This window comes from Clostridium sp. YIM B02551, from assembly GCF_022324735.1.
GTDB classification, from domain to species: Bacteria; Bacillota; Clostridia; order Clostridiales; family Clostridiaceae; genus Clostridium_T; species Clostridium_T paridis.
In genome coordinates, this window is sequence record NZ_JAKGTF010000011.1 from 1 (window position 1) to 115,343 (window position 115,343).

The window sequence follows — 115,343 nt, forward strand, 5'->3', positions numbered from 1 at the left end:
TACAGAAATCATCTTCTTAAGTCTGCTATATAGTCTTTTTTTAAACTGTCCTTTACAACGGGTACATTTTATTCATTTTTTGAAAGTGTGTGGCTTTATATATTTGTGTATTAAAAAAATCTAGCACCAGCAAATTCAGCACTGTTGATTATTGTAAATTTATCTTTTGATATGTTCATTTCTTCACTAATTATTTCTTCAAATTTATCCTTAGGAAGCTTGCAGCTTATACGAAACCCATGTTCTCCGTAAGAATCCCAATTTCCTAATTGTTGGAGAGCAGGGAAGTCCGTTATATTAGGTCTATCCATGTCTTTAAACGTAATAATATAATCTAATTGTAGATTAGTTTCAGTAGAAAAAAATTTAAGGTAGTCCTTTATTGCCATAATAGAAACCTCCTATTTTAAGTTCTTAATATGATTATATTATGAAAATTATGGATAAAGCAAGAGAGTACATTAATAGCTTGAATAAGAAAAAGAATGAGAATGGGTTTTAAAAAGAAGCCCATTTTCATTCTTTTTATTTATTTCATAGTTGATAGATTAAATTAAATACTGATTATTTTGTTCCATAATACTGGCTTAAGGATATTCCATTTGAGCCAAGAGGTACTTGGTGATCAAGACCGATGAACTTCCCATTTGATTGCCATAGGGCAGGTTTTAATAAACCATATTTTGCTTCATCCCAATTTGTCCAATCATAGCTTAATAATCCACCTGTATCACCTGAGTTTGGATTAATGCACCAGAATGTATGATTAATATGATTCTTAATCATATAATCTCTAAGTAGTGTCATCCATTTTTGATTCTTTCCTCCATCCATATATCCACCCCATTCTCCAATAAGAAGAGGTGCAATACCTTTATCATTAATATATGCCCAGGAGTCATACCAATAATCATCTAATAAAGTTTGAGTTGTAAAGTCCTTATCAAACCATGTTTGATTATACACTGATGGGCCATAGTCATGAGGAGAGTATACTACTTGACTGTTAAGTGTGCCTAGATTAATTGGATAGTCTTTTACCCCTCTTAAATTTCCACCCCACCAAGCACCATACCATGGAGAGGCATCGCCGGTAGCACCCCAGATATCTGGTGTAGCATAGGTATAGCCTTTTTCAGTTTTAGGGTATTGCTCAACGCCCTCAATCATAACTAGTAATTTAGGGTTTGATGCAAGTACAGCTTTAGAGCATCTTTCAGCTGCATATTTCCAGTTATTTTCGTCTGTAGAGTTGTCCCATTTTGCCATATCTGTAGGTGTAGTTGCAGTATATCCCCTTTTACCATGTGGTTCATTTTTTAGGTCAAAGGCCAAGATAGTATCGTCATTTTTGTACTTATTTGCTAGCCATGCTAAAGTATCTATCCATTTTTGAGTAGTTATTTCTCCAGCTGTAGAAGTGGTTACACCATACCACAATGGATAATTGTGCCCTGAGTTATTAGCATCTGGACTATGAACATCAACCATAACCTTTATACCAAATTGTTTACAGTACCCCATGATGATATCAAAAATCTCCATGCTATTTTTAGGACCATTTGTAGTTGGATCATAAAAATCAGGATTACAAACATAATATGGTGGATTATTAGCAGCAGTTACGCTTGAAACCTTATTGGGTTTTCCTATCATCCAGCTGTACAAAAGTTCAGAAGAAATAGGGATTCTTAAAAAACCTATTCCTCTATCAGCTACACCTTTTAATATTCCTTTAATGTCATACCATGCGCCGTGGAATACGTTTTCACTACAGTTAAAGCCAAACCAGTTTGCACCTGTTAGCCAAACCTCTTTACCATTCATATCGTAGATTTTATTTCCTACACAATGTAGCCAGTCATCATTATTAGTGTCTACAGCAGCAGTTACCTTTTGAACGTTACTAAAAGCAGCAGTTGTAAAAATAGTAGTTACAATAATAAGCAATGAAATTATCTTTTTGAATCTTTTCATTATACTTGTTCCCCCTTATACAAATATTTAATGTAACATCCTATGTTTATAAACTTTGTTAATTTTCACCTCCTCTTGAATTAATAAAAAATCCCATCAATAGATAGTCTTTTGTATTTAAGAATTATCTTCAGTTATGTATTTGTGTAAGAAAATAGTAGGGGAGTTTCTAATTAGGTAGATTAAGTTATCATCTTTAAGTGAATTATAGAATTTAGTAAGATAAGTAGAAAAAGTTATGAATAGTGATTTGGACATTTAGTTAACCATGGCTAGTAATTTTAATAAGTTGATGCGTATATATTAACATAAATGTATATATTTTACAATGAATTATTTAATTTATATCGTCTATAGAAAAGCATTAATAGAAATAGTAATCTATTAATGCATTTGATTTTAATAAACTATATTTATCTAATCAATCCCGACGATTCTAACTTCATCTTTAAATTCACTTCATAGTCTATACTTGGATACAATTTATTCCAATCTTCAAATTTCGTAGAATTATTCCAATTTCTTGAGCGATATCTTAGTCCAAATCCTATAGGATCAAGATTATCAGCTTGAAGTTTTTTTAAGAGCTTTAGTATTTGACTACTAATTACTTCAGAGGATAAATCTTCGCATTTATTTAAGTTTATTTGATTTTGAGTAGATGTTGATTCGGAAATAATTCCAGATATTTTTATATTATACTGCAATTTAGGGAGTACTTTGGTAGTAGAATCAATTGAATAGCTATGCTTTACATACTGAACTCTTACTACGAAACTTTTTTCTTGTGAATCTATATTAAGTCTTAAGTTAGATTTGTTAGCATACAGCATATTGAAAATCTGAGTTTCACTTGGAGATAATACTGTTTTTGTTTTTAAATGAACACCCTTATCCAGTAAAGCTAATTCATCTATTTCAAAATTATCTTCTTGAATTTTGATAATAGGAAGAAATGGAGTAACCCCAAGTTCAGTGATATTACGATAAAAATCAAATAGATAAACTTGAGTGATATAATTCGTCTCCACACCTGTACCGTCAAATGCAAGTATTAATGAATTCATAGATAATAAGTTTTTGGAGGCTTTTTTCTGCAACTCAACCCGCTTATCTAAGATGCATTTGGCATTAGGTTCACCTATTGTAACAAAAGAGATAGTTTGAATTTCTCTCATACGTATAAGTGAGTCTATGGCTATGGATAAATCTTCGGAAGCCAAGGACTTTCCAAATAAAATTACCTTTGCATAACTGAAATCAATGTCTTTACTAATTTTAGTTCTAATTAGTTCAATTGCTTCATTTACTGTATTTGCTTCAGCTGTTAGATTAAAGTAATTTATCATTTGCTTTTCTGGAAGTGCAAAAGTTAATGTTACTTTGAATCGATGCATATCAAACTGACCTGTATCTATTCCAATACAAGCTACAAAGGCTCTTTTATCAATTTCTTTTGTACTACTACAGCCATAACATGATAAAAGAAATGAAGTAATAAATATTGAAACAAAAGTATACTTAATAATGCGCATTAAATAGCCCCTTTCTTTTTTGCACTATAAGCTGTTAGAATTACTAGACCAACAACAATGGGTTCAACAAAAAGCCTAAGTATGAGCCATATTGTTCCAGAGGAAAATATTATTTCTTCGCTTGAGAACAGGTTTATGAGTAAAAAAGGAATGACACCAAAGAGCCCTAATATGTACCAAGGAATCCTTTGAGCTTTATTAAGGGTAAATTGAAATTTGAACATATCATTAATTAATTCAAAAGAGACATACCAATGTACAATAATATTTGCTATGGCAGTAAGAAAAAAAAGCAAAATATAAATGAACATAGTACGTTCAACTACTCCAACTTTAATGCTAATACAGTCAGTTGCAGCAATCCATGGATAATTATAGGAAATAGGACTAGTGCCTAGAAAGCCAATTGGTATGAAAAAAGCAAATATTAATAAAAATAATTCCACTAAAGGAATTATCCATAAATATTTTAATTGGAAGTTTTCTTTATTAAAGAATTTATTAAAAATAAGCATATCAGTATATCCAGAAAACATATAAGTTGTTACGGCATAGGATGGCAAGGTTGGAAAAGTAAAAGTATGGGTTACAACTTCAATACACGCATACCAAGAGAAGCAGGGATTAAATACAGCTTTAGTAAAAATGAATAAAATCATTGGAATTATAATAACTAAAAAAATTTCAAGAGAATGAAGGATGGTTAAGCCTTCTGTTCTTATGGCTAACAATAATACAAGTACAAGAATGGATAATAGCATATAGTGAGACATCTTAAGAAATATAAAACGTTGAACCATCTCTAGCAAAGCTAGTAACATCATAAAACCTGATATGTACCATAATGAGCAGATAAATAGCATAATACTAATTTGAGCCCATTTAGGTAGGGTTAGTGTTAATATTTGAGGGAAAGCCATATTGGGAAACTTAACAATTGATTTCATAAATAGATAGAGCAAAATAGTTCCAAAAGGAATTGAGAAAATGATAGCCATAATTGCGCCTTGATATTTATCATGAAGAATTACGCTTGGTAAAAAAATTATTATATTATTTATTGAGTTAATCAAGACAATATAAAAAAAATAGCGTTTCATTAATGCACCTCATTTATGATTAAATACTACAATTGATTTTTTGGAGTGAATAATTGCAAATATGGTTTTCCAAAGCTTCTGATATTAGCTAAATATAAAATTATTACTATGAACCCAATAACGACACCTATTAATCCGAAAAATATAGATAAAACTAGTACAATATATTTACTTAGGCTTAATGACCGATTAATTAAATTAGCTGGTAATATGTAGTATGAAATAATTATAGTAGATATAATAATAACCATAATATTTGTAGCCAAGCCGGCTGCTACAGCTGATTGACCAAGAATTAATCCGCCTACAGTAGTTGCTACTGAACCTGTGCCTTTAGGAAGATTTATAGAAGAATTTAATAATAGCTCCATAATAACAAGCATAAAAAGCACTTCTAAAAATGATTGGTATGGCAAATCTACACGGCTGCTGGCTATTGACATTGCAAATTCATAGCGAAAGATTTCTGGATTGTATGAGACAGATCCAACATATAATCCAGGTAAGAATATTACTAAAAAGGCACTTATATACCTAAGTATAAGGAGAAATATACTAACAACTGGGAGTTGATAGTAGTCATCCATTAAGGACATAAAATCAAAGAATACTGAAGGTAAAATTAAGGCATAAGGATTGCCTTGCACTAACATAATTATCTTACCTTCTTGAATATTCTTAATAATGCGATCAGTTCTATCTACAACCATAATTGTAGGAAAAAGTATTGAATTTTCTTTCATGAAATTTTTATGTATTTTTTGAGCTGAATTAATGGACTTAACATAAAATTCTTCTATCTTTTTATTAAGCTCATCTAATATTTTATAGTCAACTAATTGATTGTTATATAAAATTACTGCAGGTATATTTTCTACGCCAAGAATATGCTGTTCTACAGTTAAATTTTTTTGGTTATAACGATTGCGAATTAAGTTGAGATTTGTTTCTATGTTTTCTTGTAGGTTGTCTTTAGGACCTTGAGTTACAGTTTCACTAAAGGAATCAGATATACTACTTTCCATAAACTTCTTTGCATCAAATGTATAAATATCATTCTCGAGTATTATAACAACTGAACCATGCAAGATTTCATTTAATATAAAATTTTTATCAGTTGATGTAGTACATTTAGGCAATGAAATAAGATAGTTTTGAAAGTTTTGGTAGCTTGCCATATTAAAAAAAGGAGTAATAAGTGTTTGCTTAATATTTTCTAAGTCACAAATACTTGAAATAAAACAAATATAAGCTTTCTTTTTATTGTAATTCAATGTTCTAAATTCAGCGTCGGCTGAATTGCATAATTGAGCATTTAACCAATCCTTTATGTCATTAATCTTATTCATATAGCTACCTCGATGTTTAAATTACAGTTTTATTTTTTTATATTTTCCTACTTAAAAATATTTATACTAACTTAATAGCTATATGAAAAAAAGATAATGGTCAAGCCATTATCTACAATATAAAAAACTAAAAAGATGAAGGTCAATTATACATATTAAGAGTTTGTCCAGACATATAACTGGAGTCATCAGAAGCTAAAAATACAAATGCTTGAGCTATTTCAAAAGGTTGACCAGCTCTTCCAATTGGGGAAGATTGTCCCCAAGTAGCTACTGCATAAGGATCAAAAGCAGAGGGAATTAAAGGAGACCATACTTCCCCGGGTGCAACGCTATTAACACGAATGCCTCTAGGCATTAATATTAATGCCATTGACTTAGTGAAAGCTGTGATTGCAGCCTTTGAAGCTTGATAATCAGGGGCTATGGGATAAGGTTTGAAAGCAGCTATTGAAGAAGTATTGATTATTGAACTTCCAGCATTTAAATAAGGCAAAGCTTCTTTAGTTAAATAAAAGTAAGAAAACACATTAACCCTAAAAGTATATTCTAGTTGAGCAGCAGATACGTCCTCTAAGTTATTTGTAGGATATATTACACCAGCATTATTTACAAGAATATCTAGTTTACCAAAGTGTTTAATTACTTCATTAATTATTAATTTGGAGTTTTCTTCTATTGAAATATCAATTGGCATTATAATACATTTCCTGCCTATTAGTTCAATTTTGTTTTTTGTTTCTTGAGCATCCATATGTTCATTTAAATATATAATTGCAATGTCAGCACCTTCTTTTGCGAAGGCATAAGCAGCAGCTCTTCCAATACCACTGTCACCACCTGTAATTAAGGCTACTTTATTTAATAATTTTTTATTATTCATAGGATTTTTTAAAGGAGTTTCAGATATTGGTTTGGGAGACATAATTGCCTCGACTCCTGGCTGGAAAGCTTGATGCTGTGGTGGAAAAGAGTTAGGTAAATTAAATGGATTATAGGGTGAAGGCATTCATTTTTTCTCCTAAGATAGTAGTATATTAATAAAGTATTCATTTGATATTGATGAGTGCACTATACTGCAGATAATAAAGCGTTGAAATTTTATATAATAGGAAAAATCATGATAATTCATAATTTTGTTATGTAACAATTTTAAAGTTGATTAAATATAATATGTTAAGGTGAATTTTATAAAGGAAGTGAGTGTTTATGGCTGATACAGCCAGACCTTGTTCATTAATACCATATACTGTAGGATGTTGTTGTGGGCCACAAAATGGTATTTCAGCTTTACAACCAGATTGCCAAGAACTCCCTAATGGAGAGGTAGTAAATAACCCTGCTTATGTGGAAGAATTAAATAGTTCATTTTGGAGCTATAAGTTTATTACAGATTGTGCAGGGACTACACGAGCTATAAGCAATTTTGTAATTCCTATTTGCAAGAGTATCCATTCATCAAATATTATAGTTGAAGAGAAGCTTGATGGAACAGGCAAATTTACACCTGTACCATTTACTTTAAGTACTACTGATCCCAATTTTGGTGCAGCACCTTCAGGTTTTCAGTGGTTAAAGGTATAAGTTTCAGGTAGATATGATAAAGGTATTTCTGTAGAATATAGACTTTCTTTAGTTGGAAATTATCCTGAGGCTATTCAGCCTATTAAAGTAAAAGCAGCCACAAGTATAATAACCTTTAATTGTGATTGCTTCTTAGTTCCGGAGTGTAATCCAGAAGGTAAACTTGCTGTAAATAAAGAAAGTAACGTAACTATAGTTAATAATAAGGCTACCTTAAATTATAGTGTAAGAGTTAGTAATATAGGAAATGCAGCTCTTAATAATGTTCAATTCTTGGATACAATTTTTATTCCTTCTCAGATTACAATTGGGACAATAATTGTTAACCCTAATACTCTAGTAGTAGATAGAAGCACTGTTGGACAAGTTAAGATAAGTGGAAATTTAGGAACTATAAACCCTGGTGCATTTGTAGATGTAGTCTATACTATTTCGATAAATAATTTCAGTCAACCAGGAATATACACCATAAATAATACTGCAGTAGCTACAGCTCTAAACACATCAAGTAGTGATAGCACAGAGATTACAATAAATGTTGCTGAAGTTTCTACAATTAAGTGTTGTATAGTTTCAGAGAGAAATCATGTTGATTTTAGAATTTTATTAGTAGCTGTACCGCCTTCACCAAGTGTTTTAGTGGATTTTAAAGATGAGCTTTTCATCCCAACAGGAGTAACAGTACAATTCACTGATTTTTCAGGGTGTAATGCTAGCTTTGTACCAAGTGGAAATCCAGTACCACTAGATACTAATATTACTGGTCCAGCTAATATATTGATAACTTGTACAGAACTCAATGTACCTTCAGATGGTGCAGTGGCTAGACATGTAAGAATGAGAATTATATCTGATAGTGTAGTTGGGACATCAACCATAAGCAATTCTATAACTGATGTAACACCTACAAATCCAGCAGCACAAATATTCTTAGGTGCAGGAACACTTCCAGCTTCAGCTGAAGTTCAAGTTAATTTGAGTTTAGATTGTTTAAATCCTTGTCCTTTTTAATAATTTAAAAAAGGAAATATAGGTCAAGTATAAAGATCATGAGAGGTATTAAGAGGAATCTTATGCTTTTCATGATTTTTTATTATATAGTAGAATGAAACAAATATATAATAAGGAATATGGTAGAATTTAGTGTTGAAGAAATCTATGAATAATGAAGATATTTTAAAAATTAAGCATATTTTTTTATTGATATAGAATTTATTAAACCAACAATAATTACAATAAAACTTACACCAATACAAAAGATGGTATTATCAATAATTTTTAATAATGAAAGTATAGAAATAACACTACACATTATTCCAAAGCACCAATACATCTTTTGATTATATTTTATAAATCCCTGTTTATCTTTTATGATATAATTTTTACTGTTTAGTTTAACTCTATCTAAATTAATTAATAACATAGGTTTGATGGTCGCTATAACTATAGTTACGATACCTATTATCAATATAGATGAAACTATAATATTAAATATAACACTTTTATTCATATACTAAAAACTCCTTCCTGGTTACAATTATATACCATACATTACGTTTATTACATACCTCGAAAAATATATAAAATTTCAACATTAAATTAAAACATAGCCTTTTATTTAAGAATTATCAATAAATCCTAAGCTATAGTGAAATAATAAATTATACAAAATAAAAATATTAGGAGAATAAAAGTCTATGAAAAGTAAGTCTAAAATTTATCTATCTTTTAGTATGATTATAATCTTTGTATGCCTTTTATGTATTAGTAATAAGGTAATGGCTAAAGAGAATACTAAGTATTATGAGAATAAAAAATTTAATATATCCTTACGCTATAATAAGGAGTGGATTAAAAGTCCAGGTTATAGTGACAAATTTGAAGGAAAGGATGGTTTCTTTCAGATTTCTGCATCTACAGGAAAAGATTTAAGTATAGATTACGTAGCTAAAAATGAAGCTACTCATATTTTAGTGCCTTTTGGAAGTAATCCTAAAATAACAAAGCTGACTATTGATGGAGAAGAAGCAAGGTTAATAATGCCCTCAAGTGATCAGATTAAGGACTTCAATAATCAAGCAGAATTAATAGTTAAATATCCTAAAGCTATTACTATAGATAGTGAAGCATATTACTATTTCATTTTATGGGCAGATAAAAATCATATTGAAAGTATTTCTAAAACATTAAAGTTTATATCATAAAAAAGGATGACTAGAATTATTTGTAATTCATAGTCATCCTTTTATCTTAAAGTAAAAATTTTACACAAAAATTGACAGATAGTTGCAGATTCATACGAATAATAAATATAAAGGGGGTAGATGAATATATGAACGATAGAGAATTACTAAAAATTTTGAATTCCATCAGCTACTCTGAAGAAGAGATAAAAGATTTAGAAAATAGAGCTATTAAGGCTAAAAATAGCATAGGTGAGGACTTGTACTATGTAAAAAATGATAAGGTATTAAGAAAAATAGCAGTTATAGAATTAGAGGAAAAAGTTAAATCACTATTAAAAGATAATGAAGAAATTAAATATAAGATGATAGCACTTCAAAGCTATAGGCAAAAAGAAATATTTAGAACAGATATTGGAACTATGGGAGGAAGGCCTACTGTATATTTAGGACTATTTGTAACGGATACAAGAATATTTGTGTTTAAAATGGATAGTACTTATAACTTATTAGAAGAGGTATATGTTAATGAAATAAGTAATATCAAATGCTTTTTTGATTTATGGGAGAAATGCGCAAGTATTGGCTTTAGTTTTAATGTAGGTATGGATATTCTAGCAAGGCCATATGGAGAAGAAAATGAAAAGATATTTATTGAGATGATAAAATATCTAAAGGAAAAAACTAATGCAGAATTTAAGCCATATAAGAGTGAAAAACCGGGAATATTTTTAATGATAGTATTTATCTTAAGTATTACTGGTATGATTATGGGTTTCATTGGCTCAATAGTTTACACTATTAAAGCTGCCTTGGATATTTTAAAATGAAAAGTCTATTTAAGCAAGAATTCATGTGGAGGGTAATATGGATAATGTAAATGAAGAAAAGCTTATAAAGGGTATTTTAAGAAAAGATAAAGAATGCTTAAATAAGCTAATGAATATATATGGTAATTTGGTTTATTATATCGCTAGGAATATTTTGAAAGAAGCTCATGAGAAAGAGTGCATAGAAGAGTGTTATAATGATGTATTTACAGCAATTTGGTTTAATATAGATTGTTTTAATGAGGAAAAGGGAAGTTTTAAATCATGGCTGATATCTATAACAAAATATAAGGCATTAGATATTAAAAGAAAAAATTTAAGACATTCTAGTAATACTGAATATATGGATGAAGTGATTAGTGAAGAAAACAATGAATTAGAAAGAATTGAGAATATTGAGCTTATAAAAGAATTACTAAATAATTTAGAAGAAAAGGACAAGCTTATAATTATTAAGAGATATCTTGATGGAGTACCAATAAAAGAAATAGGAGAGTCCTTAGGATATTCGGAAGAATATATTTACACTAGGATATCTAGGGCGAAAAAGAAGATTCAGAAGATAGTAGGTGAGATAAATGAATGATAGAAACCTACTTGAATTATTAAACATTAACTACTATTCAGAGGAAGAGATAAAAGATTTAGAGTATAAAGCTATTGAAGCTAAAGAAACAATAGGTGAAAGTTTATACAAGATTAAGAATGACAGGGTGCTAAGAAAAATAGCCTATATTGAATTAGAGCAAATAGTAAAATCTAAATTACGAAACACTGAAATAATAAAATATAAGATGATAGCACTTCAGAGCTATATGCAGGATAGGCAATATGATAGAGCTGGAGGGCCAATGGCAGCTCAGATAAAGTATTTAGGATTACTTATAACTGATGTGAGAATATTCATATTTAAGTTAGATCTCTATTATAACATTTTAGAAGAGTGTATTTATGAAATAAATGATTTAGTAGGTTTAGTGGATGCATGGGAAAAATATAAGACCATAGGATTAAAATTTGATGAAATAAATATAGTAAAGCCAAGCCCTTATGGAGAGGAAAGTGAAAAGATATTTTTAGAAATAATAAGGTACTTAAGAGATGAAAAGGGGATTACTATTGAAGAATATAATAAACCTAGAATGAGTAAATCAGGAAGGATTGCATTTATAATTTTCATGATAATTTTTCTGGCTTGTTTTATATATGGCATTTTCTTATATTGGAGAGATACCTTAAATATGTTTAGGTAAAAATCTAAATTTTAAAAAATAGTGACAGATAATTATAGTTCCAGGAGAATAATAGGTATATAGTATTTAATAATTATTTATGAGAGAAGGAATAAAATGAAAAGAGTAATTCGTTTAATATCTGTTTTTACTTGTGTAGTATTATTTGCTAGCATTGCCTTTGGATGTGGTAAACAATCTGATCAGCTGAAAGAAGCGAAAGGAATATTCTACAAGGTAGAAAAGGATGGTAAATACCTATATCTTGGCGGTTCAATACATCTTGGGGATGATAAAATTAAATTTTCAGATAAAGTAGAAAATGCATATAAAGAATCAAATAAATTAGGAGTAGAACTTGATGTAACAGACTCAGAAATAGCTGATAAGTTTTCGAAAGAAATGAGCTATACTGATGGAGATAATCTAGACAAGCATATAAAACCAGAAACTAAGGAATATGTAACTAAACTCCTAGGTGAGGTCGGTGAAAAATATAATGGAGAAATATCTAAACTTAAACCATGGGCACTTCAAATGACAATATCAGTATTGCAATACTCAGCTTCTGGATTTAAATCTAGTAATGGGCTCGATATGATATTTATATCAAGAGCGAAAAGTGATAATAAGGCAATTGTTGCACTAGAAGAGCTTGATACACAATATAAAGCACTTAGTTTTGGAGACGATGAATTTCAAAATGCGAACCTAATGAAACTTACAAAGGTAACAGAAACTAAAAAACAGCTTCAAGAAATGTATGATGCTATAGTAAATGGGGATACAGAATATGTTGAAAAGATGAATGATGAAGTGAAATCAGGGGATAAAATGTTTAGAGATTATTACGATGCTATGGTTACTAAAAGAAATCTAAATATGGAGGCTAAGATAGAAGAGTACTTAAAATCTAATGATAAATACTTTATAGTAGTAGGAGCAGGACATGTAGTTGGAGAAGATGGACTTGTAACTTTATTAAAAGACAAAGGGTATACTATTACAAGATTAGAATAAAAAGAAGGGATTTTTATATCCCTTCTTTTTTATTTAGCAATGGCTCTTTTAATTACCACTTTTTCTTTCCACTTACCTTTTTTGAATCTGATTAAGTATAAGCATCCTCTAATAGACCAATCAATAAACATTCCCATCCATACACCAATCAGACCAAAGTGAAGAATGTTTCCTAGTATATAGCCAAGAGTTATTCTAAAAACCCACATACCTATCATAGAGGTCATCATTGTATATTTTGCATCGCCAGCCCCTTTTAAACCTGAAGGAAGTACAAAGGAAATCGACCAAACTGGTATAAATATTACATATAAAATACATGCATGAGCTGTTAGTTTAATTATATCAGCATTACTTGTATAGAGTCTTGGGAACACCCCTGAGAAAGGTAAAAATGCTAAGGATAATATAATTAAAGAAACAGTTGATAGCTTAGTAATGTAATTTAGTGTATTTTGAGCTTCTTTGGTTTCGCCTCTTCCCATATGTTGACCAACAAGAGCTGTAGCAGCTGTGCAAAAAGCATTTCCTGGGATATTAAGCATTCCACCTATGGAACTCGTTATAGCATTAGAGGCAATAGCAACTGTACCCATATCGACTATAAAGATTTGGGTAATTAATTTACCACCATTAAATAGTAGAGATTCAACACTAGCAGGTAGTCCAACTGAGAAGATTGGCCTTAAAAGTTCTTTATCAAATTTGAATTTCTTAATCTCAGTTAATTTTAGAATGCTTGATCCTCTAAGGAGTACGCCTAGGATTATAAGTGCACCAATAGTCCTAGCTAAAGCTATTCCGAGTGCAGCTCCAACAATACCTAGCTTAATTATATTAATAAATGTAAAAGTGAAAACTACATTTAAAATATTCATAAATATGGTGATTTTCATAGGTGTTTTTGTGTCACCTGCACCTCTAAGTATTCCATTTGCAATAAGATCAGTAGTGATTAGCGGGTAAGTTAATAGAGTAATAGATAGATATATATCTGCAGAGTTAATAACTTCTTGCTCGGCAGCACCAAAGAGTAATTTAACCAATAAGCCTTTAAATATAAACATAGTTAAAGTTATTAGAAAGGAGATTAGTAGACCAGAATATAGGGCTTGTTTCATAGATGCGTTTGCTTTCTTTATATTACCTTGTCCAACAAATTGTGCAACTACAACCATTCCACCAACTGCTAAAGCCGAAAAAAAAGCAATGAAAATATTGTTGATAGAATCAACCATACCAATTGCTGAAACTGCCTCTTTGCCTATATGACCTGCCATCATTGTGTTTATCATTCCCATGGACATAACAAATAATTGTTCCATAAGTATGGGAATAGTTAAGTTAATAACGTCTTTTCGTATCCATTTCATTTTATCACCTGTTAATGGGTTCCTTTATTGTTTATTCTTAAGCATAAGTTAATTATATAATATAGCGAAATATAATCAACCTTAACTACAAGTAAATTATTACGTAGAAATATCACGTAATTAAGTTAAAAGACTGAATATATTGATAAATCATATATATTAAAATTTTATTTTCTTTGTGCTATAATTTAAATTATGTTTAGGTGAATAAAAATTCATTAAAAGTAAATTACAAAAGTAGAAGAGGTATTAGATTATGAAAGCAAAAACAAATCAAATGGCATCAATATCGTTAATAATTATGTTAATAGGTTTTATAGCTACAATGATTTCAGGAAATAGTACAGCCATTGTACTTCTTCAAAGTGGTTTTGAAGCTGGTCTTGTAGGGGGACTTGCAGACTGGTTTGCAGTAACAGCCTTATTTAGATATCCTCTAGGAATTCATATTCCACATACAGCGATATTACCTCAAAACCGTGATAGAATAACTAATTCATTAGTTTCGATAGTAGAGAATGATCTTTTAAATAAATCAAGCATAATTGATAAGGTAAGCAGGCTAGAAATTGTTTCAAAGACTTTGAATTTATTAAGAAATAATTTGTATTCTGATAATGTAAAATCAGGAGTAATAAATATAACTAAAAATATAGCGGATTCAATTCCAAGTGATAAAGTAGCAACATATCTAAATAGAATGATTAGTGAAAAGATAAATGAAGTGGATACTAAAAACCTAATAGAACTTCTTACTAATGCATGCCTAGAAAACAATTATGAACAAAAGGCTTTAGATATATTAGTCGAAAGAATAAAAATTGAAGTTAAGAAAGAGAGCATAAAGAATGAAATTGGAAGTTCTGCTATTGAAGCCATTGGTAAAATAGAAATCAATCCTTTAATGAAATATACAATTAGTGCAGCGATTGGAGCACTTGGGGAAGAAAAGGTAGGAAAGATAATACAAGATTGTATTGTATTTATATTAAATGACTTAGAAGATACAGATAATAGAAGTAGACATATGATTCTTGAATCTGTAAGAAAAAGTATTGTAAATGGAAAAGATAATGAAGAACTTATTAAAGTAGTAGATAATATAAAGGCAAATATAACAGATAGCACTAAATTTAATGAATTTATGCAAGAACAAATAGAAACTACAATAAATTCAGTTTTAAATTATATTAGTGATGAGGAGTATATTGAAGAAGAGTTATTACCGCTAATAGATAATATGTTAGTTAATCTTTTAGAGAATAAAGAATTGATAAATAAGATAGAAACATATATTCAAGAGCAAATTGTAAATTTTGCAGATAAAAACCATAGTAAGATAGGTAAGTTAGTTAAAGAGAACATAGAAAAATTAGAGACAGAAACCTTAATTGAACTTATAGAAGATAAGGTTGGAAATGACCTGCAATGGATTAGGGTTAATGGAGCTATATGTGGATTTATTATAGGTATAGCATTGGGTTTAATAAAGTTAGTAGTTTAAGAAACATAAATAGAATATAGTAAATATAGAACCTTCTACTTATTTTGGGTAGAAGGTTTTTTTGTAGTACAAATTAACAAAGAGAAAAACCATGTAATCATTTGACAAAAAATGTAGGTAATTATATAATTTTAGCATAGGAGTGAACACTCACTCCGTATGGAGGTAAATATGAAAACATCTTTATTAAATACTAAGGAAGGAATAATTATATCAACCATAGACGCTATAAATGAATTAGGATTGCAGAATGTATCAACAAAAGAAATAGCTAAAAGACAAGGTGTATCAGAAGGAACACTTTTTAGACATTTTAAAAATAAAACAGATATATTACTTGCAGTATTAAATCATTTTAGCCAATTTGATGAAGATATTATTCAAGTAAGCGTAAACAGAAAATTAAATCCAATAGATACAATAAAATATTATATTGAGACTTACTATCAATATTATGAGAGTTATCCAGCGATTACTGCAATTTTGCATGTATATGATAACTTGATGTATGAGGAGGTATTGTCAGATAAAATAAAAAATATTATTGAAATTAGGACAACCTTTTTAAAAGATACAATTGAAAAAGCTCAAGAAGAAGAATTGATAAAAGCAGAAGTTAGTGCTCAGATTTTAACAGATTTAATCTTAGGAGGAAGCAGGGAAACTTGTTTAAAGTGGAGAATTGAAGGTTTTGACTTTTCACTTAAGGAAAGAACTGTAACTATGGTAAATACTCTAATAAATGCTTTTATTATAGACAAATAATTTAGGAGGAAAAACAGATGTCCTTTAATTCAAATGATCAAATGCTTGAATTATTTATACATGAGACTTCAGAACAGCTAGAGAAGCTTGAACAATCTATTATAGATGTTGAAGCTACTGGAGGCTATTCTTCAGAAATTATAAATGAGATATTTAGAATAATGCATACAATAAAGGGCTCATCTGCAATGATGCTATTTAATAATATTTCAGCGATAGCTCATTCAATAGAAGATTTATTCTATTTTATAAGAGAAAAAAATCCTAAAAATATTGATGATTCATCCTTATGCGATGTTGTTTTAGAAGGGTTAGATTTTATAAAAATAGAAATAGAAAAAATCAAAAATGGAGATGCTCCAAACGGAGATGAAAAGGTTTTAAAGGAAAAGATTAAAAAATATTTAGAAAAATTAAAAATTAAAAATAACGTAATTGAAACAGTGGGAAAAAAGAAGGAAGAAGTAAAGCAGTATTATGTAGGTCCTAGTAAATCCATCAAGGCAACTAAAAATAATGCATTTCAAGTAATTGTATATTTTCAAGAAGGTTGTGAGATGGAGAATATTAGGGCTTTTGCTATTGTCCATAATCTTAAGGAGATTACTGAAGACTTAAAACATATTCCAGAAGATATTACAGATAATGATGATAGTGTCGAGATAATTAGAGAGAATGGTTTTAGAATTGAGTTTAAAACTGATAAGAGTTATAAAGATATCGAACATCTATTTATGGAAGTTGCGTTTATAGACAAGCTTGATATTAAACAGTTAGAAGTAAAAGAAGAATCAAAAGATAGTGATGATAATAAGGAGCAAAAAGAAACAAAAGGAAATGAGGCGCCACAAGATAAGTTAGCCAATGCCAATAAAGGTAGCCAAGGGAAAAGCTTAATAAGTGTTAATGTTGAAAAATTAGACAATTTAATGGATCTAGTAGGAGAAATAGTAATAGCGGAGGCAATGGTTACAGAAAATCCGGATTTGAAAGGATTGACTTTAGATAATTTCAATAAAGCAGCTAGACAGCTTAAGAAAATCACTTCAGAGTTACAGGATATAGTGATGTCTATAAGAATGGTACCTATAGCTCCAACATTCTTTAAGATGAACAGAATAGTTCGAGATATGAGTAAGAAGTTAAAGAAAGAAGTAACACTAAAGTTAATTGGTGAAGATACAGAGGTGGATAAGAATATTATAGAACACATAGGAGATCCACTTATGCATATTATAAGAAATTCCATAGATCATGGTATTGAGGCTACTGAGGAAAGAGCAAGCAATGGTAAAAGTCTAATAGGTACAGTAACCTTAGAAGCTAAAAATGCTGGAAGTGAAGTATTAATTATTATAAAAGACGATGGCAAAGGTTTAAATAAGGAGAAAATATTAAAGAAAGCATCAGAGAATGGAATTTTAAATAAGGCCCCAGAAGAAATGACTGATAAAGAGATATATAACTTGATCTTCCTACCAGGTTTTTCTACAAAGGAAGCTGTAACTGAATTCTCAGGCAGGGGAGTAGGTATGGATGTAGTTATAAAAAGTATTGAAAAAATAGGTGGATCTATACAGGTAGACAGTAAGCCCGGAATAGGAACTACTATGGTACTAAAAATACCTCTAACACTAGCAATTATCGATGGGATAAATATTAGAGTTGGAAAGTCAATATATACAGTTCCAACAACATCAATTCAAGAATCTTTTAGACCTAAGGAAGATGAGATTTTTAGGGATACTGAAGGAAATGAAATGATAATGATTAGAGGGAAATGTTATTCAATCCTGAGACTTCATGAAATATATAATGTTAAATCAGCAACAAAATTAATTCATGAAGGAATATTAGTTATGATAGAAGATGAAATCCATCCAGTGTGTTTGCTTGCGGATGAATTAATAGGGGAACAACAAGTAGTTGTAAAAGCATTGCCAAGTTACATAACTAAAATCAAAAATATAAAAGGTATATCAGGATGTACATTGTTAGGGGATGGAAGTATTAGCTTAATATTAGATATACCAGGAATAATAGATTGATAAATGATGGGAGGCAAAACTGATGACAGAGAATGAAAAAGAAACATTAGTCGAAGAAGAGGATACACAAAAAGGAAAGTTTTTGACTTTTAGATTAGAAAAAGAAACTTATGGAATAGAAATAAAATATGTAATTGAAATTATAGGAATTCAAGAGATAACAGAGGTACCTCAATTACCAGAATTTATAAAAGGAATAATAAATCTTAGAGGAAGGATAATTCCAGTAATGGATGTAAGACTAAGATTTAAAAAGAATTTCGTAGAATATAACGATAGAACTTGTGTGATTGTAGTAGATATAAATGATTTATCCTTGGGACTTATTGTAGATGGAGTTTCAGAAGTAGTCTCAATAAAAGAAGAAGACATAGTACCACCACCGGATATTAGGAATAATAACGAAAGCAGATACATATGTGGAATCGGAAAAGTAGAAGATGATGTAAAGTTATTATTGGATATTGAAAAACTATTAAATGTTGATGAATTAAATGAATTAACAAATGTATAGGGGGAGAATTATATGAAATTTTTAGGGAATTTAAAAATTAAAGTTAAACTTATTATTTGCTTTGTTTTAGTGGCTATTCTTACCGGGGTAGTTGGTACAATAGGAATTATAAATATGAAAAATCAAAATAAGGCTGCAAAGAATATATTTGAAAGTAATTTCCTACCATCTCAGGATATATCAGAAATTCAAAAAAATCTGTTGATAGTAAGGTCAACTTATCTATTAATGCTATATGAGAAGAGTGAAAGTAAGCTTCAACAGAGAATTGATGATATAAATAATGCAACAACTTCAACAAATAGTTTATTAAGCGAGTATGAAAAAACTCTATCAAATGACGAAGATAGAGCATTATTTAAAACATTAAAGGAGGATCTACAAGTTTATAGATCACTTCGTTCTCAAGGTATAAGCCAAGTACAAAATAATAAAATTGATGAAGCAATAGCAGGATTACCAGAAGCAACTAAGGCAAGAGAAAAGGTAGATAAAGATATACAAGATATGATAGATTTAAATAAAAATCTTGCAAAGAATACTAATGATACCAATACTAAAAGCTATGGGACTCAGTCAATTCTTATGCTTGCTATTATTGTAGTGGCTATAGTACTTGCTATAGGATTAGGACTTCTAATTGCAAATATAATAGGAAAACCAATCTATAAATTAGTTGAAGCTGCTAATAAAATGGCGAATGGAGATATGGACGTAGATATAGAAGGTACAACTAAAGATGAAGTAGGGATTCTGGGACAAGCATTTAAAAAAATGGCGTTTAACATGAATGATGTACTAATAAATATTAATGCATCAGCAGATCAAGTAGCTGGAGGATCTAAGCAAATAGCTGATTCAAGCATGGAACTATCAGAAGGTGCAACAGAACAAGCTAGCTCAATAGAAGAACTTACTGCATCAATTGAGGAAATATCTTCTCAAACAAGAAATAATGCTGATAATGCAGCAAAAGCAAATGAGTTAGCGGAAAAGGCTAAAGATAACGCATTAAAAGGCAATAGCCAAATGAATGAAATGCTAAATTCTATGAATGAGATTAATGATGCATCATCAAATATCTCTAAGATAATAAAAGTTATAGAAGAGATAGCTTTCCAAACCAATATACTTGCACTTAATGCTGCAGTAGAAGCAGCAAGAGCTGGACAACATGGAAAAGGTTTTGCAGTTGTTGCGGAAGAAGTGAGAAATCTTGCAGCAAGATCAGCTAATGCAGCAAAAGAAACTACTATGATGATAGAAGGTTCTATTAAAAAAGTAGAAGATGGAACTAAAATAGCAAATGAAACTGCAAAGGCACTTAATGAGATGGTTATAAATATTGAAGAGGTTGCTGAATTAGTAGGTGATATTTCAGTATCATCAAATGAACAAGCATTAGGAATTGAGCAGATTACAGAGGGAATAACACAAGTATCACAAGTGGTTCAAAGCAACTCTGCAACTTCAGAAGAAAGTGCAGCAGCAAGTGAAGAATTATCAAGTCAAGCTGAAATGCTAAAAGAAATGGTAGGAAGGTTTAACTTAAAACATAATTATGGTGGATATAACAATAATGAAACTTTAAGCCCAGAAATTATAAAGATGCTAGAAAATATGAAAAATAACAGAGACCACAATAATTCTAATACAAAAATATCATTAAGTGATGATGAGTATGGGAGATACTAATATAATTAATACCAGTCATCTATAGGAAGGGGCATATGATATGGGGATTAACAGAAAAATTAGAGTATTAATAGTAGATGATAGTATGGTGTTTAGAGAAGTAATTTCAAGAGGTCTAACTACTGATAAATTTATTGAAGTAGTTGCTACGGCCAAAGATCCTTTTGAAGCTCGAGACAAAATAATAAAATATAAACCTGATGTTATGACCTGTGATATAGAGATGCCAAAGATGAATGGAATAGAATTTATTAAGAGACTGCTTCCACAATATAAAATACCAGTTGTAGTGGTGAGTTCCATAAGTGAAGCCGTATTAGATGCTATGAAGGCAGGAGCTGTGGATTTTGTGACTAAACCAGATATTCAAAGTGTAGGTAGTGTTGAGGAATTTATAAATGAACTAGTTTATAAGGTTAAGGCTGCATCTGAATCTAAGATTATGGATGTTAAAGAAAATCATAGTGAAGCAATTACATCAAGTGATGGAAACTCTAAATATAAAATTATAGCAATAGGAGCATCAACAGGAGGAATAGAAGCAATATATAGTGTGTTAAAGAAATTCCCTAAAAATATGCCAGGTATAGTTATAGTGCAACATATTCCTCCTGTATTTTCAAAAATGTTTGCAGAGAGACTTAATAGTCAAATAGCTCTCGAAGTAAAGGAAGCAAAGACTGGAGATTATGTCGAGAAGGGTAAGGTTCTTATTGCACCAGGAAACAAGCATATGAAAATAAAACATGTCGGTGATAGATTTCAAGTAAAGTGTTTTGATGATGAAAAAGTTAATGGAGTACGCCCAGCAGTTGATATACTCTTTGAATCAGTTGCAAAAGAGGCTGGGGATACTGCCATAGGAATAATATTAACTGGTATGGGATATGATGGAGCTAAGGGATTGCTTAGTATGAAACGTAAAGGTGCAAGGACAATAGGACAAGATGATAAAACTTCCGTGGTATATGGTATGCCAAAGGCAGCTTTTAATGTAGGAGCTGTAGAAAAACAGGCTAAGCTAGAAAATATCCCTGAAATTGTATACAGTTTACTTTGTAGATAGTATTATTTTGCTGATAAGAACTATAAGCTGGGTGGTGATAAGGTGAATGAGAATAAAGTGAGGAACTTTGAAAAGTCATTTCTATTAAATACTTTAAAGTCAATTGGTGATGGAATTATTGCAACTGATAATTGTGGCAAGATTTCATTTATGAATAAGTCAGCTGAAGACATACTTGAATTGAAGTTTCAAGAATTAGGAGAGGAAAAAATTCAGAATATATTTACAAGTATTGGATTGCGCAATAATGGACATATTGAAGATATTTTTGCAAATGTAATCTCTGATAATAAACCCTCAGGACTCAGAGACAATACATTTATTATAACTAGAAGCAATAAGAAAAAATATATTTCTGCTAATATTTCACCGCTAAAAAATGAACGAGATGAAGCTATAGGAATTATAACTGTTTTTAGAGATATTACTAGAATAAAAAGCTTGGAGTTAGAGGTGAAAAAGCAGTGGAGTAATTTGAAAAATATTTTTGATAAAGCTCCTTTTGGAGTAGTTATTTTTAATGAAGACATTAGTGTGAAGAATATTAATGATGAAGCAATGGATTTATTAGGATTAAATAATATTGAATGTATAGGAAAAAGCTTTAGGGATATTTTTTCATGTGGATTAAAAAGAAATGGAGGCTTTTGTAGTTGTATAGGGAAATGTGAAAATTGTAATATAAGAAAAGCTTTTTATTTGGCTATGAATGAAGGAGTGTCTACTAAAAATATTGAGGTTAAGAAGACTTCCCAAGTAAATAATAAGGAAGTTGATTTGTGGATAAAATTCACCATAACTCCAATGACAGAAGATGATAAAAAGCATGTAGTTATATTTTTAATGGATATTACAAGAATAAAAAATAATGAAATTGAAATTACGAAATCTAGAGACTTCTATGTAAATCTATTTGAAAATTTCCCAACTACAATTTGGAAAACTGATACTAATGAAGAAATGATATATATGGCAAAAAGATGGGAAGAGTTTACTGGGATAAGTGCAACAGAAGCCCTTGGGAAGAATTGGATTAACATTATGCATCCAGAGGATAGAGATTTCTATTATAAAATTAATAAGAGAGCTGTTAAAAACAGAGAGTTTTATGAATTTGAATTCAGAGCCTTAAATAAAGATGGTGAATATCGGTGGATAAAATCTCTTAATAAACCTTTTTATGATATAAATGATAAGTTTGATGGATATTTAGGAATAGCCTTTGATATAACTAACAATAAAATAGCAGAAGACGGTTATGTAAGATATAAGATGCTATCAGAAAAGGCAAGAGATATTATATTATTTATTGAAAAAGGTGGTAGGATAGTAGATGCTAATGAGGCTGCAGTACAAACTTATGGATATACAAAAGAAGAATTAGTATCTATGACTATATTTGATATTAGCGAGAAACAAAATACCAGTGGAATAGCTATAAATCAAAGTAAGAAAATTGGTAAATATTTTGACGGTGTTCACATAAGAAAGGATGGAAGTAAGTTTCCAGTTGAAATAAGCTCAAAGGGTGCAGTTATAGATGGAAAACGCATTATATTAAGCGTAATAAGAGATGTTTCTGAACGAAAGAAATCTGAAGATTTAATTAGAGAGAGTCAAGCTAAATATAAAGCACTATTTATGAATATGAAGGATGCCTTCTCATTTCAAAAAATTATTTATAATGATGATAAAGAGCCTATTGACCTTGAATATATTGAAGTTAATACAGCCTTTGAAAAAAATTTCTCTATTAGATATGAAGAGGTTATAGGAAAAAAGATAACTGAAGTTTTCCCGGCACTATCTAAGGTTGTTATTAAGCACATAGAACATTGTTTCAAAGAAAATAAGAGATCAAGTAGTAGTATTATTAAGGAGTTTTATTCAGAGAAATATAAAAAATGGTTTTCCATTTCACTTCACTCGCCTGAGGAAGGATACTTTGCTTCGATTATTGAAGATATTACTGAAAGAAAGATATCACTAGGAGCATTGAAAAAAGCAAAGGATGAAGCTGAAACTGCAAACAAGTATAAAAGTGAGTTTCTTGCAAATATGAGTCATGAAATAAGAACACCTATAAATGGAATCGTAGGAATGATAGATTTAACATTGCAAACTGAGCTTGATTATGAGCAGGTAGATAACTTAGTTACTGCAAAATCTTGTGCTAACTCACTATTAAACATAATAAATGATGTGTTAGATTTTTCTAAGATGGAAGCAGGAAAGTTATCAATTTATGAGATGGATTTTAATGTTAAAAAATTACTAGAGGAGATAATAAAATCACATTCTCCTTATGCAGATAATAAGCAAATTGAATTGAGTTATGGATTTTCGTCAGATATTCCAAACTACTTAAAAGGTGATCCGAATAGATTAAAGCAAGTTCTGAATAATTTAATAAGTAATGCTATAAAGTTCACTAGTAAGGGTGAAGTTTGGGTTAAGGTATCAAATATGAAAACATCAGGAAAGCATATAGATCTTAAGTTTTCGGTACAAGATACAGGAATAGGAATAAGTAAGGAAGAACAAAGATATATATTTGATAGTTTCAGGCAAGTTGATAACTCATTTACTAAAAGGTATAGTGGAGCAGGACTGGGACTTGCTATATCTAAAAGACTTGTTGAAATAATGGGTGGAGAAATTAGTGTTAAGAGTGTTAAAGAACAGGGAAGTATATTTAGTTTTATATTAAGATTTTCACTAGGAAATAGAGATAATATAAGCAAACGAGAGATAACAAAGATAGTTAGAACAATTGATCCCAAAAAAATTCTCTTGGTTGAAGATGATAAGGTTAATCAGATGGTTATATCAAGAATTCTCAAGAAGAAAGGACATGATGTTGAGATAGCCCAAAATGGTATCGAAGCTATTAATAAAGTTGAAGCACATTCATACGATGTAATCTTAATGGATATTCATATGCCAGAGATGGATGGTATAGAAGCTACAAAGAGAATTAGAATGAAACATGGAAAGGATAAGCATGTTCCAATAATTGCAATAACTGCTTATGCTCTTCAAGGAGATAGGGAAAAGTTCTTAGCAAATGGAATGGATGATTATGTTCCAAAGCCTATAATAATTGATGAATTATTTTCTGCTATAGACAGAGTTACAGCCCCATATAAGAACCTTGAAAATTACTCAAATTTAACTCTCAAATTAAATGAAAATGGAGAGGTTGAGTTCTTAAATTATGAAAATAAGGAAGAGAACGTATTAACCTCAAAGGAAGTAGAAATCTTAGAAGATAGAATAGGAGAATTAGTGAATTCATTAGATTTAGAAAATATATCTCAGGTAGAGTGTTTAGCTAATGAAATTAAAAGACTATCAAATACTATGGGACTTGACATAATAAAAAGTGTAGCATTTAGAATTGAACTTTGCGCAAGGAGAGGAGACCTAAATGAAGTTGTAAAGAATGCTAAAAAACTACTTGATGAATTTGATACATTTAAAAAATCAATTTTATAAGGAGGGGAAACTATGAAAATATTAATAGCTGAAGATGATTTGGTAAGTAGAAAATTTATATTAAAATTACTTTCAGCTTATGGTGAATGTGACTTAGTGGTTGATGGATTAGAGGCACTTGATGCATATCTTATAGCTGTTAAGGATAATGCTCCATATGATTTAATTTGCCTTGATATAATGATGCCCAAGGTTGACGGTGTTAAAGTATTAAATGCTATTAGAGATTTTGAAAAACAAAGAGGATTATTACCAGAGGAAAAGGCTAAAATAATTATGATTACTGCACTAGCGGATACAAATTATGTACATAAATCGTTTGATTTAGGTTGTGAAGCATACGTAGCAAAACCAATAGATACAGAGAAATTACATGAGGTAGTTGAAAAATTAGGAATCAAAAAAATAAAATAGAGACATTATTTTAAAGGGGGAGAATATATGAAAAAAGTACTTATAGTAGATGATGCAGCATTTATGAGATTATCACTAAAAACAATATTGGAGAGAAATGGTTATGAGGTTGTAGGAGAAGCCGTTACAGGTGTTGAAGCTATAGAGAAGTATAAAATATTTAGCCCAGACATCGTGACTATGGACATAACTATGCCCGATATGGATGGAGTTAAAGCTCTTGAGGAAATTAGAAAAATAAATCCTAGTGCCACAGTTATAATGATATCAGCACTTGGACAAGAAACATGGATTAAGAAGGCTATAATAGCAGGTGCAAAAGGATTTATTGTAAAACCATATACGGAAGAGTTTGTTCTAGAAACAATTAAAAAGTTCTAGGAACTTTAAAAATGGGCAGGTAGTAGAAAACTACATGCCCATTTAATTATAGCTTTGAAAAATCTGTTTTATGATATTTATGATCTATTGAAGTAGTTATACCTTTATTGTATACGGAAATAAAGGTGCCTTCATAGTTCATTTTCTTATTTTCTTTTAAATCTAATAGAGCATTACTATCACTATAATTAATTAATATTTTTCCAGAACTTGTTATAAAAATATCTTTTTCATCTGCAGCTGTAGTTAATTCTTTAGATTCCCACTGAGAAGTATTTTTACTATTTAATGATCCGTAGAGGACTTTAACAATTTTTCCATTACTTACTTCTCCTAAATACACAGTACTTTCATTATCGATACCTAGAACTTTGGCTTTTATTCCGTGTGAAATAGTTAAATTCCCTTTTGGTTGAGTAAGATATACCTTACCGCTACGATCTTGATAAATAAGTCTTTCTTCTCTTGGTACAACAAATATACCAGTTAAAGAAGAGTTTTGAAGATCTATTTTCTTTGAAGAAGTCTGATTTATATCCATTCTGTAAACAGAAGATTTATCAGGACTACTTTTAATTTCAATATATGTAACACCAGTAATTGTAGATGCTTTAATAGAATTAATTTTACTACCAGTTTGAGCAGCGGCTATATCAGAAATTTTTTGTGCATCATTCTTTTCAGCGTCATAATTATATAGGGTAAACATTTTACCTTTGTTAGTATGTTCTTTTGTAGATACTAACATAATATTTCTATCTGGAAGCCAAGTGAAATAGGATATTTCATCTTGATTTTTATTGGTAAAACTTTTTTCTTCCCCAGTAGCAGAATTAATGATTACAAGTTCTGAATCTTTTATATATGCTAAATATTTACCATTATAGGATACTTGCAGAGTACTCATATCATTAGGCAAATCAACATTTTTTTCAGGCTGCTCTTGTGGTTTATTTACACTAACTTCCTTTACATTAACATTAGCATTTTCCTTAAGATAGAATTTATCAAGCCAAATAAGTACTATAAATTGAAGAATTAGTGATAACACTGCACATGCCAATAAAGCTTTAATATTTCTTTTCATAGCTTCTTCCCCTTTACTTTACAATAATTGAAGAAACTATTGATCTTTCACCTAAACCATTTGATAAGGTATTGATAATTTCTCCGTTTAAATACATAGTAGCAGATTTACCACCATCTAGATTTATAGCAGTAACACATTTGCCTTCATTAAGCATAATTTTCTGAAGTTCATTCATAGTAGCTCCCATTCCATCTAATATACTTCTTCCGTCTGTTACTACCATTACAATAGAACCATCTGTTCTTTGTCCAATTGCTGTTCTTGGAGCCATACCTTGAGAAGCATTTTTACCAGAAAGGGGGATAGCTTTTCCTCCAGAAACTAAAACGGGACCAAAAGATAGAGCTTCCATTGTATGTTTATTTTTTAAATCATTAATGGAATATTCTCCAGCAAGTAGTGTGCCGTCTTCAGTTATTGCCATACATACTGATTTAGTAGAATTAGATTTTAAGTCTGAAAAGATGATTTTCCCGTCAGACATTATTAATCCAGTTGGGGTACCTCCATTTCCTGAACTTGATACTGTACTGGATTGATCAATAAAAGCACCACCATTAATTGCAGCAACAGCATCATTTTTCTCAGCCATTTGAGAAGTAGTTTCTCCTTGCTTATTTAGACTACTTGTGTAAGCAACCTTAACTCTATGTGGATCATTAATTACAAGCATATATCCTTTAAACCTCTTACCTTCAAAATCATATCTTTCGATAGAATCATCAGCTTTTTTATTTACATTTACAACTGATGCATTTGTAGGCATGGTATCAGTTGAGTCGTCATTTGAAGAAAGTATTTCATTTATTTTATCTTGAGATAAAAAGGCTGTAGCTAAGTATTGATGACTTAAGGTATTCATAGCAGAGCCAACATATATTTTTTTTGCGTTGTTAAAAGGACCATAAAGCAAAATAAAAGGTCCTGTAACAATTGTGAATAATAAAGTAAATGCTATAAGAAAAAAGAGTCTTTTCCATGGAGATTTTTTCTTTTTTTTCCTACGTTTCTTTTTCATTTTTAGATTCGTATTAGTTGCCATTAGTCACTCTCCTGTTTATTTCTAGAAATATTACATCATATAAACCATATAAATACAATTCTAACTTATTTTCGTATAAAAAGTTTTAAAAATTGATTACTATTTTATTATTTCTTTATTACATATAGGGTTTTAAGTTCAACTAATAACTTATTCAAGCCTGAAAATGTCCAGAAACCGACATTTTCAAACAAGAATAAGTTAAGTTTCCTATAAAAAACCCTATATAATGCAAAAATCATATTACATGTGGAAAAAAATTCTTTGGACACATCCCTAAATATTATACCTTTTATTTATCATTATGTAATTAGATAAAGACAGGTAAATGAATTTAACTAATTTTAAAAATAATAAATAGATAATTTTATATGTGTTAAATAATTAAATCGTAAATTTCAATATTTGTATATTTTTCAATAGAGATACTGGAATTAAAGGGATGTGCTTAATAATTGGTCGAAGGGTATAAATGACAAATTGTTATATTTATAGATGATATAGTGACAAAGTGGTATTTTAGATATATAATTCATAGTATTCCAATAGGTAAAATATAAATAGGGGGTTCGTGATGAATATTAAGGTAAATGGGGCACTGAAAATATTCAATGAAGAAAAGATTAAATCATCAAATGTAGTTTGGCATAGCATGAATGTTACAAGAAAGGATAGAGAAGAATTGCTTAATCAGCAAGGGAAGCTTATCTGGTTTACAGGACTATCCGGTTCGGGAAAATCTACTGTTGCTTCTGCTTTAGAAAAGAAACTACATGATTTGGGAAAGCTTACTTATACTCTGGATGGAGATAATGTAAGACATGGACTAAATAAAGATTTAGGATTTTCTAATGAAGACAGGATAGAAAATATAAGAAGAATTGGTGAAATATCAAAGCTTTTTGTTGATGCAGGAATAATAACTCTTGCAACCTTTGTTTCACCATTTAATGAGGATAGAGAAAGAGTTAGAGAACTTATAGGTAAAGATTTTATAGAAGTATACATTGAATGTCCTTTAGATATTTGTGAAAAAAGAGACCCTAAAGGATTATATAAGAAAGCAAGAGCAGGAGAAATAAAAGATTTTACAGGAATTGATTCTGTGTATGAGATTCCTGTAAAACCAGAAATAACTGTATCCACCCATCTGAAGTCTATAGAAGAATGTGTTGGTAAGATAATAAATTATCTAGGTGGAGGAAAAAATGAAGCTCAATAATAAGTTTATTAGAACAGATATCTTAGTAATAGGTGGCGGAGCAGCTGGCGCATTTGCAGGGATAAAAGCAAGTGAAGATATAAATGTAAACATAGTTATTGCTGAAAAAGCAAATATAAAAAGAAGTGGTTGTTTAGCAGCAGGCGTAAATGCATTAAATGCTTATATCACAGAAGGGGAAACTCCTGAGTCTTTTTTAGAATATGTTAAAGATGAATTCAGCGGAGTAATAAGAGAGGATTTAGTATATACAATTGCTGAAAGGCTCAATAGTGTAACCAAAGATATAGAGAATGCTGGACTTACTATTTTAAAAGATGAAGAAGGGAAATATCAGTCCAGGGGAAAAAGAAGTATAAAAATAAATGGAGAAAATATTAAACCTCTATTAGCAGATGCAGTTGCTAAAAGGGAAAATATAAAAGTAATAAATGGACTAAATATTATAGATTATATAGTTAAAGATAATAGGGTAATAGGTGCATATGGATTTTCTATTAAAGAGGAAGTATTCTATACCATATATTCAAAAGCAGTTATATGTGCAACTGGCGGTGCAGCAGGTATATACAAGCCTAATAACTCAGGTTTTTCAAGACATAAAATGTGGTATAGCCCATTCAATACTGGAGCTGGCTATGCTATGGGAATAAGAGCAGGAGCAGAAATGACAACTTTTGAAATGAGATTTATAGCTCTTAGATGCAAAGATACGATAGCTCCTACTGGAACAATTGCTCAAGGAATAAGAACCCCACAGATAAATAAAGCTGGAGAACAATATGTAAAGAAATATGGAAAGGCAACTACCATAAATAGATTACACTCAACTTTAATGGAAAACTTACATGGACTAGGTCCATGCTATTTAAAGACAGAGGGAATATCAAAAGAACAAGAACAAGACTTATTAAAAGCTTATTTAAATATGGCCCCAAGTCAAACATTGAAATGGATAGAGAATAATACATCACCCTCAATTGAAAATGTTGAAATAGAGGGGACAGAGCCATACATTGTAGGTGGACATACTGCTAGTGGCTATTGGGTTGATACTAAGAGAAGAACGACTTTGGAAGGATTATTTGCTGCTGGTGATGTTGCAGGAGGGAGCCCCAAAAAATATGTTACAGGGTGCTTCGCGGAGGGAGAAATATCTGCAGAAGCGGCACTTAAATTTATAAAAAACTTAAATAATGATGAACTTAACGAAGATATGATAAATCAAAAACTGAGTGAAGTTAATAAATTTTTTACTAACGAAGCAGGCGAATACACAATAGAAGAATTAGAAAATGAAATGCAGTCAGTTATGGATGAGTATGCCGGTGGGATTTCAAAATACTATAGGTATACCCAAGAAGGGCTGAAAATTGCAAGAGATAAGATAGATATTCTTTCAAAGAAAGCTAAAGAATTGAGAGCAAAAGATGCACATGAGTTATTATTCATCCATGAAATTATAGATAGGCTTGTTGTTGCTAGGGTGCTAATAGAGCATTTACTTACAAGAAAAGAAACAAGGTGGAAATGTTATGAAGAAAATATTGATTTTCCAGAAAAGGATGATAAAAACTGGCTTAAGTATGTAAACTCAGTATATGAAGAGGGAGAAGTAAAAGTTATTTTAAGAGATTTGGTTGGAAAGGATGAAAATTATGAGCATTAAAATTGATAAAGATAAGTGCATTGCTTGTGGAAAGTGCTTAAAAGTTTGTCCTGGAAATCTTATTTATAAAAATGAAGAAGGTAAATCTTATATAAAATATGAAAAAGATTGTTGGGGGTGCACTGCCTGTCTTAAAGAATGCCCAGTAAATGCAATTCATTATTTTCTAGGTGAAGATATTGGGGGAAAAGGTGCTTATCTATTTGTTAAACAAAAAAAAGAAGATTTGAATTGGCATATTATCGATAAGGAAGGTAAAGAAACCGTAATAACTACCAATCGAAAAGAGTCAAATAAATATTAAGGGGGATATAAAAATGAAGAAAAGGGGTTTAGGACTTGTTTTAAGCGCAGTATTGGCAATAGGAGTTTTAGCAGGCTGCAGTTCCAAAAAGAATGAGGAACTTAAAACAGTAAGAGTTGGGTTTTTCCCTAACTTAACACATTCGCAAGCTTTAGTGGGGAAAAATAGAGGTGATTATCAAAAAGCATTAGGAAATGGCGTAAGCATTGATTGGAAGCAATTTAATGCAGGTTCATCAGAAATTGAAGCATTCCTTGCAGGTGAATTAGACTTAGGCTATATAGGACCAGGACCAGCTATTAATGGATTTACTAAATCCAAAGGGGATGTTGTTATTATAGCAGGTTCCACTGATGCAGGGGCAGTTCTTGTATCAAGAAAAGGAACATCAATAAAATCAGTTAAGGATTTGGATGGAAAGAAAGTAGCAATACCTCAATTTGGTAATACTCAAGATTTAAGCTTAAGATATCTTATGCAAGAGGCTGGATTAAAAGACAAAACTAAAGGTGGAACAGTAGAAATAGTACAAGCTGAGAATCCTGATATTAAGACATTAATTGAAAAAGGGGAAATAGATGCGGCTTTGGTTCCAGAACCTTGGGGAGCTAGGTTGGAGAAGGAATCAGGAGCAAACTTGGTTTTAGACTATAATCAGATCTGGAGAGAAGGGAAATATCCAACAGCAGTTGTGATTGCAAGAAAAGAATTTCTTAAAGATCATCCAGACGTAGTTGAAAAGTTCCTTAAAACTCATGTTGAACTTACAGATTATATAAATGCAAATCAAAGTGAAGCTGGAAATATCGCAAATAAAGAAATTGAAACTTTAACTAAAAAACCAATATCCAAGGATATTCTTGATACGTCATTTAAGAGAATCACAGTAACAAATAGTCCAGAAACTGAGGCTACAAAAGAGATGATAGATTTATCATTAAATGCAGGCTTTATAAAAGAAAAACCAGCAGATACTGGACTGTTTGATTTAACAATACTAAATAAAGTATTAAAAGAAAAAGGAAAAGAAGAAATTAAATAAGTGGGGAGAATGGGGTGAAAAGGTGAGTTTAAAAATTGAAGCAGTAAGTAAAAAGTTTATCTCAAAGAGTAGTGAAACTCATACCTTGCAAGATATTAATCTTTCTTTTAGTAAAGGGGAATTCATATGCCTTTTAGGGCCATCAGGTTGTGGAAAATCAACTCTGCTTAATATTATTGCAGGACTTGAGAAGCCTACAGCTGGAAAGATTATTTTAAATGACCAAGAGATTAAAGGTGTTGGAGTAGATAGAGCAGTAATGTTTCAAGAATCTGCGCTATTTCCATGGCTTAAGGTTAGAGATAATGTGGAATTTGGCATGAAAATAGCTGGGGTGCCTAAGGAAGAAAGAAGAGAAAAAGCTTTAAAATATATAAAAATGGTTCATTTGAGTAAATTTCAAGATTCATATATACATCAGTTATCGGGAGGAATGAGACAAAGAGTAGCTTTAGCTAGAGCTCTTACACTTGATTCAGAAGTGCTTTTAATGGATGAACCTTTTTCTGCCTTAGATAGTCAAACTAAAAGTATTCTTAGGCTTCAACTTCAAAAGATTTGGTGGGAAACTAAGAAAACAATAATCTTTGTTACTCACAATGTGGAGGAAGCAGTGCTTTTGGGAGATAGAGTTATAGTTATGGGAGCAAATCCAGGCATAGTTAAAAAGGAATTTAAAATACAATTAGGAAGACCTAGAGAAGAAGGAAATGTAGATGTTGCAAAAATAACATCAGAGATAATGAGTGTTCTTAAAGAGGAGGTGGAGAAGGTTGCAAAAGCAGAATACGATAGTGATTGGAGTATTAAAGAAAGTTCTGTTCTATATAGGCTTGATAATGATTTGGGAGCTGGTTTATAAAGTAGGGGTAGATACATTACACATATGGAAACCATATACCTTCCCATCTCCAATAGATGTAATAAAGTCAATTTGGAGTTTGATTAAGGATAATACATTAGGAATTGCCGTTGTAGTTAGTTTAAAAAGATTAATAGAGGGATATTTAGTTTCACTAATTATTGGACTTGCACTTGGATTATTGATAGTAAGGTATAAATATTTAGATGAGAACTTCAGTGCATTAATATTGGGGCTTCAAACCTTACCAAGTATTTGCTGGTTACCATTTGCTATACTTTGGTTTGGTTTAAATGAAAAATCTATTATATTTGTTATAGCAGTTGGATCAATATTTGCAATTGCAATGGCAACAGAAGCTGGCATTAAAAATGTTAATCCTATCTATGTTAAGGCTGCAAGTACTATGGGTGCAAAAGGGTTTAAATTATACTGGAATGTTGTTATTCCATCTGCTCTTCCATCAATAGTTGCAGGAATGAAACAAGGATGGTCCTTTGCATGGAGGGGGTTAATGGCAGGCGAAATGCTATCAGCAACAAAAGGCTTAGGACAGGTACTTATGGTTGGAAGAGATTTAGCAGATATAAGTCAGGTTATGGCTGTTATGGTTGTTATCATTGTGCTAGGACTTACCTTTGATAAATTTATTTTTGGGAAGTTAGAAGAGAATATACGATATAGATGTGGTTTAGAAAGTAAATAAAGAGGGGGCAATAAAATGGATCATTTAGACAGATTAGAGGCAGAAAGTATTTATATATTAAGAGAGGCGTACAAGCACTTGGGGAAATTAGGAATGCTTTGGTCTATAGGAAAAGATTCTACAGTAATGTTATGGTTAGCGCAAAAAGCATTTTTCGGGAACTGTCCATTTCCTTTAATTCATGTTGATACAAAGTATAAGATTCCTGAAATGATAGAGTTTAGAGATAAGGTGGCTAAAGAGTATAATTTAAACTTAATAGTTAATACAAACTATAAGGCAATAGAAGAGGGTATGGGACCAGAACAAGGTAGATTAGTTTGTTGTAAAGCTCTAAAAACAGATGCACTTAATGAAATTACAAAAAGAGAGGAATTTGATGGTCTTATAGTAGGGGTTAGAAGAGATGAGGAAGGTTCAAGATCTAAGGAAAGGATCTTTAGTGAAAGAAATGCTGAATCAGAATGGGATTATACAGACCAAGCTCCAGAACTATGGGATCAATTTAAAACAGATTTCAAGAAGGGAAATCATATAAGAGTTCATCCAATATTAAATTGGACTGAAATTGATGTATGGGAGTATATAAAAAGAGAAAATATTCCACTGATCGATTTGTATTTTGCAAAAGATGGTAAAAGGTATAGAAGTTTAGGTTGTGCGCCATGTACAAATCCTATAGAATCTAATGCAACTACTATTGATGAGATTATAGAAGAGCTTAAGAATACCAAAGAGACTGAAAGATCCGGTAGAGCACAGGACCAAGAAGATGCGCATGCATTACAAAAACTAAGAAAATCTGGATATATGTAGGATGGGGGAAGTAAATTGAGTAATACAAGGGATAATTTAAATATAGTTGTTGTTGGACACGTTGACCATGGTAAATCAACTCTTATTGGAAGATTACTTTATGATACAGATTCTCTTCCATCAGGGGCTATAGAAAAAGTAAAAAGGATATCAGCAGAGAAAGGAAAGTCTTTTGAATATGCATACCTTTTGGATGCTTTTGAAGAGGAACAAAAACAAGGTATTACAATAGATATTACAATGCTTCAATTCTTTACAAAGAAAAGGGATTATGTAATTATTGATGCGCCTGGACATAAGGAATTTTTAAAGAATATGATATCAGGAGCAGCTAGTGCTGAGGCAGCAATCTTAGTAGTAGATGCTAAAGAAGGAATACAAGAACAGTCTAAAAGACACGGATATATACTTTCGCTATTAGGAATTAAAAAAGTATATGTTGCTGTAAATAAAATGGATTTAGTGGATTATTCTGAAGAGAGATTTAATGAGATTCAAGTAGAGTTTAATGAATTTTTAAACAACCTTAATATTTATCCAAAAAAATACATTCCTATTTCAGCATTCCACGGTGAAAATATAGTGAAAAAGTCTAAAAAACTATCTTGGTATAAGGATAATGCCATTCTTGAAGAAATGGATATAATTGAAAAAGAAAAAGGGATTGAGGCTAAGCCACTTAGATTCCCTATTCAAGATGTATATAAGTTTGATTCAAGAAGAATTATAGCAGGAAGAATTGAGGCTGGAACATTAAAAGCTGGGGATGAAATAACAATATATCCTAGTGGTAAAACAACTAAAGTTAAAACAATAGAATTCTGGCAAGAAAAAGATAAAACAGATATGGTTACAGCGGGAATGTCTGTAGGTATAACTGTTGAAGATGAATTCTTTAATAAAAGAGGAGAAATAATCTGTCATAAGGATGATCCTGTAATAGTATCAAATGTATTTAATGCTAATATATTTTGGCTAGGGAAACAGCCTTTATATGCAAATAAGAAATATAAACTTAAACTTGCTACAGAGGAAGTAGAATTCGAAGTTCTTTCTATAAATAAGGTAATAGACGCAGCAACATTAGAGAGTAAAAAAGATTTATCTACAATAAATAAGAATGATGTAGCTGAAGTCACATTAAAAACAAAACATGCAATTAGTTTTGATGAGTTTTCTAAATTACAATCTACAGGAAGATTTGTAATTATAGATGGCTTTGATATAAGTGGTGGTGGAATTATATCAGGGGTTGAAGACTCTTTAAAAAGAGAAATAAAAGACCTTAAGACTAATAATATTGCAATTAGAAAGAGGCTTGTTACTAGAAAAGAAAGAGAAGAAAAACTTAATCAAAAAGGAAAAGTAATATGGTTATCTGGACTACCTGGTTGTGGTAAGAATGAAATAGCTGTTAAACTTGAAAAGAAGTTGTTTGATTTAGGTAAGAAGGTTTACTATCTAGATTCATCAAATATAAGATTTGGTTTAAGCTCAGACTTATCCTTTGATAGGCAGGATGCATATGAACAAACTAGAAGAATTGCTGAAGTTGCTAATCTTTTTGCTGATAGTGGAACTATAACTATAGTATCTGCTGTAAGTAGGTTTAAAGAAGATAGGGAATATGCAAAGGATATAATAGGAAAAGATAGTTATACAGAAATATTTGTTGAAGCATCTTCGGAAATATGTGAAAAAAGAAATCCAAATGCATTTAAAGGTGAAAATACAAAAGAATATTTATATGAGAAATCAGAATATCCAACACTTTCATTATATATAGATGATGCAGAATTTAACTCAGATAAAAAGGCTCAAGCTATATTGGAAGTTTTAAAGCTATAGAAGTTATGCGCCTATATGGCGCATAACTTTTAGCGTATTAATAATTAAGATTATTAATTATTATGATTTATAATATTAATTTTACTTATTGTTTTAAGAGAAGTATACTTTATAATTGAAAAGGAAATTAGATAGAGGTGATATATATGGAAGAGTTAAAGAAAGTTCTTTTAGAGGAAATAGTTGAGTTTAATAAAGTAGGACACAAATATCTGAATGGTGAGATTACTAAGTCTGCATTTAAAAAAGCCTCAGGTGGAATGGGTGTGTATGCTCATCGTAAAGGTGACGAGTTTATGATAAGACTTAGAACTCTATCAGGTGTGATTTCAAAAGATAAGCTTAAATTAATATACAGTTTTTCAGAAAAATATAAGTTACCTTCAATTCATCTTACAACTAGACAAGCAATACAATTGCATGGATTGAATATTGACGAAATTTGTGAAGTAATGAAAGATGCATTGGAAAATGACATTTACACTCGAGGTGCAGGCGGAAATTTCCCGAGAAATGTGGCAATTTCACCTTTATCAGGAGTCGAAAAAGGAGAAAGCTTTGATGTAACTCCCTATGCTCTTGCAGTAAATGAGTATTTTCTTAGAAAAATAAACACATACAAACTTCCAAGAAAATTAAAAGTTTCATTTTCAAATAATAACGACGATTTATCACATGCTACCGTTGTAGATCAAGGGTTTATTGCAGTTAATCAAGATGGAAATGAGTTTTTTAATGTTTATATTGGCGGAGGACTAGGAAGAAATCCTAAACTTTCTGTTCTTGCAGAAGAATTAGTTGAACCTAAGGATGTTCTATATCATGTAGAAGCAATAACTAGATTGTTTATCGCTGAGGGGGATTATAATAATCCTGCAAAAGCTCGTATAAGGTATATATTAGATAGAATGGGTGAAGAAGAGTTTATAAAATGTTATAAGCATCATTTAGCAGCGGTTAAAAAAGAAGAAAGTTTAGATTTAACAGTTAAAGCTATTGAGGTCAATAAAGATGGACAAGAAAGCAATATAGAGCACCCTAGACTTTTCCCTCAAAAGCAGAAGGGTCTATACAGTGTGTATTTTCATCCAATTGGAGGACAATTAAAAAGGGAAACATTAAAAGATCTTATAGATGAGATAGAAAATATAGATGAAGTTCAAGTAAGATTGTCTATGACTGAAGGAGTATTTATTAGGAATTTAAATTCCACTGAAGCTGAAAGAATTCTTAAACTAACTCAAGGGATTGGTGGAGAAAACAGGATAGAACAATCTGTTGCTTGTATTGGTGTTCCTACTTGTCAAATAGGAGCATTAAACGGACAAGGCACTTTAAAAGAGATAATAGATACTTTTAGAACAGAAGGTATTACCAAAGATATTTTACCGCGTGTTCATATATCTGGATGCCATAATTCCTGTGGAGTGCACGAAATAGGAGAAATCGGATTTTCAGGAAAATTAAAAAAAGTAGATAATGAATCACTTAATGTTTTCGAAGTTCATATAGGTGGAGCACTAGGTGTGGAAAAAACTAAATTAGGTAAATACTATGGTGACATACCACAAAAAGAAGTTTCTAGCTTTCTACTAGATATTGCAAAGAAAATAGAGAGTGGTAATTTAGATTTTTATAAGTGGTTAGATAATAAGGAAGAAGAACTTAATGTGATATTTGAGAAGTATTCAGTATAATCAATAAAAGGCTTGCTTGGCAGGCCTTTTTTACTCTTTAAGAGAAATTTGTAATATCTTATGGAAATAAAAAGGATAAACTTTTAAATTTAATACAGTTGATATAAAATTAAGTATAAAAGGTTTGACAGAAATTAAATTTCTATAATATTTGGCAAGGAGTATCAGATGATTCAGTTATTAGGAATTTCTAAAAATGTCTCACAGGAGATAAGAGAAAAATTTAATATAAGAAGCAAGAAACTAAAAGAAGAAATGTTGAAACTTAGAGAATTTTTAAATGAAGTAGTAGTAATTAGTACGTGTAATAGAACTGAAATATACTTTAATTGTGATAATACAGAAAAAGAAGTAATAGATATATTATTTAGTAGCTTAAAATGGGAGAGTGAACTTAAAAAATATATCTTTCATATAAAAGATGAGAAAGTAACTAAACATATTATGGAATTAGCCAGTGGATTTCATTCTAAAATAGTGGGGGAAGATCAAATACTAGGACAGATTAGGGATGCTTATGAAATGGCATTAGAAATAAAAAGTATAAATGGACCACTTCAAAGACTATTTCAACAGGCTATTACTTGTGGAAAAGAATTTAAAAACGAAACAAAGCTATATGAGATTCCAGTATCCTATTCATCAATTGCAGTCAATAAAGCTATAAATCAAGGCGTGAAAAGATTTATGGTAATTGGTTATGGAGATATGGGATCCTTAGCTGTGAAATATATTCTCTCACATAATATAGAGAAACTTTACATAGTTGTGAGGGATAAGAGTTCAGTTTCAGATATGGAAGATGTACGGGTTGAGGTAATTAACTTTCAGGAAAAGAATTATAAGCTTGCAGAAGTTGAATGTGTAATAAGTTGTACTTCTGCTCCTCATATTGTATTAAAAGAACATGAATTAGATCAAGATAAAGAATACTTGTTGTTTGATTTAGCTATTCCAAGAGATATTGACGAAAGTATAGGGTTAAGAGGGAATAGTGAACTTTATGATATTGATAGAATTGGCCTTATTGATGAAGAAAATAAGCAACTAAGAAAAGAGCGAATGGAGTCAAAAAGATATATTATCGAGAAGCATATAGAAGAATTTAGTGAATGGTATTCATTAAGACAGATAACGCCACATATAAAGAAACTTAAAGAAGCTGGAAATCAGGTAGCAAGTGATAGAATTACAACTTATAACAATAAATTTAGCACAAAAAATCATAAAGAACTTGCAAATAAACTTATTAAAAGCACTTCTGATTTCTATATAAATAGAGCTATAGAAGTTTTAAAAGAGGAAAAGCTTAAAGGATGTGAGGAAGAGTGTCTCAGAATAATAGAGAAGATATTTATGAATGTCCAGAATTAATGTTTATTTCCTTATTAACGGAGAAAGTAAAAGTTGGAATAATAGGAGCGGGAAAAGCAGCATTTATTAAAGGTAAAAGCTTTATTGAATCTGGATGTAAAGTGCAAATTTTATCAAAAGATTTTTCAGAGGAAGTAAGTAGTCTTCAATATAAAGGGGGAGTGCTTACTGAAGGAGAATATAATAAAGACTTTATTATAGATAAACACATAATTGTTATTGCAGTTGATGATAATGAAGTTGCTGAGAGAATAGCAAATGATTGTGATACATTAAGTAAAATATATATTGATTGTAGAAATTATAAAAATGGAATGGCAGCTATGCCAGTGCAAGGAACGCTCAAAAATGTATCATTTGCTATAAATACAAAAGGCGGGAATCCTAAAGCAGCATTAATGCTTAAAGAGGTATTTAAGGGGAATATATCAGATTATGATGAATTCATTGGAGTAATAAATAAAATAAGGGAAAGAGCAAAGGAATTAACAAGTTATAAAAGAGAAATAATAGACTTTATAGCTACAGAAGATTTTAGATATATGTGGCAAAAAAAATTAGGAAAAGAGGTACTTCTATTATTTTTTCCACAAGAAATAATATGTAAGTTACTGGAGGATTTAATATGAGTTTAATTATAGCAACAAGAAAGAGTATGTTAGCGCAGGCTCAAGCAGATAAGATTTTGGAATTAATAAAAAATAAGCATAATATTTTAGGGGAAAAGCTGTTAATAGTTACGGAAGGTGATAAGAGATTAGATGTGACTTTAGATAAAATAGGTGGTAAGGGTGTATTTACTAAGGAGATAGAACTTGCACTATTGGATTTAAGTGCTCATGCTGCAGTTCATAGTATGAAGGATGTACCTTTTGCATTAGGAGAAGCTTTTGAAATAGCAGCCATTCCAGAAAGAGAAGATGTAAGGGATGCATTTATTTCAAGTGATGGAGTTGAATTTAAGCATTTGAAAAAAGGAGCTAGAATAGGAACCAGCAGCATTAGGAGAGCAGCTCAGCTAAAAGCATTAAGAAGTGATATAGAGATACTACCATTAAGAGGCAATGTGCAAACAAGAATTGAGAAGATGCATAAGGAAAAGCTTGATGGAATTATTTTGGCAGCAGCAGGGCTTAAACGCTTAGGTATAGATGATATTATAACTAATTATTTTGATGTAGAAACTTTTTTGCCAGCAGTAGGTCAGGGAGCATTGGGAATCGAAACACTTGTGAAGAGTGATAAAAAACATTTGTTTAAAGCATTGGATAATAAGGAAGTAAGATGTGAAGTTGAAGCAGAAAGAAGCTTTATGAGAGCTCTTAATGGAGGATGTCATTCTTTGATAGGCGCATATGGAAAGATTAACTGTAATGAGTTGTATCTAATTGGAACCTACGAAGTGAATGGAAAAATAGTTAAAAAAGATATTTCAGGGCATAAGGAAGATAATATAAGACTTGGAGAAGAATTGGCTAAAAAAATTCTATTAGGCTAAGGAGGACAAAATGGGAAAAGTATATTTAATAGGGGCTGGGCCTGGAGATGAAGAACTAATTACTCTAAAAGGAAAAAGAAAGTTAGAAGAATGTACTGCAGTACTTTATGATAGACTCGTAGGAAGTAATATTTTAAACTTCTTAAATAAAGAATGTGAAGTTTATTATTGTGGTAAGGAGCCAGGATGTCATTATAAAACTCAAGATGAAATTAATAATATGTTGGTTAAGCTAGCTAAAGAAGGACATATTGTTGGAAGAATAAAAGGTGGAGATCCATATGTGTTTGGGCGTGGTGGAGAAGAAGCTTTAGAGCTTATAAAAGAAGGGATAGAGTTTCAAGTAATACCAGGTGTTACATCTGCAATATCAGTGCTAGGCTATGGGGGGATACCTATAACTCAAAGAGGGATGTCTCAAAGCTTCCATGTTATTACTGGTATGTCAGCTAACACACTAAAAATTAATTGGAGTAGTTTAGCTAAAGAAAATGGTACTTTAGTATTTTTAATGGGACTAGAAAACCTAAATAATATTGTTCATAATCTTGTTCAAAATGGTAAAGCTGTTGAAACACCGACAGCTGTAATAATGAGGGGAACATCCTCCAAACAAAAGAAAGTTGTTGGAAACCTTGAAGATATATATGAGAAGACTGTGGAAGCTGGACTGAAGTCTCCATGCATAATTGTGGTTGGAGAAGTTGTTAAGTTAAATGATGAGCTAAATTGGTATGAGAAGTTACCTCTTTTTGGGGCCAATATATGTGTTACTAGATCAAAGGATCAAGCAACTAAAATTAAAAATCAATTAAAAGATTTAGGGGCAGAGGTAACAGAGTTGAATTCTATTGAGTTCAAGGATATGACTTATAATCTAGATGAATATAAGAATAAATTAAATGTGTATGATCATATTGTACTAACTTCTGTAAACGCAGTTAACTATTTCTTTGATTATTTAAGAAATATAGAGTATGACATAAGAAATATAAAAGCTAGCTTTAGCGTGCTAGGTAAGGCTACCTCAAAGGCATTAAAAGAAAGAGGTGTATTTCCTGATAGAATTGCCAAGGAGTTTTTAAGTGAAGGGTTATTTAAGGTAATGGAAAATGACTTAAAGCCAAATGAAAAGGTACTTATACCTGGTTCTATGCAAGCAAAGGATTATCTTACCAAAGAAATAAGTAAATTAGGACTACAGGTAGATAAGGTAGCTATTTATGAAACAGTACAAGGTGATATGAAAAATATAAAAGCATTTGAAGAAGTAGATATAGTGCTATTTACGAGCCCGACTACAGTGAATAATCTTATCAATATGATAGATATAAATGAAATTAGAGAGAAGATATGTATAGCAATAGGACCAGTAACATATGAAGCTCTTAAAGAAAAGGAAATAGATGCATTAGTTTGTGAAGAGCATAGTCAAGATGGACTTATAAATAAAATAACTGAAGTGTGGAGGAAAATGAAGTGATTAAAAGAGGAAGAAGATTAAGAGCAAGTGAAACAATAAGAGATTTAGTAAGGGAAAATAGTCTGTCTTCTAATGATTTTATATATCCGATTTTTGTGGTAGAAGGAGAAAATATTAAAAAGGAAATTAGTTCTCTACCAGGAAACTTTCATTACTCAATTGATAAGTTAGATGAATTAGTTAGTGAAATAGAAGAAGCTAAAGTAAAGGGAATTATGATTTTTGGTATACCAGATCATAAGGATGAATGCGGAAGTTCAGCATATGACCATGATGGAATAGTGCAAAAGGCTATTAGAAAAATTAAAGAACTAAATAATAGTATTTTAGTTATAACTGATGTTTGTATGTGCGAATATACAAGCCATGGACATTGTGGAATCATAAGAAATGGTGATGTTGAAAATGATGAAACTCTTGAATATTTAGCAAAGATATCCCTATCTCATGCGAAAGCAGGAGCAGATATGATTGCACCTTCAGATATGATGGATGGAAGAATTGCAAAAATTAGAGAAGCACTAGATAAAGGTGGATTTAAGCACATACCTATAATGGCTTATTCAGCTAAGTATTGTTCAGCATTTTATGGACCTTTTAGAGAAGCAGCTAATTCTGCACCTGAATTTGGGGATAGAAAAACTTATCAAATGGACCCTGGTAACTTAAACGAGGCTATAAGAGAAATTGAACAAGATATAGAAGAAGGGGCAGATATAGTAATGGTTAAGCCTGCATTATCTTATTTGGATGTAATAAGAAAGGCAAGAGATACGTTTAATTACCCTATAGCTGCCTATAATGTAAGTGGTGAATATGCCATGATAAAAGCAGCAGCTAAAATGGGTTGGTTAGATGAAAAAAGATCTGCACTAGAAATGCTATTATCAATGAAGAGAGCAGGAGCAGACATAATAATAACATATTACGCGTTAGAAGCTAGTAAGTGGATAAATAAATAAATTACAATCCCCTATATCTTGAAAGATATGGGGGATTTTGTTGTATATTATAACATATTACAAATTACCCAATTATATATGGATTTTTAATTAGAATTTTAATATAATAATATTATGTAGCTAAAAATGGGAGGTGCATTATGAGTAATGTAAAAATTAAATCTATAGAAGTTTATCATCCAGAGAATGTTGTAGGAAATGAGTTCTTTATAGAACATTTCAAAAAATATGACAAAGATATAGCTGGAATGTTGAAGGCTTTCGGTAAAGAAAAAAGGTATTTAATTAATAATGATAGGGAAAATACTCTAACTATGGGTATTGAGGCAGCAAAAAAAGCATTAAGGTCAGCTGGAATTACAGGGAAAGATATTGATTGCATCATTTTTTCTAGTCAGATGCCAGAATATTCATTCCCAACGCAAGCACTTATAGTTCATAAGTACATAGAAGGAAAAGATGAAGCTATGTGCACAGATACTAATACTAATTGTGTAGGAATGCTTGTAGCTTTTGATAATGCAGCAAGATATTTGCAAAATAATAAGCATACAAAGAGAGCTTTAATAATAGGAGCTGATTATACATCTATACATTGCAGAAAAGATGATGAAATGACATACCCTGTCTTTGGAGATGGAGCATGTGCAATGGTTATAGAAAAAACTGATGAAGAGTCAGGGTTTATTGATAGTGTATACAAGACTAATTCAGATGAGTGGGATTTAGTAAAATTCCCTGCTTGTGGATTATCAAAAATATATGATAGTTCAATTTACGATAGACAATTACATTGGACTCCTTTTGATGGAAGTTTTATAGGAGAGTTTGCTAATGAAAGTGTACACAAGTTATTAGATAGACATAATATGAAGATTGAGGATATAAAAGCATATTGCTTTTCACAATTTGCATTTCCGATAATAACATCCTGCTCACAGGCAATGGGGGAAGATTTGAATAAATTTATATATATCGGAAATAAATACGGATACACTGGTACAAGCAGTCCTTTTATAGCTTTGTATGAAGGAATTAAAAATGGAACAATACAAAGAGGGGATAATGTTTGTTTATGGTCTGTGGGAACTAATTGGACAACCTGTGCTATAATGCTTAAATACTAGATTTACCAAAAAACTCACAATGCCTTTGGAATAAGTAAGAGGCATTGTGAGTTTTTTGGTATAAAAAGTTTTATAATATTTTTTAAATTTGATACTTTTTTACAAAAGGTTATGTATTGAGTTTTAAACTAAGAGACAACTTCGAAGTTTGCTAGTCCAACATTTTTAGCAAGTCTATTAAGTTGCATTTTTAAAACTGCATTGTTTATGATTTTTGCTTGAACATTGATAAAACCATCATTTTTATACATTTCGAAGCAGCCTTGAAGCATAGCAGATAAATCTTGAGAAGTCACATTTAATTCTGTGCAATCAAGAAATAACTTATATGATTTTGCATCTATGGCTTTTACTTGATTAATGTATTCTGCTATGTAGGCCTTGCCATCTTCCTCTGTAAATGATCCTCTTACATTAATAAATAAAGTTTTGCTTGAGCTGTCAGCTTTAAAATTAAATTTGTTACTCATTTATTCATTCCCCTTTTCTTAATAAAAATTAATAGTAGGCTTGTCTCTACATAAAATATTTTACAATAATTTTCACAATATTACAAATATATATATAATTTTATATAAAATATTTAATATAAATATATTATTCATTTAACAAGTTGTTTTGTAATTTTTATAGTTTTTAAAATAATAAAAAATTATAATAAATATGTAATTATAAGGATACATATATCGTTTTAATATATAGGATAACAAAATTTTATTTATGGGAGGATAGTATGAAGCTTAAGAATGAAGATATTATAGAAGAACTAAGAAGAAAAAATTCTAAGGCAATGGAATTTACAATAGAGAAATATAGTAACTTACTTTATAAAGTAGTTTACTCTGTGCTTGGTAGTTATGGTGATGAAGACTGCATGGAAGAATGTCTGAATGATACTTTTTTATCCATATGGAGAAATATAGATAAGTTTTTTGGTGATGAACAGAAATTTAAAAATTGGATTTGTGCTATAGCAAAACATAAAGCTATTGATTACAGTAGAAAAAAAACAAGATTAAAAATATTAGAGAACATTGATGATTTGAATATAGTGGGTAATGAGTATGTAGAAGAGCGACTGATTTTAAATGAGTTTAAGGATGAAATACTGACGCACATAAATAAATTAAGTGAATTAGACAAAAATATATTTTTAAAAAAGTATTTTAGAGAGATGTCAGTGGAAGAGATAGCAAATGAATTAGGACTTACAAGAGGAAATGTAAATACACATCTAAGTAGAAGTAGGAAAGTTTTACGAGGAAAATTAAAAGATTCTTTTGTGGAGGTTATTTAAATGAGAGATTTGTATGAATTTTACAATGAAGTAGATATAGATGTTGAAAAATATGAAGCTATAGATGTAAATATATCAGATAGGACAAAGAAAAGGTTAGTTAAGAATTTTAAAAAATCAGAAGAAAACTTTCAGTTTAAAAGAGAATTTAAATGGGGCAAAATACCTGTAGCTGCAGGGCTTGCAATAGTAATAGGTTCACTTGTTATGATTGAAAATCCAACCTATGCAAAAAGTGTGCCAGTTGTGGGGACGGTTCTGAATTATTTAGAAGAAAAATCAACTTTTATTAATCCTGAGTACACAAAATTCAAAGAAAATCTTAATATAGAGTCAAAGGATAAAGGTATTGATATTACACTTAATTCTGTAGTATATGATGGGAATTATTTATATCTAAACTATAAGCTTAAAAGCAATAAAGGTTTTGACACATCTAATGTTATAGATAACGCTACATTGACAATTAATGGGGTACAGATAAACGGAAATCAAAAGCTGCTAGAAAAACAGAGTGTTAATAAAGATTATAAAATCTATGATGATGAGCTTATATCTACTGGAGAAATACCTAATAAATTAGGAGGCGCATTAGATGGTACTTCAGATGACAATAATGAATACATTGGATTAACTAGATGGGACTTATCTAATTATCAAATAGATAAAAAGGTAAATATAGAATTTAATATAGATAGCATTGGGAAGACTCAAGGGAATTGGAACTTTAAGTTTAGTGCTTCAAAGGATCAGCTTATGGCTAAAACAAAAAGAATAGATAATTCAGGGACATTAAAAATACAAGACAATATGAATTTAAATCTAGACAAGATTATTATTTCTCCCTTTGGAACCACTATTGAAAATACAATGGTAACTGAAAAAGGAAAATGGACGGATAAAATAATGGGAGGAAAATCAACTAGTCTATCATATGATTATGTGATTTTAACAGATAAGGGAGAAGAATTGTTCCCAGAGATGGAGAGGGTTTTACACGAAGAGAATAGTAATGGGAAAGATGTTTGTAAAAGATATACTAGATTCACTGCCCCAAAGGAAACACCAAGCACAATAACCATAATCCCTGTACTTAAAAAGCAAGATATAGTTAATTATAATATAGATGATTATGAGTGGATTAAGATAGGAGACTTAAAGATAGGTAAAGAAATACCTCAAGGAAAAGATAGTAGTATTGTAATTAATTCAATTCATAAGAGTGATAAAGATACAAAGATAAATATCTCATTTAAAGGGTTAGATGTAATTCATAGAAATAATATTTTTTTGGTGAAAGATAAGGATCGCTATGGATACTTGATAAATAATTTAACTGATAAGAAAAAGGAATTTGAATTGCTTGAAATTAAAAGTGAACCTGAAGAATTTATGAAACCAGATAGAGGATTAAAAAATTACTCAGTTAATGGAAGTGATTATACATTTAAAGGGATAATTTCAGATAATGCTTATCTTGCAGTACCTAAGTATGATAATTTTTATGAGGTAGATTTAAAGGATTCAATTAAAGTAAATCTTAAATAATATTATTTAATACATATAGTTTGGATATATATATTCAGATTATATGTATTTTTTGTATAATAAAGTTATTTAATAAAGAGGTGAATTAAATGAAGTTAAATAATCTATATTTCTATATTCATTATTGTAATCATAGATTTGTGGATGAGAAAAAAGATTTCTCGAAAAAGCTAACAAGAAGAATCAATCACCATGAGCTTTTGCTGGTGAATGGTGGAAGAGGTTATATTTCTATAGAAGATAAAAGATATAGTATTGAAAAAGGCATGTTGTTTTATTTTAATCCTAGCATGACACACACTATAGAGGTGGATGAGAATGAGCCAATGTGCTTTTTATCTGTTCACTTTAGCTATATAGAACTAAATTATTCCAAGAATTCATGGGTAACTAAGGGGGGTGATGAGTTGCTTCCTTTAAATTCAATGGAAAAGTTAATGGATTATTATACTATAGAAGTTTTATTTAGAAAGTTAACTAACCTCTGGGATGAGAAGTTATTGGGATATGAGTTTGCATCAAAGACAATATTGCAAGAGATATTATATGAAATATTAAATAATATAAATAGAAAGAAATCTAATTATTCTACTGCCTTAAAAGTTAATAATATAATTTCTTATTTAAATGAAAATATAAAAAGAAAGATAACACTAAATGAGTTATCAGAATTAGTTAAATTATCACCGACATATCTATCAAGATCCTTTAAAGAAATTACAGGTTATTCTATAATAGAATTTTTTAATAAAATGAAGATTGATAAGGCTAAGGAGCTTATTATAGATGGAGATAAGAAAGTTAAGGAAGTGGCAGAAATTTTAGGTTTCAAAGATGAATTTTACTTTAGTAGAATTTTTAAAAGAATAGAAGGAATAAGTCCGTCAGAATTTTATAGCAAAAATGTCCATGGAGTCTAATATAATGCATGGAGATATAAGGGTTAATGATCTTATAATTATAATATAATCATCACATCTGTGATTTGAAGAACTATACATAGAAAGGATTATATTATATGAATCTTTGGAGAAAAAACTTAGTTGTTTGTTGGATTGGTATGTTTGCAACTGCAATAGGCATGAGCCAGATAGCACCGGTATTACCAATATACATAAAACATTTAGGTATCAATAATGTAGAATTTATCGAACAATTATCTGGGATTGCATTTGGAGTTACATTTATAATATCAGCTATTTTTTCACCTATATGGGGAAAAGCAGCAGATAAGTATGGAAGAAAACCAATGCTATTACGTGCAAGCCTTGGAATGTCAATTGTAATATTTAGTATGGGTTTTGTTCATAACGTATATGAATTAATAGGGCTAAGATTGCTGCAAGGGGTAATTACAGGGTATAGCACTGCATGTACTACGTTAATAGCAACTCAAACTGATAAAAAACATGCAGGATGGGCGTTGGGAACTCTTTCTACGGCATCTGTTTCAGGATCGTTGCTTGGACCAATGCTAGGAGGGTATGTGGAAGAAATACTTGGAACTCAATGGGTGTTTTATATAACTGGAGGACTTATGATGATAGCTTTTGTTACAACACTATTTTTTGTAAAAGAAGATTTCACCCCTTCTAAAGAAAAAACACTTACTATGAAAGAGGTATGGGCAAGTATTCCAAATAGCAGTTTAATTATAACCATGTTTGTAACTTCTTTTATACTTCAATTAGCTCTGTATTCAATAGAACCAATAGTAACAGTATACGTTACACAGTTATCTAAAAATTCTGCTCATGTTGCATTGATTTCAGGAGCAACATTTTCTGCCTCTGGGTTAGCTAGTGTTTTAGCAGCACCAAGGCTTGGCAAACTTTCAGATAAAATTGGATCGCAAAAAGTTATGTTAATAGCTCTCATAGTTGCAGGTGCAGTATTTATACCACAAGCATTCGTTAAAAGCCCATGGCAACTTATGGCATTAAGATTTATTTTAGGGTTAGCTACAGCAGGTTTAAATCCATCTATTAACTCATTTGTAAAAAGAATAACACCGGATTTTATAACAGGAAGAGTATTTGGATTTAATATGTCAGCTCAGTATTTAGGAGTATTTTGCGGATCTATATTAGGAGGTCAGGTAGCTTCACTTATTGGAATCAAATATGTATTCTTTGTTACGAGTACTCTACTATTGATAAATGCATTATGGGTATATAAGAAAGTATTTAAAAGATTTGAAACTAAATCAATTATAAAAAGCCAAGCAGTATAGGAGGACATAAGAAATGGAAAAAGATAATTCTGAAAATGAAATTATTAATCTAAAATCAACAGCATTAGTTGTAATAGATCTTCAAAATGGAATTGCAAATAGAGATCTTAAACCACATACCGGAGAGGTTGTTGTCAGTAATGCAGTAAAGTTAGCAAAGGCATTTAAAGAGAAAGATGGCTTTGTAGTATTAGTAAGGGTTTCGACTTTAGATGGGAAGGATATGTTAAAGCCAAAAACAGATATGCTAGGAAGTGCAGTTAAGCACAATGAAGGATGGGATATGATTGTCCCAGAATTAGCAGATATTAATGATACATATTTAATTACCAAAAGGCAATGGGGGGCGTTTTACGGAACTGACCTTGATTTGCAATTAAGGAGAAGAGGGATAGATACAATTGTATTGTGTGGTATATCAACAGGAATAGGAGTAGATACCACAGCAAGAGAAGCATTCCAAAGAGGGTATAATCAGGTCTTTGCTGAAGATGCAATGACAGCTATGAGTAAAGAAGAACATGATTATGTATGTAAAAACATTTTTCCAAGGATAGGGAAGGTTAGAAATACAGAAGAAATTATAAAATTAGTTAAATAAATTAAGAGTTTGTAGATAGCCTATACAGTAGTGTGTGTGGGCTATTTGTTTTTTTAAAAAATTATATACTTTTATTTTATAGATACCTTGACAGGCGAGGTATATATTGTTATGATATAACTACAGAATAAGAAGTAACAAAAGTAAAATTTTAGATAAAGAGGTGATGGTATGTCTATTACTTCAGATATAATAAGAGGACATACAGAGAGTATTATATTAGCTCATTTAGAGGAAAAAGACAGCTATGGTTATGAAATAAATAAGTCTATTCAAGAAAAAACGAATAATAAATATGAATTAAAAGAGGCAACTCTTTATTCAGCATTCAGAAGGTTGGAGCAGTCATCGTTGATAAGCTCATACTGGGGAGACCAAACAACTGGAGCAAGAAGAAGATATTATTCCATAACTAAATTGGGTTTAGCTGCACTCGAGCAGAATCGCACGGATTGGAATGAATCAAAGCAACTAATTGATAGTTTAATTAATGGAGGTAGGTAAAAATGTATGAAAAATTAAGAGAAAGGGTAGAGGAACTCTTTCAAGATGCCCCTAGAACCAATAGAGCATACGAATTAAAAGAAGAAGTTTTAGCTAACTTAATAGACAGATATAATGATTTAATTGAGCAAGGAAAGAGTGAAGATGAAGCTATAAATTCTGCTATGTCTGGTGTTGGCGATGTAGAGGAATTAATAAGAGGTTTAAAGCAAAACGATGTTTTTAATTATGAAGAAATGAAAAAAGAAAGACAAAAGTCTGCACTTATGATATCAATTTCTGTAGGCTTGTATATTATGAGTGTAGTTGTTCTTATAATAAGTAATGAGTTTTTGGGAGTAAATGATGCTATTTCTGTATCTTTAATGCTTACTATAGATGCTGTAGCAACTGGACTAATAATTTATAATGGAATGTCAAAGTCTAAATATATTAAAGAAGATAATACAATGGTTGAAGAGTTTAAAGAATGGAAATCAACTAATAGAAAGAAAAATGGAGTTATGCAGTCAATAAAGTCAATAGTTTGGACATTGATAGTTGCAATATATTTACTAATAAGTTTTGTCTTTAATGCATGGGCATTCTCTTGGATTATATTTATTGTAGGAGCTGCAATAGAAAGAATTATCACTCTAAGCTTTCAATTAAAGGAGTAATAATATGGAGAAAAGGTTAAAAGTAATAAGTATAATTATATGGGGAATAATTGCAGTAACACTTACTGGGGCACTTATATTTGGAATAGCTGCTGGAGGAAAGGGCAACTTTTACAAAATGATCGTATTCCATAGTGGTGATAGAAAGATTCAACAAACAAAAGAAATGTCACTGCAAGATGCTAAAAAAATAAATATAGATTTTTCTAGTGACGATATATCTATCTATACTACAGACCAGGATAATATAAAAGTTGTTCAAAAAGCTTATGTAACTTTGAAGGAAGAAGAAAAATTCACTATGGAGAAAAATGGAGATACCATAAATATAAAAAAAGGAGGAAATCATCTTAAATTTTTTATATTTGGTTTTGGTAATTTTGGATCTGAAGTAGAAGTTTATATTCCTAAGAAGTACAGTGACAATCTTTCTATTGAATCTTCTTCTGGAGATATAATAGTAAATGATGATATAAGTCTTAAAGAAGCATCCTTTAGCCAAAGTTCAGGAGAATTTAAATGTAATAGCGAAATAAAGGCTGATAAAATAAATCTAGAGGCTTCATCCGGGGATATTGATGTCAATAGTCTTATAGGAAAAAGCTATGATATAAATGTTTCATCAGGTGATATAAGAATATCTTCCCTTTCAGGTTCTGGAGATATTGAAGCCTCATCCGGAGACATTAAAGTAGGGTATAAAGATATATATGATAAGTCTAATATTACTGCAACCTCAGGAGATGTTAAGGTAAATATGCCAAAGGAATTGAGCTTCACGTTTGAAGGAAAGTGTACTTCTGGAGATATAAAATCAAACTTTGATTTAAGTTATAATAATAAAAAAAGAAATCAAGCAACAGCAAAAGTAGGAAATGATCCGTACAAACAATTAAAAGTAGATACTTCCTCAGGGGATATAAATATTTCACTTAATTAATAATTTTTATGAGATAACCTCAAAATTTAAGTATTTTGAGGTTATTTTTTTGAAAAACTAAAATAATGCTACTTAAAGTTAAAATAACAATATAAGAAAAGGTGGTATTAATAAATTTACAAGTGATATAATTATTATGGTAATTAATGAGAGGCATATGGATAATAAATATTGTGACTTATATTTTAGAAAGGCGGTGAATTTAGTGAGAGGATTATATAGGTTTTTTATAGGAAACTTAACTTATACTTGTTTGATATCAGGCATGAATAAGTTATTAGTTGAACTTAAAACCTTTTAGAAAATCCATTTCACTAAAGACTTATGAATAATAATGAAATATTTGAAGCATCTAAAAAATATATGCCTGGTGGAGTAAATAGTCCTGTAAGAGCTTATAATGGTTTTGATATAAATCCGCCCATTATAAAGCAGGGCAAAGGTGTACGCATATATGATGAAGAAGGCAATGAATATATAGATTTTGTTTTAGCATGGGGACCACTTATCTTAGGTCATTGCGATGAAGATGTAGTAGAGGCTATTTCAAAAACAGCTTGCAATGCAATCGCATTTGGTGCGCCAACAAGACTTGAACTAGAATTATCAAAATTTATATGTGAGACTGTTGATAATGTTGAAATGATAAGAATGGTTAACTCAGGTACTGAGGCGACCATGAGTGCTGTAAAACTAGCAAGAGGATACACAAAAAAAAGTAAAATCTTAAAATTTTCAGGTTGCTATCATGGTCACTTTGAAGGATTTCTAGTTGAAGCTGGTTCAGGAGTTTTAACTGCTGGAATAGCAGGGAGTGCTGGCATACCAAGCGAAACAGTAGAAAATACATTGGTAGCTGAGTATAACAATATCGAAAGTATAAGAAAAGTTTTTGAGGAACAAGGGGATAATATTGCTGCAGTTATTATAGAACCTGTTGCTGGCAATATGGGGGTAATTGTAGCAAAAGAAGAATTTTTAAGAGAATTAAGAGTTCTTTGTGATAAATATGGTGTGTTGCTAATTTTTGATGAGGTAATGAGTGGATTTAGGGTAGCATATAAAGGTGCACAAAGCCTTTTTGGTGTAAAGCCAGATCTTGTTACTTATGCAAAAATAATGGGAGGGGGGCTTCCTTCAGGTGCCTATGGAGGCAAGAAGGAAATAATGCAAATGCTATCTCCAATTGGACCAGTTTATCAAGCAGGAACTATGTCAGGTAATCCAATAGTGATGGCAGCAGGATTAACAACTTTAAAGAAATTATATGAAAATCCTATGATATATAAGCATATTGAAGAAATAGGAGATAGATTAGAGCAGGGTATAAAAGAAGCATCTAAAGAAAATAAAATACCAGTAGTTATAAATAGAGCTGGAGGAATGTTTACTATATTCTTTACAGAAAAAGAAACTATCGAGAGTTATGCTGATGTTAAGAATTGTGATAATGATAGGTTTAAAAGATATTTTATTCACATGATAAAAAAAGGTATAAACATGCCACCTTCACAGTTTGAGGCATTATTTCTTTCAGCAAAGCATTCAAGTGAAGATATAGATAAATTTATAGAAGCATTTAAGAGTTTTGAGGGATAAAAATAAGTTAGTATAAAGCAACTAATGAAGTATATTTAAGTACGAATGAAGATGAATCTATAGTGAATTCACCTACATAAAAAGTAGGTGTATTAACTATTGGGTTCATCTTTTGTTAATTTATTAATATTTTAATATTTTAATAATAAATTAGTATATAAGGTTTTAATTACTAAATTAAAATCTTATAAATATAAAATACACAAATATATTTCATCATGTCTTTTGAACACCTCCTCCACATTGCCTCTGCGTAAGGTTGCTTTGAGAGCTAGAATGAAGTATCTTTTTGTATTTATATAAAAAATCGTCAAGGCGATTATGAGCCGTCGATTTTTTTCTCGCATCTGCCTTTCCAAACGCATGTGAGGAAAAGTTGGCAGGCGACTAATTCTATTTTTTGCTCTTTAGGGTAGTCCAGTAAATCATTATATTAAAGTTCAAGCTTATAATGTTATCAACAACCTTAAAATATTATAAATACCTAAAGAGTAAAATAACTTCAAAGAAGTAATCTTATTAAAAGGGGATGTTAATCATGACTATCTATTTTGGCATAATTTACGGGGTTACGATAATTGCAGTACTAGCTATTATTATTCTGTCAAAGTACATTTTTAAGCAAGAAAAAGGAAACCCTAAGATGCAAGAGATATCTAATGCTATTAAAGAAGGAGCAATGGCTTTTTTAAAGAGACAATATAAAACTATTGCTTTAATAGCTATAATAGTTCTTATTATAATTACAGGAGCTAATTATTTTGCTAATTTATCAAAGGGAAGCAGTGATGCTACCAGCATAGCGTGGCATACTGGAGTAGCATTTGTTATGGGTGCTTTATGTTCAGCTATATCAGGCTATATAGGCATGTATATGACTGTTAATTGTAATGTAAGAACAGCAGAGGGGGCAAGAAAGGGCTTAAATAAAGCTTTACAGATAGCGTTCAGAGGTGGTGCAATTACTGGACTAGCTGTAACTACCTTATCACTATTTGGAGTTTCAACATTGTTTTTATTATTTGGAGGAGCATCAGGGAATGATACTCTAATAAAAGAGGCTCCATCACTCATAGTTGGTTTTGGATTTGGAGCTTCTTTAGTTGCGTTATTTGCACAATTAGGTGGAGGAATTTATACAAAGGCTGCTGATGTAGGAGCAGATTTAGTAGGTAAGGTTGAAGCTGGAATTCCAGAAGATGATCCAAGAAATCCAGCAGTTATAGCAGATTTAGTTGGAGATAATGTTGGTGACTGCGCAGGCAGAGGTGCAGATTTATTTGAATCAACAGCTGCAGAAAATGTTGGAGCTATGATACTAGGGGTAGCCCTATATCCTATATTTGGAGTAAAGGGAATTTTGTTTCCTCTTGTAGCACGTGCATTAGGAATAATTGCGTCTATAGTGGGAATAGCTTTTGTAAAAGTTAAGAATGAAGATGAAGACCCAATGAAGGAACTTAATAAAGGTTATGGAATTACCACTATAATAGTTCTTATATTCCTAATCTTTAATGTAAAATATATGTTAACTGGAACTCTTCCAGATGGAAGTGAAGTTAACACTTGGATGCTTTATGGATGTGCAGTAACAGGAATAGTTTTAGGTTATGCATTTGTTCTTTTGACTAACTACTACACATCAGTGAATAATAGACCGGTAAAAGAAATAGCAAAATCTTGTGAAACTGGTCCAGCTACAAATATTATAACTGGTATATCTATGGGTATGGAATCAACAGCATTGCCTGTACTATTTATATCCCTTGCTATTTTTATTTCATATAAGCTTGGGAATGCGGCTCTTGGTAATATTCCTAATGCTGGATTGTATGGAACTGCCATTGCAACAATGGGAATGTTATCAACTTGTGCATTTATTCTTGCAATGGATACCTTTGGACCTATAACTGATAATGCTGGAGGTATAGCAGAAATGTCAGGGGCTTCAGAAGAGGTAAGACTAGTAACAGATAGATTAGATGCCTGTGGTAACACTACAAAGGCACTAACTAAAGGTTATGCTGTAGGATCAGCTGCATTAGCTACATTTTTGTTATTCTCAGCATACCTAGATCAGGTAAAAAGCATATTAGGAAAGCCGTTAGAATCATGGTATTCAATTGATATTGGTAAACCAGAAGTATTTATTGCTGGATTTATTGGAGTTATGTTAGTATTTCTATTTAGCTCAACAGCTATTAGAGCAGTTGGAAGAGCAGCTCAATACATTATAGTAGAGGTAAGAAGGCAATTTAAAGAGATTCCTGGAATTATGGAAGGAAAAGCAAAACCTGATTATGCTAGTTGTGTTGATATAGTTACAAAAGGAGCTCTTAAGGAAATGGTTCTTCCAGGAATACTAGTAATAACAACACCAGTACTAGTGGGAGTTTTATTAGGAAAAGAAGCAGCAGGTGGATTTTTAATGATAAGTACAATAGCAGGTGTTGTAATGGCGTTGTTTCTAAATAATGCAGGTGGTGCATGGGATAATGCAAAGAAATATATAGAATTGGGAAGTTTTGGAGGAAAGAAGTCAGAGGCTCATAAAGCAAGTGTGGTAGGAGATACAGTGGGAGATCCATTTAAGGATACAGCAGGTCCATCACTTCATGTATTAATTAAGCTAATTAGTACAATAACATTAGTTTTCGTAGCTTTATTTAGTTAAGATTTCTTAAGAAAATAATTAAAGGATTGATGAAAACTCTGGTAATTATATTAATAGCTAAGGGTTTTCACAATCCTTTTTACTTTTTTTTCATATTAAGAAAATCAAAAAAGTAATTTCAATTTATAATTATCATATACTTAGTTAGTGAAGAGGAGATTTGAGATGTATAAATTAATATTAACAGATATGGATGGAACTTTTCTTAATTCAGAACATGAATTATCAGAAGAAAACATAAAGGCAGTAAAACGTGCACAAGAAAAAGGTGTTTTGTTTGGAATAGTATCAGGAAGACCTTACAAGCTTATCAAGCCATTCGTGCAAGAACATAATTTTAATTGCTATGCGGTAGCATTAAATGGAGCTCAGATATATAATGAAGAATTTGATATAATCAGTGAAAATTATATTGATAATGACAGCGTATATGAAGCAATAAAAATTTATGAAGAGGAAGACATATTATACCAAATATATACTAGTAATGAAACATTGTGTAAACCTCTAGGGAATCACGAAAAAGACTTTATAAATCTAGCAGAGGAATATTCTAGTGATAAGGAGGAAATAGCTAAAATAGTAGAAGATATGAAAAAACATACTTATGGTAATAGTCTTATTGTAGAAGATATAATAGACTACATAAAAGTTAATAACTTGAAGGTATGCAAAATGGAAGTAAAGTCTTCTAGTGCAGAAAAACTAGCTATAATTAAGGACAAGATTGGTAAAATAGAAGATATAAGCATCACCTCATCATATAAAAACAATTTAGAATTTGTGCATAAAAGTGTGGACAAGGGGTCAGCACTAGAACAATTAGGAGAAAAGCTTGGTGTCAATCCTAAAGAAATTATTGCAATAGGAGATAATCTAAATGATTTGGGAATGATAAAAGCTGCAGGGTTAGGAGTAGCAATGGGAAATGCTATAGATGAGCTAAAAGAACAAGCTAATTTTGTAACAGTATCAAATGATGAACATGGAGTTGCACAAGTTATCGATAAATTTATATTAAATAGTATAAAATAAGGGAGTACTTATAAGATAATAATTCATAATATTTTCATATCGGTTTATTATAATTATATAAACAATTAATATAAAGGACGGTGAAAATAATGGGGCGATATGATGGAAGAATTATAATGGGTGGATTCCATATGGGATGGATTTTCATGATAATATGTTTGATACTTATTGCATTGGCTATTTATTTTGTTATTAGAGTGCTTAATAAGAATAATTTTATAAAAGATACTGAGGAGAGTTCTCTTAATATACTTAAGGAAAGATTAGCTAAAGGTGAAATATCGGAGGAAGAATATCTTAGAAAGGCAGAACTTATAAGAAAAAAATAAAATAAGTATGAGTAATTGAGTAGGTTTTAGATAAAGATAATTTTATCTAAAACCTATTTTTATTTTCAAAATAGTATTGAAAAAAAAGAAAATTCGTAATAAAATAATATTAAACAATAACAAACAATAATAAATGATAATAAAATGGAGGGATACAATGGAAAAGATTTTATTAACTGGAGGAACAGGATTCTTTGCAAGTAGATTTGCTGAAAGGTTTAAAGATCAATACAATATTTTATCTCCAGATATAGAGGAATTAGATATAACAGATGAAAAGAAGGTATTTGAATTATTTAAAAAAGAAAGACCAAATTATGTAATACATGCTGCAGCTATAGCAGTTACAGATTTTTGCAATAAACATCCTGAAAAAGCGCATAAGATAAATGTTGAAGGAGCTATAAATGTAGGAAAAGCATGTAAAGAAGTTGGGGCAAAATTAGTATTTATAAGTTCAGAGCAAGTATTTAATGGAAATCCGGAAGAGGGTCCATATAATGAAGAGCACAAGGCAATTCCTGATACTGTATATGGACAAAACAAGCTTGAAGCTGAAGGATTACTGAAAGAAATCTTAGATGAATTATGGGTTGTAAGGTTTACTTGGCTTATGGGAATGCCAGATAAAAAAAGAAATATAGCTTCTAATATAATTTGGGAAACTGTAACAAGCTTATTAAAGGGTGAAAAAATATATGCTTCCCAAAGAGAATTTAGAGGTATGACTTATGTTGATGAAATGCTAGAGAATGTTAATAAGTTATTTAAGATTCCTTATGGTACTTACCATTTAGGAAGTGAAAACAATCTAAGCAGATATGAAGTAGTTAAGCATATACTAAAGGAAATGGGTTTAGAAAATAGAATAGATGAAGTATTAGTAGAAGATGTAGAAAAGTATAAAGATGCTCCAAGAGATGTTAGATTAGATACAAGCAAAGCAAAAGAGAATGGATTAGTTTTTTCAACTACTATTGAGGGGATAAATCAATGTTTAAAAGACTATAGTCTTATTCTAAAAAAATAATTTTTAAAACTCGTATTTACTTCTAATTTGCTGTGATATAATAATCTTGATGAAGATTATGTCTATTAGATGGGGGTAAAACATGGGTAAAAAAAGTAGAACCAAGAAAGAACGTGCTAATGAAGAAATAATAAAAGAAGAGGAACCTGATAATTCAAAAACTAAAGCGCCAGCTCTTCTATATATATGTTTAGGTATTATTGTATACTACGGTGGAAAAGGTATGAATAAGGATTCATTATCTGTTGCCGCTGGAGCAGGAATTTTACTTATAGCAATTGGGGTAATAAAGGCTGCTATATATTATATTAAGAAGGCCAAGGGTTCCAATGGGAAATTAGCAGGTAAATAGTGATACATTAGAAGGTGTGAAGAAATTTCACACCTTCATTTTATATATAAATAACTAATTATTGCATAGTATTATTAACCTTTCTTTGAGAATAATAATATTGTATTTACAACATAATTATATTTTAACGGAGGGATAAAAAATGAAAAATGCAAAAGAACACATTCAATCTTCTTTAAAAGACTTACAAAATGCTAGGACTTGTTTACAAGATGCATTGCAAAGTGTTGAAAAACCAGAGAATAGAACAAAAATACAAGATACATTTAATGCAGTTGATGGAGCTTTAACTAAAGCTCAAGATACAATAAATACATATAAAGAATCATAAGCGTAGATTTAGAAGAGCATCTCAAAAAGTGAGAATGCTCTTTTAATTTATAAATTTTTTGAATATGGTAAAGTAAAGATTCTCTGTGTACAAGTTACTTAATTACCAGTATATTTCATAAAAGTATGATATAATGAACTTGATATAAAAATTACAACTTGATATAAATTAGGATTATCTTTTTTATTTTTAGGAGGACACAGGATGAAAAAAGCTATTTTTATCGCATTAAGTGTATTAGTTGCTACAACAACTTTTGTAGCTTGTGGAAAAAAGGATAAGACAAATAAAGAGCAAGTCACTTTAAAGGTGGTAGTTCCAGATGGAATTCCAGCTTTATCTATGAGTAAGCTTTTAAAGGAAACAAAGACTCTTGATAAAAATGTTAATATTCAATTTACTATAGAAAAAACAACAGATAGTTTAACTTCAAAAATATTATCTGAAGATGCGGATATTGCGATAGTTCCATCTAATTTGGCAGCCCAGGCTTATAACAAAAAGCTGGGCTATAAAATTGCAGCAGGTGGAACCTGGGGGTCATTCTTTGCAATTACAGATGAAAATATTAATAATATTTCAGATTTAAGAGGCAAAGAATTAACAACAATAGGTAAAGGGCTTACTCCAGATATAGTATTAAGATATATCTTGAAGGAAAAAGGACTGAATGCAGATAGTGATGTTAAATTTAATTATCTTAACGGTTCTACAGAACTTGCTCCAAATTTTTTAACAGGAAAAGTTAAAACAGCCGTAGTACCAGAACCAATGCTTACAACAATATTAAAGAAAAAATCAGACACTAAAATATTGCTTGATTTAAATGAAGAGTGGAAAAAATTAAATTCCTCAGAAAATGGGTATCCTCAAAGTTCCTTAATAGTAAAAAATCAAGTAGCAAAGGATAATAAAACTTCAGTTGATAAATTTATTGATTTATATAAAGAAAGCTGTGAGTGGGTTAATACTAATCCAAAGGAACTAGGAGATTATGTTGAGGAACTAGGAATCGGTGTTAAAAAGGAAGACTTATCTCAAGCATTAAAAAGAGCAAATATTAAATTTTCAGATGCAGAGACTTTAAAGAAAGATTATGATATTTATTTTAAGGTGCTAATGGAAAATGCGCCAAAGACAATAGGAGAAAAAATACCAGATGATAATGCATATTATAAAGAATAAAAAATATATGCTAATTGGAACGGCATTACTAATATTAGTATGGTGGATTGTTAGTAATATATTAAGCAATCCAATTATATTACCTTCTCCAAGGGAAACTCTAGATTCATTAGAGATTATAGTTAGTGATAAGTCATTTATTTATACATTAATGGCAACATTACAAAGGTGTATATTGGGATTTGTAATTTCTTTAATTTTTGCTTCAATTGTAGGAATAATTGCAGCTTTAAATAAGAAAATACTTGAGATATTACAGCCTACCATGGCACTTTTAGAGACTGTCCCTACTATGGCAATAATTGTACTCGCTCTAATTTGGCTTACAAATGAAAAGGCACCTATTTTACTTGCTTCAATCGTTGTATTTCCAGTTATTTATGAAGCCGTTATTCAAGGAATTGTTGATATAGATAAGAGCGTAATTTCTATGACAAAGGTGTACAAGGTAGGAATAACAGATAGTATTAGATATATTTATATTCCAAGTATGGCTAAAAGCGTTTTTGGGGTACTTTCATCCGTGATAGGATTATGTTTAAAAATGGTTATAGGTGGGGAAGTGCTAGGACAACCTAACTATGGAGTTGGGACAAGTATTCAAATGGAAAAAATGCAGTTAAATACTGCAGGTGTTTTTAGTTGGATAGTAATTTTAGTTGTTTTTGTTTTATTTATAGAATCTATAATTAAACTAATGACTAAAAGATGGAGGACTTTTAATTAATGGTTGATTTTTATTTGGAAAACGTAATAAAAGAATTTGGCAATTTACGAGTCTTAGATGATATTTCTATGAAGTTTCAAGAAGGAAAGATTACATGTATATTAGGACCATCTGGCTGTGGAAAAAGTACGTTGTTAAATATAATTTCTGGGATAGATAAGGATTACCAGGGAAATGTATCTGGCTTTGATGAAAAGGAAATAAGTTTCGTTTTTCAAGAAGATAGATTAATACCTTGGCTTAAAACTAAGGATAATATAGAAATTGTTCTTAAAAAGAAGTATAAAATAGAAGAGCGAAAAGAATTAATTTATAAGTATACTTCCATGATGGGGATAGATAAATATTTAAATTTCTATCCTAAAGAGTTAAGTGGGGGAATGAAACAAAGAGTTAGTCTTGCAAGGGCACTATCTTATGGTGGAGAAATAATTATCATGGATGAGCCATTTAAAACCCTAGATATTAAAAATAAAAATAAACTTATAAGAGATTTTAAAACTATCCAAAGTGAAGAAAAAAAGACTGTGATTTTTGTAACTCATGACATAGATGAATGCTTAGAACTTGGAGATGAAATTTATATATTAACTGATAAGCCAACTAAAATTAAAAGAAAAGTGAATAGTAACATATCTAAAAAAGAAATACTAGAAATAGTTGAAAAGGACTAATTAAACACGTAATAGCATAAAGATGAGGATTGAATTATGGAGAAAAAACTAATTAGAGAAAATATAATTAAAATAAGAGATTTACTTGATGCAGACATAAAAAAAATATACGACATTAAAATTAAAGAATTTTTAGTGAATTTTAATTTATATAATTTATCAAACAGTATTTTTATTTTTGTGGGTTTTGGAAACGAAGTTGATACAATGAATTTAATCAAGGATGCTTTAGAAAAAAATAAAAGAGTTTATGTTCCTAAGATCGATAATAAAAATAAAGAAATGAAAGTAATTAGAATAAAATCTATAGATGAATTGAAACCTGGATTTTGGGGGATATTAGAACCTGAATCTAATGAGGAACTTGATGAAGAGTTAGATTTAATAATAATGCCAGGAGTAGCATTTACAAAGAATGGGGAAAGAATAGGCTATGGTGGAGGATATTATGATAAGTTTTTAGAAAAAGCTAATCCAAATATTCCTAAAGTAGTACTTGCATTTTCACTTCAAGTTTTAGAAGAATTACCTCAAGAAAGCTTTGATATTAAAGTTAATTATATTATCACGGAGAACGAAATAATTGATTGTAAAACTCTATAAATAATTAATATAGAAATGCAATATTTTTCAAAAAAATAGTTGCATTTTATTTTTTTACCATTATAATATAATTAATTAAATAATCGATGGTCTTTTATCAAGAATGGTGGAGGGACTGGCCCTATGAAACCTAGCAACAGCTAACATTCATTAAGTTAGAATTGTGCTAAATCCTGCAGGTACAGAAATTTTTAGTTGATTTCTGGTTATCCTGATAGATAAGAGAAAGAGTAATTTTGCGTATTTAACTATGCTCTATTAGCTATTTCTACTTATCTTATAGTAGAAATAGCTTTTTTATTATAAGATAAGCAGCAGTAACGATGATAGTTGTTTATGTTTGGTAAGAGGCCACCTGATAATAAAAAGGGGGCTTTTTTTAATGAGTAAAAATTTTAGTTTGGGAACAATTGCGGTACAAGGAGGGTATAAGCCGAATCCAGGTGAACCAAGAGTTTTACCAATATTTCAAAGTACTAGCTATCAACAAGGAGATCCTGATCATGTTGCAAAACTATTCGGGTTAGAAGCTGAAGGGCATCTTTATACTAGAATAAGTAATCCAACTATAGCTGCCTATGAAGAAAAGTATGCGGCACTACAAGGAGGAGTTGCAGCAGTAGCAACCTCATCGGGCCAAGCAGCTATATTTTATGCAATAGCCAATATAGCCAAGGCAGGAGACCATATTATATCAACATCAGCTCTTTATGGAGGAACATTTAATTTATTCAATATTAACTTAAGAAAATTCGGTATTGAAGTCACATTTGTAGATACTGAAGCAAGTGAAGAGGAAATACTAGCCTTAGCAAAAGAGAATACAAAAGCTATATATGGAGAAATAATAGGGAATCCAGGTTTGAATATATTAGATTTAGATAAGTTTTCTAGAGTAGCTAAAAAAATAGGGGTACCATTAATTGTAGATAATACAGTACCATCACCATATTTGTGCAATCCTTTTGAATTTGGAGCTAATGTAGTTGTTCACTCTACAACTAAATATTCAGATGGTCATGCTGTTGCAGTTGGGGGAATTATAGTAGATGGAGGAAATTTTGATTGGGCAAATGGAAAATTTCCAGAATTCACAGAACCTGATTCAAGTTATCATGGTATAAAATATATTGAAGCCTTTGGAAAGGCTGCATATGCAGTTAAGGCAAGAGTAACGTTATTAAGAGATTTAGGGGCGTCACCTAGCCCGTTTAATGCATTTTTAACTAATTTAGGACTAGAAACTCTACATTTAAGAATGGAAAGACATTCCTTAAATGCACTAAAGTTAGCAGAATTTTTAGGAGCTCATCCGAAAGTTGCTTGGGTTAACTATCCATACTTAGAGGGAAACTCCCAATATGAAAGAGCTCAAAAATACCTTAAGGGTGGAGCGAGTGGAGTACTTACATTTGGTATTAAAGGAGGAGTAGAAGAAGGGAAGAAGCTTATCAAAAACTTAGAAATTGCAACACTAGTTGTTAATTTAGGAGATGCAAGAACTTATATTTTACACCCTGCAAGTACAACTCATGCTCAGCTTTCAGAGGAGGAGCAAAAGGCAAGTGGAGTAAGTCCAGATCTTTTAAGAATCTCTGTTGGTATTGAAGATACTGAGGATTTAATAAGAGATTTTGAGCAGGCTTTAAATTCACTATAATTTCTATAAAAATGAACGTTTTATATAAGTAATTGTACGGAGGGCTATATTATAATGGTTAGGATATCTTTATTAGGATATGGAGTGGTAGGAACAGGATTAATTGAATTATTAGAAAAGAATAAAGATAAATTAGAGAATATAGAAGTAGTATCTATTTTGGTAAGAAACCTTGAAAAGCATAAAAATAAAAAATTTAGTGAGATTCTAACAGCAGATACAGAAGAATTTTTTAGCAAAGAAACTGATATAGTTGTTGAGGTGATGGGTGGAATAAATCCAGCATATGAATTTGTGAAAAGGGCTTTAAGCTTAGGGCGAAATGTTGTAACTGCAAATAAGGATTTAATAGCTGAGTATGGGGGAAAGCTAATTGACCTTGCAAGAAGAAAAGATGTAAATCTAAAATTCGAAGCTTCAGTAGGCGGAGGCATCCCATTACTTAAGCCTTTGCTTGAATCTTTGGAAGGAAATGAAATAAAAAGCATAACAGGTATATTGAATGGAACTACAAATTTTATATTAACTAAGATGAGTAGAGAAAACCTATGCTATAGTAAAGCATTAAGAGAGGCTCAAAAGCAAGGATTTGCAGAAGCTAATCCAGAGTCAGATGTTATGGGATATGATGCAGCTAGAAAATTAGCAATATTATCAACCTTAGCCTACAAGAAAAAGATATCTTGGAAAGATATAAATACCAAAGGAATTACTGAATTAGAAAGACAGGACTTTATATATGCTAAGGAGCTTGGTTATCAGATAAAGTTAATTGCGGTAAGTAAAAAAGTTAGAAATGAAGTATATGCATCAGTAGAACCAGCACTGATTGATGGTGATAGTTTATTCTCACAAATAAATGATGAAGTAAATGGAGTTATTTTTCATGGTGATGCAGTTGGGGATGTAAGCTTTACTGGAAAAGGTGCAGGAATGTTACCTACTGCGTCAGCTGTATATAGTGATATTTTAGATATAATAAAGGGAAGAGGGGAACTCCCTACAAAATATGAAGAAGAAGTGATTATAAAGGAAACGACTTATGACAAATCTTCACTACTTATAAGAATGAAAACTAATGATAAGAGAAGTGCCATAAAGGCTGTTAGGGAGAAGTTTAATAAAGCTCAATTAGTTGGTGAAAGAAAAGATGAAATAGCATTTTACTTAGAAATAGAAAGTGAAGTAGAAATTATTAAGCTATTAAATACATTAATTAAAGAAGGGAAAATAAATTCATATACTAGACTTCCCAAAGTATCATAAAAAAAGAAGAGACACATGTCTCTTCTTTTCTAATAATGGAATTAAATGCTTTTTTCATCTACTTCTTTAACTATTCTAACCTTGAACTCTTCTAAAGAAATAGCACCCTCTTCTCCATTTTTTCTACTTCTAACAGAAACTTCTTTATTTGCTTCTTCTTTTTCTCCAACAATTAGGATGTATGGAACTCTTTCAAGTCTAGCTTCTCTTATTTTATAACCTATTTTTTCAGCTCTATAATCAGCCTCAACTCTTATACCTTTATCTCTTAAGTTTTTAGCAACTTCATCAGCATAATCGTTATATTTATCAGAAATAGGAAGTATCTTAGCTTGAACTGGAGATAACCAAGTTGGTAGAGCACCAGCATATTTTTCTATTAACATAGCTAAAGTTCTTTCATAACAACCTATTGAACTTCTATGAATTATAAATGGAAGTTTCTTGTTACCATCTTTATCTACATAAGTCATTCCAAATCTTTCTGCAAGAGCAAAATCAATTTGAACAGTTATGATAGTGTCTTCTTTACCATGAACGTTTTTGAATTGAATATCAAGCTTTGGCCCATAGAAAGCAGCTTCATCATCAGCCTCAGTGTAGTCTATTTGAAGATGATTAAGAATATCTCTCATTATATTTTGAGTTTCTTCCCAAGCAGTTGGATTATCAATATATTTTTCTTTGTTGTTTGGATCCCACTTAGAAAATCTATAAGTGATATCATCTTGGATGCCTAAAGTAGTCATAACATATTTTATTAAATCTACAACACCTTTGAATTCTTCTTCTAATTGATCAGGTCTAACTACTAAGTGACCATCAGCTAAAGTGAATTGTCTTACTCTTATTAAACCGTGCATTTCACCAGAAGCTTCATTTCTAAATAGAGTAGAAGTTTCAGCATATCTAATAGGAAGATCTCTATAGCTATGTTGTTCAGCATTATAAATAGTGTATTGGAACGGGCAAGTCATTGGTCTTAAAGCAAAAACCTCATCATCCTTTTCCTCATCTCCAAGAACAAACATACCTTCTTTATAATGATCCCAGTGTCCTGAAACTTTATAAAGATCGCTTTTAGCCATAAGTGGAGTTTTTGTTAATACATAACCTCTTTTTTCTTCTTCATCTTCAATCCATCTTTGAAGAATTTGAACAATTTTAGCACCCTTAGGCATTAATAGTGGAAGTCCTTGACCAACTCTCTCATTAGTAGTGAATAAACCAAGTTCTCTACCAAGTTTATTATGATCCCTTCTCTTTGCTTCTTCAAGTGCTTCAAGGTGAGCATCTAAATCAGATTTTTTAGTGAAAGATGTTCCGTATACTCTAGAAAGCATCTTATTTTTTTCATCACCTCTCCAGTAAGCACCAGCAGATCTAAGGATTTTTATAGCCTTTATTGTCTTAGTAGACATTAAATGAGGACCTGCACATAAATCTACAAATTCACCTTGCTTATAGAAAGAAATTATAGAATCCTCTGGTAAATCATTTATTAATTCTACCTTGTATGGTTCATTTTTCTCTTCCATTAATTTTAAAGCTTCTGCTCTAGGAAGTTCGAATCTCTCTATTTGTAAATCTTCTTTTGCTATTTTGCTCATTTCTTTTTCAATTTTATCTAAATCATCTTGAGAGAAATTATTTTCTTTATCAAAATCATAATAGAATCCATTTTCAATTGAAGGACCAATAGCAAGTTTAACATTAGGATATAATCTTTTAACTGCTTGAGCTAATATATGTGATGTTGTGTGTCTAAAAGCAGCCTTTCCTTCTTGAGAATCAAATGTGCAAATAGAAAGCTCGCAATCTGAATTGATTTCATGACGTAGGTCAACAACATTTCCATTGACGATTCCACAACATGCAACTCTTGCTAAACCTTCACTTATAGATTTTGCAATTTCGTAAACTGAAAGACCCTCTTGAAATTCTTTTAAGGATCCATCTTTTAGTGTAATCTTAACCATAATAAGATCTCCTTTCAAAATTTGTATAAAAATAAAAAAACTCCCATCCCTAAATAAATAAAAGGGACGAGAGTATAATTCCCGTGGTTCCACCCAAATTGCTAAAAAATAGCCGCTTTAGAATAATCGTAACGTGATCTTACGGACTTTATTAGAGTCACTCAGAGGTGGTCTTCAGCTAAAGTCAATTTAAAAATACTCACACCAATTGTATTTTCTCTCTGAAAATATTATAAAGCTTACTCTTCTCTTCAACGTGTTAATTAATTGTTTTTTATCATTATAATTATAAAAATTATATATGTCAATAGAAGGGAGAAGTAAAACAATTTTAGAAATTATAAAAATGTACTCTTTTGTCTAAGTACTCATATAATAGAACATAGAATGCTTGGAGGATACTAAATGCTCTTTTTAAGATGGTTAATGGCGATAACGATATCAGCATTATTCTTTGCTCTTCTTGTATATTATAGGCGTACAGTTGTATTAGAATTGCCAGAGTTTAAAAAAAACTATGGTTATGAAGAATTAGAGGAAAAGTATAAGAGTAGGTATCTTATATTTAAACTTCTTATGATAGTGTTAATTGTAATAAATAGCTTTATAGTATTTATCAGTTTTAAAATGGCTAGCAGTAAGTTATTTTCATCAGCGGATATTATTTATAGTATAAGGATAGAATATTGGATTTTGCCAGCTATTGTAGTTTCAGTGCCTTTGTCTGTTATTTTAGCTAAAAAAATCTTTAAAGCTATTTTATTAGGAGATTATGAAGAATTGGTAATTTATATTTTTGCTCGTAAAGGCTGTCTATCCATAAAAAGTATGATTTTGAAAAATATATATAAAAATGTTGTATATAAGATAGTGTGTAGATTTTTAATTTGCATATTTTTCATATACGTTCTATTTGGATTTTCTTATTTTTCAGAATTTGGAAGTGATAGAATACAGTTAAATGAATACAATACATTAATACAGAAGAATTATCAGTATGATGATATAGCATATATAATTGAAAAATTCGCTTGGGATGGGCACAGGTTTGTAATTGTGTTTAAGGATGGTGAGAAATGGAGTAGTAAGAATATTCTTTATAACATAACCTCTCAAGATGATTATAAATATATGAAAAAGATAGAAGAGAGAAGTGGAGTTAAATCAATTGAATTAAAATAACTAGTAATATAAAGCTTGTAAATTACTAGTTATTTTAATTATACATGTTGAAATCTTAATTATCTATAGTCCAAATAGGATTATAGATATCTTTTTCATCGATAACAGATAACTGAGTATCCCAATACTTAATTCCAAGTTCTTTTTGATAAATGCTTAAAAAACCAGAAAAACCTACATTGCTAGCTGAGGAAGTAGGAGAAAAAGGTGTACCGGTAATTTGTTCAAGTAAATTTATTGTTGAGAAAAATGTATAATTTTTCTTCACTTCCTTTAATGCTAGTTTTGCTTCAGCTAATAATAGTTCGTCTAAATTCATTTTTACCTCCTGTTAAATTTTTACCATATATAATATATTATTTAATGTCTAAATTGATGAACAAAAATTAATTTTTTTAGAAAAAAATTAGCAATAAAAAGAAAAGATTTTTGGCGAAATGTTAAGTAAATATATTAAAACATAAAAAAAGAATAAAAATCACATAAAAACCACAATAATAATTGACGATTTAAAGAGAAAAATGTAAAATAATAATAGGCGAAAGATAAATTAAATGAAATACAAAAGTAAAAGCAAACTAAAGATTATAAGATAATAAACAAATGAAAAATATATGTATTTGCATATAAAGATTTAGAGATACAAAAGAAAAGTGTTGATTAATAAGGTTAAGATAACTTTATTTTAGTTGAATAGAAGAGGGGCGTACGTGCCCCTCTTCTATTTTGATGTAAAATATTATTAATATTGCAATAAGTGAAAAATATATTGATTTTATATAGAATAGTTGTATAATATTATATGTGATGCAGGTGTGGCGGAATTGGCAGACGCACTAGACTTAGGATCTAGCGCCTACGGCGTGGGGGTTCGACTCCCTTCACCTGCACCAAATATATGCGGAAGTGACTCAATGGTAGAGTGTCACCTTGCCAAGGTGAAAGTTGCGGGTTCGAATCCCGTCTTCCGCTCCAAAAAAAGAACAGCATTTAAGCTGTTCTTTTTTTATATTTAAATTATATTTACAGATTAATTACTATTATAATTACTATGATAGTTTTAATACTAAATGTTCTAATTTTAGATCTTCTAACATTTCATAAGTGTAAAAGTAATCACCCATTAAACAAAAAATTATATCATCTTTTAGATAACCTTCTTTATAGAGTTTCATTTTCTTAGTTAATCTTTTAAGTGAGTTATTAGTTATACTTAATATAGAGTAGAGCTCCTGAGTAGTATAATATTTTTTATGAAGTAAAGTTAATAATTTACTTTGGAGTTCTAACTTATATTTTAAATCTATTTCGGGACATTTATGAGGTCCATTCTTGCCGCGATGATGTTCTTGACATAGATATTTATAATTTAGCGGGAAATCTAGTCCACCTTGACTTCTGTGAATAATGTGATGAATATCAGCTTTTTTACCACAAATCTCACAATAATACAATAATGTTATTCCTCCTTAAAATAATGTATTTTATAATATTATTATATGATAATAATTATAAAAGTTCAATTATATGAGGAATCCAATTTATTGAAGAAAAATTTAGGATTAACTTGATATAGGGTAAAAAATACTGTATAATTAAGATGTAAATAAATGTAAGAAGAGGGTGGTATGATGAGGCAAGCTTACAATTCAAGTGATTACTGGAAAGAACAAATAACACGAAGTAAAACACTTAGGGGGCGCATGTTCTTAGAAGAGCCAATCACAAACAAGACAGTATATCTTCATAGTTTGATATTTTGCAAAAACACTGGTATAGAAAATCTATGGATGCCAATACCTTCAATTAAGTTTTTGGTAGGTTATATTGAATATTCCTTTTTACAAGAAGCTTTTTATAAATGGGCATTTTGTGGAAAAGGAAATGATAAGCCTTCAATAGATATATCTAATAGGTACACTGAGGAGATAATAACGCTAGCTATTAAAAATAACAAAATATCCAAAACAGAAGCAAACAATATGAAAAGACATTTGTCTATGGTGAAAAAGTGTTGGGACCTTTCTAATGAAGAAATTCTTACAGAGTTAAAGAAATTTACTAGAGATTTTAACAAGACATGGTTAGGAGATAATACAGAGTTTTTGTATTTGAAAATTTTCTCGAATCCTAAAGAGTTGGCCGATTTTGTAATCGATACCACGAATATGACAAGCATAGGGGAAAAGTTTGAGAAGGAGTTAGGTGTAGATCAAGAAGGGTTTAGAAAGATATGCTTAATGGCATCAGAAGACTCAGAATGTGAAAAGAAATTGAAAAATATACTTTCAAGAAAGCTTACAGAAATTTTATAGTGGCAATGGCCAATAGTATTGACAATATAAACCACAATTAATATAATGAGATTTGTAAGTGCGTCTAATACTTCTTTGATAAGTAAGAGACGCACTGATTTTTGGGGTATCGCCAAGCGGTAAGGCAACGGACTCTGACTCCGTTATTCGTAGGTTCGAATCCTACTACCCCAGCCAAGTAACTTTTATTTAATCTACATATTAATTTTGTATAGATGTTGACAAGTCATAATGTATATTATATAATGATTCTTGTGTTCAAAATGCGGGTGTAGCTCAATGGTAGAGCCCTAGCCTTCCAAGCTAGTTACGTGAGTTCGATTCTCATCACCCGCTCCATAATATGCACCATTAGCTCAGTTGGTAGAGCACCTGACTCTTAATCAGGGTGTCCCCGGTTCGAACCCGTGATGGTGCACCAAAAAGATCTCGAAATTAAATTCGAGGTCTTTTTTTGTTATATAAAAAAACAAAAAAAACAAATAATTGTGGATTAAATATAATATATGTTAAAATTGATATATGAAGACATTTTTCTAAGTAGAAGTGGAGAGTGAAACGATATGTTTAGTCCAGAAGAAATACAAAGTTTAAATGAATTAGAGTTTTTGCTATATAATTATGTAGTTAAAAATTCTGAAAAAGTAATATATATGAGAATAAGGGATTTAGCAAAGGAGGTACATGTATCCACCACTACAATATTAAGATTTTGCAAAAAAATGGATTGTAATGGATTTTCAGAATTTAAGGTTAAATTAAAAATGTTTTTAGAAGAACAAGAAAAACAAATCTTAAACGACGATAAAACCGTATTTTTGGAATTTTTAAATAGAGCATCATCAAAGGACTTTGATGAACTTATGAATAAAGCGTGTAGCATAATACATGATTCGGCAGAAGTGCTATTTATCGGTATAGGAAATTCAGGTGGTATAGCAGCTTATGGAGCTCATTACTTTTCCTCATTAAATAAATTATCATCTTCTATATCAGATCCTTTTTATCCGGTAACAGGAGAAGTAAAGGAGAAAAGCTTGGCTATAGTATTATCAGTTTCAGGAGAAACTCCAACTATAATTAGTCATGCGTCGAGGCTAAAAAGCAACAATTGGAAGATTATAAGTATTACAAATAGTAAGAACTCAACCCTAGCTCAAATGTCTGATGTAACAATAACTTATTATGCACAATATCAAACTTATAAATATTATGATATAACTACACAATTGCCAGTAATGTATATTATTGAAACCTTGGCAAAGCGAGTATTTAACTTAGCTCAAAATGAGAAGAAATAGAATTCTAAAGGAATAAAAACAGCTTGTTTTTTTTACGTAACAAGTTACAAGAAGCAATATACGTTTTTTAGTGCCCCGAAACTATTTACAGAGTTTATGGAAACGAATACTATAGTTTATGAGGGGAGGCGATATAGCATGATATACAGAAAGCTTGATGAATTTCAACAAGGTTTCCTATGGGGATCGGCATCCGCAGCTTATCAAGTAGAAGGAGCATGGAATGAAGATGGTAAAGGCCCATCAGTTTGGGACAAATACGTTAGAATTCCCGGAACAACTTATAAGAACACAAATGGAGATGTAGCTGTTGATCATTATCACAGATACAAAGAAGATGTGGCTTTAATGGCTGAAATGGGCCTAAAAGCGTATAGGTTTTCAATCGCTTGGAGTCGTATCTATCCAGAAGGAAACGGACAAGTTAATGAAAAGGGTTTAGAGTTTTATGATAACTTAATTAATGAATTAATAGCTCATAAAATAGAACCAATAATTACAATATATCATTGGGATGTACCACAAGGGTTACAAGATCAATATGGTGGCTGGGAGTCAAGAAGAATAATTGATGACTTCAATGAATATTGTATAACATTATATAAAAGATTTGGAGACAGGGTTAAATACTGGGTAACTCTTAATGAACAAAATGTATTTATAACTCATGGTTATGAAAGAGAATTACACCCACCTAAGGTTAGGGATAGAAAGAGAATGTATCAAGCAAATCATAATGCTAGTTTAGCTAGTGCTAAAGCAATAGCATCATTTAGAAAATACGTTCCAGATGGTAAAATTGGTCCAAGTTTTGCTTTTTCACCAATTTATCCACATAGCCCAAAACCAGAAGATGTATTAGCAGCAGAAAATGCAGAAGAACTTACAAATTATTGGTGGCTAGATGTATACGTTTGGGGTGAATATCCTAAGATAGCGTGGAACCTTCTAGAAAAAGAAGGTGTAGCGCCAACTATTGAACCTGGTGATATAGAGATACTTAAAGCTGGAAAACCAGACTTTATGGGAATTAACTACTATAGAACTACTACAGTAGAAGTAAATCCTTTAGATGGAGTTGGAGATGTTCAAATGAACAACTCAGGTAAAAAAGGAACTACAGCTGAGAGTGGAGTGCCAGGAGCATTTAAGACAAAGAGAAATGAATTCCTAGAAGCAACAAATTGGGATTGGGAAATAGATCCTCAAGGGTTAAGAGTAGGAATGAGAAGAATCTCAAATAGATACAAATTACCTATGTTAATAACAGAAAATGGATTAGGTGAATTTGATAAGTTAGAAGGAAACGATGTAATAAACGATGACTATAGAATAGAATACTTAAAAAAGCATATTGAAGCTTGCCAAGGTGCCATAACAGATGGCGTTGAATTAATTGGTTACTGTACTTGGTCATTTACAGATCTATTAAGCTGGCTTAACGGATATCAAAAACGTTATGGCTTTGTGTATGTTGATAGAGATGAAAATGATGAAAAGGAATTAAGAAGAATTAAGAAAAAGAGTTTTGAATGGTACAGTAATGTTATCAAATCAAATGGGCAGCAATTATAATTAACATATTTGAAAGGGGTCCTTTATATGAAAAAGATTTTACTTGTATGCGCAGCAGGTATGTCCACAAGTCTACTAGTTAATAAAATGTTAGACGCTGCAAAAGAAAAGGGGGTGGAAGTAGAGATAACAGCATTGCCAGTTTCAGAAGCTAGCAAACTTGTAGATCAAGTTGATATGGTTCTTCTTGGACCACAAGTTCGTTTCCAAAAACCTCAAGTTGATGCTTTAGTTAGAGGAAGAATTCCTGTTGAAGTAATTGACATGAGATTATATGGAACAATGAATGGAAAAGCTGTTTTAGAAAATGCATTAACAAAAATCTAAAAATTAAATCTTAAAAATGGGTAAAAATTAATTTGGGTAAAAATTAATTTAATCAAAAACTGATGGAGGGGATTAATTTGAATAAACTAGAAGCAGTAATGGAAAGATTATTAGTTCCAATTGCTACTAAACTTAATGCACAAAGACACGTAATCGCAATACGTGACGCATTTATTTTAACATTTCCAATAACAATGGCGGGTTCATTAATAGTATTAATTAACTTCGCAATATTAGCACCAGACGGATTTATAGCTAAAATTCTTCATTTAGGAGACATTTTTCCTAATTTAAGTGCTGCTCAAGCAGTATTATCACCAGTATTAAACGGTTCTACTAATATACTAGCAATTATGATAGTTTTCCTTATAGGTAGAAACCTTGCTTTAAATATGAAGGGTGATGACTTATTAGCAGGTTTAACTGCAATTTCAGTATACTTTATACTTTATCCTAATTCTGTAACTATTGAAGGTGTTGGTTACCTAAGAAATCAATATTTAGGACCACAAGGTTTATTCGTTGCTTTAATAGTAGGTCTTTTAGTTGGTGAAATAGTAACTAGACTTTCTATGTCAGAAAAGTTAAAGATAAAATTACCACCAGAAGTACCACCAGCAGTTGCAAGAGCATTCGTAATCTTAATTCCAATAGTTATTGTAACAGTTGCATTTGCAGTAGTTAACTATGTAATTACTAGAGCATATCCAGATGGAATTAACGCATTAATTTATAAAGTATTACAACAACCATTAACAGCTTTAAGTAATAACGTTGGTTCAATAATAGTATTTGCTATAGTATCTAACTTCTTATGGATCTTAGGTATTCACGGACCAAACACAGTTGCTGCAATCAGAGAACCACTATTTGCTGAAGCAGGCCAAGCTAACTTAAAATGGGTTAACGAACATGGAACAGCTTGGGGTGCACCATATCATGCTACATGGGCAGTTAACGATGCATTCGCTAACTATGGTGGATCAGGATGTACACTAGGATTAATAATAGCTGTATTCATATTCTCTAAGAGAGCTGATTACAAAGATATTATTAAATTATCAGTTGCACCAGGATTATTCAACATCAACGAACCAATCATATTTGGTTTACCAGTTGTATTAAATCCTATACTAGTAATACCATTCGTATTAGCACCAGTTATAAATATAGTTATAGGTTATTCAGCTATTCAAGCAGGAATTATTCCACCAATCGCTTATGGAGTTCCTTGGACTACTCCAGGACCATTAATAGCATTCTTAGGAACAGGCGGAAACTGGGTAGCATTATTAATAGGTCTAGTATGTTTAGCAGCAGCTACACTTGTTTACACTCCATTCGTTATAGCAGCTAATAAGACTGCTGAAAGAGAACAACAAGCTCAAGCTCAAGCTTAATAACTATTAGATAGCTTCAGGGGGAGATACCATTGAAAAATTATTTGTGCTTTGATATAGGTGGAACCGATCTTAAGTATGGTTTACTTACTGAAGAAGGGGAAATCTTAGAAAAAGGTAAAACTCCTACTGATAGATTTAATGGTAAGGCAATATTAGATAATATTATAAGAATTTATAATGAATTTAAGAATATACAAATATCAGGGATCGCGTTAAGCATCCCTGGTTTTGTTAATTGCTTTACTGGATATATCGAAGTGGGAGGAGCTATTCCAGACTTTAATGATTTTAATATAAAGGAATATTTAGAAAAGGAATTGAACATTCCTGTTTCTGGAGAAAATGATGTAAATTGTGTAGCTTTAGCAGAAAAGTGGAAGGGTAGCGCAAAGGATGAGGATAACTTCTTATGTATGACAATTGGTACAGGTATAGGTGGAGCATGCTTCTTAAATGGAGATCTTTATAGAGGTGCTACATATATGGCTGGAGAATTTGGTTATATGATCACACATGGAATAAACAATAATGTTCCTTCAGAGTGTACATTAAGCAGATCTGGCGCTATACTTAGTCTTAGAGAAGAATATGCAAAGGCTAAAAAACTTCCATTAGAAAAAGTGACAGGAATAGATGTATTTAACGCTATGGAAAATGGAGATCCTATTGCTAAACTGGAAATAAATAAATTTTATGATCATTTAGCAGTTGGAATTCATAATTTATATTATGTTTTAAATCCCGACAAGATCTTGATAGGTGGAGCAGTAAGTCAAAGAGAAGACTTAATTAATGAATTAAGTTGGAGAGTTACTGGACTAAGTGATCTTGGACATAGAATTAAAGTAGAAGCTTGTTTACTAAAAAATGACGCAGGATTAATCGGAGCATTATATCACCATTTAAAAGTTATAAAATAATTAGGAAAAGAGGTAATAAATATGGATCCAATGGAATTAATTGCATTTAATATTATAAGTAATGTTGGTATGGCTAAGTCATTAGCTGTTGAGGCATTAAGAGAAGTTAGAAGTGGAAATAAAGAATTAGCAGCTGATAAATTAAAAGAAGCAGATGGATATATGGTTGAAGCTCATCACTCTCATGCTGAATTAATACAAAAAGAAGCATCAGGTGAAAAAGTAGAGTTTTCTCTTATATTAATGCATGCAGAAGACCAAATGCTAAGTGCAGAGACTATTAAAGAATTAGTTAAAGAAATGATAGAAATGTATAATGATTTAAAGGGAAATAAATAAAATAATATACTTAGCACAAAAAATCCAACCTTAGGTTGGATTTTTTTTTACTCTGTAAGAATTTACAATATTTTAAGGTTCAGGATACCTTTTAAGTTTTTAACTACTATTACGATAAATATAGTAGGGTATATAATAATATATTATATTATATAAACAAAAGTAAGGATAATAGGATGGTATATATGATGCTATTAGATGCTTTAAATATAAAAATTAATAATGGATTAAATACACTAATTACACTTTTGATGTGTGTATTTATAATTTCTATTATGTTATATTTATTAAAAGGGATAAGAAAATTACAAAGAGAAAATGAAAAGTTAATAAGAGAGATAAATTTATTACATGAAAAGTACCTATATGAAGAGGAAAAATATAAAAAATTAGATAATATTAAAAATGATTTTCTATCATTAATATCTCACGAATTGAGAACTCCTCTTACATCTATACTAGGCTTTACAAAGATTATAAGAAAAAAGTTTTTGAAATTTATAGTTCCTGAATTAGAAAAAAATGAATTTTTAGATGAAAAAATATACTATAATAAAGAACTAATAAAAGTTAATCTGGATATTATTATTACTGAAGCAGAGAGACTTTCTTCTATGATAGAAAATATTCTAGATATTACAAAAATTGAGTCGGGAAATGAAATGTTAAGAAGAGAGTCCTTAGTTATAGGACAAACAATAGTAAAAGGAATATTAGCTACTTACTCCCTAGCGCAAGAAAAAGAAATAGAAGTAGAAGAGGACATAGAAGTAGGAATTCAAAATGTCTGGGGAGATGAAGAAAAAATATTGCAAATAATTATTAATCTAATAAGTAATAGTCTTAAGTTCACACCAATAGGTGGAAAAATTAATGTGAAGGCAAAACAACTTAATGATGAATTTATAGAGGTTAGTGTAATTGATAATGGGGTTGGAATTGATGAAAAATATTTAGGTGTTATATTTGAGAAATTTAAACAAGTTGAAAATGGAGATGGAAATAAACCCAAGGGCACTGGCTTAGGGCTATATATAAGTAGAAATCTTGTAGAACTTCAAGGGGGAACTATTGGAGTGACTAGCCAAGAAGGAAAAGGAAGTCGTTTCTATTTTACTTTACCCATATATAAAGGAGATGCATTAGGAAATGAAAGTATTAGTAGCTGATGATGAGCTTCCTATTAGAATGCTAATGGAACAAACATTGGAGGATATAGAAGGAATTGATTTACTTTTTGCCAGTAATGGAGAAGAAGCTTTACATGCAATTTCAGAAGAAAATCCAGAGATTGTTTTTCTTGACGTGATGATGCCAGAATTTGATGGATATGAAGTTTTAGAGATTATACACACACATAAAGAGTATGATAACATGAGGGTAATATTACTTACGGCAAAAGGTTCTGAAATGGATATAAGAAGAGCTGAAATGTATAATATAGATTTATATATAACTAAACCTTTCGATCCTGATTTTATTTTGGATAAAACAACAAAAATAATAGAAGGAATTAAAAGAGATAATCAATAAGAGGATAAAAAGATAGGAATCTTTTTATCCTCTTATATTTTTTATTTTAATAATGATACAAATTTATTCATGTCATATTTGCCAAGAACTGCAACTCTATCAATATTTTCTGGATTATCATTTAAATCTGCTGTTCCTCCACCTAGATTAAAGGATATAGAGTATCCAGCATCTTTTGCAGCTTTCTTTGTATCTTGATTATATTTACCGAATGGATAACAAAAAGTGTTAATTGGCTTACCAATAATTTTTTCCAAATCAGCTTTAGAGTCTTTTGCTATTTTTAGCTGTTCAGCATAACTAAGTTTGTCAAGTTCTTGATGGTTTGTAGTATGAGAACCAATGTCAATACCATTCTGAGACATTTCAACTAATTGAGCAGAGGTCATATAATAACCATTGTCTCCTACCCCAGATGTTATTATAAAAATAGTTGCGTTCATACCTAATTCTTTTAAAATAGGATATGCTATTTGATAATTGTTAAGATAACCGTCATCAATAGTGATTAAAACTGATTTTTCAGGAACAGGTTTTTTATTTAATATATAATCACTAAATTCATCAATATTTAATGTAAAATAACCTTTATTTTTTAAGTATTCTAGTTGTTCTCTAAACTTTGCAGCAGTTACGAATAAGTCTGACTTATCATCACCAAAAGCATGATAGCATAAAACAGGAATTTCCTTAGGAACAACTAATTTTTTCCCTTCAAATCGATCTTTTTTTACTGGTTCTTCTTTTGTAGGTTCCTCTTTTGCCGGAGAAGTTATTGTTGTATCGATAGTTGTTTTAGCAGTTGTATTAACGTTATCTGAAAGAGTTGCCGTAGAAGATTTTTTAGAATTATTTGAATTTATGAATCCATAAACACATAATGCAACATCAATTATTAATAACACAATAATAACTTTTAAAATGTTTCGCTTGTTTTTCATTGTGAATCCCCCTTAGTTTTACATAATTATATTATAGCAAGGAAAGCATATTAAATAAAGTTTATAAAGATATTAATAGTTATTCACAAAAACTGTGGATTATATGTGTATAAGTTGTTAATTAGTATGTTAATAATAGACAAATAGAAACAAATAATATGTTAATAATATTTTTGAGGAGGTAGAAAAATGAAGAAAATAGGAGTAATTAGCATAATTTGTCTGTTTATGTTAAGTTGTATTAAAGTGAGTGCTGTGGAAAAAGCTGTGGATAATTCTCCGGGATGTCAGGTTGTTAAGTTTAGAGAGGAGCTTAAAAAAATAGATGAAGAGATGATAAAAGGGGAATTAAAGTATCCATATTTAGTAGATGAGAAAAATGAATTTATTAGTAGCATTAATAATGATTTGAATAATGATATTGAAGTGTGGATATCAGATTTAAAAGATTTATCTGTAAAATATAAAGAAGATATGAAAAAAAATAATTTATCTGAGATTAGGCCATTTGAGGTTGCAAGCAATTATAAAATCACACTAAACAGATGTCCATATTTAAGTTATTATATAGATTTTTATCAGTATACTGGGGGAGCACATGGAATTACTACAAGAAAAACTTATAATTTTAATATAAAAGATAAGAAATCAATTGAATTAAAAGATTTGTTTATAGAAGGATATGATTACAAGAAAGTTATAAATAATGAAATAACCAAACAGATACAAAAAGATAAGGATAACTTCTTTGAAGAAGGAAAGGCATTTAAGGGAATAAGTGATGATCAAAGGTTTACAATAGGACAAAAAGGAATTGAAGTATATTTTCAGTTATATGATATTGCACCATATGTGTATGGAATACCTACGTTTAATATTCCTTATGAACTTTTAAAAGATGGATTAAAATAAACGAGAAAGTCATGGGTTTCTATGACTTTTTTACTTTTTATACCACTTATTGTAATAATTCAAGTATAATAAAAACAAGAGCATAATTATGCAAAGAAGGAGGTGGAGAAAATCAAAACTTTTAATTATTCTTCGATTTTTTTTAGGGCATTAGTTGCATTATATGCATTAATTATTAGTATAAAATTTAATAGAGATCAGTTTAATAGAATAATTATCTTTTATTTACTAATCTATTTCTGCTTCTCAATAGGCTTCTATCTTTTAGATAGGCAAGCATTAAAAATATTATTTATATTTTTTGAAGTAATAGTAATTTATATGTTGTATAAAATCAATCCAATCTTTATAATCCTTGGTTCACAAATTATCTCAGAATTATTTGAATTTAATGAATTAGTTAAGTATGGGTCGATGATTTTAATAAGTATTTTAGGAACTGGAATTACAAAAGAGAATAAGTTTTTATTCTATCTTCTTCTATTTATTACATATGCCTCTCTAAGTATAATTAAAAGTTATTTAGAGAAGACAGATAGTTTAGAAAAAGAAAATAGAGAACTTAGAAAAAACTTAACTTATTATAATAAATTAGTAGAGAATTCTAAGGATTTTGAAGAACAAGTGTTATACGCAACACAACTTGAAGAAAGGAATAAGCTATCGCAGCAAATGCATGATAAAATTGGACATGTAGTTGCAGGGAGTTTAATGCAGTTAGAGGCGGCTAAAGCTATAATTGAGGAGGATACAGAAGCGTCTAAAAAGTTACTGGAAGGAACTATTTCTGTACTAAGAAGTGGTATTGAAGATATAAGGATAACTTTACGAAACATAAAGCCATTGAAAGAAGAATTAGGAATTAATAGACTTAAGCTAGAAGTAGATAGAGCACTTAAGCATTCTTCAATTAATAGTCATATAAACTTTAAAGGAGAACTAAACAACATAAACTATAATCAATGGAAAGTAATAATTGATAATACAAAAGAGGCATTAACTAATACCATAAAGTATTCTAAAGCAAAAGATTTTTGGGTTAATATTCATGTAATGAATAAAATGCTCAAAGTAGAACTAAAAGATAATGGTACTGGATCAAGTATAATTACAAAAGGTTTAGGAATAGCTGGTATGGAGCAAAGAGTTCAGGAATTAGGTGGTAATATAACTTTTGATGGATCAAGTGGATTTTCAATAGTCATATTAATGCCTATATAAATTGTAAAAAAAGTAAATTTGGGAGAGATAATATGATACGGTTATTAATTGTTGATGATGATGCATTAATAAGAGAAAGTCTAAAAATTATTTTAAAAATGGATAATGAAATTGAGGTAGTAGATACCTGTGATAATGCTTTAAAAGCTATAGAAGTATGTAGCAGTAATGAAATAGATATTGTGCTACTAGATGTTAGAATGCCAATAATAAATGGGGTAGAAGCTACAAAAGAAATAGTTAAAAATAAAAAAACCAAGATTATTATATTAACTACCTTTGATGAAGATGAATATATAAGAGAGGGTATTAAAAATGGAGCTTCAGGTTATTTGCTTAAGAGCACACCACCAAAAGATATAATCCAATCAATAAAGATGGTTGCGGCAGGTAATCATGTATATGGTAGCGAAATAATAGAAAAATTAAAAGATTCATTAGAGAAGAAAGCAACTATAAATAAAGAATTATTTACAGAAAGGGAACTTCAAATAATGGAAGCTATTTCTGAAGGCTTATCAAACAAAGAGATAGCAGCAAAACTCTTTATATCTGAAGGAACTGTAAAGAATTATATAAGTAGTATTCTAGATAAGACAGATTTAAGCCACAGAACTCAAATTGCTATATATTATATAAAAGGAAGTATTTAAAAAATGACAAAAGTCATATATAAGTTGTGACCTTCTACCCTAAGAAAGTAGAAGGTTTTTTATTATACTTAAAATATAAGTTAGAGGAGGGAATATAATGAAGATTTTAAATATAAACAATTTAGAAAAGAGATATGGCAATTTTCTAGCAGTAGATAATATTTCACTATCGGTAGAGAAGGGGGAAGTATTTGGACTATTAGGACCTAATGGTGCAGGAAAGAGTACAACCATAAATATAATTATAGGTCTTCTAAAGAGTAATGGTGGAGAGATACAAATCTTTGGAAAAGATCAAAAAAAGCATGAGAAAGAAATAAAGAAGAAAATAGGAATAGTTCCTCAAAACTTGGCTATTTATAAGGAACTATCAGCAGAAGAAAATATTGAGTTTTTTGGATCAATATATGGACTTAAAGGAAAAGCACTAAAAGAAGCTGTAGAATATGCATTAGAGTTTACTGGGCTTTTAGAGCATAGAAAGAATAAAGCTAAAAATTTCTCAGGTGGAATGATGAGAAGGCTTAATATAGCATGTGGGATAGTTCATAAACCTGAACTTGTAATTATGGATGAACCTACAGTAGGAATAGATCCTCAATCCAGAAATCATATATTAGAATCAGTTAAAAAATTAAATCAAGATGGATGTACGGTTATATATACTTCTCACTATATGGAAGAGGTTGAAAACTTGTGTAATAGGATTTCCATAATGGATAAAGGAAAGATAATAGCAGAAGGAACTCAAGAAGAGTTAATTACAATGGTTTCAGATACTCAAAACTTAGAAGTTGAGATTTCAGATATTAAAAAGATTGATAAGGAAGAAATACTAAATATAAAAGGGGTTAAAAGTTTAATCATTAAGGATGAAGTTCTAAATATAAATTCCCTTAGAGAAGTAAGTAATCTTAATTTAATTATTGATTATTTAACTGCTAAAGAAGTGAAAATTAGAAATATAGGATATACAGATATTAACCTTGAGACTGTATTTTTAAATTTAACTGGAAGAAATTTAAGAGATTAGAGGTGATATCATGAGAAAGATATTTGCAATAATAAAATATGATATATTGGCAAATAAATCTAGTAAGTATATCATAACAATTTTGTTTTATCCAATAGTACTAACATTAGTGTTAGGATTTGTATTGAAAAATGTATTCTATTCTAATTATGAGATGGAAAAAGTCAAGGTATATTATGTTTCAGATGGAAAAGAAGTAAGTGCTCAATTTCTTGATGTGTTTAAGTCATTGCAAGGTAAAATAGATTTTGATATGGAAAAAGTACAAGACATAAATGAAGCCAATGAAAAAATCGGGAAAAATTATGATTCATTAGCAATAAGTTTTACCGATAAAGAAGTAAAAGTTTATAGAAATAATAATGGAAGTGTTTCAACTGAAATTGTTTATGGAGTTTTAAATACAATTGCAGATAAATTTAATGTAATGTATTCTATTGAGAAAATAAATCCAGAGGCTATTCGAAATATTGATTTTAGTAAAATTCAAAAAGACTTTACAGATTTTAAGAGGATAGAATTAAAAAGAGAAATGACCTCCTATGATTACTATGGAGTAGCAGAATTCACCATGATAATTATGTATATAAGCCTGTTTTCATTAGGAATAGTAAATACTCAAAGAAGAAATGGGACAGAAGGAAGAATATTTCTTGCAGGAGTATCAAAGCTTCAATATATCATTTCCAGAATCTTAAGTATGACTATATTTAATATGGTATTAATGACAGTTCCTTTTATCATACTCAAGGAGATAATAGGAATATATTATGGAACAGATTTACTAACTTTGTTCACCATTTTTATAACATTAAATCTTTTTGCAGCAGCCTTAGGGGTAACGTTTGGGTTCTTATTTAAAGAGGAAAGAGTAGCAAATACAATGATTCAGGCTGTAGTTATTCCAGCCTTGACCTTTTTAGGTGGAGGATATGTTTATTTTGGTGATAATATTCCCTTTGTCCTTGATTTAATCACAAAGTTTTCACCACTTAGATGGGCAAATAGATCAATAATAAACATGATTTATGGTGGTGATTATAGCAAAGTCTCAACATCAGTTGTAATTAATTTAACTCTAACATTAATATTAATCCTAATTTCTTATTTAAAGATCAAGGGAGAGGAGAAGTTATCATGAGTGAATTTTTTTATCTCGTAAGAAAAAATCTGAAGTTAATATTCAATTCAAAGTTCATAATAGCGCAGTTATTAATTCCAGTTGCAGCAACTCTTGCATTTATAAAATTATTTTCATCAATGGGTGGGACCTTAAATTATGGTGTTATAGATTTAGATAAAACTACAAGCTCAAAATATGTTATAGAGGGGACTAAAGTTAATAAAGGAAATATTACGTATTTTGAAAGTGAAAGTGAATTAGAGCAAAAGATAAAAAATAGAGAAATAGATGGAGCATATATAATTCCTAAAGGATTTGAAGATGCAATACTAAAAGGTACAGATAATAAGATATCAATAATTATGGGTAGTGATAGCAGTTTAAAAAATTCATTACAGTCTAGCATAAACGATAAATCCGGAACACTAACACAAATTGCTCAAGGAGCTAAAGGAATTAAAGAAACCTATTATAATATTATTGCCGAGAGTGGTAATAAAGAAATTAGTGTTAACCAGTATAATTTAGAAGACAAAAAATACGATTTCCAAGTAACTCAAATGTCTGTTGGAATATTGATATTCTTTATGATGATAAGAGCTAGTGCTACGTCTGATATAATGCTAGAAGAAAAAAGAAGTAATTGCTATAGTAGAATATTTGCATCACCAGTAACTCCGTTAAAATTCATTGGAGCAAATATACTAGCAAACTTGTCTATACTATTGATACAAATATTGCTGACTGTATTTTTTATGAAATGGGTGTTTAAAATATCCACTGGGGTACCGATGCCAATGTTACTATTTGCTCTATTATTAATATCATTAGTTGCTATTGCTTTTACAACAATGATGGGAATAGCAATAAAAGATGATAAAATATCTGGGCTAGTGAGTAACTTGTTAATAAATGTAAGTTGCATGTTAACTGGCTGTTTTGTTCCATTTGAATGGATTCCAAAGAATATAAGGAGTATATCTTATGTATTTCCTCAAAGTTGGGTTATGGATATATTGGAGAAATATCAAAATGGAATAGGAGATTTTAAAGATATTTTAATAAATATAATAACCCTTTTAGCATTTATAGTCACATTCTTAGTAATTGCAGCATATAAGATAAAATATTCTAATAAAGAGATGAGTCTTGTGGGAGAGTAATAAGTTGTAATATATTGACAGGGAATTAGATGTTTAATATAATTAATGTATTATTTTATAAGGAGGATAGATTATGACTAATATAATTGGTACTGTAAAGTTTAAATTAAATAAACAGTGGAAATATAGCAGCTCCGTAATGAAAAGTGCAATTTTGGACTTCTACGGGAGAAGTGCGTCCATTTTTAGAATAAGTACTAATTATTTTATATATAACCTTGACTCTAAAAAGTATCTTTTTGTTTCATAAGATTATTATTTAAGTTTTTTAGGCTCAAGGTGGATATCTTGAGCCTTTTTATATAAAATAGAGATTTCTTTATATTGGATACACTTTTTCTTATAGGCCTTATTATGTCTTTGATTTTTAATAAAAAAGACAGGGGCTTATTTTTATTTGAGTAAAAAGATTTATGAAGGAGTGTATATCAATGAATATGAAGAAAAGTTTAAATAGAAATATATCAATAAGCTATATTTATAGTTTTTTAATACAATTAAATGTAACATCAGCAATTTGGGTACTATATCTTGCTTTTAAGGGAATGACTCTTGTTCAGATAGGATTAGTAGAATCTATTTATCATATTACCAGCTTATTATTTGAATTACCTACTGGAGCAATTGCAGATATATATGGGAAGAGATTTACCCTGATTCTTGGCAGAATTCTTCAAATTATATCAAGTATTTTGATGATAACAGCTAATAGTTTTTTAGGATTTACAATAGCATTTATATTTTGTGCAGCTGCTAAGAATTTAAATTCAGGTTCTGCAGAGGCATTAATATATGATAGCTTAAAAGGACTAAACAAAGAAGAAAAATATAAGATTATATGGGGTAATCTTGCATTTTTTATGTCAATTGCCCAGGGAATAGCAGTACTACTAGGAGGAATACTAGCAGATTTAAGTTTTATATATGCATATATTTTAGGGTTAATAGTAGAAATTATAGCATTAATAATAACCTTTGGATTTACAGAAGTTACTACTGAAAATAGATACAAAGAAAATAATGCATTAATAGGACAATTAGTCACCAGTTTTAAAGTATTGAAAGTAAGAAAAGTAGTTTTATATTTAATTTTATTTTCATCTTTGATAGGAAGTCTTCAAACTACCGTATTCTTTTATTGTCAAAAGTATTTTGAGGATTTGAATTATACAAAGACATCTATAGCATTAATTTGTGCATTAGGTAGTTTGTTTGAAGCAATATTTTCGAAATATGCATATAAAATTGAGACTTTCTTTAAAATTAAAGGGATACTAATTGGAATATCTACGGTAAATATATTAGCTCTAATGGGTCTTGCAGTATGGCAGAACTTGTCGGTGTTTTTTTTCTTACTAACATCTATAACTGGAGGATTAGCATATACCATTTTAAGTGATTATATTAATTCAAGAATACCATCAGAGTATAGAGCAACAATACTTTCAGTGGATAGCTTATGCTTTAGTTTATTCATGATTTGTATTTTCCCTTTATTCGGGCTTATAGCAGATAAGATTGGATTCACTATGACTTTTGGAATAGTTGGGGGGATGTATATTCCCGCCATAATATTTATACTTTTAAAATTAAGAAAGTACAAAGTTATAGAAGTAAGTGAAGATGAAAGAAAATTAGAAAATTAGGAAATTGCTAATTCTAGCCTCAAGAAATATTTTTTCTTGAGGCAATTTCTATAAAAAATTAGTAGTATCATGAATTTTTCTTGAAAAAAGTTATATAATTTACATATATAGCAAAAACGTAAGGGGAAGTTATAATGAATTATATTTTAAAACTAGAAAAAAGAACAACACAAAATATATTGGCCATGGTATTACTAGTAGATCTTGCTATTTCAGAAGTTTTAAAGTTAAATGTAACCTTTGTACTAGGATGTATGCTTGGAGTAATATATATTTCATATTTAAAAATTATAAGGCCTATTTTAGCAAGAAAAAAATATACAAATATTATAACTACATTTGTACGCATGTTATCAATAAATGAGATAATAGGTACAACTACTATAATAATTTTAATTGGTATAATCGAGATTCTTAATATTAGACAACATAATGGATTACTTCCAGGTTTAGTTTCCTTTAGTGATATTTCCACAATAGCACTTAACATTACATTTATAGCAGTAATTTGTATAATTATATTTAGTTATGTAATGTATAGAAAATATAATATACAAATGATTAGTGAAGGCTTGTTATTAAGTGATGGTGAGTTAATACAATGGGATGAAATAAAAATAATTCGAAAAGAAGAAGCTGAAGATTATGTTTTTTATTTATTATTAATAAATGAGGAATCCAGTGCATATAAAATTAAGCTGAAAATAAATAAATCGGTAACTGAGATAGCAGAAAAGAAATTTAAAGAGAATAGTATTTGTATATAAAAAAATCGTCAAGGCGATTATGAGCCGTCGATTTTTTTCTCTCATCTGCCTTTCCAAATGCATGTGAGGAAAAATTGGCAGGAGACTTATTCTTTTTTTTACTCTTTAGCGGAGTATACAGGGTTTTTTATAGGAAACTTAATTTAGTTGAACTTAAAACCCTATAGTAAATACTTTGATTATAATTCAAACTTATAATGTTATCCACAACCTTAAAATAATATAAATTCCTAAAGAGTAAAAATAAAGAGAACCTGTAATATATTAAGCATTACAGGTTCATTTTATTTAACTTCTAACTTTTGGACTTGTTCCATTACCTCTAAAACCAGGACCATCAGATATTTTTCTACCTAATCGAGTAACCTTGCCAGTAATACATCCTCTGCAGTGAGCAGGTGTATCACTAATACATATCTTTCCTGGATAAAGAGCGTATAGTGCTCTATATTCTCCTTCAGTTACATTTGGCATAACAACATTTGCGCCAGATTGTAATGCTATAACTCTACCATCCTTATTCAGAGATTCCATAGCTGTAGTGGCAGGTATGTTAATGTCGGGAAGAACTAATCTAACTAAGGCCATCATTTTTAAGGCTAGAGTGAAATCGCCACCTTTTTCGTTAGCTAAAGGTGTATCTTCATTAGGGATAAAAGGTCCTATACCAATCATATCAGCATCTAATTCCTTAAAGAACAGGATATCATCAGCTAAAGATTCTAAGGTTTGTCCAGGAAGTCCTACTAAAGCTCCTGATCCAACTTCATAGCCTAAAGCTCTTAAGTCCCTAAGACATCTTTTTCTTTCTTCATGACTCATTCCAGGATCCATATCTTCATATAATTTCTTATCAGTTGTTTCAATTCTTATTAAGTATCTATCTGCACCTACTTCTTTAAAGGCTTTGTATTCCTCAAAAGTTTTTTCGCCAAGACTTAAAGTAATAGCAACTCCTAAAGCCTTAATATCAGTAACTAATTTTTTCATTTTCTCAACAGTAAAATAATCATCTTCTCCACCTTGAAGAACAATGGTTTTATAGCCATAACTAACAGCTTTATTAACAAAATCCATTATTTCTTCATAAGAAAGTCTATATCTCTTAAGATTTTTATTATCTCGTCTTAGACCACAGTAAAGGCAATTTCTTTTACAAATATTTGTGAATTCTAATAATCCTCTTAAATGAACATAGTCACCTAAGTATTTTTGTCTAACATCATCAGCGGCTTTAAATAATTCGTCATTAATACTATCATCTTTTAATATTTCAAGTATTTCTTCTTTGCTAAGGATATGAGTTTCCTTACCTTTGTTAATTAAGTCAATTGTATTCATAAATTCCTCCTAATGGAAAAAAATTATCTAAAAATAAAGACTATAGAAATTATACTATATTATTTTACATTAAAAAAGAATATTTATCTTATTTTTATTCTAAATGGAAATTTATCACAAAAAAAATACACTTTTCATAAAATACTATATAACAATTTATGGAGTGAAGGCATTGTTATACGCATTAATATTAGCCGGAGGAAAAGGGACAAGGCTTTACCCCCTTTCAAGAGGAGCAAATCCAAAGCAGTTTCTTAAAGTAGTTAATAGCAAAAGCTTTTTACAAAATACTGTTGATAGAATAAACCCTCTAGTGGAAAAAGACAATGTTTATATAGTGACTAATAAAGATTATCTCCCAAAAATAAGGGAGGAATTAGAAGGGTTTAAGGAAGAAAATATATTTTTTGAACCTGAAAATAAAGAAACTGCCACATGTATAGGTCTTTCAGCCGTTAAACTCCTTAAAAAAGATAAGGATGCTCTTATGATAGTTCTTCCATCAGATCATCATATTGAGGGTGAAAAAAACTATATTGAGACTTTGGAGCAGGCAGTAGAGATAGCAGAAAGAAGAAGAGGTATAGTGACCTTAGGAATTGATCCAACTAGACCAGAAACTGGATACGGATATATAGAGATGGGTGAGAGAATAGGAGGAAGTTTTCCATCATATAAAGTAGCTAGATTCACTGAAAAACCAAATTTGGAGGTAGCAAAGGATTTTTTGATTAAGGGAACTTATCTATGGAACTCTGGAATGTTTATATTTAGAGCGGATGTAATATTAAGAGAAATAGAAAAATATATACCTAAAATGTATAAATCTCTTATGGAAATATATAAAAGCCTAGGAGAAGAAAATGAAGAAGAGGTAATAAAGGAGCAATATAAACTTATTGATGGAATATCAATAGATTTTGGGGTAATGCAGAAAACCAGAAGAGCCTATGTGATAAAAGGTGAGTTCTTTTGGGATGATATAGGAAGCTTTGGAGCACTGAGTAGATTTCTGAATAATCAAAATTCTAACTCAATAACTAATGGGGTTTTTCTAGAAGAATGTGAAAATTGTTCAGTATTTGGAAATGATAAAAACCTTATAATTGGGTTTGGAATTAAAGATTTAGTAATAGTAGATGCTGGCGATGTAATACTAGTTATGGATAAAAGTAGAGATCAAGAAATAAAGCATTTATTTAATACTATTGGAGAAAAAGAGAACTTAAAAAGATATTTGTAAAAAGCCTTAGGTGAAAGCCTAAGGCTTTTACTTAAATAAAATTTGATATACTTTCTCTAAATTGTTTAGGTGTTAAGCCAGTATATTTTTTAAAGGTTTTAGAAAAGTGTTTTTCATTACTATAACCAACTAGCTTTGCCACTTGATAGTTTTTTAATGTCCGATTTTTTAGAAGTTCCTTAGATTTTTCAATTCTATAACTGTGAAGAAATTCTAAGAAGTTCACGCCTGTTTCTAATTTAAATAATTGACTGAGATAAGTTGGGGTTATATATATAACCTTAGCAGTAGTTTCTAAAGATATATCTTTATTATAGTTATTAATTATATAATTCATCGCAGCAGATACTAAGGAATTGTTTTTATGATTTTTGTTTATTTCATTGAATATTTTATCTAAGATTAGCTTCACCTGATCCTTAATTTCATTTATAGTTTGGCATTTTAATATTCTATGAAAAGGTGAAAAATCCTTAGTGGAAGCAAAATCAATATTAATATCATTTTCTATACAAAACTTATAAATACTACCTAAAAGTGATAAGGTTGAACCTTGCAAATAATTTTTCAAGGGAAATCCACCTTTTGATAATGCATAATAAAAAGATTCAATATACTTATCAATAATTAAGTTATCACCAGTTCTCAAAGCATTTATTATAGCTAGCTCTTCCTCAACTGGGTAGAAACTTTGTTTTGCTTCTGATTCTTTCACGTCATGGATAGAAATTAATATGTCATCACCTAAATAAAACTTTGAATTAATAGCAAGATATGACTCTTTATAACACTTATCAATTTCTTTTAAATTGGTGACAGGATCACCTATTCCAATACTTACTGTGAAACCAAGGTTAGCCTTTATAGAATCCTTTAATCGTACTAACGATTGCTTAATTTCTTCATAAGAGTAGCAGTTATCAGATATAAATAAAATTATTACTATATATTCCTTATAATCTAATAATTCAATGGTAAATAGACTATTTAGATTATTATAAATCAAATCTTTAATAGAAATTTTAATTGAGTCAATATCTATTTCATTATATAAATCATAAATCATTGAGGAATAATCTAAAGATATAACTGGTACTAAAATATAATTATAATCATTTTGAATATTATACAAGTTAAGCTTAGATTGTAGATTTTCACTGGAATAGTCATGATTACCTAATATAAGTTCTGTAAATAACTTTTCCTTAAGAGTTAATAGGTTTTCATTTAACAGCGCATCCTTTGAACGTTCAACATCTAATGTTTCTTTTACATTTAAAACAACATCTAATATTTCAGATGGCTTACAGGGTTTTAAAAGGTAATTTGAGGCGCTTAATTCAATAGCCTTTTTAGCAAAAGAAAAATCATCATATCCACTTAAAATTATGCATTTTGATTTTATTTTTCTTTTTGTTAGTTCTTCAAGAACTTCTAAACCAGTCATTTTGGGCATTTTTATATCCATAATAATTATATCTGGCTTAAGATTAATAATACTATTCAATGCATCTAATCCATTATCAGCCTCTCCAACTACTTCTATATCATAATCTTCCCAGGATATTAAAGATTTTATGCCATCGATTAAATCTATTTCATCGTCAGCTAAGAATAACTTGTACATAAATCAAACCTCTCTTAAATTAAAATATACTATTTATTAAGACTGTTATTGAGTGGAATGGAAATTGTAACAGTGGTACCTAAATTAAGTTCGCTTGTTATTATTAGAGTATAGTTATCGCCATAATAAAGTGATAAACGTTGATTAACGTTTCTTATTGCATAACCATTTTTTGTACTTAATTCATCAATTTTTTCAAGACTTAATAGATTGTTTATAGTTTTATTATCCATACCTTTACCATTATCAATTATTTGAAATACTATAAAATCTTCTACTAGTTCCCCAGAAATAATAATTAGACTTCTATCATTATCTTCTTCAGTGCCATGTATTATTGAATTTTCAACAAAGGGTTGAATAATAAGCTTAGGTATTGAGTAATTAAGAATTTTATCTGAAATATTAATTTTATATTTTAACTTGTCTCTATACCTCTTTCCTTGAAGTAGAAGATAGTTTTCAATAAAGTCAGCTTCTTCTTTTACTGAAATAAATTCTCTACCATTACTTAAAGTTATTCTAAATAGCTTAGAAAGAGCATATACCATATCACTTATTTCAGTTTGTTTTGATTTTTCAGCTTTCCAAAAAATCATGTCTAAAGTATTGTATAAAAAATGAGGATTAATCTGAGCTTGCAAAGCCTTAAGTTCTGCTTCCTTTTCCTTAAGCTGCAATTTATATACACTGTTAATTAAAGTTTGTATATTATCAATCATGTCATTATATTCCAAAACTAACATTCCAAATTCATCCTTATATTTAAAGGAAACTTTTTCTTTGAAATTCCCTTTCTTAACTAATCTCATTGAAGCTAATAATTCCTTTAATGGAAGAGTTAATCTTGTAGATAAAAATATTGAAAGTAAAAAAGATATAATAATGCATCCTAAAATTACTCCAAAAGTAAGCTCCATAATTGAGTGTAGATTTTTAAAAATTTCTTTTTCAGGTGTAAGGGAAATTATCTTCCAATTGCTATTTGTAATATTATCGAAAGTAGCGATATAATTAGAACCTTTAAGTTTTACAGTATTATATCCAGAAGAGGATTTGATATATGGAATAATAGAGTTTAAACTTTCTTGGTTATCTATTACATTATAGGGGTCATTTAGAGCTATTAAGTTATTATTGCTATCTAAAATTAAAACACTGTTTGAAGAAACTTTTAATTCTTGGGAATACATATTCTCTATGGTTGAAGAATTAATACAAATGACCATAAGGCCACATTCTTTAAGGGTATTTGTATCTATTATTGTTCTAACCATAGCAATTTTATCGCTCTTATTATCAGATATAAAAGGAGTATCACCACTTTTGATTTTAAACCAAACAGGCTGTCCTTTCATCTTATGTGCAAGAGTATATATATCGTCTTCTTTAAACTTATTATAGGACTTTAGTCCTGTACTCCCATCTTTACTTAAGTAATAATTAGCTCCAAGGTCACCATAAATAGCCATAAAGCTAATGTAATCTTTTGAGGCGAGGAGTATATTTAGCGGTTCTAATCCATACTTCGTGAAGTTTTGATTATCATTAGAAACTTCTTCAGTCTTTACATAAGATTGGACAAGTGGATTTAAACATATAAAAGTTGATAAATCGATTACATCTTTTTGCAAAAAGTCTATATTAGAACTTATTTGCTTTATATCTTTAACGTTAACTGAAGTCATTTGTTCCTTTAGAGACTTTGATGATACTAAATATGAGTACCCCCCTAAAATGAGAGAGATAAAGGATATAATAGTCATGAAAAATATAATCAATTTATTTTTAAGGGTCATATTCATATAAATTTTATTAAAATTTCTACATATACGTTTTAACATAGACATAAAAAGCCTCCGAGTAGATATAAATTAATTTTATATTAAAGGATAATAAATTTCAAATATTTCCACAAGAGGTAAAATATAAACTTCTAAAAAATGAGACCATTTTCATAAATTTGAATACTATTATTTAAATGAAAAGGTTTATATAATTACTCTAGCAGTATAAATGTGAGAGCAACTTGATAGCTTTTAAAAGACTACTAATTTAAGTAGGGAGAATACATATATGAAAAGATTAAAGGGATATAGATTTAAATATGTTATATTATTTATTTTCGTTGGTATTATTAGTTTTGTTGGATGTGAAAATAACGGAGAAAAATCAGATTACAAATCAAAAGAAAGTAAAGAAGTAACTATTAAATTTCTTTCCAATTTACCTGAAAGAACATCAGGACAAGGAAAATTAGAGCAATTACTTATAGATAGATATATGCAGGAAAATCCAAATGTGAAAGTTGAGGTTGAAGCATACCAAGACGAACCATATAAACAGCGATTTAAAGCTTATGCGATATGTAATGAATTACCAGATATATTTTTCATTTGGGGACAACCATCATTTTTTAATCCTGTAATGCAAGGAGGATATGCATCAGAGTTAAACCTAGACTACTTTTATAAAAATAATTTTAGTGAAGATTCTTTAAAAGGTTTTAAGATGAATGACAAACTTTATGGAATTCCCAAAAGTACAGATTATATGGTCTTATATTGTAACAAAGATGTATTTAGTAAATTGAATCTTAAAATTCCAAGTAATTATGAGGAGTTAATAGATTCATGTAGAAAATTAAGAAGTTCAGGCATTAATCCAATAGCAATGAATATGAAAGATAAATGGCCAATGGCTTTGTTATATCAAGAACTTGTTCTAATGGAAGGAAATAATCAAGCGCTTATTTATAAAGCAATTAATGGTGATATAAAGTTTTCAGGAAATGAAACATTAAAAAAAGCAGCGGAGGATTTACAAGAACTCTTAGAGGTAAATGGGGATATAAACCTATCTACATCAGAAGATTATAACTTATCAATGAATTTATTTACTCAAGAGAAGGCTGCAATGTATTATATGGGATCTTGGGAATTAGGAATGTATAATAATCCTGCCCTTTCAGATAGATTCAAGAAGAATATAACTGCTATTAAGTTTCCTCAAAAAAATAATAATGATGAGAAAGGCTTAATAGCATGGAATGGAGGTGGATATGCAATTTCAGCTAAATCAACTGTAAAAGATGAAGCTATGAAGTTATTAGAGTATATGATGAGAGCTGATAATTGGCCAAAAAGTGGATTGGAAATGGGATTAATCGTTCCTGCTCAAAGATATCAAGGTGAATTAGACTTTAAAGAGTCTCCACTTCAGAAAGAACTAGCAAAAATATTAAGCAACTCAACTTCAATAAGTGGAACATCTTGGCATGATAGTATGACGCCGGATTTCAAGACAGTAAGCGAAGAGCTGTCCTATGAACTAGCAGCAGGTATTATATCACCGGACAATTTTTTATCGCAAATGGATCAGGAAGTAGCTAAAGAAAAAATTAATAAATAGTTGTAAGTTTAAAAAATGAAGGGGGAAAATTGAATATGTTAAAGAGATGGTTGTCCAGATTTTTAACTACTACTTTTGCAACAACGATGCTTTTGGGTAATATCGTTCAAGCTCACGCAGCTGAACAAAGTGCTGATATTTATTTAAATCCAAGAGCTTCAGTAGAAGATAGGGTAAATGATCTAATGTCAAAAATGACACTGGATGATAAGATTGGTCAGATGGTGCAAGCTGAAAGAAAAACAGCAACTCCTGCAGATGTAAAAACCTATAAGCTAGGTTCTGTTTTAAGTGGTGGAGGATCATTACCTACACCTAATACAGCTGTGGGTTGGGCTGATATGATTGATGAATATCAAAAGTCAGCAACTTCAACAGAGTTAAAAATACCGATTTTATATGGAGTAGATGCGGTACATGGAGATAACAACGTCTATGGAGCAACTATATTTCCGCACAATATAGGATTAGGTGCTACTGGAGATACAGGATTAGTTAAAAAAGTTGGACAAGCAGTTGCTGAAGAAGTAAGAGCAACCGGTGTAAACTGGGCATTCGCACCAACCCTTGGAATACCTCATAATGAAAGATGGGGAAGAACTTACGAAACCTTTGGGGAAGATTCAGAGCTAGTAGCAAAAATGGGTGAAGCATATATAGAAGGGTTACAAGGAGAAGATCCTAGTAAAACTCTTAAGAGAAATGATAAGGTTATTGCTACAGCAAAACATTACATTGGCGAAGGTCTTACAGAAAATGGAACTAACCAAGGCAATGTTGTCATGAGTGATGAAGATTTCCAAAAAGCATTAAAGGATGAATTACTTGCTCCATATAAGGCTGCAGTAGATGCAGGGGTAAGATCAGTAATGGTTTCTTATAATAGTGTAAATGGAGTAAAATGTCATGGAAATGCAGATTTAATTACTAAGGTATTAAAACAAGACTTAGGATTTAAAGGAATTGTAATATCTGACTATGAAGGAATTAAGCAAATATCAGGAACAGGAATTACAACTCAAAAGGACAAGATAGCTGTTGCTATTAATGCCGGCATAGATATGGCTATGGAACCTAATGATTGGAAAGGTTTCATGACAAGCTTAAAAGAATTAGTAAATGAGGGTAAGGTTCCACAAACAAGAATAGATGATGCAGTAACTAGAATTTTAACTGTTAAATTTGAAATGGGACTTTTTGAAGATCCATATGCTCAAAGAGACTTATTAGATACAGTAGGTTCTAAAGAAAATAGAGAAGTAGCAAGACAAGCGGTAAGAGAATCATTAGTTTTACTTAAGAATGATAATGACATAGTAGGACAGTTAAAGAATAAGAAAAATATTCTTGTAGCTGGAAAAAGTGCAGATGATATAGGATTACAATCAGGTGGATGGACAATATCTTGGCAAGGTAGTGCAGGTAATATAACACCTGGTACAACTATATTACAAGGAATTAAAAACACAGTAGGTAGTGATGTTAAAGTCACTTACAATAAGCGTGGAAGAGCTGCTGCAGATAATGATGTGGCTGTAGTTGTTATAGGAGAAACTCCTTATGCAGAAACAGATGGAGACAGAACTCCTGATAAATTAACTTTAGATTCAGATGATTTATTAACACTTAAAAACATAAAAGAAACTAATCCTAATCTACCAGTTGTTGCAGTATTAGTAACAGGAAGACCTATTACTATAGCTGATCAAGTGCAAGATTTTGATGGATTAGTTGAAGCGTGGCTACCAGGAACAGAAGGACAAGGTGTAGCAGATGTATTATTTGGTAGTTATGATTTCACAGGAAAGCTTACTATGACATGGCCATGGTATGCAGAAGATATAACAACAAAGCATGATGATGGAAAAGCATTATTTAATTATGGTTTTGGACTTAAAAAAGGTGAAAATAAAGAATTACCTGCAAAACCAGTTAAGCAAGATAAACCTTCTATTCCAGTACCAGGAAAAATAGAAACAGAAGCTTATTCAACCCAAAGTGGATTCCAATTTGAAACTACTCAAGATGTTGGTGGTGGACAAAATGCTGGTTATACTGATGCTGGTGATTGGTTAGATTATTATGTTAATGTAGCAGAGGATGCTAAATATGAAGTTGAATTTAGAGTAGCAAGTCCTGGTGGTTCAACTGGTGGTGTTGAATTATTATTAGGTTCAAAGTTATTAACAAAACTTGACGTACCTGATACAACAAATTGGCAAAACTGGACTTCTGTAAAAGGAACTGTAAATCTTAAGGCTGGAAAACAAACTTTAAGATTTAGAGCAGGAAGTGGAAACTTTAACTTTAACTATATGAATTTTGTTAAAGTTGGCCCTTATGAGGCAGAACCAGAAGATCCTCCTGTAACTTATAATCCTCAAGGACAAGTTATTGAAAAAGGTGCTGTAGATGTATATATGAGTTCGTCAGAAGAATCAGGTAGCATGAGTTGGTACGACTCTCCGAAAGAAATATCAAATAAGCTTAGTAAAAAAGATAATATTGATATTACTTCACCTGATGGACAACAAGCAACAACTATAAATGTTGATTCTTCAAAGACATATCAAACATTCTTAGGAATGGGAACATCATTAGAAGAATCTTCAGTAAATAATATAGCTAAAATGTCTAAAGAAAAGAGAACCGAATTCTTAACTAATCTTTTAGATCCTGAAAAAGGTGCTGGAATGAGTTTGTTAAGAGTTACTATAGGTACACCTGACTTTACTGCACAAGATTTCTACACTTATTATGATAAGGTAGAAGATCCAAGCAATCCAGATTGGTATAATACTACTGGTAAAGGATTCTCAATTCAAAAGGATATAGATTATAAAATTGTAGATACAATCAAAGAAGCATTAGCAATAAATCCAAATGTTAAATTATTTGCGTCTTCTTGGACTCCACCGGGATGGATGAAGCTTCCTACTTCAAATAGTAAGAGTTATGAAAATAATGATTTGCTTCTTAAAGGTGGAACATTAAATGATGACTATATAGATGACTTAGCTAAATACTATGTTAGATATATGGAGGAGTACGCTAAATTAGGAATTCCTATGTATGCAATGACTCTTCAAAATGAACCAGAGTTAGAAATTAACTATCCAAGTTGTAAGATGACATCAGAACAAGAAAGAAAGTTAGCGATAGATATTAAGGCAGAGGTTGCTAAAAGTAGTATTCTTAAGGCTAAAAATGTAGATCCAAAAGTTTGGGCATTTGATCATAACTTCAGTAGTTCGGTTAATTATGTTTCTCCTATATTAAATGATTCAGAAGGAAATGCTGCAGTTGATGGTGTTGCATTCCATGATTATGGTGGAGAACCAACAGCAATGACTCAAGTTCATAATTTATTCCCAAGTAAATCAATGAACTTAACAGAAAGAGCAGTATGGGGAACAAAAGGTGCTGATAGAATAGCTCAATACTTTAGAAATTATGCAGAAAGTTATACTTCATGGGTTACTATGTTAGATAGTAATATAGCTCCAGAACAATGGACAGGTACTCCAGACCCAACCATGTTGGTTCAGGATGCCAATGACCGCGAAAATTACTGGGCTACTCCTGAATTCTACATTTCAGGTCAATTCTCTAAATTTATAAGACCAGGAGCTGTAAGGATTGATTCAAATTACGGTTCAGCAGATACTGTTACTAATGTAGCATTTAAAAATACAGATGGTTCAATTGTAATGGTTGTTATTAATCAAACAGATAAAGATCAAAAGTTTAAAGCATTAAGTGACGGCATTCAAATAGGTGGTGTAGTACCTGCTAAAAATGTAGCAACTTATAAATGGAATCCAGTTCAAAATATTGCCAAAGTTCCAAGTACAATTTTAGCTAAAAACTTTACTGCAAAGAATAATGCTAATGTAGTAGAGGATGGCGCAGATGGAAGTCATGTAGGTGGAATGAGTACTGGTTCATGGTTAGATTATACAGTAGATGTTAAAGAACCAGGCCTATATAATGTGAAATTCTTAGCTGCAAGTGGAACCTGGACTGAGAATGGTATTGAACAGAATCTAATAAAAGGAGTAAAAGTTACTCAAGGGGATGTAGTATTAGGTGAAACTAGTATTACTAATGCTGGATGGAATAACTATAAGGATAATAGTACAACAGTAAAATTTGAGAAAGCTGGAATTCAAAAAATTAGATTAAATGTTACAGGTGCATTTGATCTTAGAACAATAAAATTTGAAAAGGTAAAGGAAATTCATAATTTACCTGGAAGAATTGAAGCAGAAGCATTTACTAATGCTAACGGTATTGTTGTTGAGAATAATGCTATTGGATATTTAGATAAAGATGATTTTGTTTCATACAAGGTAAATGTAGCTGAAGCTGGAGTGTATGATTTAAATATGTTAATTTCATCAGGGACTGCTAATCCAGAGTTTGATGTTTATTCTAATGATATTAAGTTAGGCACTATTTCTTTAGCAAGTACAGGAGATTGGGCAAACTGGAAACTTACAAATGCTAGTATCAATCTTCCTGCTGGGGAACAAACATTGAAATTTGTCGTAAAGCAAGGCTTCAACTTAGACTACTTTACAGTAGGTTCATCAATAAAACTTACAAGTACAGATATAACTGAAAATTCATTAAATGGAAAAGTGATTAATGTTGAATTATCAAATGGAACATTTGTAGATACATTAAATAATAGTAATTGGGTGTTATCTAATCTTCCAGCTGGAGTGACTTATAATGTAGATAGAATAGATGCAACTCATGCAAAAATAACACTATCAGGTGAAAGAAATGTTGATTTTGATTTAGACAAAACTGTTACAGTTGCAATGGCAGCTAAAGAATTGGTAGGTGGAGATGCTAAAACTTATAGCATAACTGATGATTTTGTAATAGTTGCAAATAATGATGCAGAAGAATTAACTACTGATTCTAATATTGCAATTAATACAAATGAATTTATAGTAACACTAAATGGCGGTACTTTTGTTCAAGATAAAGTAAATACAATAACTTTATCAGGAGATATAATCACTAATGGAAATGTGAAATTAAGCTCAGTTGAATATATTGATTCAACTCATGTTAAAGTTAAATTAACTGGTTGGAAAACTTATTATGAAGATTTAATTTTAACTGTTAATGTTCCAGCATCTGCATATAGTGATTCTATAGGCAATACAGTATTAACTAAAGATGTTACATGTGTAAAGAGTGACCTATTACCTACACCAAATGTTATAGGAAATACAGCAGTTACATTAACTGAAGCTAATGCATACAGAACAAAAGGTTCTTTAGCATCGAACGTAGTGTCTGGAAATAGAGTGGATTATTACTTGAATGTAGCTGAAGCAGGAGAATATACATTAACTTATACAGGAAAAAATAATGCGTCTATTGCTAATGCTATAAAAGTAAGTAAAGGTAGTGGAATTAATATTGCTGGAAATTTAGTAACTTATAACTTAGGAAACTTCTATAATGCAACAAATAGTTTTAAGGATACTATAACTTTAGAAGCAGGATTACAAACATTAAGATTTGAAGCTGTAAATACAGGGTTCACATTAAGCTCAATTAAGATTGAGAAGAAAGCACAACCTCAAGTTATTAGTGGAACTTTAGGAGATAAATCTACAGTTGTAGCAGATAGCTTCTATAAAGGATCTAATGATAAGGGATATGCAATTGAAACTAAGAACAATATAAAGAATATTGGATGTACTGTAGCAGGCACTTACTTAGATTACTCAGTAAATGTGGCTGAAGCAGGAAAGTATAAAGTAAACTTTAATTATGCAACAACTGTAAGTGGAGCTGTAGCAGTTCTACAAACAGGTTCAGGTAAAGAATTAGGAAGACTTCCATTAACTTCAACCGGAGATTGGGGTAAGTTTGTTGATACAACAACACCTATATATGTAACTCTTGATAAAGGAGTACAAACTATTAGAGTTTATGTAGATGGTGATGGATACAACTACAGATCACTCACTTTTGAACCAGTAAAGGATAGTGGTGCACCAGAATTAACTGGTAAGGATGGAGCAATTGAAAAAGGTTCAAATGCAGATTTATTAAAAGCATTATCAATTGTAGCTATTGATGACTTAGACGGAGATATAACATCTAAAGTTGTAATAGATTCTAGTAAAGTTGATTTTAATACAGTTGGAGAATATGAAGTTAAAGCTTCAGTTACTGATGACTCAGGGAATCAAACTGAAAAGACATTTAAACTTACAATAAGAGAAGATGGTACAGCACCAGTTATAGAAGGTCATAATGCTATAATAGCTGTAGGTTCTAAATTTGATCCAATAGCTGACTTAGGATTAAAAGTAACTGATAATAAAGATGGTAATATGACTTCAAATGCACAAATTACTCATGTTGTAGATACTTCAACTGATGGTGTATTTAGGGTGAAAGTATCTGCTACAGATAAGGCAGGAAATAGTTCTGAAAGAATATTTATTGTAAGGGTAATCAGCCAAGGAGTAATAGATACTGCAGATGTTACATTAACTGTAGGTGATTCCTTTGATCCTTTGACTGGAGTTAAGGCATATGATTTAAATGGAGAATATATTACTTCAAAAATCATAATAGTTTCAAATAATGTAGATACTTCAAAAGCAGGAACTTACAAGGTTGTATATAAGATAACAGATCGTGAAAATACAGTAATTACAAAGGAAAGAGTAGTAACAGTTAAGGATAAACCAGCTGATCCAGGTAATGGAGAAGGAAATAATCCAGGAAACGGTGGCAATCCAACACCAGGAGATAATGGTTCAAATCCAACAACTTCAATTATTACTGACGAAAATGGAAATAAAGTAGTTGTTGTTAATAAGATTAACAATAAAGACGGAAAGAATATAATAGAAGTTCCAAACGGACAAAAAGGTGTATTTGTAGAAATATCAGATATAGAGTCAATTATGAATGGAACAGGAAGTCTAGAAATAAAGAATGATTCATCAACCATCACATTACCTTTTAGTGCAATTGATAAATCACTTTTAACAACAGGTTCAAAAGTTGTATTAAACTTAACCTTAGAAGAGGGTTCTGATTTAACTAAGCATATTAAGGGCTTAAGTAGAGTATTTAACTTCAATCTATTTGTTGTAAATGGGGATAAGAAAGTACAAATTCATAACTTTGCAAAAGGGGAAGCAGAAGTTTCATTAACCTTAAGTGATTCAGAGATAAAATCATTAAATATGAATAACATTGGAGTATTCTATTATAATGAATCAACTGGAAAGTTCGAATTAATGAATACTAGAGTAGATGGAAACAAAGTAATATTTAATACAAAACATTTCTCAAAATTCATAGTAGCAGAAGTAGCACAAAGTAGTAATGGAGTACTTCCTAAAACAGGATCAGATATTAATACCAATAACATTATATTCTTAGGAATGATAATGTTACTCTCTGGAGCTTTCTTAGTAAGAAGGAGAAAAAAAGATTTAGAAGCATAAGAAATAAAAATGCAGAAACCAACTAGGTTTCTGCATTTTCTTTTAAATTATATTAATATTAAATTCATCTAAAACGTCTAAAATATCTGTTTCAGGCGCGGAATCTGTTAAAATTCCTTTAATGTCTTTAAATGTTGCAAATTTATAAGGACCATCATAATAAAATTTGTTGCTTTCCATAACTAAGTAGGTTTCTCTACTTGAATTAATAACAGCTTTTTTAGTATTTCCATCTTCAATGTCAAAGGTTGTAATGTTGTTATCAAGAATATCAACTCCACTGCTTCCAACAAAAGCCTTATCAAATTTATATTTATTAATAAATTCTATAGTTGAAGATCCAGTAAAGCCATCTAAAAATTTATTTAGTACGCCACCAGTACAAACTACATTTATATTATTTTCTTTTGATAAAGCATCAACAATATCGGTCATATTCGTAACGATAGTTACAGGTTTATTAGAATTTGCTAAAAGCTTGGCCAAAAGTATGTTTGTAGTTGAGATATCTAAAAATATAGTCTCCCTTTCTTTAATTAAGTTAAATGCTTTTTCTGCTATTTTCTCTTTTGCAAAAGTATTAATCTGCATTCTATCAGGAACCCTATCCATATCAGCAGTTTTTCTTTTCTGGATTGCTCCTCCATAAGTTTTTTTCAAAAAGCCTTTACTTTCTAAATTTCTTAAATCTTTTCTAATACAATCCTCAGTAACATTAAACTTACAACTTAAATCCTTTACAGTAACTTTGCCATTAATATTTAACTCATCTAGAATTTCTTGAAGTCTTTCTTCTGCAAACATAAAAATCACCTTGCCCATTATAATTTAATAAGTATATACATATTATTATAAGTTATAAATTAATAATAAACAATAATAATAATTAAAATAGGGAATAATATAAACAAGGTCTGAAGTTTGAAAACATTAATATTGACAATGAATATTAAATTAGATACTATAATAATATAAAACGATAATAAACGATAAAGATTAATAATTTGTAATATCAATTAGGAGATGATGAATTGTTAACTTCAAGAATTAAAAAGTTAAAAGAAGACTTATTTGTAGAAAAGAGAAAAATATCTTTAGAAAGAGCAACATTATATACTGAAAGTTATAGGGAAACAGAAGGGGAACCATCAATAATAAGAAGAGCAAAGGCTTTAGAAAAAGTATTGCTAAATTCAAAGATAAAAATTAGCGATGGAGAATTAATTGTTGGAGGAAGAACAATTGAACCTAGAGCGGGTGTAATTTCACCAGAGATGTCTCCTTATTGGATATTAGAAGAATTAGATACATTTTCAACAAGACCTCAAGATAAATTTGAAATATCAGAAGAAGATAAAGCATATTTTAGGGAATTTCTTTATCCTTACTGGAAAGGAAAGTCATTAAAAGATGATATTGATAAAATACTTCCCGAGCATATTAAAGAGGCAGCTAGAACTAAGATAATTAGCTTAAATCAAACAGACAAAGGACAAGGACACATCATACCACAGTATGATTTGGTTTTAAAAAAAGGATTAGATTTTCTAATTGATGAAATAAAAAGTAAAATGCAAGATCACCCAGAAAATAATTTTTATAGGGCATCTTTAATTACTTTAGAAGCGTCAAAAGAGTATATATTAAGATATGCTAAGCTTGCAGAACAATTAGCAGCTGGAGAGAAAAATAATGAAAGGAAATTAGAATTACAAAGAATTGCCAAGGTATGCAACAATATCTCATATAAAGGTGCTGAGAATTTTTATGAAGCAGTTCAATTATTCTGGTTTTTAAATATTGTATTTCAACATGAATCTAATGCAAGCTCAATTTCGCCAGGAAGATTTGATCAATATATGCTTCCATATTTTAATAAATCATTGAAGCTTGGAGAAGAAAAGGAATTCCTAAAGGAACTATTAAGGTGCCTATATATAAAATTTAATTCTATAGTTGCTGTTAGAAGTGAAGAGAGTGCAAGATTTTTTGGAGGATTTCCAATAGGATATACCATTGTATTAAGCGGACAGGATGTACAAGGAAAAGATGCTACAAATGAGCTGTCTTATATAATGCTAGATATCTTAGGCGAAATTAAATTACCGCAACCTAATATGAGTATAAGGGTTAGCGAAAAAAGTCCTAGAGAATTTTTAATTAAGGCTGCGGAAATAATTAGAATAGGAACAGGTATGCCTCAAGTATTTAATGATGAAGTAAATATATTAGCTTATAGTAATAGAGGAGTAGAGTTAAAGGACGCTAGAGATTATGCAGTAGTTGGATGTGTGGAATTATCTATTCCTGGTAAAACCTATGGTCTTCATGATATAGCTTTATTTAATCTATTAAAGGTAATGGAAGTAACCTTGAAAGAAAATAATGAGAAGATTACCAGTTTTGAAGAATTAATGGATAAAATAAAAGAGAAGGTTTCAGAATATGTAGAGTATATGGTAAAAGGTTCGAATATAGTTGATTTAGGACATAAAGAATTTGCCCCTACACCTTTCCTTTCTAATTTTGTTCAAGGGACTATAGAAAGTGGAAAAGATATTACTGAAGGTGGAGCAAAATATAATTTCTCTGGGGTACAAGGAATAGGAATTGCAAACTTAAGTGATTCACTATATGTAATTAAAAAAGTAGTATTTGAAGAAAAAGAATTTACTCTTCCAGAACTTGTGAAGATTCTTGATGAAAATTATGAGAATAATGAAGTACTTCGTCAAAGATTTATTAACAAGTTTAGTAAGTATGGAAATGATAATACCGAGGTAGATGAATTAAGTTCTGATATTCTAACCCATTATTGTGATGAGGTTTCAAAATATAGAAATATAAGAGATGGTCTATTTCAACCAGGGTCATATACAGTTTCAGCTCATATTCCACTAGGTGGAGCTGTTGGAGCAACTGCTGATGGAAGAAAAGCTGGTGAACAATTAGCAGATGGAGGCCTTTCACCAATGGTTGGAAGAGATAGATTAGGTCCAACGGCAAGCTTAAAGAGCGTAAGTAAGTTAGATAACTATTTAACTTCAAATGGCAGCTTACTAAATGTTAAGTTTAGTCCTTCAACCTTAGAGGGAAATAGCGGAATAATGAAACTAGTTGGATATATGCAAGCATTTATGAGATTAAAAATACAGCATATTCAATTTAACGTAGTTTCAGTTGATACACTAAAAGATGCTCAAAAGCATCCTGAAAAATATCAAAATCTTGTAGTTAGAGTTGCAGGATATAGTGCAATTTTCGTGGAGTTAGATAAGGCAATACAAGATGATATAATTAATAGAACAGAGCATCAATTATAGGAAGTGATTAGTTGAAGAAGGGTTATGTATTTAACATTCAAAAATATTGTCTTCATGATGGAGAAGGTATAAGAACAGTTGTCTTTTTCAAAGGTTGCCCTTTATCTTGTCCATGGTGTTCTAATCCAGAATCTCAAAGTTTTAATGAAGAAATAATAAGAAAAAATAGCTTGTGTATAAAATGTAGTGCTAAGGACTGTTATGTGTGTCCTAAAAATCCTGAAAGTTGTCCTACAGGCGCACTTGAATATGTAGGGCAAGAGTACACAATTGAAGAATTACTTGAAGTAATAAAAGAAGATATGGTGTTTTATGACTCAACAGAAGGAGGCGTAACTCTTTCAGGAGGAGAAGTACTTTCTCAAGGAGAATTTGCCTGTGCATTACTTAAAAGGGTAAAAGAATTAGGAATAAATACTGCAATAGAGACGTCAGGGTACGGAAACTTTGAGACACTAAGGGCTTTAGCAGAATATACAGATACAATTCTATTCGACCTAAAGATAATGGATAATGAAAAAGCACAAAAAATAATAAAAGCAAATAGTGAAGTAATAAAAAATAACTTAAGAGGACTAGTAAGTTTAGGACATAAAGTAATCCCAAGGATTCCACTTATTCCAGGATATACAATGGAAGAAGATAATATCGAAGAAATTAAGGAATTTGTAATTTCTATTGGAATTAAAGAGGTCCATCTGCTACCATTTCATCAATATGGTAGTTCGAAATATAAAGGAATAAATAAAAAATATGAGCTTAAAGATATCAATCCGCCAAAGTCAGAAGAAATAGATGAGGTGAGAAGTATATTTGAGAGTTCAGGAATAAAAGTAGTCATTGGTGGATAAATAAATTTTGGAGGATGAGAATATGATTTATATGTTAGACACTGCAGATGTTAATAAAATTAGAAGGGCTTATGATTTATATCCAATTAGCGGAGTAACAACTAACCCAACTATAATATCAAAGGAAAAATCAGAATTTATAAAGATACTAAAAGATATTAGAGAAGTAATTGGAGCAGATACTATGCTTCATGTTCAAGCATTAGGAATAAAAGCTGAGGATATTATAAAGGAAGCAGAATATTTAAACAAAACAATAGGTGGAAATTTATATATCAAAATTCCAGTAATTCCAGAAGGAATAAAAGCAATGAAATTACTTAAGCAAAGAGGAGTAAAAATTACAGCAACTGCAATCTTTACAGCAGATCAAGCTTTGATGGCAGCTATGGCAGGTGCAGACTATGTAGCACCATATGTAAATAGAATAGATAATATAAGTGGTGATGGCGTAGGAGTTGTAGCAGAAATTAGAGAATTGTTTGATATTTATGGACTAGATGCTAAAATTCTTGCTGCTTCCTTTAAAAATGTTCAACAAGTTCACAATGTTGCACTTGCAGGAGGACACTCAGTAACTGTTAATCCAGAAATTATGGATGCACTATTATCTCATCCATTAACAGATTGGAGCATTGATCAATTTATAAATGATTGGGGAACTGTTTACGGAAAAGATAAATTATCTTCAGATGTAAAATAAAAAATTAATTATAAATCTCTCGTTATTATAATAACGGGGGATTTGTTTTTCTACTTAGTAAAAGTACATATAAAACAGAAAAATAACAAAAAGTTAGTGTAATGTAGTGATTTTGGCGGAAAAAATACAATAAAGATGTTTGTAAATCTTTTCTGTCATGGTAAAATAGTAAGTGTGAACGGGTAAATTCACAACTAAAATGAGTATATAAGTTAGTATTAATATACTTAGTAGAGAGGATGGGTAAAAATGAAAAAAGTATTAGTATTGTGCAAAGAAACAGGTCAATCAAAAGCTTTCAAAAAGGATGCAGAAAAATATAGAGTGGATAATGCCTTACCTTTTGAATGGGTTTTTGCTGATGACAAAGAATATGTTAATGTTTTAGAAGGTGTTGATATAGTTCTTATATCTCCTGAAATGATACTAGTTCAAGCTAAAATAAAGGCTGATCTAGATAGTAAGGGTATTAAATATGTAGAACTTAAACCGGCTGATTTTGGATTAAGAAGATTAGATAAAATAGTTCCATTAATAGAACTATAAAATAAAAAGTGGACAAATTGTCCACTTTTTTTATTTATGTTAAATGTGACCCATAAATACTCCATAAATAATAGGTACAATAATTCCAGGAAGCATATTAGCAACTTTTATTTTAGTTATTCCTAGCATGTTTAAACCTAAGCCTAAAATTAATAAACTACCTACTGCACTCATTTCTGTTATTATACTAGTTGTTAATATTCCTTGAAGTAAACTAGATCCAAGTACTATGATACCTTGATATATTAAAACACAAAAGGCAGATAGAAGAACTCCAATGCCCAAAGTAGATGATAATATTATTGAGGTAATACCATCTAATATAGATTTAGTAAATAGAATATCGTGTTTATGTGATAACCCACCTTCTAATGCCCCAACAATAGCCATGGCGCCAATACAAAATAATAAGCTTGCAGTAACAAAGCCTTGAGAGATAGAAACCCCTTCAGAAGATTTTTTGCTTTTGCTTTCAATAAAATTACCTAAAGCAATTAGCTTTCCATCAATATCAACAAGTTCTCCAATTAAAGAACCAATTACTATGGATACAACAATTAATAGCATTTGTTCGCTCTTTATGGCTCCAGAAACACCTATGTAAATAATACACAAAGCTATACCATTCATGATAGTATCCATAAATCTTTTAGGTAGTCCACCTTTAATAAATAATCCTAATGAACCTCCAATTAATATGGCAATGAAATTAACAATTGTGCCTAACACTTAAGTAGCCCCCTTTTTATAATATCAGTACCATTATAGCATTTAATTTATAAGATACAAAAAATGAATTATAAAGTTAATTAGCTAAGATATGTGAATAAATAAGTTTAATAAGTTTAATAATTATATATAAAAGAAAATAGTGGAGGTAAAAATGGGAAAAATAATTTTATTAATTGTAATCATTTTTATATTAAGGATTTTAGACAAAAAATTAAGACAATTTAAAATAGAAAGAGAAGAATATTATAGAAAAGAAGATTTCTTTTGGGGATTTCCCGCGATAAAAGATTTAATGATGTGCAAGAAAGAGGATTTCTTTGAGAGTTGTGAAGAATTATTAACCACCTATGGATATAATATATATTCAATTGAAGAAAAGAACAAGAAAGACATGAAGGTTCTGAAGTATGAGAAAAATAATCTAAAAGGCATAGCTACATTTGTATACTACAAGTATGATGAAGAGATTTTAGATGAGACGGTTTTGCAAGAAGTTAGGTTAGAAGATATACAAGAAGTTTTAGGAATAATGATAAGTAAAAATATTAATAGAGCAACTGTAATAACTCAAGGGAAGTTCTCAAAAAGTGTAGTTGAGTACATAGAAGAATTGCCAAGTAGCATCAATGTTGATTTGATTGACGGATATGATTTTTGTGAGAGAAGAAGAGCGGTATGGGGTTAAAGAACTGTTTAAATATATACCGTAATAAATAGTTTAAGAGGAGAGAATATGATTAGTAATTTTTTATCTTTAGTATATGGATTTTTGCTTATTATAGTAACAATAAAGTTTTTGATTTTTATGGATAATCTATTATCACTTATTAAATATATAAGAGGTAAAGAGGAGAGGTTATGTAGACTAAAAAATAAGATTCTTACATTAAAGGATATAGAAAGACTATCTGATTATGAATATACTAGATATTGTTTAAGTTATTTGCAAAAAACAAACTATAATAATATGCAATTTAAGGAAAAAGAAAATAAATTAATAATTGGAAAGGATAAAGAGAAAAATGTTCTCGTATATTGTAATAAAAGTGCCATAGGCAGGGATGAATTCTTAAGTTTTCTTGGAATTCTAGTAAAGAGCAGTGTTTACAATGGTGTAATTGTTAGTCCTAAGGATGTAAATGATGATATTTATAAACTACTTAAAGAAACCAAGAAAAGAGTGAGTGTTGATTTTATTAATACTGAAAAAATATTAAACATAAGTTTTTCATAACAAGATTTTCTATAGTTAATTTTATATATTTCAGTTTGAGTTCAGATAGGAATAAGTTATTTGTTGAACTTAATACCCTATAATAATTAAATATAGTTTAAGATATACTTATATCATACCAATAAGGCTTTCTTTACAAAAACTAATAGACTATAATATATATAAGGTTTTTTATAGGAAACTTAACTTATGCTTGTTTGAAAGTGTGGGTTTCTGGATATTTTCAGGCATGAATAAGTTAATAGCTAAACTCAAAACCCTATAAATGAACATGGGAGGAAAAGCTTATGGATGATAGAATAATAGATTTTAATGAATTAAAAAATAAGGCTAGGGATAAAGATGTAGATAAATTTGAGTCGTATATTTATGAATTATACTATTCATTATCACAAGGTCAGTTATCCATGGCAGAAATGATGACTAAAATAAATAAATATATGCAAGAGAATAATATTTCCCAAGAAAAGTTTATGAATATACAAAAAGAAATGATGAAAAGATATGGCGTGGATATGAATAACATAGAAGGCCAAATTAAAAATATGGGGATAGATTTAAATGCATATGGGTTAGGTACTAATTATGAGGAATTAAGAAAGACTATAGGATTCCAAGAAAAGTATAAAGGAAGATTAAATGTTAGTAATATAACCAAGTATTCAATAGATAATGCAAAGAATAAAATACAAATTATATTAGATAAAGAAAACGTAATGATTTTAAGTAGTGGAAAAATAGACTTAACAGATAATGAGTTAAATGAATTTTTAGTTTCTTATAAAAAAGTAATAGATGACAAACAGCTAAATATAGATTTATGTGAAAATGTAAGCGAATATAAGTATTAATGATAAGGTAGTATAATATATTCCACTAGTATATTAACAATTAAATAGGTATAATGTATTAATATGAAAACTCATTTTTTTTTGAGTTTTCTATTTTTTATTTATAAGGAGGGATAAAATGATAAAAGATTTTATAAAGTATTATAAACCCCATAAAAAACTATTTATAATGGACTTATTCTGCGCATTTTTAGCAGCTATTTGTGATTTGTTTTACCCAATGATCACAAGAGGGATTATTAATGATTATGTTCCAAATAAAAATTTAAGGCTTTTAGTAACTTGGACTATTGCTTTATTATTCATTTATATACTTAAATTAGGACTTAATTATTTTGTTGAATATTGGGGGCACGTAGTTGGAGTAAGAATGCAGGGTGATATGAGAAGAGATATCTTTAAACATCTTCAGAAGCTGCCATTTAAATATTTTGATGACAATAAAACAGGCGTAATTATGTCTAGAATAATTAATGACCTAATGGATATATCAGAACTTGCACATCATGGCCCGGAAGATCTATTTTTATCAATAATAATGTTAATAGGATCATTTATTATTTTGTGTACTATAAACGTTAAGCTAACATTAATTACTTTTGCATTTATACCATTTTTGTTGATATTTGCTATTAAGAAAAGAATGAAGATGGCAAATGCATTTAAAGAAACTAGAGTAAAGATTGGTGAAGTTAATGCATCTTTAGAAAATTCAGTTTCAGGAATTAGAGTTTCTAGAGCTTTTACTAATAGAGCTTATGAAATTGAGAAATTTGAAGAGGGCAATAAAGCATTTGAAAGTGCAAGAGAATTTGCATATAAAGCAATGGCAGAATTCTTTTCTGGAATGAATTTTATAGTTGACTTTCTTAACTTAACAGTTCTATCCCTTGGTGGATTCTTTACTTTCAAAGGATATATTTCAGTAGGTGATTATGTTGCATATTTACTTTATATAAAAATGTTTATGGATCCAATTAAGAGGTTAATTAATTTTGTTGAGCAATTACAATCTGGAATGACTGGTTTTGAGAGATTTAAAGAAATAATGGAGGTTTCAGAAGAAGAGGACTTAAATAATGCCATAGAAATTAAAGACGTAAAAGGACAGATAACATTTGATAATGTAAGTTTTAAATATGATGATGAAGAAACACATGTTTTAAAAGAATTATCACTTAATATTAATCAGGGACAAACTGTTGCTTTAGTAGGACCGTCAGGTGGAGGAAAAACAACTCTGTGTCACTTGGTTCCAAGATTTTATGAAGTTGACGAGGGAGATATATTTATTGACAATATTAATATAAAGAATATTAATAGGGACTCCTTAAGAAAGAATATTGGTTTAGTTCAGCAAGATGTATTTTTATTTACTGGAACCATATATGAAAATATTCTATACGGAAATCCTGATGCAAGTGAAGAAGAAGTAATTGAAGCAGCTAAAAGAGCAAATATACATGATTTTATAATGAGCTTGCCAGATGGATATAATACATATATTGGAGAAAAGGGATTAAAATTATCTGGTGGCCAAAAACAAAGGATGTCAATAGCAAGAGTGTTCTTAAAAAATCCAAAGATATTAATTTTGGATGAAGCAACTTCTGCACTTGATAATACAACAGAGCTTATAATACAAAAATCTTTAGAAGAGTTAGCAAAAGGTAGGACAACTCTTATAGTTGCCCACAGATTGTCAACTATAAAAAATGCAGATGAAATTGTTGTATTAACTGCTGAAGGTATAGCAGAAAAGGGAAATCATCAAGAACTTTTATCTAAGAATGGAATATATACATCCTTATATAGTGCATCACTTAAGTAAATAATATATTATAACTAATTAATTTAAAACTAGGTATAGGGTTTTTTATAGGAAACTTATTTTATTCTTGTTTGATATCAGGCATGAATAAATATTAGTTGAACTTAAAGCCCTTTAAAGAAGAAATAGAAAAATCTTTGACCTAGTTTTTTTCTTATATCCACTAATAAATATTGACAATTTATATGAAAGATGAATATAATATAAGAAAACGTATGAACAATTATTCATATATTCAGAGGTGTAATTATGAAGGATTTAAATAAAATTGAAAGTTGTAACTGTACTATTATTCATGATGATATAGTAAATAAGGTAAAAGAAACGATTCCAGAAGAGGAAACTCTCTATGATTTAGCTGAATTATTTAAGGTTTTTGGAGATTCTACAAGAATAAAGATTTTATGTGTTTTATTTGAAAGTGAGATGTGCGTGTGCGATATGGCAGCACTTCTAGGTATGACCCAATCAGCTATATCACATCAATTAAGGGTGTTAAAATCAGCTAGATTAGTTAAGTTTAGAAAGGAAGGAAAAGTTGTTTATTATTCACTTGATGATGAACATGTTAAAGGTATATTTAATCAAGGTCTAAACCATATAACAGAAAGGTAGGGGGAAATAATATGAAAGAGATAAAGTTAATATTAGAAGGATTAGATTGTGCTAATTGTGCTGCAAAAATAGAAAGTAGAGTTAATGCATTAGAAGAAGTGGAAGAAGCATCATTAAACTTTTCATCTAATACCTTAGCTATATCCCCAAAGGAAGCAACTAATTTAGATTTGATTAAAAATAAGGTTGAAGAAATTGTTATAAAATTAGAACCACATGTTAAAGTAAAAGAGGTTCTATCATCAGAATCAGCAGTAAGAAGTAATATTCAAATTAGCAAAACTGAAGATAGACACAACGATGAACATCATGATCATTCTCACGAACACAACCATGATCATTCTCATGAAGGATTTGAATCTAAGGAATTAGTAAGGTTAGTTATTGGAGTAATTTTTTATGGAATAGGATTCTTTTTTAAAGACATACCTTATGTTGAAATAGCTGCATTTGGTATCAGTTATATAATTGTAGGTGGAGAAGTTTTATTAACCGCATTGAAAAATATTAAAAATGGTGAAGTGTTTGATGAAAATTTTCTTATGACCATAGCCACAATAGGTGCATTTGCAATAGGTGAATATCCAGAAGGTGCTGCAGTTATGATTTTTTATGGAATAGGAGAAATGTTCCAAGGATATGCAGTAAATAAATCAAGAAAATCTATTGGTCAATTAATGGATATAAGACCTGATTATGCAAACAAGATAGTAAATGAAAGAGAAATTAAAGTTTCACCAGAAGAAATAGCGATTGGTGATATTATAATAGTTAAGCCTGGAGAAAAAGTACCTTTAGACGGAAAGATAGTAAGTGGAGAAGCTATGCTTGATACTTCTGCATTAACAGGTGAATCACTTCCACGTAAGGTAAGTGTAGGGAATGAAGTTCTTTCAGGTTCAATAAATAAAAATTCACCAATTAGAATTGAAGTTACAAAAACTTTTGGAGAATCAACTGTATCTAAGATATTAGAGTTGGTTGAAAATGCTGGAAATAAAAAAGCTAAAACTGAAAAGTTTATTACTAAGTTTGCAAGATACTATACACCAGCTGTAGTTTTTTCAGCTCTAGCACTAGCAGTAATTCCTCCAGTTATAGGATTAGGTTCATTTAGTCAGTGGATATATAGAGCACTAATATTTC

103 protein-coding genes, 5 tRNA genes, 1 pseudogene, 1 riboswitch and 1 other annotated feature (1 of these 111 running past the window's edge) are annotated in these 115,343 nt (G+C 30.2%); of the genes and pseudogenes, 89 read left to right on the plus strand and 20 right to left on the minus strand.

Annotated features, from left to right (window positions below):
• Window positions 1–110: 110 nt before the first annotated feature.
• From L1S47_RS13790 to L1S47_RS13815, 6 genes and pseudogenes are all read right to left on the minus strand, one after another.
• Entirely contained in the window at window positions 111–389 is a 279-nt protein-coding gene (locus L1S47_RS13790; RefSeq protein WP_238884113.1) for a hypothetical protein, read from the minus strand.
• Window positions 390–570: 181 nt separating this feature from the next.
• Window positions 571–1,977 (minus strand): annotated as a pseudogene (locus tag L1S47_RS13795) (glycoside hydrolase family 5 protein); the annotation flags it as partial.
• Between the two features lie 413 nt (window positions 1,978–2,390).
• Window positions 2,391–3,512: a Ger(x)C family spore germination protein gene (locus L1S47_RS13800; RefSeq protein WP_238884115.1), complete on the minus strand. Its 1,122-nt coding sequence runs from the start codon at window positions 3,510–3,512 to the stop codon at window positions 2,391–2,393.
• A complete protein-coding gene (locus tag L1S47_RS13805; protein WP_238884116.1) occupies window positions 3,512–4,612 on the minus strand; it encodes a GerAB/ArcD/ProY family transporter in 1,101 nt (366 codons plus the stop codon). The genes L1S47_RS13800 and L1S47_RS13805 overlap by 1 nt, the downstream gene beginning before the upstream one ends.
• Before the next feature lie 26 nt (window positions 4,613–4,638).
• A complete protein-coding gene (locus tag L1S47_RS13810; RefSeq protein WP_238884117.1) occupies window positions 4,639–5,961 on the minus strand; it encodes a spore germination protein in 1,323 nt (440 codons plus the stop codon).
• A gap of 142 nt (window positions 5,962–6,103) precedes the next feature.
• Window positions 6,104–6,970 (minus strand): SDR family oxidoreductase, encoded by an 867-nt coding sequence (locus L1S47_RS13815; protein WP_238884118.1) that lies wholly within the window; start codon window positions 6,968–6,970, stop codon window positions 6,104–6,106.
• A 200-nt stretch (window positions 6,971–7,170) separates the two neighbouring features.
• Between L1S47_RS13815 and L1S47_RS13820 the strand changes: the two genes are divergently transcribed.
• Both L1S47_RS13820 and L1S47_RS13825 read left to right on the plus strand, forming a co-directional pair.
• Window positions 7,171–7,545 carry a hypothetical protein gene (locus tag L1S47_RS13820; protein WP_238884119.1) on the plus strand — a complete coding sequence of 125 codons (375 nt, stop codon included), beginning with the start codon at window positions 7,171–7,173 and terminating at the stop codon, window positions 7,543–7,545.
• Window positions 7,546–7,818: 273 nt separating this feature from the next.
• On the plus strand, window positions 7,819–8,556 hold the full coding sequence (locus tag L1S47_RS13825) for a hypothetical protein (RefSeq protein WP_238884120.1): 738 nt from the start codon (window positions 7,819–7,821) through the stop codon (window positions 8,554–8,556).
• Between the two features lie 172 nt (window positions 8,557–8,728).
• Here the strand turns inward: L1S47_RS13825 and L1S47_RS13830 are convergent, their stop codons facing one another.
• Window positions 8,729–9,055, minus strand: coding sequence for a hypothetical protein (locus tag L1S47_RS13830; protein ID WP_238884121.1), 327 nt, complete (start codon window positions 9,053–9,055; stop codon window positions 8,729–8,731).
• 187 nt (window positions 9,056–9,242) lie between these two features.
• On the opposite strand from L1S47_RS13830, the gene L1S47_RS13835 reads away from it, so the two are divergent.
• The 5 genes from L1S47_RS13835 to L1S47_RS13855 all read left to right on the plus strand — a co-directional run bounded on the left by L1S47_RS13835 (window position 9,243) and on the right by L1S47_RS13855 (window position 12,810).
• Window positions 9,243–9,749, plus strand: a complete 507-nt coding sequence (locus L1S47_RS13835) for a peptidase M56 (protein WP_238884122.1) — start codon at window positions 9,243–9,245, stop codon at window positions 9,747–9,749.
• A gap of 128 nt (window positions 9,750–9,877) precedes the next feature.
• Entirely contained in the window at window positions 9,878–10,558 is a 681-nt protein-coding gene (locus tag L1S47_RS13840) for a hypothetical protein (RefSeq protein ID WP_238884123.1), read from the plus strand.
• 37 nt (window positions 10,559–10,595) lie between these two features.
• Complete coding sequence (locus L1S47_RS13845) at window positions 10,596–11,144, plus strand: sigma-70 family RNA polymerase sigma factor (protein WP_238884124.1); 549 nt, start codon at window positions 10,596–10,598, stop codon at window positions 11,142–11,144.
• Window positions 11,137–11,811 carry a hypothetical protein gene (locus L1S47_RS13850; RefSeq protein ID WP_238884125.1) on the plus strand — a complete coding sequence of 225 codons (675 nt, stop codon included), beginning with the start codon at window positions 11,137–11,139 and terminating at the stop codon, window positions 11,809–11,811. The genes L1S47_RS13845 and L1S47_RS13850 overlap by 8 nt, the downstream gene beginning before the upstream one ends.
• A gap of 96 nt (window positions 11,812–11,907) precedes the next feature.
• Entirely contained in the window at window positions 11,908–12,810 is a 903-nt protein-coding gene (locus L1S47_RS13855; protein ID WP_238884126.1) for a TraB/GumN family protein, read from the plus strand.
• A gap of 29 nt (window positions 12,811–12,839) precedes the next feature.
• Here the strand turns inward: L1S47_RS13855 and L1S47_RS13860 are convergent, their stop codons facing one another.
• A complete protein-coding gene (locus L1S47_RS13860) occupies window positions 12,840–14,183 on the minus strand; it encodes an MATE family efflux transporter (RefSeq protein WP_238884127.1) in 1,344 nt (447 codons plus the stop codon).
• Between the two features lie 256 nt (window positions 14,184–14,439).
• On the opposite strand from L1S47_RS13860, the gene L1S47_RS13865 reads away from it, so the two are divergent.
• From L1S47_RS13865 to L1S47_RS13905, 9 genes are all read left to right on the plus strand, one after another.
• Window positions 14,440–15,687, plus strand: coding sequence for a DUF445 domain-containing protein (locus L1S47_RS13865; protein ID WP_238884128.1), 1,248 nt, complete (start codon window positions 14,440–14,442; stop codon window positions 15,685–15,687).
• A gap of 171 nt (window positions 15,688–15,858) precedes the next feature.
• The gene (locus L1S47_RS13870) at window positions 15,859–16,452 is read left to right on the plus strand and encodes a TetR/AcrR family transcriptional regulator (protein WP_238884129.1); all 594 of its coding nucleotides are present in this window, start codon (window positions 15,859–15,861) and stop codon (window positions 16,450–16,452) included.
• 17 nt (window positions 16,453–16,469) lie between these two features.
• Complete coding sequence (locus L1S47_RS13875; RefSeq protein WP_238884130.1) at window positions 16,470–18,500, plus strand: chemotaxis protein CheA; 2,031 nt, start codon at window positions 16,470–16,472, stop codon at window positions 18,498–18,500.
• 22 nt (window positions 18,501–18,522) lie between these two features.
• Entirely contained in the window at window positions 18,523–19,014 is a 492-nt protein-coding gene (locus tag L1S47_RS13880) for a chemotaxis protein CheW (RefSeq protein WP_238884131.1), read from the plus strand.
• 12 nt (window positions 19,015–19,026) lie between these two features.
• Window positions 19,027–20,709 carry a methyl-accepting chemotaxis protein gene (locus L1S47_RS13885; protein WP_238884132.1) on the plus strand — a complete coding sequence of 561 codons (1,683 nt, stop codon included), beginning with the start codon at window positions 19,027–19,029 and terminating at the stop codon, window positions 20,707–20,709.
• Window positions 20,710–20,749: 40 nt separating this feature from the next.
• A complete protein-coding gene (locus L1S47_RS13890) occupies window positions 20,750–21,775 on the plus strand; it encodes a chemotaxis response regulator protein-glutamate methylesterase (RefSeq protein WP_238884133.1) in 1,026 nt (341 codons plus the stop codon).
• Between the two features lie 42 nt (window positions 21,776–21,817).
• Window positions 21,818–25,273 (plus strand): PAS domain-containing hybrid sensor histidine kinase/response regulator, encoded by a 3,456-nt coding sequence (locus L1S47_RS13895; protein WP_238884134.1) that lies wholly within the window; start codon window positions 21,818–21,820, stop codon window positions 25,271–25,273.
• Between the two features lie 12 nt (window positions 25,274–25,285).
• A complete protein-coding gene (locus L1S47_RS13900; protein WP_202768902.1) occupies window positions 25,286–25,687 on the plus strand; it encodes a response regulator in 402 nt (133 codons plus the stop codon).
• 27 nt (window positions 25,688–25,714) lie between these two features.
• Complete coding sequence (locus L1S47_RS13905; protein ID WP_238884135.1) at window positions 25,715–26,068, plus strand: response regulator; 354 nt, start codon at window positions 25,715–25,717, stop codon at window positions 26,066–26,068.
• Window positions 26,069–26,114: 46 nt separating this feature from the next.
• On the opposite strand, the gene L1S47_RS13910 is transcribed toward L1S47_RS13905, so the two are convergent.
• Window positions 26,115–27,155, minus strand: coding sequence for a hypothetical protein (locus L1S47_RS13910; RefSeq protein ID WP_238884136.1), 1,041 nt, complete (start codon window positions 27,153–27,155; stop codon window positions 26,115–26,117).
• 13 nt (window positions 27,156–27,168) lie between these two features.
• Window positions 27,169–28,200, minus strand: a complete 1,032-nt coding sequence (locus L1S47_RS13915) for a phosphodiester glycosidase family protein (protein WP_238884137.1) — start codon at window positions 28,198–28,200, stop codon at window positions 27,169–27,171.
• Window positions 28,201–28,774: 574 nt separating this feature from the next.
• Here L1S47_RS13915 and cysC point away from each other — a divergent pair.
• The 15 genes from cysC (at window position 28,775) to L1S47_RS13990 (ending at window position 44,810) form a co-directional block, all read left to right on the plus strand.
• Window positions 28,775–29,422, plus strand: a complete 648-nt coding sequence (gene cysC, locus L1S47_RS13920) for an adenylyl-sulfate kinase (RefSeq protein WP_238884138.1) — start codon at window positions 28,775–28,777, stop codon at window positions 29,420–29,422.
• Window positions 29,409–31,091, plus strand: coding sequence for an adenylyl-sulfate reductase subunit alpha (locus tag L1S47_RS13925; protein WP_238884139.1), 1,683 nt, complete (start codon window positions 29,409–29,411; stop codon window positions 31,089–31,091). The genes cysC and L1S47_RS13925 overlap by 14 nt, the downstream gene beginning before the upstream one ends.
• Window positions 31,081–31,395, plus strand: coding sequence for a ferredoxin family protein (locus L1S47_RS13930; protein WP_238884140.1), 315 nt, complete (start codon window positions 31,081–31,083; stop codon window positions 31,393–31,395). The genes L1S47_RS13925 and L1S47_RS13930 overlap by 11 nt, the downstream gene beginning before the upstream one ends.
• Window positions 31,396–31,408: 13 nt before the next feature.
• On the plus strand, window positions 31,409–32,437 hold the full coding sequence (locus L1S47_RS13935; RefSeq protein WP_238884141.1) for an aliphatic sulfonate ABC transporter substrate-binding protein: 1,029 nt from the start codon (window positions 31,409–31,411) through the stop codon (window positions 32,435–32,437).
• Window positions 32,438–32,459: 22 nt separating this feature from the next.
• Entirely contained in the window at window positions 32,460–33,299 is an 840-nt protein-coding gene (locus tag L1S47_RS13940; RefSeq protein WP_238884142.1) for an ABC transporter ATP-binding protein, read from the plus strand.
• Window positions 33,277–34,005: an ABC transporter permease gene (locus L1S47_RS13945; RefSeq protein ID WP_238884143.1), complete on the plus strand. Its 729-nt coding sequence runs from the start codon at window positions 33,277–33,279 to the stop codon at window positions 34,003–34,005. The genes L1S47_RS13940 and L1S47_RS13945 overlap by 23 nt, the downstream gene beginning before the upstream one ends.
• A 15-nt stretch (window positions 34,006–34,020) precedes the next feature.
• Complete coding sequence (gene cysD, locus L1S47_RS13950; RefSeq protein ID WP_238884144.1) at window positions 34,021–34,821, plus strand: sulfate adenylyltransferase subunit CysD; 801 nt, start codon at window positions 34,021–34,023, stop codon at window positions 34,819–34,821.
• 15 nt (window positions 34,822–34,836) lie between these two features.
• On the plus strand, window positions 34,837–36,669 hold the full coding sequence (locus L1S47_RS13955; RefSeq protein WP_238884145.1) for a GTP-binding protein: 1,833 nt from the start codon (window positions 34,837–34,839) through the stop codon (window positions 36,667–36,669).
• A 146-nt stretch (window positions 36,670–36,815) separates the two neighbouring features.
• The gene (locus L1S47_RS13960; RefSeq protein WP_238884146.1) at window positions 36,816–38,366 is read left to right on the plus strand and encodes a nitrite/sulfite reductase; all 1,551 of its coding nucleotides are present in this window, start codon (window positions 36,816–36,818) and stop codon (window positions 38,364–38,366) included.
• A 168-nt stretch (window positions 38,367–38,534) separates the two neighbouring features.
• Window positions 38,535–39,740 carry a glutamyl-tRNA reductase gene (gene hemA / locus L1S47_RS13965; protein ID WP_238884147.1) on the plus strand — a complete coding sequence of 402 codons (1,206 nt, stop codon included), beginning with the start codon at window positions 38,535–38,537 and terminating at the stop codon, window positions 39,738–39,740.
• Entirely contained in the window at window positions 39,695–40,369 is a 675-nt protein-coding gene (locus L1S47_RS13970) for an NAD(P)-dependent oxidoreductase (protein ID WP_238884148.1), read from the plus strand. Before hemA ends, L1S47_RS13970 begins: the two co-directional genes overlap by 46 nt.
• Complete coding sequence (gene hemC, locus L1S47_RS13975) at window positions 40,366–41,238, plus strand: hydroxymethylbilane synthase (protein WP_238884149.1); 873 nt, start codon at window positions 40,366–40,368, stop codon at window positions 41,236–41,238. The genes L1S47_RS13970 and hemC overlap by 4 nt, the downstream gene beginning before the upstream one ends.
• 10 nt (window positions 41,239–41,248) lie before the next feature.
• Window positions 41,249–42,721 carry a uroporphyrinogen-III C-methyltransferase gene (cobA, locus tag L1S47_RS13980; RefSeq protein ID WP_238884150.1) on the plus strand — a complete coding sequence of 491 codons (1,473 nt, stop codon included), beginning with the start codon at window positions 41,249–41,251 and terminating at the stop codon, window positions 42,719–42,721.
• On the plus strand, window positions 42,718–43,683 hold the full coding sequence (hemB, locus tag L1S47_RS13985; protein WP_238884151.1) for a porphobilinogen synthase: 966 nt from the start codon (window positions 42,718–42,720) through the stop codon (window positions 43,681–43,683). Before cobA ends, hemB begins: the two co-directional genes overlap by 4 nt.
• A gap of 140 nt (window positions 43,684–43,823) precedes the next feature.
• Window positions 43,824–44,810, plus strand: a complete 987-nt coding sequence (locus L1S47_RS13990) for a ketoacyl-ACP synthase III (protein ID WP_238884152.1) — start codon at window positions 43,824–43,826, stop codon at window positions 44,808–44,810.
• 128 nt (window positions 44,811–44,938) lie between these two features.
• Here the strand turns inward: L1S47_RS13990 and L1S47_RS13995 are convergent, their stop codons facing one another.
• Entirely contained in the window at window positions 44,939–45,280 is a 342-nt protein-coding gene (locus tag L1S47_RS13995; protein ID WP_238884153.1) for a hypothetical protein, read from the minus strand.
• A gap of 263 nt (window positions 45,281–45,543) precedes the next feature.
• Here L1S47_RS13995 and L1S47_RS14000 point away from each other — a divergent pair, with 263 nt between their 5' ends.
• From L1S47_RS14000 to L1S47_RS14100, 21 genes are all read left to right on the plus strand, one after another.
• Window positions 45,544–46,107, plus strand: coding sequence for a sigma-70 family RNA polymerase sigma factor (locus L1S47_RS14000; protein WP_238884154.1), 564 nt, complete (start codon window positions 45,544–45,546; stop codon window positions 46,105–46,107).
• Entirely contained in the window at window positions 46,108–47,655 is a 1,548-nt protein-coding gene (locus tag L1S47_RS14005; RefSeq protein ID WP_238884155.1) for a DUF4179 domain-containing protein, read from the plus strand. It begins immediately after the preceding gene.
• 89 nt (window positions 47,656–47,744) lie between these two features.
• Entirely contained in the window at window positions 47,745–48,575 is an 831-nt protein-coding gene (locus L1S47_RS14010; RefSeq protein WP_238884156.1) for an AraC family transcriptional regulator, read from the plus strand.
• A gap of 98 nt (window positions 48,576–48,673) precedes the next feature.
• On the plus strand, window positions 48,674–49,888 hold the full coding sequence (locus L1S47_RS14015; protein WP_238884157.1) for a multidrug efflux MFS transporter: 1,215 nt from the start codon (window positions 48,674–48,676) through the stop codon (window positions 49,886–49,888).
• A gap of 13 nt (window positions 49,889–49,901) precedes the next feature.
• Window positions 49,902–50,489: a hydrolase gene (locus tag L1S47_RS14020; protein ID WP_238884158.1), complete on the plus strand. Its 588-nt coding sequence runs from the start codon at window positions 49,902–49,904 to the stop codon at window positions 50,487–50,489.
• A 171-nt stretch (window positions 50,490–50,660) separates the two neighbouring features.
• Entirely contained in the window at window positions 50,661–50,993 is a 333-nt protein-coding gene (locus L1S47_RS14025; RefSeq protein ID WP_202768878.1) for a PadR family transcriptional regulator, read from the plus strand.
• A 2-nt stretch (window positions 50,994–50,995) separates the two neighbouring features.
• A complete protein-coding gene (locus L1S47_RS14030) occupies window positions 50,996–51,652 on the plus strand; it encodes a permease prefix domain 1-containing protein (protein WP_202768877.1) in 657 nt (218 codons plus the stop codon).
• Between the two features lie 4 nt (window positions 51,653–51,656).
• Window positions 51,657–52,592 (plus strand): DUF4097 family beta strand repeat-containing protein, encoded by a 936-nt coding sequence (locus tag L1S47_RS14035; RefSeq protein WP_238884159.1) that lies wholly within the window; start codon window positions 51,657–51,659, stop codon window positions 52,590–52,592.
• A gap of 324 nt (window positions 52,593–52,916) precedes the next feature.
• On the plus strand, window positions 52,917–54,191 hold the full coding sequence (hemL, locus tag L1S47_RS14040; protein ID WP_238884160.1) for a glutamate-1-semialdehyde 2,1-aminomutase: 1,275 nt from the start codon (window positions 52,917–52,919) through the stop codon (window positions 54,189–54,191).
• Between the two features lie 538 nt (window positions 54,192–54,729).
• Window positions 54,730–56,865 carry a sodium-translocating pyrophosphatase gene (locus L1S47_RS14045; RefSeq protein ID WP_238884161.1) on the plus strand — a complete coding sequence of 712 codons (2,136 nt, stop codon included), beginning with the start codon at window positions 54,730–54,732 and terminating at the stop codon, window positions 56,863–56,865.
• Between the two features lie 165 nt (window positions 56,866–57,030).
• On the plus strand, window positions 57,031–57,900 hold the full coding sequence (locus L1S47_RS14050; protein WP_238884162.1) for a Cof-type HAD-IIB family hydrolase: 870 nt from the start codon (window positions 57,031–57,033) through the stop codon (window positions 57,898–57,900).
• Between the two features lie 89 nt (window positions 57,901–57,989).
• A complete protein-coding gene (locus L1S47_RS14055; protein ID WP_202768872.1) occupies window positions 57,990–58,229 on the plus strand; it encodes an SHOCT domain-containing protein in 240 nt (79 codons plus the stop codon).
• Between the two features lie 157 nt (window positions 58,230–58,386).
• Window positions 58,387–59,259, plus strand: a complete 873-nt coding sequence (locus L1S47_RS14060) for a sugar nucleotide-binding protein (protein WP_238884163.1) — start codon at window positions 58,387–58,389, stop codon at window positions 59,257–59,259.
• 82 nt (window positions 59,260–59,341) lie between these two features.
• Entirely contained in the window at window positions 59,342–59,611 is a 270-nt protein-coding gene (locus L1S47_RS14065; RefSeq protein WP_238884164.1) for a hypothetical protein, read from the plus strand.
• A 142-nt stretch (window positions 59,612–59,753) separates the two neighbouring features.
• The gene (locus L1S47_RS14070; protein ID WP_202768869.1) at window positions 59,754–59,942 is read left to right on the plus strand and encodes an EscE/YscE/SsaE family type III secretion system needle protein co-chaperone; all 189 of its coding nucleotides are present in this window, start codon (window positions 59,754–59,756) and stop codon (window positions 59,940–59,942) included.
• A gap of 204 nt (window positions 59,943–60,146) precedes the next feature.
• Window positions 60,147–61,127: an ABC transporter substrate-binding protein gene (locus L1S47_RS14075; RefSeq protein ID WP_238884165.1), complete on the plus strand. Its 981-nt coding sequence runs from the start codon at window positions 60,147–60,149 to the stop codon at window positions 61,125–61,127.
• Entirely contained in the window at window positions 61,102–61,854 is a 753-nt protein-coding gene (locus L1S47_RS14080; protein ID WP_238884166.1) for an ABC transporter permease, read from the plus strand. Before L1S47_RS14075 ends, L1S47_RS14080 begins: the two co-directional genes overlap by 26 nt.
• Before the next feature lie 14 nt (window positions 61,855–61,868).
• Window positions 61,869–62,528 carry an ABC transporter ATP-binding protein gene (locus L1S47_RS14085; RefSeq protein ID WP_238884167.1) on the plus strand — a complete coding sequence of 220 codons (660 nt, stop codon included), beginning with the start codon at window positions 61,869–61,871 and terminating at the stop codon, window positions 62,526–62,528.
• A 36-nt stretch (window positions 62,529–62,564) separates the two neighbouring features.
• The gene (locus L1S47_RS14090) at window positions 62,565–63,131 is read left to right on the plus strand and encodes a 5-formyltetrahydrofolate cyclo-ligase (protein ID WP_238884168.1); all 567 of its coding nucleotides are present in this window, start codon (window positions 62,565–62,567) and stop codon (window positions 63,129–63,131) included.
• Window positions 63,132–63,222: 91 nt separating this feature from the next.
• Window positions 63,223–63,356: riboswitch (SAM riboswitch) on the plus strand.
• A 157-nt stretch (window positions 63,357–63,513) separates the two neighbouring features.
• A complete protein-coding gene (locus tag L1S47_RS14095) occupies window positions 63,514–64,791 on the plus strand; it encodes an O-acetylhomoserine aminocarboxypropyltransferase/cysteine synthase family protein (RefSeq protein ID WP_238884169.1) in 1,278 nt (425 codons plus the stop codon).
• A gap of 54 nt (window positions 64,792–64,845) precedes the next feature.
• The gene (locus L1S47_RS14100; RefSeq protein WP_238884170.1) at window positions 64,846–66,057 is read left to right on the plus strand and encodes a homoserine dehydrogenase; all 1,212 of its coding nucleotides are present in this window, start codon (window positions 64,846–64,848) and stop codon (window positions 66,055–66,057) included.
• A gap of 41 nt (window positions 66,058–66,098) precedes the next feature.
• Here the strand turns inward: L1S47_RS14100 and thrS are convergent, their stop codons facing one another.
• Window positions 66,099–68,036 carry a threonine--tRNA ligase gene (gene thrS / locus L1S47_RS14105; RefSeq protein ID WP_238884171.1) on the minus strand — a complete coding sequence of 646 codons (1,938 nt, stop codon included), beginning with the start codon at window positions 68,034–68,036 and terminating at the stop codon, window positions 66,099–66,101.
• Window positions 68,037–68,095: 59 nt separating this feature from the next.
• Window positions 68,096–68,300, minus strand: a binding site (T-box leader).
• A gap of 141 nt (window positions 68,301–68,441) precedes the next feature.
• On the opposite strand from thrS, the gene L1S47_RS14110 reads away from it, so the two are divergent.
• The gene (locus L1S47_RS14110; RefSeq protein ID WP_238884172.1) at window positions 68,442–69,218 is read left to right on the plus strand and encodes a hypothetical protein; all 777 of its coding nucleotides are present in this window, start codon (window positions 68,442–68,444) and stop codon (window positions 69,216–69,218) included.
• A 55-nt stretch (window positions 69,219–69,273) separates the two neighbouring features.
• On the opposite strand, the gene L1S47_RS14115 is transcribed toward L1S47_RS14110, so the two are convergent.
• The gene (locus tag L1S47_RS14115) at window positions 69,274–69,537 is read right to left on the minus strand and encodes a hypothetical protein (RefSeq protein WP_202768860.1); all 264 of its coding nucleotides are present in this window, start codon (window positions 69,535–69,537) and stop codon (window positions 69,274–69,276) included.
• Between the two features lie 490 nt (window positions 69,538–70,027).
• Here L1S47_RS14115 and L1S47_RS14120 point away from each other — a divergent pair.
• Window positions 70,028–70,111: transfer RNA gene (locus tag L1S47_RS14120), tRNA-Leu, on the plus strand.
• Between the two features lie 7 nt (window positions 70,112–70,118).
• A tRNA-Gly gene (locus tag L1S47_RS14125) sits at window positions 70,119–70,193 on the plus strand.
• 74 nt (window positions 70,194–70,267) lie between these two features.
• Here the strand turns inward: L1S47_RS14125 and L1S47_RS14130 are convergent.
• Entirely contained in the window at window positions 70,268–70,672 is a 405-nt protein-coding gene (locus L1S47_RS14130) for an HNH endonuclease (RefSeq protein WP_238884173.1), read from the minus strand.
• A 174-nt stretch (window positions 70,673–70,846) separates the two neighbouring features.
• Between L1S47_RS14130 and L1S47_RS14135 the strand changes: the two genes are divergently transcribed.
• The 12 genes from L1S47_RS14135 (at window position 70,847) to L1S47_RS14190 (ending at window position 78,931) form a co-directional block, all read left to right on the plus strand.
• Window positions 70,847–71,533: a hypothetical protein gene (locus L1S47_RS14135; RefSeq protein WP_238884174.1), complete on the plus strand. Its 687-nt coding sequence runs from the start codon at window positions 70,847–70,849 to the stop codon at window positions 71,531–71,533.
• Between the two features lie 102 nt (window positions 71,534–71,635).
• A tRNA-Gln gene (locus tag L1S47_RS14140) sits at window positions 71,636–71,710 on the plus strand.
• An 88-nt stretch (window positions 71,711–71,798) separates the two neighbouring features.
• Window positions 71,799–71,872: transfer RNA gene (locus L1S47_RS14145), tRNA-Gly, on the plus strand.
• Between the two features lie 6 nt (window positions 71,873–71,878).
• Window positions 71,879–71,954: transfer RNA gene (locus L1S47_RS14150), tRNA-Lys, on the plus strand.
• A 142-nt stretch (window positions 71,955–72,096) separates the two neighbouring features.
• On the plus strand, window positions 72,097–72,834 hold the full coding sequence (locus tag L1S47_RS14155) for a MurR/RpiR family transcriptional regulator (RefSeq protein ID WP_202768857.1): 738 nt from the start codon (window positions 72,097–72,099) through the stop codon (window positions 72,832–72,834).
• 138 nt (window positions 72,835–72,972) lie between these two features.
• The gene (locus L1S47_RS14160) at window positions 72,973–74,409 is read left to right on the plus strand and encodes a glycoside hydrolase family 1 protein (protein ID WP_238884175.1); all 1,437 of its coding nucleotides are present in this window, start codon (window positions 72,973–72,975) and stop codon (window positions 74,407–74,409) included.
• A 27-nt stretch (window positions 74,410–74,436) separates the two neighbouring features.
• Complete coding sequence (locus L1S47_RS14165) at window positions 74,437–74,736, plus strand: PTS sugar transporter subunit IIB (protein ID WP_238884176.1); 300 nt, start codon at window positions 74,437–74,439, stop codon at window positions 74,734–74,736.
• A 77-nt stretch (window positions 74,737–74,813) separates the two neighbouring features.
• Window positions 74,814–76,136 carry a PTS sugar transporter subunit IIC gene (locus tag L1S47_RS14170; protein WP_238884177.1) on the plus strand — a complete coding sequence of 441 codons (1,323 nt, stop codon included), beginning with the start codon at window positions 74,814–74,816 and terminating at the stop codon, window positions 76,134–76,136.
• A gap of 32 nt (window positions 76,137–76,168) precedes the next feature.
• The gene (locus L1S47_RS14175) at window positions 76,169–77,059 is read left to right on the plus strand and encodes an ROK family protein (RefSeq protein ID WP_238884178.1); all 891 of its coding nucleotides are present in this window, start codon (window positions 76,169–76,171) and stop codon (window positions 77,057–77,059) included.
• 21 nt (window positions 77,060–77,080) lie between these two features.
• Complete coding sequence (locus L1S47_RS14180) at window positions 77,081–77,398, plus strand: PTS lactose/cellobiose transporter subunit IIA (RefSeq protein WP_238884179.1); 318 nt, start codon at window positions 77,081–77,083, stop codon at window positions 77,396–77,398.
• A gap of 185 nt (window positions 77,399–77,583) precedes the next feature.
• The gene (locus tag L1S47_RS14185) at window positions 77,584–78,567 is read left to right on the plus strand and encodes a cell wall metabolism sensor histidine kinase WalK (RefSeq protein WP_238884180.1); all 984 of its coding nucleotides are present in this window, start codon (window positions 77,584–77,586) and stop codon (window positions 78,565–78,567) included.
• Complete coding sequence (locus L1S47_RS14190; protein ID WP_238884181.1) at window positions 78,548–78,931, plus strand: response regulator; 384 nt, start codon at window positions 78,548–78,550, stop codon at window positions 78,929–78,931. The genes L1S47_RS14185 and L1S47_RS14190 overlap by 20 nt, the downstream gene beginning before the upstream one ends.
• A gap of 41 nt (window positions 78,932–78,972) precedes the next feature.
• Here the strand turns inward: L1S47_RS14190 and L1S47_RS14195 are convergent, their stop codons facing one another.
• A complete protein-coding gene (locus L1S47_RS14195; RefSeq protein ID WP_238884182.1) occupies window positions 78,973–79,872 on the minus strand; it encodes a polysaccharide deacetylase family protein in 900 nt (299 codons plus the stop codon).
• A gap of 189 nt (window positions 79,873–80,061) precedes the next feature.
• On the opposite strand from L1S47_RS14195, the gene L1S47_RS14200 reads away from it, so the two are divergent.
• The 9 genes from L1S47_RS14200 (at window position 80,062) to L1S47_RS14240 (ending at window position 88,390) form a co-directional block, all read left to right on the plus strand.
• Complete coding sequence (locus L1S47_RS14200) at window positions 80,062–80,784, plus strand: DUF3298 and DUF4163 domain-containing protein (RefSeq protein WP_238884183.1); 723 nt, start codon at window positions 80,062–80,064, stop codon at window positions 80,782–80,784.
• Between the two features lie 102 nt (window positions 80,785–80,886).
• Window positions 80,887–82,005, plus strand: coding sequence for a histidine kinase (locus L1S47_RS14205; RefSeq protein WP_238884184.1), 1,119 nt, complete (start codon window positions 80,887–80,889; stop codon window positions 82,003–82,005).
• A 32-nt stretch (window positions 82,006–82,037) separates the two neighbouring features.
• Window positions 82,038–82,658 carry a response regulator transcription factor gene (locus L1S47_RS14210; protein WP_238884185.1) on the plus strand — a complete coding sequence of 207 codons (621 nt, stop codon included), beginning with the start codon at window positions 82,038–82,040 and terminating at the stop codon, window positions 82,656–82,658.
• Window positions 82,659–82,755: 97 nt separating this feature from the next.
• The gene (locus L1S47_RS14215; protein ID WP_238884186.1) at window positions 82,756–83,691 is read left to right on the plus strand and encodes an ABC transporter ATP-binding protein; all 936 of its coding nucleotides are present in this window, start codon (window positions 82,756–82,758) and stop codon (window positions 83,689–83,691) included.
• 10 nt (window positions 83,692–83,701) lie between these two features.
• On the plus strand, window positions 83,702–84,832 hold the full coding sequence (locus L1S47_RS14220) for an ABC transporter permease (RefSeq protein WP_238884187.1): 1,131 nt from the start codon (window positions 83,702–83,704) through the stop codon (window positions 84,830–84,832).
• Complete coding sequence (locus tag L1S47_RS14225) at window positions 84,829–85,977, plus strand: ABC transporter permease (RefSeq protein WP_238884188.1); 1,149 nt, start codon at window positions 84,829–84,831, stop codon at window positions 85,975–85,977. Before L1S47_RS14220 ends, L1S47_RS14225 begins: the two co-directional genes overlap by 4 nt.
• A gap of 73 nt (window positions 85,978–86,050) precedes the next feature.
• A complete protein-coding gene (locus L1S47_RS14230; protein WP_202768842.1) occupies window positions 86,051–86,227 on the plus strand; it encodes a hypothetical protein in 177 nt (58 codons plus the stop codon).
• Window positions 86,228–86,408: 181 nt separating this feature from the next.
• The gene (locus L1S47_RS14235; RefSeq protein ID WP_238884189.1) at window positions 86,409–87,623 is read left to right on the plus strand and encodes an MFS transporter; all 1,215 of its coding nucleotides are present in this window, start codon (window positions 86,409–86,411) and stop codon (window positions 87,621–87,623) included.
• 134 nt (window positions 87,624–87,757) lie between these two features.
• Complete coding sequence (locus L1S47_RS14240; protein WP_238884190.1) at window positions 87,758–88,390, plus strand: hypothetical protein; 633 nt, start codon at window positions 87,758–87,760, stop codon at window positions 88,388–88,390.
• Window positions 88,391–88,678: 288 nt separating this feature from the next.
• On the opposite strand, the gene hydE is transcribed toward L1S47_RS14240, so the two are convergent.
• Window positions 88,679–89,731, minus strand: coding sequence for a [FeFe] hydrogenase H-cluster radical SAM maturase HydE (gene hydE, locus L1S47_RS14245; RefSeq protein ID WP_238884191.1), 1,053 nt, complete (start codon window positions 89,729–89,731; stop codon window positions 88,679–88,681).
• A 172-nt stretch (window positions 89,732–89,903) separates the two neighbouring features.
• Here hydE and L1S47_RS14250 point away from each other — a divergent pair, with 172 nt between their 5' ends.
• Complete coding sequence (locus L1S47_RS14250) at window positions 89,904–90,974, plus strand: mannose-1-phosphate guanylyltransferase (protein WP_238884192.1); 1,071 nt, start codon at window positions 89,904–89,906, stop codon at window positions 90,972–90,974.
• A 31-nt stretch (window positions 90,975–91,005) separates the two neighbouring features.
• On the opposite strand, the gene L1S47_RS14255 is transcribed toward L1S47_RS14250, so the two are convergent.
• Window positions 91,006–92,601, minus strand: coding sequence for a response regulator (locus tag L1S47_RS14255; protein WP_238884193.1), 1,596 nt, complete (start codon window positions 92,599–92,601; stop codon window positions 91,006–91,008).
• 29 nt (window positions 92,602–92,630) lie between these two features.
• Window positions 92,631–94,451, minus strand: a complete 1,821-nt coding sequence (locus L1S47_RS14260; RefSeq protein ID WP_238884194.1) for a sensor histidine kinase — start codon at window positions 94,449–94,451, stop codon at window positions 92,631–92,633.
• A 226-nt stretch (window positions 94,452–94,677) separates the two neighbouring features.
• On the opposite strand from L1S47_RS14260, the gene L1S47_RS14265 reads away from it, so the two are divergent.
• Window positions 94,678–96,012, plus strand: coding sequence for an ABC transporter substrate-binding protein (locus L1S47_RS14265; protein ID WP_238884196.1), 1,335 nt, complete (start codon window positions 94,678–94,680; stop codon window positions 96,010–96,012).
• A gap of 35 nt (window positions 96,013–96,047) precedes the next feature.
• Window positions 96,048–103,511, plus strand: a complete 7,464-nt coding sequence (locus L1S47_RS14270; protein ID WP_238884197.1) for a glycoside hydrolase family 3 N-terminal domain-containing protein — start codon at window positions 96,048–96,050, stop codon at window positions 103,509–103,511.
• Window positions 103,512–103,553: 42 nt separating this feature from the next.
• Here L1S47_RS14270 and L1S47_RS14275 read toward each other — a convergent pair whose 3' ends face one another.
• A complete protein-coding gene (locus L1S47_RS14275) occupies window positions 103,554–104,315 on the minus strand; it encodes a DeoR/GlpR family DNA-binding transcription regulator (RefSeq protein WP_238884199.1) in 762 nt (253 codons plus the stop codon).
• 227 nt (window positions 104,316–104,542) lie between these two features.
• Here L1S47_RS14275 and L1S47_RS14280 point away from each other — a divergent pair, with 227 nt between their 5' ends.
• The 4 genes from L1S47_RS14280 to L1S47_RS14295 all read left to right on the plus strand — a co-directional run bounded on the left by L1S47_RS14280 (window position 104,543) and on the right by L1S47_RS14295 (window position 108,934).
• A complete protein-coding gene (locus L1S47_RS14280) occupies window positions 104,543–106,834 on the plus strand; it encodes a formate C-acetyltransferase (RefSeq protein ID WP_238884201.1) in 2,292 nt (763 codons plus the stop codon).
• A gap of 11 nt (window positions 106,835–106,845) precedes the next feature.
• Window positions 106,846–107,685: a [formate-C-acetyltransferase]-activating enzyme gene (locus L1S47_RS14285; protein ID WP_238884203.1), complete on the plus strand. Its 840-nt coding sequence runs from the start codon at window positions 106,846–106,848 to the stop codon at window positions 107,683–107,685.
• 22 nt (window positions 107,686–107,707) lie between these two features.
• Window positions 107,708–108,388 (plus strand): fructose-6-phosphate aldolase, encoded by a 681-nt coding sequence (locus tag L1S47_RS14290; RefSeq protein ID WP_202768831.1) that lies wholly within the window; start codon window positions 107,708–107,710, stop codon window positions 108,386–108,388.
• Window positions 108,389–108,637: 249 nt separating this feature from the next.
• Window positions 108,638–108,934, plus strand: a complete 297-nt coding sequence (locus L1S47_RS14295) for a hypothetical protein (protein ID WP_238884205.1) — start codon at window positions 108,638–108,640, stop codon at window positions 108,932–108,934.
• Window positions 108,935–108,973: 39 nt separating this feature from the next.
• Here the strand turns inward: L1S47_RS14295 and L1S47_RS14300 are convergent, their stop codons facing one another.
• Window positions 108,974–109,663, minus strand: a complete 690-nt coding sequence (locus tag L1S47_RS14300; protein WP_238884207.1) for a DUF554 domain-containing protein — start codon at window positions 109,661–109,663, stop codon at window positions 108,974–108,976.
• 154 nt (window positions 109,664–109,817) lie between these two features.
• Here L1S47_RS14300 and L1S47_RS14305 point away from each other — a divergent pair, with 154 nt between their 5' ends.
• The 6 genes from L1S47_RS14305 to L1S47_RS14330 all read left to right on the plus strand — a co-directional run.
• Window positions 109,818–110,351 (plus strand): restriction endonuclease, encoded by a 534-nt coding sequence (locus L1S47_RS14305; RefSeq protein WP_238884209.1) that lies wholly within the window; start codon window positions 109,818–109,820, stop codon window positions 110,349–110,351.
• Between the two features lie 48 nt (window positions 110,352–110,399).
• Window positions 110,400–110,900, plus strand: a complete 501-nt coding sequence (locus L1S47_RS14310) for a hypothetical protein (RefSeq protein ID WP_238884210.1) — start codon at window positions 110,400–110,402, stop codon at window positions 110,898–110,900.
• Window positions 110,901–111,187: 287 nt separating this feature from the next.
• Window positions 111,188–111,751: a DUF3867 domain-containing protein gene (locus L1S47_RS14315; RefSeq protein WP_202768826.1), complete on the plus strand. Its 564-nt coding sequence runs from the start codon at window positions 111,188–111,190 to the stop codon at window positions 111,749–111,751.
• Between the two features lie 118 nt (window positions 111,752–111,869).
• Complete coding sequence (locus L1S47_RS14320) at window positions 111,870–113,582, plus strand: ABC transporter ATP-binding protein (RefSeq protein ID WP_238884211.1); 1,713 nt, start codon at window positions 111,870–111,872, stop codon at window positions 113,580–113,582.
• 249 nt (window positions 113,583–113,831) lie between these two features.
• Window positions 113,832–114,197, plus strand: coding sequence for a metalloregulator ArsR/SmtB family transcription factor (locus L1S47_RS14325; RefSeq protein WP_238884213.1), 366 nt, complete (start codon window positions 113,832–113,834; stop codon window positions 114,195–114,197).
• An 11-nt stretch (window positions 114,198–114,208) separates the two neighbouring features.
• Window positions 114,209–115,343, plus strand: partial view of a heavy metal translocating P-type ATPase gene (locus L1S47_RS14330; RefSeq protein WP_238884215.1) — the 5' portion only. It continues 1,055 nt past the right edge of the window; the window shows 1,135 of its 2,190 coding nt (coding positions 1–1,135); it begins with the start codon at window positions 114,209–114,211; its stop codon lies off the right edge, out of view.

Excerpts from the sequence above, each read along its gene's own strand:
- L1S47_RS14305 (WP_238884209.1), top strand. The coding sequence starts at position 109,818 with ATGGGAAAAATAATTTTATTAATTGTAATCATTTTTATATTAAGGATT.
- L1S47_RS14260 (WP_238884194.1), bottom strand. The coding sequence starts at position 94,451 with ATGTCTATGTTAAAACGTATATGTAGAAATTTTAATAAAATTTATATG.
- cysD (WP_238884144.1), top strand. The coding sequence starts at position 34,021 with ATGGATCATTTAGACAGATTAGAGGCAGAAAGTATTTATATATTAAGA.
- L1S47_RS14185 (WP_238884180.1), top strand. The coding sequence starts at position 77,584 with ATGATGCTATTAGATGCTTTAAATATAAAAATTAATAATGGATTAAAT.
- cobA (WP_238884150.1), top strand. The coding sequence starts at position 41,249 with ATGGGAAAAGTATATTTAATAGGGGCTGGGCCTGGAGATGAAGAACTA.
- L1S47_RS14135 (WP_238884174.1), top strand. The coding sequence starts at position 70,847 with ATGATGAGGCAAGCTTACAATTCAAGTGATTACTGGAAAGAACAAATA.
- L1S47_RS14210 (WP_238884185.1), top strand. The coding sequence starts at position 82,038 with ATGATACGGTTATTAATTGTTGATGATGATGCATTAATAAGAGAAAGT.
- L1S47_RS14235 (WP_238884189.1), top strand. The coding sequence starts at position 86,409 with ATGAATATGAAGAAAAGTTTAAATAGAAATATATCAATAAGCTATATT.
- L1S47_RS13890 (WP_238884133.1), top strand. The coding sequence starts at position 20,750 with ATGGGGATTAACAGAAAAATTAGAGTATTAATAGTAGATGATAGTATG.
- L1S47_RS14080 (WP_238884166.1), top strand. The coding sequence starts at position 61,102 with ATGATAATGCATATTATAAAGAATAAAAAATATATGCTAATTGGAACG.
- hemL (WP_238884160.1), top strand. The coding sequence starts at position 52,917 with ATGAATAATAATGAAATATTTGAAGCATCTAAAAAATATATGCCTGGT.
- L1S47_RS14015 (WP_238884157.1), top strand. The coding sequence starts at position 48,674 with ATGAATCTTTGGAGAAAAAACTTAGTTGTTTGTTGGATTGGTATGTTT.
- L1S47_RS14060 (WP_238884163.1), top strand. The coding sequence starts at position 58,387 with ATGGAAAAGATTTTATTAACTGGAGGAACAGGATTCTTTGCAAGTAGA.
- L1S47_RS14100 (WP_238884170.1), top strand. The coding sequence starts at position 64,846 with ATGGTTAGGATATCTTTATTAGGATATGGAGTGGTAGGAACAGGATTA.
- hemA (WP_238884147.1), top strand. The coding sequence starts at position 38,535 with ATGATTCAGTTATTAGGAATTTCTAAAAATGTCTCACAGGAGATAAGA.
- L1S47_RS13915 (WP_238884137.1), bottom strand. The coding sequence starts at position 28,200 with ATGGCAACTAATACGAATCTAAAAATGAAAAAGAAACGTAGGAAAAAA.
- L1S47_RS14225 (WP_238884188.1), top strand. The coding sequence starts at position 84,829 with ATGAGTGAATTTTTTTATCTCGTAAGAAAAAATCTGAAGTTAATATTC.
- L1S47_RS13835 (WP_238884122.1), top strand. The coding sequence starts at position 9,243 with ATGAAAAGTAAGTCTAAAATTTATCTATCTTTTAGTATGATTATAATC.
- L1S47_RS13925 (WP_238884139.1), top strand. The coding sequence starts at position 29,409 with ATGAAGCTCAATAATAAGTTTATTAGAACAGATATCTTAGTAATAGGT.
- L1S47_RS13850 (WP_238884125.1), top strand. The coding sequence starts at position 11,137 with ATGAATGATAGAAACCTACTTGAATTATTAAACATTAACTACTATTCA.
- L1S47_RS14240 (WP_238884190.1), top strand. The coding sequence starts at position 87,758 with ATGAATTATATTTTAAAACTAGAAAAAAGAACAACACAAAATATATTG.
- L1S47_RS13860 (WP_238884127.1), bottom strand. The coding sequence starts at position 14,183 with ATGAAATGGATACGAAAAGACGTTATTAACTTAACTATTCCCATACTT.
- L1S47_RS14180 (WP_238884179.1), top strand. The coding sequence starts at position 77,081 with ATGGATCCAATGGAATTAATTGCATTTAATATTATAAGTAATGTTGGT.
- L1S47_RS14045 (WP_238884161.1), top strand. The coding sequence starts at position 54,730 with ATGACTATCTATTTTGGCATAATTTACGGGGTTACGATAATTGCAGTA.
- L1S47_RS14315 (WP_202768826.1), top strand. The coding sequence starts at position 111,188 with ATGGATGATAGAATAATAGATTTTAATGAATTAAAAAATAAGGCTAGG.
- L1S47_RS14200 (WP_238884183.1), top strand. The coding sequence starts at position 80,062 with ATGAAGAAAATAGGAGTAATTAGCATAATTTGTCTGTTTATGTTAAGT.
- L1S47_RS14275 (WP_238884199.1), bottom strand. The coding sequence starts at position 104,315 with ATGTTTGCAGAAGAAAGACTTCAAGAAATTCTAGATGAGTTAAATATT.
- L1S47_RS13845 (WP_238884124.1), top strand. The coding sequence starts at position 10,596 with ATGGATAATGTAAATGAAGAAAAGCTTATAAAGGGTATTTTAAGAAAA.
- L1S47_RS14030 (WP_202768877.1), top strand. The coding sequence starts at position 50,996 with ATGTATGAAAAATTAAGAGAAAGGGTAGAGGAACTCTTTCAAGATGCC.
- L1S47_RS13830 (WP_238884121.1), bottom strand. The coding sequence starts at position 9,055 with ATGAATAAAAGTGTTATATTTAATATTATAGTTTCATCTATATTGATA.
- L1S47_RS13790 (WP_238884113.1), bottom strand. The coding sequence starts at position 389 with ATGGCAATAAAGGACTACCTTAAATTTTTTTCTACTGAAACTAATCTA.
- L1S47_RS14290 (WP_202768831.1), top strand. The coding sequence starts at position 107,708 with ATGATTTATATGTTAGACACTGCAGATGTTAATAAAATTAGAAGGGCT.
- L1S47_RS14160 (WP_238884175.1), top strand. The coding sequence starts at position 72,973 with ATGATATACAGAAAGCTTGATGAATTTCAACAAGGTTTCCTATGGGGA.
- L1S47_RS14265 (WP_238884196.1), top strand. The coding sequence starts at position 94,678 with ATGAAAAGATTAAAGGGATATAGATTTAAATATGTTATATTATTTATT.
- L1S47_RS14215 (WP_238884186.1), top strand. The coding sequence starts at position 82,756 with ATGAAGATTTTAAATATAAACAATTTAGAAAAGAGATATGGCAATTTT.
- L1S47_RS14295 (WP_238884205.1), top strand. The coding sequence starts at position 108,638 with ATGAAAAAAGTATTAGTATTGTGCAAAGAAACAGGTCAATCAAAAGCT.
- L1S47_RS14070 (WP_202768869.1), top strand. The coding sequence starts at position 59,754 with ATGAAAAATGCAAAAGAACACATTCAATCTTCTTTAAAAGACTTACAA.
- L1S47_RS14035 (WP_238884159.1), top strand. The coding sequence starts at position 51,657 with ATGGAGAAAAGGTTAAAAGTAATAAGTATAATTATATGGGGAATAATT.
- L1S47_RS13820 (WP_238884119.1), top strand. The coding sequence starts at position 7,171 with ATGGCTGATACAGCCAGACCTTGTTCATTAATACCATATACTGTAGGA.
- L1S47_RS14095 (WP_238884169.1), top strand. The coding sequence starts at position 63,514 with ATGAGTAAAAATTTTAGTTTGGGAACAATTGCGGTACAAGGAGGGTAT.
- L1S47_RS13870 (WP_238884129.1), top strand. The coding sequence starts at position 15,859 with ATGAAAACATCTTTATTAAATACTAAGGAAGGAATAATTATATCAACC.
- L1S47_RS14025 (WP_202768878.1), top strand. The coding sequence starts at position 50,661 with ATGTCTATTACTTCAGATATAATAAGAGGACATACAGAGAGTATTATA.
- L1S47_RS13905 (WP_238884135.1), top strand. The coding sequence starts at position 25,715 with ATGAAAAAAGTACTTATAGTAGATGATGCAGCATTTATGAGATTATCA.
- L1S47_RS14195 (WP_238884182.1), bottom strand. The coding sequence starts at position 79,872 with ATGAAAAACAAGCGAAACATTTTAAAAGTTATTATTGTGTTATTAATA.
- L1S47_RS14075 (WP_238884165.1), top strand. The coding sequence starts at position 60,147 with ATGAAAAAAGCTATTTTTATCGCATTAAGTGTATTAGTTGCTACAACA.
- L1S47_RS13855 (WP_238884126.1), top strand. The coding sequence starts at position 11,908 with ATGAAAAGAGTAATTCGTTTAATATCTGTTTTTACTTGTGTAGTATTA.
- L1S47_RS14270 (WP_238884197.1), top strand. The coding sequence starts at position 96,048 with ATGTTAAAGAGATGGTTGTCCAGATTTTTAACTACTACTTTTGCAACA.
- hydE (WP_238884191.1), bottom strand. The coding sequence starts at position 89,731 with ATGAATACAATTGACTTAATTAACAAAGGTAAGGAAACTCATATCCTT.
- L1S47_RS13805 (WP_238884116.1), bottom strand. The coding sequence starts at position 4,612 with ATGAAACGCTATTTTTTTTATATTGTCTTGATTAACTCAATAAATAAT.
- L1S47_RS14190 (WP_238884181.1), top strand. The coding sequence starts at position 78,548 with ATGAAAGTATTAGTAGCTGATGATGAGCTTCCTATTAGAATGCTAATG.
- L1S47_RS13900 (WP_202768902.1), top strand. The coding sequence starts at position 25,286 with ATGAAAATATTAATAGCTGAAGATGATTTGGTAAGTAGAAAATTTATA.
- L1S47_RS14000 (WP_238884154.1), top strand. The coding sequence starts at position 45,544 with ATGAAGCTTAAGAATGAAGATATTATAGAAGAACTAAGAAGAAAAAAT.
- L1S47_RS13840 (WP_238884123.1), top strand. The coding sequence starts at position 9,878 with ATGAACGATAGAGAATTACTAAAAATTTTGAATTCCATCAGCTACTCT.
- L1S47_RS13930 (WP_238884140.1), top strand. The coding sequence starts at position 31,081 with ATGAGCATTAAAATTGATAAAGATAAGTGCATTGCTTGTGGAAAGTGC.
- L1S47_RS13800 (WP_238884115.1), bottom strand. The coding sequence starts at position 3,512 with ATGCGCATTATTAAGTATACTTTTGTTTCAATATTTATTACTTCATTT.
- L1S47_RS13815 (WP_238884118.1), bottom strand. The coding sequence starts at position 6,970 with ATGCCTTCACCCTATAATCCATTTAATTTACCTAACTCTTTTCCACCA.
- L1S47_RS14230 (WP_202768842.1), top strand. The coding sequence starts at position 86,051 with ATGACTAATATAATTGGTACTGTAAAGTTTAAATTAAATAAACAGTGG.
- hemC (WP_238884149.1), top strand. The coding sequence starts at position 40,366 with ATGAGTTTAATTATAGCAACAAGAAAGAGTATGTTAGCGCAGGCTCAA.
- L1S47_RS14005 (WP_238884155.1), top strand. The coding sequence starts at position 46,108 with ATGAGAGATTTGTATGAATTTTACAATGAAGTAGATATAGATGTTGAA.
- L1S47_RS14090 (WP_238884168.1), top strand. The coding sequence starts at position 62,565 with ATGGAGAAAAAACTAATTAGAGAAAATATAATTAAAATAAGAGATTTA.
- L1S47_RS14010 (WP_238884156.1), top strand. The coding sequence starts at position 47,745 with ATGAAGTTAAATAATCTATATTTCTATATTCATTATTGTAATCATAGA.
- L1S47_RS13865 (WP_238884128.1), top strand. The coding sequence starts at position 14,440 with ATGAAAGCAAAAACAAATCAAATGGCATCAATATCGTTAATAATTATG.
- L1S47_RS14155 (WP_202768857.1), top strand. The coding sequence starts at position 72,097 with ATGTTTAGTCCAGAAGAAATACAAAGTTTAAATGAATTAGAGTTTTTG.
- L1S47_RS14055 (WP_202768872.1), top strand. The coding sequence starts at position 57,990 with ATGGGGCGATATGATGGAAGAATTATAATGGGTGGATTCCATATGGGA.
- L1S47_RS14110 (WP_238884172.1), top strand. The coding sequence starts at position 68,442 with ATGCTCTTTTTAAGATGGTTAATGGCGATAACGATATCAGCATTATTC.
- L1S47_RS14065 (WP_238884164.1), top strand. The coding sequence starts at position 59,342 with ATGGGTAAAAAAAGTAGAACCAAGAAAGAACGTGCTAATGAAGAAATA.
- cysC (WP_238884138.1), top strand. The coding sequence starts at position 28,775 with ATGAATATTAAGGTAAATGGGGCACTGAAAATATTCAATGAAGAAAAG.
- L1S47_RS13935 (WP_238884141.1), top strand. The coding sequence starts at position 31,409 with ATGAAGAAAAGGGGTTTAGGACTTGTTTTAAGCGCAGTATTGGCAATA.
- L1S47_RS14325 (WP_238884213.1), top strand. The coding sequence starts at position 113,832 with ATGAAGGATTTAAATAAAATTGAAAGTTGTAACTGTACTATTATTCAT.
- L1S47_RS14050 (WP_238884162.1), top strand. The coding sequence starts at position 57,031 with ATGTATAAATTAATATTAACAGATATGGATGGAACTTTTCTTAATTCA.
- L1S47_RS14220 (WP_238884187.1), top strand. The coding sequence starts at position 83,702 with ATGAGAAAGATATTTGCAATAATAAAATATGATATATTGGCAAATAAA.
- L1S47_RS13910 (WP_238884136.1), bottom strand. The coding sequence starts at position 27,155 with ATGAAAAGAAATATTAAAGCTTTATTGGCATGTGCAGTGTTATCACTA.
- L1S47_RS13945 (WP_238884143.1), top strand. The coding sequence starts at position 33,277 with ATGATTTGGGAGCTGGTTTATAAAGTAGGGGTAGATACATTACACATA.
- thrS (WP_238884171.1), bottom strand. The coding sequence starts at position 68,036 with ATGGTTAAGATTACACTAAAAGATGGATCCTTAAAAGAATTTCAAGAG.
- L1S47_RS13810 (WP_238884117.1), bottom strand. The coding sequence starts at position 5,961 with ATGAATAAGATTAATGACATAAAGGATTGGTTAAATGCTCAATTATGC.
- L1S47_RS13880 (WP_238884131.1), top strand. The coding sequence starts at position 18,523 with ATGACAGAGAATGAAAAAGAAACATTAGTCGAAGAAGAGGATACACAA.
- L1S47_RS14020 (WP_238884158.1), top strand. The coding sequence starts at position 49,902 with ATGGAAAAAGATAATTCTGAAAATGAAATTATTAATCTAAAATCAACA.
- L1S47_RS13885 (WP_238884132.1), top strand. The coding sequence starts at position 19,027 with ATGAAATTTTTAGGGAATTTAAAAATTAAAGTTAAACTTATTATTTGC.
- L1S47_RS14115 (WP_202768860.1), bottom strand. The coding sequence starts at position 69,537 with ATGAATTTAGACGAACTATTATTAGCTGAAGCAAAACTAGCATTAAAG.
- L1S47_RS14320 (WP_238884211.1), top strand. The coding sequence starts at position 111,870 with ATGATAAAAGATTTTATAAAGTATTATAAACCCCATAAAAAACTATTT.
- L1S47_RS13875 (WP_238884130.1), top strand. The coding sequence starts at position 16,470 with ATGTCCTTTAATTCAAATGATCAAATGCTTGAATTATTTATACATGAG.
- L1S47_RS13990 (WP_238884152.1), top strand. The coding sequence starts at position 43,824 with ATGAGTAATGTAAAAATTAAATCTATAGAAGTTTATCATCCAGAGAAT.
- L1S47_RS14310 (WP_238884210.1), top strand. The coding sequence starts at position 110,400 with ATGATTAGTAATTTTTTATCTTTAGTATATGGATTTTTGCTTATTATA.
- L1S47_RS13995 (WP_238884153.1), bottom strand. The coding sequence starts at position 45,280 with ATGAGTAACAAATTTAATTTTAAAGCTGACAGCTCAAGCAAAACTTTA.
- L1S47_RS14165 (WP_238884176.1), top strand. The coding sequence starts at position 74,437 with ATGAAAAAGATTTTACTTGTATGCGCAGCAGGTATGTCCACAAGTCTA.
- L1S47_RS13960 (WP_238884146.1), top strand. The coding sequence starts at position 36,816 with ATGGAAGAGTTAAAGAAAGTTCTTTTAGAGGAAATAGTTGAGTTTAAT.
- L1S47_RS14255 (WP_238884193.1), bottom strand. The coding sequence starts at position 92,601 with ATGTACAAGTTATTCTTAGCTGACGATGAAATAGATTTAATCGATGGC.